116 protein-coding genes, 3 tRNA genes and 1 other RNA gene (2 of these 120 only partly in view) are annotated in these 111,823 nt (G+C 47.5%); 66 read left to right on the forward strand and 54 right to left on the reverse strand.

Annotated elements, in window-relative coordinates; translation table 11 throughout:
* Window positions 1-70, reverse strand: the 5' portion of a protein-coding gene (locus tag AKG09_RS00215) for a penicillin-binding protein 1A (RefSeq protein ID WP_054617872.1). It extends 2,321 nt beyond the left edge of the window; 70 of the gene's 2,391 nt are visible here — the first part of the coding sequence; the start codon lies at window positions 68-70; its stop codon lies off the left edge, out of view.
* Between the two features lie 153 nt (window positions 71-223).
* On the opposite strand from AKG09_RS00215, the gene pilM reads away from it, so the two are divergent.
* Genes pilM through pilQ form a run of 5 tightly spaced genes read left to right on the forward strand, consistent with a single transcriptional unit; the run spans window position 224 to window position 5,354 of the window.
* Window positions 224-1,321, forward strand: a complete 1,098-nt coding sequence (pilM, locus tag AKG09_RS00220) for a type IV pilus assembly protein PilM (RefSeq protein ID WP_054617509.1) — start codon at window positions 224-226, stop codon at window positions 1,319-1,321.
* Between the two features lies 1 nt (window position 1,322).
* Window positions 1,323-1,946, forward strand: coding sequence for a PilN domain-containing protein (locus AKG09_RS00225; protein ID WP_054617510.1), 624 nt, complete (start codon window positions 1,323-1,325; stop codon window positions 1,944-1,946).
* The gene (locus tag AKG09_RS00230; protein ID WP_054617511.1) at window positions 1,936-2,580 is read left to right on the forward strand and encodes a type 4a pilus biogenesis protein PilO; all 645 of its coding nucleotides are present in this window, start codon (window positions 1,936-1,938) and stop codon (window positions 2,578-2,580) included. Before AKG09_RS00225 ends, AKG09_RS00230 begins: the two co-directional genes overlap by 11 nt.
* A gap of 21 nt (window positions 2,581-2,601) precedes the next feature.
* Complete coding sequence (locus tag AKG09_RS00235) at window positions 2,602-3,138, forward strand: pilus assembly protein PilP (protein WP_054617512.1); 537 nt, start codon at window positions 2,602-2,604, stop codon at window positions 3,136-3,138.
* 20 nt (window positions 3,139-3,158) lie between these two features.
* Window positions 3,159-5,354 carry a type IV pilus secretin PilQ family protein gene (pilQ, locus tag AKG09_RS00240; protein WP_054617513.1) on the forward strand — a complete coding sequence of 732 codons (2,196 nt, stop codon included), beginning with the start codon at window positions 3,159-3,161 and terminating at the stop codon, window positions 5,352-5,354.
* Between the two features lie 48 nt (window positions 5,355-5,402).
* Here pilQ and recX read toward each other — a convergent pair whose 3' ends face one another.
* The 7 genes from recX to glnE all read right to left on the reverse strand — a co-directional run bounded on the left by recX (window position 5,403) and on the right by glnE (window position 12,231).
* Window positions 5,403-5,852, reverse strand: a complete 450-nt coding sequence (gene recX, locus AKG09_RS00245; protein WP_054617514.1) for a recombination regulator RecX — start codon at window positions 5,850-5,852, stop codon at window positions 5,403-5,405.
* 75 nt (window positions 5,853-5,927) lie between these two features.
* Window positions 5,928-6,641 (reverse strand): phosphoglycolate phosphatase, encoded by a 714-nt coding sequence (locus tag AKG09_RS00250; protein WP_054617515.1) that lies wholly within the window; start codon window positions 6,639-6,641, stop codon window positions 5,928-5,930.
* A 237-nt stretch (window positions 6,642-6,878) separates the two neighbouring features.
* Window positions 6,879-7,799, reverse strand: a complete 921-nt coding sequence (gene truB, locus AKG09_RS00255) for a tRNA pseudouridine(55) synthase TruB (RefSeq protein ID WP_054617516.1) — start codon at window positions 7,797-7,799, stop codon at window positions 6,879-6,881.
* Window positions 7,800-7,908: 109 nt separating this feature from the next.
* Window positions 7,909-8,307 (reverse strand): ClpXP protease specificity-enhancing factor, encoded by a 399-nt coding sequence (locus AKG09_RS00260; protein ID WP_054617517.1) that lies wholly within the window; start codon window positions 8,305-8,307, stop codon window positions 7,909-7,911.
* 94 nt (window positions 8,308-8,401) lie between these two features.
* Window positions 8,402-9,007, reverse strand: coding sequence for a glutathione S-transferase N-terminal domain-containing protein (locus AKG09_RS00265; RefSeq protein ID WP_054617518.1), 606 nt, complete (start codon window positions 9,005-9,007; stop codon window positions 8,402-8,404).
* A 179-nt stretch (window positions 9,008-9,186) separates the two neighbouring features.
* Window positions 9,187-9,444: a hypothetical protein gene (locus tag AKG09_RS00270; protein WP_054617519.1), complete on the reverse strand. Its 258-nt coding sequence runs from the start codon at window positions 9,442-9,444 to the stop codon at window positions 9,187-9,189.
* A gap of 96 nt (window positions 9,445-9,540) precedes the next feature.
* Window positions 9,541-12,231: a bifunctional [glutamate--ammonia ligase]-adenylyl-L-tyrosine phosphorylase/[glutamate--ammonia-ligase] adenylyltransferase gene (gene glnE, locus AKG09_RS00275; protein WP_197272091.1), complete on the reverse strand. Its 2,691-nt coding sequence runs from the start codon at window positions 12,229-12,231 to the stop codon at window positions 9,541-9,543.
* A 124-nt stretch (window positions 12,232-12,355) separates the two neighbouring features.
* Here glnE and rfaQ point away from each other — a divergent pair, with 124 nt between their 5' ends.
* Window positions 12,356-13,429, forward strand: a complete 1,074-nt coding sequence (rfaQ, locus tag AKG09_RS00280; RefSeq protein ID WP_054617521.1) for a putative lipopolysaccharide heptosyltransferase III — start codon at window positions 12,356-12,358, stop codon at window positions 13,427-13,429.
* A gap of 84 nt (window positions 13,430-13,513) precedes the next feature.
* Here the strand turns inward: rfaQ and ptsP are convergent, their stop codons facing one another.
* The 4 genes from ptsP to AKG09_RS00300 form a co-directional block, all read right to left on the reverse strand.
* Window positions 13,514-15,268 carry a phosphoenolpyruvate--protein phosphotransferase gene (gene ptsP / locus AKG09_RS00285; RefSeq protein WP_054617522.1) on the reverse strand — a complete coding sequence of 585 codons (1,755 nt, stop codon included), beginning with the start codon at window positions 15,266-15,268 and terminating at the stop codon, window positions 13,514-13,516.
* A 1-nt stretch (window position 15,269) separates the two neighbouring features.
* The gene (locus AKG09_RS00290; RefSeq protein WP_009117452.1) at window positions 15,270-15,539 is read right to left on the reverse strand and encodes an HPr family phosphocarrier protein; all 270 of its coding nucleotides are present in this window, start codon (window positions 15,537-15,539) and stop codon (window positions 15,270-15,272) included.
* Window positions 15,536-15,952 (reverse strand): PTS sugar transporter subunit IIA, encoded by a 417-nt coding sequence (locus tag AKG09_RS00295; RefSeq protein ID WP_054617523.1) that lies wholly within the window; start codon window positions 15,950-15,952, stop codon window positions 15,536-15,538. The genes AKG09_RS00290 and AKG09_RS00295 overlap by 4 nt, the downstream gene beginning before the upstream one ends.
* 233 nt (window positions 15,953-16,185) lie before the next feature.
* Window positions 16,186-16,746 carry a hypoxanthine-guanine phosphoribosyltransferase gene (locus AKG09_RS00300; RefSeq protein WP_054617524.1) on the reverse strand — a complete coding sequence of 187 codons (561 nt, stop codon included), beginning with the start codon at window positions 16,744-16,746 and terminating at the stop codon, window positions 16,186-16,188.
* Between the two features lie 74 nt (window positions 16,747-16,820).
* On the opposite strand from AKG09_RS00300, the gene AKG09_RS00305 reads away from it, so the two are divergent.
* Window positions 16,821-18,839 carry a prolyl oligopeptidase family protein gene (locus tag AKG09_RS00305; protein ID WP_054617873.1) on the forward strand — a complete coding sequence of 673 codons (2,019 nt, stop codon included), beginning with the start codon at window positions 16,821-16,823 and terminating at the stop codon, window positions 18,837-18,839.
* Window positions 18,840-18,903: 64 nt separating this feature from the next.
* On the opposite strand, the gene AKG09_RS00310 is transcribed toward AKG09_RS00305, so the two are convergent.
* The 11 genes from AKG09_RS00310 to tal all read right to left on the reverse strand — a co-directional run bounded on the left by AKG09_RS00310 (window position 18,904) and on the right by tal (window position 26,521).
* Window positions 18,904-19,416, reverse strand: coding sequence for a protein disulfide oxidoreductase (locus AKG09_RS00310; protein WP_054617525.1), 513 nt, complete (start codon window positions 19,414-19,416; stop codon window positions 18,904-18,906).
* A gap of 63 nt (window positions 19,417-19,479) precedes the next feature.
* Window positions 19,480-19,719, reverse strand: a complete 240-nt coding sequence (locus tag AKG09_RS00315; protein ID WP_054617526.1) for a GlsB/YeaQ/YmgE family stress response membrane protein — start codon at window positions 19,717-19,719, stop codon at window positions 19,480-19,482.
* Between the two features lie 384 nt (window positions 19,720-20,103).
* Window positions 20,104-20,496, reverse strand: a complete 393-nt coding sequence (gene rpsI / locus AKG09_RS00320) for a 30S ribosomal protein S9 (RefSeq protein WP_054617527.1) — start codon at window positions 20,494-20,496, stop codon at window positions 20,104-20,106.
* Window positions 20,497-20,505: 9 nt separating this feature from the next.
* Window positions 20,506-20,934 (reverse strand): 50S ribosomal protein L13, encoded by a 429-nt coding sequence (rplM, locus tag AKG09_RS00325; RefSeq protein WP_009117445.1) that lies wholly within the window; start codon window positions 20,932-20,934, stop codon window positions 20,506-20,508.
* Window positions 20,935-21,219: 285 nt separating this feature from the next.
* A non-coding RNA gene (gene ssrS, locus AKG09_RS11560) (6S RNA) lies at window positions 21,220-21,406 on the reverse strand.
* Window positions 21,407-21,419: 13 nt separating this feature from the next.
* Window positions 21,420-21,731 carry a cell division protein ZapA gene (locus tag AKG09_RS00330; RefSeq protein WP_054617528.1) on the reverse strand — a complete coding sequence of 104 codons (312 nt, stop codon included), beginning with the start codon at window positions 21,729-21,731 and terminating at the stop codon, window positions 21,420-21,422.
* Between the two features lie 14 nt (window positions 21,732-21,745).
* Entirely contained in the window at window positions 21,746-22,063 is a 318-nt protein-coding gene (locus AKG09_RS00335) for a hypothetical protein (RefSeq protein WP_009117443.1), read from the reverse strand.
* Between the two features lie 118 nt (window positions 22,064-22,181).
* Window positions 22,182-23,171: an NAD(P)H-dependent glycerol-3-phosphate dehydrogenase gene (locus tag AKG09_RS00340; RefSeq protein ID WP_054617529.1), complete on the reverse strand. Its 990-nt coding sequence runs from the start codon at window positions 23,169-23,171 to the stop codon at window positions 22,182-22,184.
* 184 nt (window positions 23,172-23,355) lie between these two features.
* Window positions 23,356-24,603, reverse strand: a complete 1,248-nt coding sequence (gene fabF, locus AKG09_RS00345) for a beta-ketoacyl-ACP synthase II (protein ID WP_054617530.1) — start codon at window positions 24,601-24,603, stop codon at window positions 23,356-23,358.
* 170 nt (window positions 24,604-24,773) lie between these two features.
* On the reverse strand, window positions 24,774-25,010 hold the full coding sequence (acpP, locus tag AKG09_RS00350) for an acyl carrier protein (protein ID WP_009117440.1): 237 nt from the start codon (window positions 25,008-25,010) through the stop codon (window positions 24,774-24,776).
* A gap of 455 nt (window positions 25,011-25,465) precedes the next feature.
* Window positions 25,466-26,521, reverse strand: a complete 1,056-nt coding sequence (gene tal, locus AKG09_RS00355) for a transaldolase (protein WP_054617531.1) — start codon at window positions 26,519-26,521, stop codon at window positions 25,466-25,468.
* A 160-nt stretch (window positions 26,522-26,681) separates the two neighbouring features.
* On the opposite strand from tal, the gene AKG09_RS00360 reads away from it, so the two are divergent.
* The 9 genes from AKG09_RS00360 (at window position 26,682) to AKG09_RS00405 (ending at window position 35,293) form a co-directional block, all read left to right on the forward strand.
* On the forward strand, window positions 26,682-27,659 hold the full coding sequence (locus tag AKG09_RS00360; RefSeq protein ID WP_054617532.1) for an SIS domain-containing protein: 978 nt from the start codon (window positions 26,682-26,684) through the stop codon (window positions 27,657-27,659).
* A 148-nt stretch (window positions 27,660-27,807) separates the two neighbouring features.
* Window positions 27,808-28,344, forward strand: a complete 537-nt coding sequence (locus tag AKG09_RS00365; RefSeq protein ID WP_054617533.1) for an HAD family hydrolase — start codon at window positions 27,808-27,810, stop codon at window positions 28,342-28,344.
* A complete protein-coding gene (gene lptC / locus AKG09_RS00370; protein ID WP_054617534.1) occupies window positions 28,341-28,922 on the forward strand; it encodes an LPS export ABC transporter periplasmic protein LptC in 582 nt (193 codons plus the stop codon). The genes AKG09_RS00365 and lptC overlap by 4 nt, the downstream gene beginning before the upstream one ends.
* Window positions 28,903-29,409: a lipopolysaccharide transport periplasmic protein LptA gene (gene lptA, locus AKG09_RS00375; protein ID WP_054617535.1), complete on the forward strand. Its 507-nt coding sequence runs from the start codon at window positions 28,903-28,905 to the stop codon at window positions 29,407-29,409. The genes lptC and lptA overlap by 20 nt, the downstream gene beginning before the upstream one ends.
* A 109-nt stretch (window positions 29,410-29,518) precedes the next feature.
* The gene (gene lptB, locus AKG09_RS00380) at window positions 29,519-30,253 is read left to right on the forward strand and encodes an LPS export ABC transporter ATP-binding protein (RefSeq protein WP_054617536.1); all 735 of its coding nucleotides are present in this window, start codon (window positions 29,519-29,521) and stop codon (window positions 30,251-30,253) included.
* Window positions 30,254-30,423: 170 nt separating this feature from the next.
* A complete protein-coding gene (gene rpoN / locus AKG09_RS00385; protein ID WP_054617537.1) occupies window positions 30,424-31,779 on the forward strand; it encodes an RNA polymerase factor sigma-54 in 1,356 nt (451 codons plus the stop codon).
* Window positions 31,780-31,850: 71 nt separating this feature from the next.
* Window positions 31,851-32,174, forward strand: a complete 324-nt coding sequence (gene hpf / locus AKG09_RS00390) for a ribosome hibernation-promoting factor, HPF/YfiA family (protein WP_054617538.1) — start codon at window positions 31,851-31,853, stop codon at window positions 32,172-32,174.
* 148 nt (window positions 32,175-32,322) lie between these two features.
* On the forward strand, window positions 32,323-33,195 hold the full coding sequence (locus AKG09_RS00395; protein WP_054617539.1) for a lipid A biosynthesis lauroyl acyltransferase: 873 nt from the start codon (window positions 32,323-32,325) through the stop codon (window positions 33,193-33,195).
* Window positions 33,196-33,694: 499 nt separating this feature from the next.
* Window positions 33,695-35,293: an isocitrate lyase gene (locus AKG09_RS00405; RefSeq protein WP_054617541.1), complete on the forward strand. Its 1,599-nt coding sequence runs from the start codon at window positions 33,695-33,697 to the stop codon at window positions 35,291-35,293.
* A 409-nt stretch (window positions 35,294-35,702) separates the two neighbouring features.
* Here the strand turns inward: AKG09_RS00405 and AKG09_RS00410 are convergent, their stop codons facing one another.
* Together AKG09_RS00410 and AKG09_RS00415 are read right to left on the reverse strand one after the other, a co-directional pair.
* Window positions 35,703-36,140 (reverse strand): TIGR01244 family sulfur transferase, encoded by a 438-nt coding sequence (locus AKG09_RS00410; protein ID WP_054617542.1) that lies wholly within the window; start codon window positions 36,138-36,140, stop codon window positions 35,703-35,705.
* 25 nt (window positions 36,141-36,165) lie between these two features.
* Window positions 36,166-37,944, reverse strand: a complete 1,779-nt coding sequence (locus AKG09_RS00415) for a M61 family metallopeptidase (RefSeq protein ID WP_054617543.1) — start codon at window positions 37,942-37,944, stop codon at window positions 36,166-36,168.
* Window positions 37,945-38,275: 331 nt separating this feature from the next.
* Between AKG09_RS00415 and ccoN the strand changes: the two genes are divergently transcribed.
* From ccoN to ccoP, 4 genes are read left to right on the forward strand one after another with little or no spacing between them, the layout of a single operon-like run.
* Window positions 38,276-39,712, forward strand: coding sequence for a cytochrome-c oxidase, cbb3-type subunit I (gene ccoN / locus AKG09_RS00420; RefSeq protein ID WP_197272085.1), 1,437 nt, complete (start codon window positions 38,276-38,278; stop codon window positions 39,710-39,712).
* Window positions 39,713-39,736: 24 nt separating this feature from the next.
* The gene (gene ccoO, locus AKG09_RS00425) at window positions 39,737-40,345 is read left to right on the forward strand and encodes a cytochrome-c oxidase, cbb3-type subunit II (RefSeq protein WP_054617544.1); all 609 of its coding nucleotides are present in this window, start codon (window positions 39,737-39,739) and stop codon (window positions 40,343-40,345) included.
* Window positions 40,346-40,349: 4 nt separating this feature from the next.
* On the forward strand, window positions 40,350-40,499 hold the full coding sequence (locus AKG09_RS00430) for a cbb3-type cytochrome c oxidase subunit 3 (RefSeq protein ID WP_009117422.1): 150 nt from the start codon (window positions 40,350-40,352) through the stop codon (window positions 40,497-40,499).
* Between the two features lie 45 nt (window positions 40,500-40,544).
* Entirely contained in the window at window positions 40,545-41,978 is a 1,434-nt protein-coding gene (gene ccoP, locus AKG09_RS00435; RefSeq protein ID WP_082391709.1) for a cytochrome-c oxidase, cbb3-type subunit III, read from the forward strand.
* 310 nt (window positions 41,979-42,288) lie between these two features.
* On the opposite strand, the gene argG is transcribed toward ccoP, so the two are convergent.
* On the reverse strand, window positions 42,289-43,632 hold the full coding sequence (gene argG, locus AKG09_RS00440) for an argininosuccinate synthase (protein ID WP_054617545.1): 1,344 nt from the start codon (window positions 43,630-43,632) through the stop codon (window positions 42,289-42,291).
* 153 nt (window positions 43,633-43,785) lie between these two features.
* On the opposite strand from argG, the gene AKG09_RS00445 reads away from it, so the two are divergent.
* Complete coding sequence (locus tag AKG09_RS00445) at window positions 43,786-44,568, forward strand: molybdopterin-binding protein (RefSeq protein WP_054617546.1); 783 nt, start codon at window positions 43,786-43,788, stop codon at window positions 44,566-44,568.
* A 184-nt stretch (window positions 44,569-44,752) separates the two neighbouring features.
* Here AKG09_RS00445 and AKG09_RS00450 read toward each other — a convergent pair whose 3' ends face one another.
* A complete protein-coding gene (locus AKG09_RS00450; RefSeq protein WP_054617547.1) occupies window positions 44,753-45,364 on the reverse strand; it encodes a CoA pyrophosphatase in 612 nt (203 codons plus the stop codon).
* A 326-nt stretch (window positions 45,365-45,690) separates the two neighbouring features.
* Here AKG09_RS00450 and AKG09_RS00455 point away from each other — a divergent pair, with 326 nt between their 5' ends.
* From AKG09_RS00455 to AKG09_RS00500, 10 genes are all read left to right on the forward strand, one after another.
* Complete coding sequence (locus AKG09_RS00455; protein WP_054617548.1) at window positions 45,691-47,529, forward strand: tetratricopeptide repeat protein; 1,839 nt, start codon at window positions 45,691-45,693, stop codon at window positions 47,527-47,529.
* A 121-nt stretch (window positions 47,530-47,650) separates the two neighbouring features.
* A complete protein-coding gene (locus AKG09_RS00460; protein WP_054617549.1) occupies window positions 47,651-48,244 on the forward strand; it encodes an outer membrane lipoprotein LolB in 594 nt (197 codons plus the stop codon).
* Entirely contained in the window at window positions 48,241-49,086 is an 846-nt protein-coding gene (gene ispE / locus AKG09_RS00465) for a 4-(cytidine 5'-diphospho)-2-C-methyl-D-erythritol kinase (protein WP_054617550.1), read from the forward strand. The genes AKG09_RS00460 and ispE overlap by 4 nt, the downstream gene beginning before the upstream one ends.
* A gap of 13 nt (window positions 49,087-49,099) precedes the next feature.
* Window positions 49,100-49,176 (forward strand) — tRNA-Gln (locus tag AKG09_RS00470).
* Between the two features lie 10 nt (window positions 49,177-49,186).
* Window positions 49,187-49,263 (forward strand) — tRNA-Gln (locus tag AKG09_RS00475).
* 176 nt (window positions 49,264-49,439) lie between these two features.
* Window positions 49,440-50,426 (forward strand): ribose-phosphate pyrophosphokinase, encoded by a 987-nt coding sequence (locus AKG09_RS00480; protein WP_156320774.1) that lies wholly within the window; start codon window positions 49,440-49,442, stop codon window positions 50,424-50,426.
* Window positions 50,427-50,492: 66 nt separating this feature from the next.
* Window positions 50,493-51,065: a 50S ribosomal protein L25/general stress protein Ctc gene (locus tag AKG09_RS00485; protein ID WP_054617552.1), complete on the forward strand. Its 573-nt coding sequence runs from the start codon at window positions 50,493-50,495 to the stop codon at window positions 51,063-51,065.
* Between the two features lie 257 nt (window positions 51,066-51,322).
* Window positions 51,323-52,591, forward strand: coding sequence for a TolC family protein (locus AKG09_RS00490; protein ID WP_054617553.1), 1,269 nt, complete (start codon window positions 51,323-51,325; stop codon window positions 52,589-52,591).
* Between the two features lie 43 nt (window positions 52,592-52,634).
* Entirely contained in the window at window positions 52,635-54,815 is a 2,181-nt protein-coding gene (locus AKG09_RS00495; RefSeq protein ID WP_054617554.1) for a type I secretion system permease/ATPase, read from the forward strand.
* 71 nt (window positions 54,816-54,886) lie between these two features.
* Window positions 54,887-56,119 (forward strand): HlyD family type I secretion periplasmic adaptor subunit, encoded by a 1,233-nt coding sequence (locus AKG09_RS00500; RefSeq protein ID WP_009117409.1) that lies wholly within the window; start codon window positions 54,887-54,889, stop codon window positions 56,117-56,119.
* Between the two features lie 112 nt (window positions 56,120-56,231).
* On the opposite strand, the gene accD is transcribed toward AKG09_RS00500, so the two are convergent.
* The 6 genes from accD to mltG form a co-directional block, all read right to left on the reverse strand.
* Window positions 56,232-57,101, reverse strand: a complete 870-nt coding sequence (gene accD, locus AKG09_RS00505) for an acetyl-CoA carboxylase, carboxyltransferase subunit beta (RefSeq protein ID WP_054617555.1) — start codon at window positions 57,099-57,101, stop codon at window positions 56,232-56,234.
* 50 nt (window positions 57,102-57,151) lie between these two features.
* Entirely contained in the window at window positions 57,152-57,454 is a 303-nt protein-coding gene (locus tag AKG09_RS00510) for a hypothetical protein (protein ID WP_054617556.1), read from the reverse strand.
* Window positions 57,455-57,467: 13 nt separating this feature from the next.
* Entirely contained in the window at window positions 57,468-58,250 is a 783-nt protein-coding gene (gene trpA / locus AKG09_RS00515) for a tryptophan synthase subunit alpha (RefSeq protein WP_054617557.1), read from the reverse strand.
* A gap of 87 nt (window positions 58,251-58,337) precedes the next feature.
* The gene (locus tag AKG09_RS00520; RefSeq protein WP_156320759.1) at window positions 58,338-59,693 is read right to left on the reverse strand and encodes a PFL family protein; all 1,356 of its coding nucleotides are present in this window, start codon (window positions 59,691-59,693) and stop codon (window positions 58,338-58,340) included.
* Window positions 59,694-59,708: 15 nt separating this feature from the next.
* Complete coding sequence (locus AKG09_RS00525) at window positions 59,709-59,981, reverse strand: ACT domain-containing protein (RefSeq protein ID WP_054617559.1); 273 nt, start codon at window positions 59,979-59,981, stop codon at window positions 59,709-59,711.
* Between the two features lie 320 nt (window positions 59,982-60,301).
* Window positions 60,302-61,324, reverse strand: a complete 1,023-nt coding sequence (gene mltG, locus AKG09_RS00530) for an endolytic transglycosylase MltG (RefSeq protein WP_054617560.1) — start codon at window positions 61,322-61,324, stop codon at window positions 60,302-60,304.
* 366 nt (window positions 61,325-61,690) lie between these two features.
* On the opposite strand from mltG, the gene AKG09_RS00535 reads away from it, so the two are divergent.
* The 5 genes from AKG09_RS00535 to galU all read left to right on the forward strand — a co-directional run bounded on the left by AKG09_RS00535 (window position 61,691) and on the right by galU (window position 67,927).
* Window positions 61,691-62,458 carry an alpha/beta fold hydrolase gene (locus AKG09_RS00535; RefSeq protein ID WP_054617561.1) on the forward strand — a complete coding sequence of 256 codons (768 nt, stop codon included), beginning with the start codon at window positions 61,691-61,693 and terminating at the stop codon, window positions 62,456-62,458.
* A gap of 5 nt (window positions 62,459-62,463) precedes the next feature.
* Window positions 62,464-63,027 (forward strand): 1,6-anhydro-N-acetylmuramyl-L-alanine amidase AmpD, encoded by a 564-nt coding sequence (gene ampD, locus AKG09_RS00540; RefSeq protein WP_054617562.1) that lies wholly within the window; start codon window positions 62,464-62,466, stop codon window positions 63,025-63,027.
* A 112-nt stretch (window positions 63,028-63,139) separates the two neighbouring features.
* On the forward strand, window positions 63,140-64,471 hold the full coding sequence (locus AKG09_RS00545; RefSeq protein WP_054617563.1) for a cell division protein ZipA C-terminal FtsZ-binding domain-containing protein: 1,332 nt from the start codon (window positions 63,140-63,142) through the stop codon (window positions 64,469-64,471).
* Between the two features lie 93 nt (window positions 64,472-64,564).
* Entirely contained in the window at window positions 64,565-66,985 is a 2,421-nt protein-coding gene (gene ligA / locus AKG09_RS00550) for an NAD-dependent DNA ligase LigA (protein ID WP_054617564.1), read from the forward strand.
* Window positions 66,986-67,045: 60 nt separating this feature from the next.
* A complete protein-coding gene (gene galU / locus AKG09_RS00555) occupies window positions 67,046-67,927 on the forward strand; it encodes a UTP--glucose-1-phosphate uridylyltransferase GalU (RefSeq protein WP_054617565.1) in 882 nt (293 codons plus the stop codon).
* 605 nt (window positions 67,928-68,532) lie between these two features.
* On the opposite strand, the gene AKG09_RS00560 is transcribed toward galU, so the two are convergent.
* The gene (locus tag AKG09_RS00560; RefSeq protein ID WP_009115933.1) at window positions 68,533-68,997 is read right to left on the reverse strand and encodes a winged helix-turn-helix transcriptional regulator; all 465 of its coding nucleotides are present in this window, start codon (window positions 68,995-68,997) and stop codon (window positions 68,533-68,535) included.
* A gap of 140 nt (window positions 68,998-69,137) precedes the next feature.
* On the opposite strand from AKG09_RS00560, the gene AKG09_RS00565 reads away from it, so the two are divergent.
* Window positions 69,138-70,391 carry a D-amino acid dehydrogenase gene (locus AKG09_RS00565; RefSeq protein WP_054617566.1) on the forward strand — a complete coding sequence of 418 codons (1,254 nt, stop codon included), beginning with the start codon at window positions 69,138-69,140 and terminating at the stop codon, window positions 70,389-70,391.
* Between the two features lie 115 nt (window positions 70,392-70,506).
* Here AKG09_RS00565 and AKG09_RS00570 read toward each other — a convergent pair whose 3' ends face one another.
* Both AKG09_RS00570 and AKG09_RS00575 read right to left on the reverse strand, forming a co-directional pair.
* Window positions 70,507-71,838 (reverse strand): GTPase/DUF3482 domain-containing protein, encoded by a 1,332-nt coding sequence (locus tag AKG09_RS00570; RefSeq protein ID WP_054617567.1) that lies wholly within the window; start codon window positions 71,836-71,838, stop codon window positions 70,507-70,509.
* 137 nt (window positions 71,839-71,975) lie between these two features.
* Window positions 71,976-73,322, reverse strand: a complete 1,347-nt coding sequence (locus AKG09_RS00575; protein ID WP_054617568.1) for a DUF2868 domain-containing protein — start codon at window positions 73,320-73,322, stop codon at window positions 71,976-71,978.
* A 260-nt stretch (window positions 73,323-73,582) separates the two neighbouring features.
* Between AKG09_RS00575 and AKG09_RS00580 the strand changes: the two genes are divergently transcribed.
* The 6 genes from AKG09_RS00580 (at window position 73,583) to AKG09_RS00605 (ending at window position 76,864) form a co-directional block, all read left to right on the forward strand.
* Window positions 73,583-74,062, forward strand: a complete 480-nt coding sequence (locus tag AKG09_RS00580; protein WP_054617569.1) for a DoxX family protein — start codon at window positions 73,583-73,585, stop codon at window positions 74,060-74,062.
* A gap of 58 nt (window positions 74,063-74,120) precedes the next feature.
* A complete protein-coding gene (locus tag AKG09_RS00585) occupies window positions 74,121-74,411 on the forward strand; it encodes a hypothetical protein (protein WP_054617570.1) in 291 nt (96 codons plus the stop codon).
* 84 nt (window positions 74,412-74,495) lie between these two features.
* The gene (locus AKG09_RS00590; RefSeq protein WP_054617571.1) at window positions 74,496-75,344 is read left to right on the forward strand and encodes a DUF692 domain-containing protein; all 849 of its coding nucleotides are present in this window, start codon (window positions 74,496-74,498) and stop codon (window positions 75,342-75,344) included.
* The gene (locus tag AKG09_RS00595; RefSeq protein ID WP_054617572.1) at window positions 75,334-76,068 is read left to right on the forward strand and encodes a putative DNA-binding domain-containing protein; all 735 of its coding nucleotides are present in this window, start codon (window positions 75,334-75,336) and stop codon (window positions 76,066-76,068) included. The genes AKG09_RS00590 and AKG09_RS00595 overlap by 11 nt, the downstream gene beginning before the upstream one ends.
* 2 nt (window positions 76,069-76,070) lie before the next feature.
* A complete protein-coding gene (locus AKG09_RS00600) occupies window positions 76,071-76,664 on the forward strand; it encodes a sigma-70 family RNA polymerase sigma factor (protein WP_054617573.1) in 594 nt (197 codons plus the stop codon).
* A complete protein-coding gene (locus AKG09_RS00605; protein WP_082391710.1) occupies window positions 76,664-76,864 on the forward strand; it encodes a zf-HC2 domain-containing protein in 201 nt (66 codons plus the stop codon). The genes AKG09_RS00600 and AKG09_RS00605 overlap by 1 nt, the downstream gene beginning before the upstream one ends.
* A 79-nt stretch (window positions 76,865-76,943) precedes the next feature.
* Here the strand turns inward: AKG09_RS00605 and AKG09_RS00610 are convergent, their stop codons facing one another.
* Window positions 76,944-77,552 carry a phospholipid-binding protein MlaC gene (locus AKG09_RS00610; RefSeq protein WP_054617574.1) on the reverse strand — a complete coding sequence of 203 codons (609 nt, stop codon included), beginning with the start codon at window positions 77,550-77,552 and terminating at the stop codon, window positions 76,944-76,946.
* A gap of 278 nt (window positions 77,553-77,830) precedes the next feature.
* Here AKG09_RS00610 and AKG09_RS00615 point away from each other — a divergent pair, with 278 nt between their 5' ends.
* From AKG09_RS00615 to lepB, 3 genes are all read left to right on the forward strand, one after another.
* Window positions 77,831-78,013 (forward strand): hypothetical protein, encoded by a 183-nt coding sequence (locus AKG09_RS00615; protein WP_156320760.1) that lies wholly within the window; start codon window positions 77,831-77,833, stop codon window positions 78,011-78,013.
* Between the two features lie 190 nt (window positions 78,014-78,203).
* Entirely contained in the window at window positions 78,204-79,997 is a 1,794-nt protein-coding gene (gene lepA / locus AKG09_RS00620) for a translation elongation factor 4 (RefSeq protein ID WP_054617576.1), read from the forward strand.
* 3 nt (window positions 79,998-80,000) lie between these two features.
* Complete coding sequence (gene lepB, locus AKG09_RS00625; RefSeq protein ID WP_054617577.1) at window positions 80,001-80,996, forward strand: signal peptidase I; 996 nt, start codon at window positions 80,001-80,003, stop codon at window positions 80,994-80,996.
* A 441-nt stretch (window positions 80,997-81,437) separates the two neighbouring features.
* Here the strand turns inward: lepB and AKG09_RS00630 are convergent, their stop codons facing one another.
* The 4 genes from AKG09_RS00630 to AKG09_RS00645 all read right to left on the reverse strand — a co-directional run bounded on the left by AKG09_RS00630 (window position 81,438) and on the right by AKG09_RS00645 (window position 83,697).
* On the reverse strand, window positions 81,438-81,683 hold the full coding sequence (locus AKG09_RS00630; RefSeq protein WP_054617578.1) for a hypothetical protein: 246 nt from the start codon (window positions 81,681-81,683) through the stop codon (window positions 81,438-81,440).
* Window positions 81,684-81,935: 252 nt separating this feature from the next.
* Window positions 81,936-82,262, reverse strand: coding sequence for a rhodanese-like domain-containing protein (locus tag AKG09_RS00635; RefSeq protein ID WP_054617579.1), 327 nt, complete (start codon window positions 82,260-82,262; stop codon window positions 81,936-81,938).
* A gap of 140 nt (window positions 82,263-82,402) precedes the next feature.
* A complete protein-coding gene (locus AKG09_RS00640) occupies window positions 82,403-83,059 on the reverse strand; it encodes a protein-L-isoaspartate O-methyltransferase (RefSeq protein ID WP_054617580.1) in 657 nt (218 codons plus the stop codon).
* A gap of 146 nt (window positions 83,060-83,205) precedes the next feature.
* Window positions 83,206-83,697: a GAF domain-containing protein gene (locus tag AKG09_RS00645; RefSeq protein WP_054617581.1), complete on the reverse strand. Its 492-nt coding sequence runs from the start codon at window positions 83,695-83,697 to the stop codon at window positions 83,206-83,208.
* Between the two features lie 221 nt (window positions 83,698-83,918).
* Here AKG09_RS00645 and tpiA point away from each other — a divergent pair, with 221 nt between their 5' ends.
* The 8 genes from tpiA to AKG09_RS00685 all read left to right on the forward strand — a co-directional run bounded on the left by tpiA (window position 83,919) and on the right by AKG09_RS00685 (window position 89,181).
* Window positions 83,919-84,674: a triose-phosphate isomerase gene (gene tpiA, locus AKG09_RS00650; RefSeq protein ID WP_009117363.1), complete on the forward strand. Its 756-nt coding sequence runs from the start codon at window positions 83,919-83,921 to the stop codon at window positions 84,672-84,674.
* 9 nt (window positions 84,675-84,683) lie between these two features.
* Window positions 84,684-85,031, forward strand: a complete 348-nt coding sequence (secG, locus tag AKG09_RS00655; RefSeq protein WP_054617582.1) for a preprotein translocase subunit SecG — start codon at window positions 84,684-84,686, stop codon at window positions 85,029-85,031.
* A gap of 7 nt (window positions 85,032-85,038) precedes the next feature.
* Window positions 85,039-85,124 (forward strand) — tRNA-Leu (locus tag AKG09_RS00660).
* 221 nt (window positions 85,125-85,345) lie between these two features.
* Complete coding sequence (locus AKG09_RS00665) at window positions 85,346-86,551, forward strand: integrase arm-type DNA-binding domain-containing protein (protein ID WP_054617583.1); 1,206 nt, start codon at window positions 85,346-85,348, stop codon at window positions 86,549-86,551.
* Window positions 86,552-87,129: 578 nt separating this feature from the next.
* Window positions 87,130-87,348 carry an AlpA family transcriptional regulator gene (locus AKG09_RS00670; RefSeq protein ID WP_054617584.1) on the forward strand — a complete coding sequence of 73 codons (219 nt, stop codon included), beginning with the start codon at window positions 87,130-87,132 and terminating at the stop codon, window positions 87,346-87,348.
* Window positions 87,345-87,827: a host-nuclease inhibitor Gam family protein gene (locus tag AKG09_RS00675; protein WP_054617585.1), complete on the forward strand. Its 483-nt coding sequence runs from the start codon at window positions 87,345-87,347 to the stop codon at window positions 87,825-87,827. The genes AKG09_RS00670 and AKG09_RS00675 overlap by 4 nt, the downstream gene beginning before the upstream one ends.
* 2 nt (window positions 87,828-87,829) lie before the next feature.
* Window positions 87,830-88,471 (forward strand): Mor transcription activator family protein, encoded by a 642-nt coding sequence (locus tag AKG09_RS00680; protein WP_082391711.1) that lies wholly within the window; start codon window positions 87,830-87,832, stop codon window positions 88,469-88,471.
* A 305-nt stretch (window positions 88,472-88,776) separates the two neighbouring features.
* Window positions 88,777-89,181, forward strand: coding sequence for a hypothetical protein (locus tag AKG09_RS00685; RefSeq protein WP_054617586.1), 405 nt, complete (start codon window positions 88,777-88,779; stop codon window positions 89,179-89,181).
* Between the two features lie 126 nt (window positions 89,182-89,307).
* Here the strand turns inward: AKG09_RS00685 and AKG09_RS11795 are convergent, their stop codons facing one another.
* Window positions 89,308-89,445: a hypothetical protein gene (locus AKG09_RS11795; protein WP_156320761.1), complete on the reverse strand. Its 138-nt coding sequence runs from the start codon at window positions 89,443-89,445 to the stop codon at window positions 89,308-89,310.
* Between the two features lie 113 nt (window positions 89,446-89,558).
* On the opposite strand from AKG09_RS11795, the gene AKG09_RS00690 reads away from it, so the two are divergent.
* From AKG09_RS00690 to AKG09_RS00710, 4 genes are all read left to right on the forward strand, one after another.
* Window positions 89,559-90,668: a toprim domain-containing protein gene (locus AKG09_RS00690; protein WP_054617587.1), complete on the forward strand. Its 1,110-nt coding sequence runs from the start codon at window positions 89,559-89,561 to the stop codon at window positions 90,666-90,668.
* A gap of 154 nt (window positions 90,669-90,822) precedes the next feature.
* Entirely contained in the window at window positions 90,823-92,571 is a 1,749-nt protein-coding gene (locus AKG09_RS00695; RefSeq protein WP_054617588.1) for a DUF927 domain-containing protein, read from the forward strand.
* Window positions 92,572-93,204: 633 nt separating this feature from the next.
* The gene (locus AKG09_RS00705) at window positions 93,205-93,471 is read left to right on the forward strand and encodes a type II toxin-antitoxin system RelE/ParE family toxin (protein WP_054617590.1); all 267 of its coding nucleotides are present in this window, start codon (window positions 93,205-93,207) and stop codon (window positions 93,469-93,471) included.
* Window positions 93,472-93,506: 35 nt separating this feature from the next.
* Complete coding sequence (locus tag AKG09_RS00710) at window positions 93,507-93,902, forward strand: helix-turn-helix transcriptional regulator (RefSeq protein WP_054617591.1); 396 nt, start codon at window positions 93,507-93,509, stop codon at window positions 93,900-93,902.
* A 765-nt stretch (window positions 93,903-94,667) separates the two neighbouring features.
* On the opposite strand, the gene AKG09_RS00715 is transcribed toward AKG09_RS00710, so the two are convergent.
* Entirely contained in the window at window positions 94,668-95,462 is a 795-nt protein-coding gene (locus tag AKG09_RS00715; RefSeq protein WP_054617592.1) for an OmpA family protein, read from the reverse strand.
* A 287-nt stretch (window positions 95,463-95,749) separates the two neighbouring features.
* Here AKG09_RS00715 and AKG09_RS00720 point away from each other — a divergent pair, with 287 nt between their 5' ends.
* Both AKG09_RS00720 and msrAB read left to right on the forward strand, forming a co-directional pair.
* Window positions 95,750-96,619: an ATP-binding protein gene (locus tag AKG09_RS00720; protein WP_054617593.1), complete on the forward strand. Its 870-nt coding sequence runs from the start codon at window positions 95,750-95,752 to the stop codon at window positions 96,617-96,619.
* A gap of 142 nt (window positions 96,620-96,761) precedes the next feature.
* Window positions 96,762-98,342: a bifunctional peptide-methionine (S)-S-oxide reductase MsrA/peptide-methionine (R)-S-oxide reductase MsrB gene (gene msrAB, locus AKG09_RS00725; protein WP_054617594.1), complete on the forward strand. Its 1,581-nt coding sequence runs from the start codon at window positions 96,762-96,764 to the stop codon at window positions 98,340-98,342.
* A 293-nt stretch (window positions 98,343-98,635) separates the two neighbouring features.
* Here the strand turns inward: msrAB and nusB are convergent, their stop codons facing one another.
* The 4 genes from nusB to AKG09_RS00745 form a co-directional block, all read right to left on the reverse strand.
* Window positions 98,636-99,061 (reverse strand): transcription antitermination factor NusB, encoded by a 426-nt coding sequence (gene nusB, locus AKG09_RS00730; protein WP_054617595.1) that lies wholly within the window; start codon window positions 99,059-99,061, stop codon window positions 98,636-98,638.
* A gap of 59 nt (window positions 99,062-99,120) precedes the next feature.
* On the reverse strand, window positions 99,121-99,588 hold the full coding sequence (gene ribH, locus AKG09_RS00735; RefSeq protein ID WP_009117353.1) for a 6,7-dimethyl-8-ribityllumazine synthase: 468 nt from the start codon (window positions 99,586-99,588) through the stop codon (window positions 99,121-99,123).
* Between the two features lie 75 nt (window positions 99,589-99,663).
* On the reverse strand, window positions 99,664-99,984 hold the full coding sequence (locus AKG09_RS00740) for a DUF2185 domain-containing protein (protein WP_054617596.1): 321 nt from the start codon (window positions 99,982-99,984) through the stop codon (window positions 99,664-99,666).
* Window positions 99,985-100,024: 40 nt separating this feature from the next.
* Window positions 100,025-100,906, reverse strand: a complete 882-nt coding sequence (locus AKG09_RS00745; protein ID WP_054617597.1) for a DMT family transporter — start codon at window positions 100,904-100,906, stop codon at window positions 100,025-100,027.
* A 167-nt stretch (window positions 100,907-101,073) separates the two neighbouring features.
* Here AKG09_RS00745 and AKG09_RS00750 point away from each other — a divergent pair, with 167 nt between their 5' ends.
* The 3 genes from AKG09_RS00750 (at window position 101,074) to trpB (ending at window position 103,541) form a co-directional block, all read left to right on the forward strand.
* Window positions 101,074-101,697, forward strand: a complete 624-nt coding sequence (locus AKG09_RS00750) for a phosphoribosylanthranilate isomerase (protein ID WP_054617598.1) — start codon at window positions 101,074-101,076, stop codon at window positions 101,695-101,697.
* Window positions 101,698-101,888: 191 nt separating this feature from the next.
* A complete protein-coding gene (locus tag AKG09_RS00755; protein WP_054617599.1) occupies window positions 101,889-102,182 on the forward strand; it encodes a hypothetical protein in 294 nt (97 codons plus the stop codon).
* Between the two features lie 156 nt (window positions 102,183-102,338).
* Complete coding sequence (gene trpB, locus AKG09_RS00760; RefSeq protein ID WP_054617600.1) at window positions 102,339-103,541, forward strand: tryptophan synthase subunit beta; 1,203 nt, start codon at window positions 102,339-102,341, stop codon at window positions 103,539-103,541.
* 131 nt (window positions 103,542-103,672) lie between these two features.
* On the opposite strand, the gene trpC is transcribed toward trpB, so the two are convergent.
* The 4 genes from trpC to yjgA form a co-directional block, all read right to left on the reverse strand.
* A complete protein-coding gene (trpC, locus tag AKG09_RS00765) occupies window positions 103,673-104,488 on the reverse strand; it encodes an indole-3-glycerol phosphate synthase TrpC (RefSeq protein ID WP_054617601.1) in 816 nt (271 codons plus the stop codon).
* A gap of 344 nt (window positions 104,489-104,832) precedes the next feature.
* Window positions 104,833-105,480: a phosphatase PAP2 family protein gene (locus AKG09_RS00770; RefSeq protein ID WP_054617602.1), complete on the reverse strand. Its 648-nt coding sequence runs from the start codon at window positions 105,478-105,480 to the stop codon at window positions 104,833-104,835.
* 334 nt (window positions 105,481-105,814) lie between these two features.
* Window positions 105,815-106,282, reverse strand: coding sequence for a DUF2750 domain-containing protein (locus AKG09_RS00775; protein ID WP_054617603.1), 468 nt, complete (start codon window positions 106,280-106,282; stop codon window positions 105,815-105,817).
* 10 nt (window positions 106,283-106,292) lie between these two features.
* Complete coding sequence (gene yjgA, locus AKG09_RS00780) at window positions 106,293-106,823, reverse strand: ribosome biogenesis factor YjgA (protein ID WP_054617604.1); 531 nt, start codon at window positions 106,821-106,823, stop codon at window positions 106,293-106,295.
* Window positions 106,824-106,935: 112 nt separating this feature from the next.
* On the opposite strand from yjgA, the gene pmbA reads away from it, so the two are divergent.
* On the forward strand, window positions 106,936-108,264 hold the full coding sequence (gene pmbA, locus AKG09_RS00785) for a metalloprotease PmbA (protein WP_054617605.1): 1,329 nt from the start codon (window positions 106,936-106,938) through the stop codon (window positions 108,262-108,264).
* A 236-nt stretch (window positions 108,265-108,500) separates the two neighbouring features.
* On the opposite strand, the gene AKG09_RS00790 is transcribed toward pmbA, so the two are convergent.
* Genes AKG09_RS00790 through bioC form a run of 3 tightly spaced genes read right to left on the reverse strand, consistent with a single transcriptional unit; the run spans window position 108,501 to window position 110,579 of the window.
* A complete protein-coding gene (locus AKG09_RS00790; protein WP_054617606.1) occupies window positions 108,501-108,989 on the reverse strand; it encodes a DUF2247 family protein in 489 nt (162 codons plus the stop codon).
* Window positions 108,990-109,038: 49 nt separating this feature from the next.
* Window positions 109,039-109,689 (reverse strand): dethiobiotin synthase, encoded by a 651-nt coding sequence (bioD, locus tag AKG09_RS00795; protein ID WP_054617607.1) that lies wholly within the window; start codon window positions 109,687-109,689, stop codon window positions 109,039-109,041.
* A complete protein-coding gene (gene bioC, locus AKG09_RS00800) occupies window positions 109,686-110,579 on the reverse strand; it encodes a malonyl-ACP O-methyltransferase BioC (RefSeq protein ID WP_054617608.1) in 894 nt (297 codons plus the stop codon). The genes bioD and bioC overlap by 4 nt, the downstream gene beginning before the upstream one ends.
* Here bioC and AKG09_RS00805 point away from each other — a divergent pair.
* Both AKG09_RS00805 and aroB read left to right on the forward strand, forming a co-directional pair.
* Window positions 110,578-111,096 carry a shikimate kinase gene (locus AKG09_RS00805; protein WP_054617609.1) on the forward strand — a complete coding sequence of 173 codons (519 nt, stop codon included), beginning with the start codon at window positions 110,578-110,580 and terminating at the stop codon, window positions 111,094-111,096. The genes bioC and AKG09_RS00805 overlap by 2 nt on opposite strands.
* Before the next feature lie 5 nt (window positions 111,097-111,101).
* Window positions 111,102-111,823: the 5' portion of a 3-dehydroquinate synthase gene (gene aroB / locus AKG09_RS00810; RefSeq protein ID WP_054617610.1), read on the forward strand. 355 nt of this gene lie beyond the right edge of the window; the window shows 722 of its 1,077 coding nt (coding positions 1-722); the start codon lies at window positions 111,102-111,104; its stop codon lies beyond the right edge, outside the window.

Below are 111,823 nucleotides of genomic sequence, written 5' to 3' on the forward strand. Positions count from 1 at the left end.
GCAAGCCAATTGCAAATAATGCTAAACCTAAAAAAAGCCCTAAGAATATGGTGATAATTTTTTTAATCATAGCGGAATAATAAATTTTGCCATTGCTGGCTTTAAATAAAGTAAAATGATACAAATATTTCGTGGAGTACTTAAATTAAAACCACAAAATATACTTAAACAACTTACGGAAGCCAACACTGTTGCTTACTCTACTTGGCAGGAAACTTACATTATGCGTTTATTAAAAAACCAAAATAATACAACGAACAAAGCTTCGGCAGGTCTTACTTCTCGCGGATCGGTAGGTGTGGATATTAGTCAGAAAGCCATCAAAATGGTTCAGCTGACAGGGCGTAGTTTAAACCAAATTCAATTGGAAAAGTACGTTATTACAAAGCTACCGAAAAATATCATTCGTGGTAATCAAATTCAAGATTACGATCAATTAGTATCTTATTTGCAACATGCTTATAGCCAACTTAATACCTCCAGTAAAAATATTGTCGCAGCAATGCCACAGGGTATGGTTACTGTAGAAACGGCTGTGCATCCGCGCGAAAGCGAGATGAGTTTGGAAGCATTTGCAGAAAATGAAATTTCTCAATTTGGTTCAATTGAAGAGATGAATTACGATTACCAAGTGGTTGGTAATTCCGTTATCCCTTTGGGGAAACAAGTTTTATTGGTTGCTGCACGTAAAGAAGATATTGAGCCTCGTATTGAAGCATTAGAAAGCGCCAATTTATCCCCATCATATATGGATGTGGATTTATTTGCGCAGTGTAATGCGTTTTCTTTTTGGATTAACCAACATGCGCCTGAGCTTACTGATGAAAAAATAGCAGTTATTGATGTAGGCGATTACCAAATGCAGGCAATGGTTCTGCAAAAAGGCCAGATTCTTTACAAACAAGAAACGCCGGTTAGTGGGGAGCAATTGATTCAACTGATTCAGCGTACTTACCAGGTAACGGAAGAAGAGGCTGAAAATATGAAGGCTTCCGTGGAAAGCAGACCGCTGGACTATCAATCGCAAATAGCGGACCGCTTCAATATTCAGATTGCTCAGGAAATACAGCGCGTTCTTCAATTTTATTATACGACGCAAGCAAGTGACCAATTTTCAAGCGTAAAACATATTTTCCTTACGGGAACAGCTTCACTTCAGGAAGGCCTACCTGAAACAGTATTTTCACAAACAAATACGGCTGCCCAGTGCGTTAGCCCAATTATTTATGCTATGCACGGTAAAAGAATTGATTTATCACAACTACAGCAAGACGCCGCATTGCTGACCACAGCTTTCGGCTTAGCACTAAGGGGTTTATAAAATGATTGAATTAACGCGAATTAATCTTCTGCCTTATCGGGAGCAGATTGAGCAGCGTCAGAAGCAGCGTTTTAAGACATTGATGCTTTTGGCGCTCGCCGCAGGTGTCGGCTTATCAGTTGTAGCCTATATGGGGATCGGGGCGGCGATTAGTAAGCAAGAAGAAAGAAATGCTTTTTTAACCAAAGAAATTGAACAAGAAGACAAGAAGCTAGTTGAAATTAAAAAGCTGAGTCAAGAAAAGCGCAATTTTTTGGATAGAAAACAAAAAATTGAAGAACTTCAACATAAGAGATTCCAAGCTGCTTATATCGTTGATACTCTAAATGTATTGATTCCTGAGGGTACTCATCTTACTTCTATTAAGGTCGGTGAGAATCCGAATACCTATCTTATCAATGGTAAAGCAACCAGTGATAATAAGATTGCAATATTTATGAGGTCGATACCCAGCACAGGCTTGTTTACACAGCCGGAACTATTGAGTATTAAGCAGGTTGATAAAGCACAGGAATTTTCATTGAAAGTATTGTTAAATCAATATAGTTCACCTGCGCAGAAAAATAGCAATATTGATACAGAGGCTAAGTTGGAAAACACAGGGGATGTAAACAATGGCCAATAAGAAATTAAAAGACGTTGATCTACAAACACTTCATTTACTTAATAAACCTGCTAAGTTAGCAGTCGGTGCTCTGGTTGTTGTTGGTGTATTGGGTGCTGGTTACTTTGCAGTTTTTCGTACGCAATTAGAAGAGTTGGCAGCAAGTAAGCAAAAAGAAGAAGAATTGAAAGTTAGCTATACTGAAAAAAGTATTCAAGCTGCCAGTTTGGATAATTTAAAAGCTGAATTGGTTGCTATTCGCTCGTCATTTGATGTGTTGTTAAAACAATTGCCAACAGATGCAGAAATTCCAAACCTGATTCAGGAGTTGCATCAAGCGGGAGCAACCAATGGAATGAGTATGAATAGTGTGACGCCGCAACCTACAAAAAATGACGGACCTATTCAGATTTTGCCTTATGCTATTTCAATTACTGGTAAGTACGATCAAATTAGCCAGTTTGCGAGAGATGTGGGTTCTCTTTCCCGCATTATTACTTTAGAGTCGATCAATTTAAATAATGAAGAAAAAGGGGATAAATTGACTTTGACTGCTACGGCTAACACTTATAAAGCCCGGCCGACAGAGGAGGTTGCAGCGGAACAGAAAGCTGCTTCTCAAGCAGGGAACACGGATGAGCAAGCTCAGCCGTAACATTACGAGAGGAATAAAATAATGAATCATAAAATCTTACTCCTAAGTTCGATGGTTTTAATGGTTGCGGCATGTTCTCCAGAACATGAAGATTTAAGGCAATGGATGGAACAAACACAAAAAGATGCGCAGAAGCATATACAACCATTTGAACAGCCTACCGTTAACCCTTCAGTCACTTATATCCCACCGAAAACAATAGGTTTGAATGCTTTTAGTGCTAAGCGATTGAATGAAGGCCTAGCGGGAAATAATGCACCTAATATCAACCGACCAAAAGAAGTGTTGGAAGCATTTAGTTTGGAAAATATGAAATATGTAGGGTCATTTATCTCAGGGAATCAAAAAACAGGTTATATCGAAATAGACGGCCATGTTTATACAGTAAAAACAGGTAATTATGTAGGGCAGAATTTTGGTAAGATTACTTCGATCATGCCGGATAAACTGACAATTACAGAAGTTATTGAAAACGCCGATGGTAATTGGGCTTTCAGGAATGCGGAATTACTGTTGGATAATAGTAAAGACAATCAGAGCATTAAAACAGACAATTAATATTTAAGGGGTAACTTTTAATGAAACCTATCAGTATGAAAACTATTTCAGCTATTAGCTTAGGTTTGGCTATGCAAACCTCAGCTTTTGCAGGCAATATTACAGATATTAATGTATCAACGTTGCCTAATAATCAAAAAATTATCAAAATCAAATTTGACCGCGATGTTGTGTCTCCGAGTGGTTTTGTAACCAATTCACCTGCTCGCATTTCACTAGATTTTCCGACAACTGATGTTGCTTTGCAGCAGCCTGTTTTGGAATACGCAGATCCTTTATTGAACCAAATTAGCGCTGTTAAAAACGGCAGTCAAACAAGAGTGGTTCTAGGCTTGAATAAAGCGGGTAGATATACTTCTGAGATCAAAGGTAATGAAGTATGGGTTTATGTGACTGAGGCACCTGAAGCTTCTTCCGTTGCATCAAGTCAAACAACTGCTTCTGACCGCGTGATTGTGAAAAAACGGGAGCAGGTAGTAAGTTCTGCATCAGTTGATTTCCGTAAAGGTAATAGTAATGCGGGTATTGTAGATATTAGTGCGCCTTCATTTAATGGTAATCCTTCTATAAAACGCCAAAATGATCGTGTTGTGATTACTTTGAAAAATCATCCATTGCCTGCACAAGCACAACGAAGCTTAGACGTTTCTGATTTCAATACGCCTGTCCGTGGCATTGTATTGAAACGTATTGGTAATGACACCGAAATCGTTATTAGAAATAAAGGTAGCTGGGATGTGCGTGAAAAAATTTCCGGCGGACGCATGTCATTTGAAGTTTTACCTAAGGCAAATGTTGCCGATGCGGGATTGCAAAATAATAAAAGAAATAAAAACTTTACTGGTCGCAGAGTATCTTTTGATTTCCAAGACGTAGAAGTACGCACGATTTTACAAATTTTGGCTAAAGAGTCTGGTATGAATATTGTGGCCAGCGACAGTGTAAGCGGCAAAATGACTCTCAGCTTGAAAGATGTGCCTTGGGATCAGGCTTTAGATTTGGTGTTGGAAGCGCGTAATCTGGATATGCGCCGACAAGGCAATATTATCAATGTGGCTCCGCGTGATGAGTTGTTAGCCAAAGATAAAGCTTCATTACAAGCTCAAAATGAAATTAATGATTTAGGACCTTTGTACTCCCAAACATTCCAGCTTAAATATAAAAACGTAGAAGAATTCCGTAAAGTTTTGAGATTGGAAGAGGGTGGTAGCAACAACACTGCAAACAGCATTTTAAGTAAACGGGGCAGCGCGTTAATTGACCCTGGTACAAATACGCTGATTATTACCGATAACAATACAGTTATCCGGAAATTCCAAAAACTGATAGAAGAATTGGACGTTCCTACCCGCCAAGTGATGGTAGAGGCTAGAATTGTACGTGCTTCTGACGGATTTTCACGTGATATTGGTGTGAAGTTTGGTTATGCAGGTGCTAATGGATCTAATAGTTGGGGTAATAACTTAACTACAGCTAACGCAAATAGCAATGCATTTGTTGATAATCAACGCAATTTTATAAATGCTCAAAATGCATGGAGAGCACAAGCAGCTGAAGCTATAGCGGCAGGAAAAACTCCTCCTGCTTTTCAGCATCCTGCTACTACTCCTTGGACGAATAATCCAAATGTGAGTTTACCTATTGCTTCTGCCACCTCAAGTATTGCTTTGGTACACAGTTTGGCTTCAGGTGCTTTAAGTTTGGAATTACAAGCCCAACAGTCTCAAAATAAGGCGAAAACTATTTCTAATCCGCGCGTTTTAACGCAAGACAGAAAAGAAGCCGTAATTGAATCGGGTACTGAGATTCCTTATACTTCGGAAACATCCAGCGGTGCAACTGATGTATCGTTCAAAAAAGCTGTATTGGGCTTGCGTGTAACGCCGCACATTACACCTGACGGTCAAATCATTATGGATGTGAAAATCAATAAAGACTCAGTAAATCAAAGCTGCGGTGGCAGCAATGGTGAGCCTTGTATTGATACCAATAACTTGGAAACCCGCGCGATGGTTGAAGATGGCGGCACTTTAGTTCTTGGCGGTATTTATGAAGAAATTAATTCTAATGGTATCAGAAAAGTGCCTTTACTGGGTGATATTCCGGTGGTTGGCAACTTGTTTAAATCACGTACCCGCAGTGAAGAGCGAAGCGAGCTGTTGATTTTTATCACTCCGCGCATCATCGATTATCAAGGTAGTAATTTACGCTATTAATAATCTTGTGACATAAAAAACGGCACCTATTGATTAATAGGTGCCGTTTTATTCACATTCTTCGTCCCATGCAGACTTTATAGCTTGGTTGATAGTGTCTATATCGAAGCCACGGTAAGCGAGGAAACGCATATATTTGTACTTATCAGCTAAATTTGCCGGAGGTTGCTTGAATTTCTTACGCAGCACGTTTTTAGCGGTTGTTAATTCTTTCGTATGATCAGGCATAAAAGCTTGGGCGGTATTTGCATCAATGCCTTTCTCTGCTAATGCTTGTTTCAACCTTCGTGTGCCGTAGCGATTGCTTTTGCTGTGAATAAACGATTCGGTGAAGCGTTGGTCAGATTGCCAGTTACGCTCGGCAAATTCATTTAACACTTTTTCTACTTCCTCTTCGCTTTCGGCATAGGGCGCAAGTTTGCGTTTAAGCTCGATTCGGCTGATTTCACGGCGGGAGAGGATATCGAGCGCTCGAGCGCGTAGGGATTTTTTTGACATGTTATTTGGATGAGAAATGATGGTGTAATGGAACAATGCCTGTCTGAAAAGTATTCAGACAGGCATTGTTATATTTTATTTGTTGCCCGGCTCTGCTTGCGGACGCAGATTTTCGTAGATTTCTGGTAATGAATTGATAATCCAGTCAGGTTTGGTGCTGCTTTTTTTAGAAAGCTCCGCCATATTGCCATAACCAAAAGATACACCCACGCTCATGCAGCCTGCGGCTTTGGCGGCAAGGATATCATTGTGTGAATCACCAACCATAAGCATGTTTTTTACGTCTACACCCAACACTTCGGCGGCGTGTTGCAATGGTAGCGGGCTGGGTTTTTTTTCAGACAGGCTGTCGCCTCCGAGAATCAGGCTGAAATAGTCGGCGAGTTTGAGTTGTTTGAGCAGCTCAACCGCCAATAGCTCGTTTTTATTGGTAATCACAGCCAGTGGAATGCCTAATGATTTAAGCAAACCAAGGCCGGCTTCAGTTTCAGGGTAAGGGCGGGTAAAGTCAGACAAATGCTCACGATAATGTTGCACGAAAAAGGCAAATGCTTCTTCCCATTGTGCTTGCGGCGCTTCTTCTTCGCGGGTGTCGGTTAAGACGCGGTGAACAAGTTTGGTGATACCGTCTCCTACGTAGCTTTCTACAACTTTATCCGGAAGCGTAGGCAAGCCCATGTGTTGGCGGGTAGCGTTGGCGGCGGAGGCTAAATCGGGGATGGAATCACAAAGTGTACCGTCTAAGTCGAAAGCAGCGGCTTGAACATGGGCAAGGGAGGTTGGGTTCATATATTTTATGTATAAGGGAAGAGAGAGAATGTTTATTGTATAACAAAAAAAGCGTATGCCTCTAGGTTTGGCTGTCAATTTGACCATATAGCCGAAAACTTAATATTCAGAAACAAGCTACGAAGCACGGACAGTATAGTTAGTAGGGCAAAGCGTGGGGGACGATGTATAAAAGAGGTCCAGTTTGTAGCGATAAGTTTATTTGCTTTAACAAAGTGTCGGTTGATGTCCCTGTGTTTAAATTGTATTTCTGGTGTTCATCAGTCTGACACTTTTCAGACAGGCATGGCGAGGGAGGTATTCTATCAAGCCGATAAATTCGTTTTGTATGCTGTATGCGCGCAGCGGTGTTTCGGTCGGTAGGTTTGGATAGTGGTAAGCAGGTTGTTGCCCGAAACGCAGCAGTTTGATTTCGTTATCATTCAGATGTATTTCGGGTAGATGTTGTACTAGAGCATCGCAAGGCAGCAGCAAGGCGTCACGTTCAATTTCGCTGAGTGCCTCCAGTGATTCGAGAGTATGGGTTTGATTGATGCCGAATCCAGCGGTTTCGGTTCGGCGCAGGGCGGTGAGGTGGGCGAAAGTGCCCATTTTTTTGGCGATATCTTCGCTGAGTGTACGGATATAAGTGCCTTTACTGCAACGTACCTCAATCACTGCTTTCGGCGGTGAAAATTCGGTAATTTCTATACTATGGATAATAATATCGCGCGGCTTGCGTTCTATCACAATACCTTTTCGGGCGTATTCGTAAAGCGGTCGGCCTTCGTGTTTGAGAGCCGAAAACATGGGTGGTACTTGGCGGATGGCACCGGTTAACGCAGCGCAGGCAGCTTGAAAATTTTCTCTGCTTTCGGGTATGGGCGCAGTAGCGATGATTTCTCCTTCTGCGTCGCCGGTAGTGGTGGCTTCACCGAGTTTGAGTGTGGCGGTGTAGCCTTTGTCGGCATCCAAAAGGTATTGGGCAAACTTGGTGGCTTCGCCGAAACATACAGGTAAAAGGCCGGTGGCCAAAGGGTCGAGCACGCCGGTGTGGCCAGCTTTTTCGGCATTGAAAATTCGGCGGGCTTTTTGCAGGGCGCTGTTACTGGAAAGGCCGGTAGGTTTGTCGAGCAGCAATATGCCGTTGAGCTTGCGCTTTTTTTGCGGCTTGTTCATGCGTGGTTGGGGTTGCTGATAAAGAGGTGGATTATATCATTCCATAAGGGGCTGAAGCAGGCGATAGAATGGTTGATCTGCTTCAGCCTTTTGTTTCATTCGGAACAACTTATTTTACGAGCTTTAGCCCTTTTTTCTTGGGCGCATCACCATCGGGCGGTGTGTCACTCTTGTTGGACGGCGCGCTTTCAGGCTGCCAAGGCTCTACTTCAAAACCCATACCTTCACCGCTTTCGCGGGCGAAGATGCTGACGACATGGCCTACGGGAATCCAGATTTCATGTGCCACACCGCCGAAACGCGCAGAGAAATGAATCCATTCGTTGTCAATACTCACATTTGGGCTGGCGGCAGGGCCGATGTTCAATACGATTTCATTGTCGCGTACATATTGCATCGGCACGCGCGTGTGTTCGTTGACCCACGCTACGATGTGGGGCGTTTGGCTGTTGTCAACACACCATTCATAAAGGGCGCGGAGTAAATAAGGCTTGGTGCTGGTTGTCATACGGCTTTGTCCATTTGAAATAATTTAAAGCGGTTGGCTGCTTGAATGTTTTACCATAACAGAAAGGGAAAGTCATGCTTTCCCTTTTGATTGATTAACGGCGCATGGCTTTTTCAGCAGGAGTGAGTGCTTCGATAAAGGCCTCGCGTTGGAAAATCCGCTCCGCATATTTTAATAATGGTGCGGCTGATTTTCCTAATTTGATGTCGTAATGGTTCAAACGCCACAATAACGGGGCGATGGCTACGTCAATCATAGAAAATTCGTCGGCTAGAATGTATTTATTTTTGTTGAACGCGGGAGCAAGTACGGTGAGGCCGCTGGTAATGGCTTCACGCGCTTTTGCCTGTTCTTTGGGCGTAGCTTCAGGGTCTTCCAAAACATGAACGTGGCTGAACAGCTCTTTTTCCAGACGAAACAATACCAAACGGCCGCGACCGCGCATTACGGGATCTCCCGGCATTAATTGCGGATGTGGGAAACGTTCGTCGATATATTCGTTGATGATGTTGGATTCATGCAGAATCAAGTCGCGCTCCACCAAAACGGGTACTTGGTTATACGGGTTCATAATGGCCAGGTCTTCCGGCTTGTTGAACACGTCTACATCTTTGATTTCAAAATCCATACCTTTTTCGAAAAGCACAAAACGGCAGCGGTGGCTGAACGGGCAGGTAATACCTGAATAAAGAATCATCATGTTGGAACGGCTCCTAAATATTTTTTAAGGGGTGTGTTAGGAAAGAAAATATGAAGCAGTATAATATTTTTGCTGGAAAAAACCAAGAAAATTATTATAATTAGTTGTTTTTAAATAGAAAAATGCCTGTCTGAAATATTCTTTCAGACAGGCATTTTTTCATTTGACCAAAGTATTCTTTATAAACTTTGCCACCAGCCGGTGGCTACCCAGCATAATCCGATCACATTAATCAGCCAGATGATTAAATGTAACACAGGGAAGCGCAACATGCTTACGCCTATGCGGTCTGATGGGGAGCGGACGTGTTCGTTGAGAAACTCTTCTTTATCTTCCTGGCTGGAAGTAACCAGATTCATCCAGATGCTGCCCCATACGATGCTGGCAAGAAACCAGATAACCAATAGGGCGGCTAAGGCAATGTTGATTGTGCTCATGTGTATTCGATGTATTTGTTGGGGGTTGTTTATAAAATAAGTGTTGGGCTGCTTGAAATGCCTGTCTGAAAAAAGTTTCAGACAGGCATTGTTGTTTCAAGCTGTTTTCGGCGCTTCACCGAATACTTCCTGCCACAGCTTTTTCACTGCTTGATAATGCGCCGACAATTCTTCACCGGCCTCGATTTTTTCTACATCGCGTAATTTCTTATCGTGTTGCAGCTTGCGGAAAAAGCGGTAGGCGCGGCGGCTGAGCCGGGCGGATTCAGCATCAATCAGGCCGTGTTCTGCAGCTATGCGTAAAAGGGCAATGTTGCCGTAATTTTCCAGTAAAGCAGGACAATGGCGTGATTGGGCAAGAATCAGGTATTGCACAATGAATTCTACATCAACTATACCACCTCGCGCATATTTTACATCGCTGTCTAGCGGCGGATGAGTAGGGAACATTTTTTCGCGCATTTCAATGATTTCGTTGCGCAGTTTGTCGGCGTTGCGCTCCTGAGTGAGTATTTCGCGACGGATGCGCTCAAAAGCATTGCCGATTTCGGGTGAGCCGGCGATATAACGGGCACGGGTAAGGGCTTGGTGTTCCCATGTCCAAGCGTTTTTGTGCTGATATTTTTCAAAAGCGTCCACGGTGTGTGCGAGAAAGCCGCTATCGCCGTTGGGGCGCAGGCGCAGGTCAACATCATAGAGCGTTCCGGCGCCCGTGCTGCCGGAGAGCCAGGTAGTGAGCCTTCGGGCGAGGCGGGTGTAGGTGTCGGAGGCGTCGGGGTGCGGGTCGTCGTATAAGAAAACGAGATCGAGGTCGGAGGTGTAGCCCAGTTCTTTGCCGCCGAGTTTGCCGTAGCCGATAATGGCGAAGCCGGGGGCGTCGCTGTGGGTTTTCGGCATGTCGCGCCAGGCATGAATCAGGGTTTGTGTAAGGATGATGTCGGCAATCAGGGAAAGCTCGTCGCTGAGTGCTTCCACTTTCCATAAGCCTGCCAAATCTTGCACGGCTAAGCGGAAGGTTTGTGCGTGTTGGAAATGGCGCAGTGTGTCCATTTTGTTTTCTGTGTCGTCGCAGGCTTCCAAGGTTTGAGCGAGTTCGGCGCTGACTTTGGACCAGTCTTGTTCTTGTTTCATCAGTTGTGAGGAAAGCAGGCCGTCCAGCAAAACAGGATGGCGTTGCAGATAGTCGGCCACCCATGAACTTTGGCTCATGATTTCGGCGAGTTGCTGTAATTGCTTGGGGTATTCATGCAGAAAGGCAAGATATGAGGAGCGCGTGCTGACGGTTTCGAGAAAATCGAGCAGACGGAACAGGGTTTGTGTGGGTTGGCTGCATTGTTGGGCAGCGGCAATAATCTGCGGCACAACGGTATCGAAGCGGTGTAGAGCGCGCTCGGATAGGTGGCGGTATTTGCTGCTGTTTCTGAGCTGGTTGAGCCTTGCTGAAACGCTGGCAGCATCAAAGCCCAATGAGGCGAGTTGCTCATGTCTTTCCGCATCATCGCCGCTTTCATGCCAGAGTGCGGCTAATTCCTGAGTATCTTCGTCATGATTTTCTTCGGGTTCGGCGAGCACTTGTTCGAAGGTTCGGTTGACGAAGCGACGGTGTTGTTGAAGCCTGTCTGAAAACGCTTCATAGTTGTTAAAACCCATGCTTTGAGCCAGTAATTGCTGTTGCTCGGCTTCTCGGGGCAGGGTTTGGGTTTGCTGGTCGTCCCAGTATTGCAAGCGGTGTTCGATGTCACGTAAGAAACGGTAGGCTTCCAGCAAGCCGGCAATGGTTTCGCTGCTGAGAATGACTAATTCTTCCAGCTTTTTCAGGGTTTCTTGCGTGCCTTTCAGTTGCAGGGCGCGGATCTGGCCGCCGCGTATCATTTGGAAAATTTGGGCAATGAATTCGATTTCGCGTATGCCGCCTGCACCGAGTTTGATGTTATCGGCCATATCTTTTTTCTGCACTTCGCGGCGGATTTGCCGGTGAAGGCCGCGCATGGCTTCATAGGCGTTGAAATCCAGATACTTGCGGAATACAAACGGGCGTACAAGTGCGGCAATATCGTTGGCATGAGGTGTGATGATGCGGCCTTTACACCATGCGTAGCGCTCCCATTCGCGGCCTTGTGTGATGAGGTATTGCTCCAGTGCGGTTTCGCTGAGCACGAGCGGGCCGCTGTCACCGTCGGGCCGCAGCCGCATGTCCACGCGGAATACTTGGCCGTCGGCGGTGATGTCGTTTAACAGGGTGATTAATTTTTGGCCGACTTTGGTGAAGAATTCCTGATTGGTGCGTTCGCGTTTGCCGTTGGTGTCGCCGTTTTCGGGGTAGATGAAAATCAAATCGATGTCGGAAGATACGTTTAGCTCATAGCCGCCGGCTTTACCCATGGCCACAACGCTTAAGTGTTGCGGTGTGCCGCTGTATCGGCCAATCGGCATGCCGTACATATCTTGATAGTAGGCGTAGGCGTAGTTTAAGGCTGTGTTCACGGCGAATTCGGCAAAGCGGGTAATGGTGCCGGTAACTTCGTTCAGATCGCTGATGCGGTTTATATCGCGAATGAGGATGTGCGCCATCACATAACGACGAAGAAGCCGCAGCTGACGCGCCAGCTCTGCTTCATTTTCATCGTGTTGCAATTGTTCCCAATCAGCGAATGCATAAAAATCGGCGGCGTCGAGCGGGCGGGAAAGCAGAGGGTTTAGAATTTCGGGCTTAAGATTGCCGTTGTCTAGGTGGCGGGAAAGATATTGTGAATAGCAGCGGGCAGTTTCGATGGTAGACATAATGATTTATGGTTTTTTCAGATAGGCATTAAGCAAATATAGTATCAAATGCCTGTCTGAAAAACCACTTTGGTTTTATAATGGCAATTAATAATAAAGGCTGCTCGCGGGCAGATAATCAGATTGCAAAATGATGAAACAAAAACAACGATTTTTATTAATACAAATGATGCACCACGGTGATGTCCTGCTTACCACGGCTGTGGCCGATGCGTTGAAAGCAGCGATGCCCGATTGTTATGTGGACATGCTGGTGTACAAAGGGATGGAAGACGTTTTAATCGATAATCCTTTGATTTCTCAAATTCATACTATCGATCGTGCTTGGAAGAAACAGGGCAAGCTGTTTCATCTTCAAAAGGAAATTGCTTTACTCAGATGGATTCAGGTACAAAATTATGATGCTGTACTGAATTTTTCCAACCGCTGGCGCGCCGGCCTGATTACTAAATTCAGCGAAGCGCAACGCGGTTTGTCTTTTAATTGGCATAACCGGCACAATGCTCTTTGGCGCAAATTGCATACGGATCTGACCGAACCGCATGGCATGGATATGCATACGGTTGATGACAATCTCAGCCTACTGGCGCCTTTGGGGGTGGATCTGAAATATTATAAACCGCAAGTGCGCATGGGTATTTCCGAAGCCTCGCGCAGAAGCTTGGAGCAGAAACTGCAAGACCGGGGTTGGCGCGGTGAAGATTATGTGTTGGTGCATCCCGGATCGCGCTGGTTTTTCAAATGCTGGGAGGACGATAAAACAGTCGAGCTTTTGAAAAGGCTGTTTGATTCGGGCTGCAATGTAGTGCTCACTGCGGCGCCTGATGCGCGCGAACATGCGATGTTGGAATATTTGCAATCTCAAATTCATATCGCTTTGCCGCAGAAATTGTGGGTGCTGGACGGAGTGTTGACTTTGCGTGAACTCGCTGCCGCCATTGACCGTGCAAAGCTGTTTATCGGTGTGGATTCCGTGCCCATGCATATTGCTGCAGCGCTTGATAAACCGCAAGTTGCGTTGTTCGGCCCCAGTTGGGTTAGCCGCTGGCGTCCTTATTCGGATCGCGCAGAAGTAGTGTGGGCGGGCGATTTCGGCGAATTGCCGCATCCAAACAGCATTGATGTGAACACAAGCGAGCGTTATTTGGGCAATATTCCGGTAGATGCTGTGTGGGCGGCGGTCGAGCGGCAAATGCCTATCTGAAAAACACCGGGCTGATTATGAAACACAATGCCTGTCTGAAAAGCTTTTTCTGCTTTCAGACAGGCATTGTGTTTCATAAAAGATTTATACAGAAGCTTCTTCCGTTTCATTCAATTTTTTCAATAATTTTTCCGATTTGTCGGGATCATCGTTGCGCATTACTTTGCCGATTTCAGTTTCCAATTCATCAATATTGCTGTGTAACACCACATCTTTAACCGCCAGCAGGTTGGTGGTATTCATAGAGAAGCGGCGCAGGCCGAGGCCGAGTAAGAGGCGGGTAAAGTCGGTATCGCCGGCCATCTCGCCGCATATGGACACGGATTTGCCGATACGATTGGCGGTGCGGATGATGTGTGCCAACAAGCGTAATACGGCCGGATGGGCCGGTTGGTAAAGATAGCTGACGCTGTCGTCTCCGCGGTCGACTGAAAGCGTGTATTGAATCAAATCGTTCGTGCCGATGGAAATGAAATCCACATATCTGAGTAATGTGGCGGTGGTCAGTGCGGCAGCGGGAATTTCAATCATGCAGCCAACTTCTACTTCCTGCCATTTTTCACCTCGCTCGGCCAGCTGTTTTTGTGCGGTTTCCAGATGAACAAGGCATTGTTTTAATTCTGAAACCGAGGCAATCATCGGCCACATGATTTTGACCGGGCCGTGTACGGCGGAGCGCAGGATGGCGCGCATCTGGGTGCGGAACATTACGGGTTCGGCCAGACACAGGCGGATACCGGTTAAGCCGAGGGCGGGATTGGGGTTGCCGTTAGGCGTGCCGTGTTGGCCAAACCAGCGCGGGTTTTTATCTACGCCCAAGTCAACGGTGCGTATGGTGAGCTGTTTGCCTTTGAGTTTTTTGATAATGTCGCTGTAAACCTCATATTGCTCGTTTTCATCGGGCAAGGTATCGCGGTTGAGAAAGAGAAATTCGCTTCGGAACAAGCCCACACCGTCGGCACCGTATTTATGCAGGGCTTTGATATCTTCGGCAGATTCTATATTGGCAAGCAGTTCGATATTGACGCCGTCTTCGGTGGTGGCGGCAGTATCCTTCAGCTTGCTGAGTTGGCGTTGGCGGCTGCGGTATTCGCGCAGTTTGCGCCGGTATTCGGCGATTACGAGGTCATCGGGCGCGATAATCAGAATGCCGTTGATGCCGTCTACGATAACCCATTCGTTTTCACTAATCAGATTGCGGGCGTTACGCAGGCCGATAACGGAAGGAATTTCCAAGCTGCGCCCTAAAATAGCAGTATGGCTGGTGGGGCCGCCGGCGTCGGTAACGAAAGCAGCAACGCGCTGTTCTTTGAAATGAACGGTATCGGCAGGGGAGATGTCTTGGGCAATCAGGATGGTTTCGTCGAGCAAGTCGGGGCTGAGGTTTAGCTCGTTGCTCTGGCCGATAAGGTTGTTATGGATGCGTTCCACTACTTGCAGCATGTCTTGTTTGCGCCCGCGCAGGTATTCGTCTTCGATGGCGTCGAACTGGCGGCTGAGACGGTCGGTTTGGATTTTGAGCGCCCATTCGGCATTGATGTGTTCTTCTTCAATGATGTCTACCGGTTCGCGTGATAAGGTCACGTCGGTCAGTAGCATCAGGTGCAGCGAGATGAACGCACCCAGCTCGGTAGGGGCGTTTTCGGGAATGCTGCTGCGCAGTTGCTCCATTTGCCGGCGGGTTGCTTTGATGGCAGATTCGTAGCGGGCGGTTTCTGCCGGAATGTCTTCGGGCTCCAGATTTTGCTGCGGCACTTCACTCATGCCGCGGGAGAGGAGATGGGCACGGCCTATGGCGATGCCTCTGCCGGCAGCTACACCATGTAGGACGATGCTCATTTTATTCTCCTTCGCCGAAATAGTCGTTTATCAGGTTAATCAATGCCTGCATAGCGGCTTGTTCGTCGGCACCGTCGGTTTCCAGCTCGATAACCGTGCCTTTGGCTGCGGCCAGCATCATGAGACCCATAATGCTTTTGCCGTTGACTCGGTGCCCGTTTCGGCTAACCCATACTTCGCTTTGAAAGCCGGAAGCGGTTTGGGTGAATTTGCTGGAAGCTCGGGCGTGTAAACCGAGTTTGTTGATGATTTCGACGGATTGTTTGATCATAGTGAGCAGACTCCTCCATGTGGTGAGGTAATGTCGATAATGCCGTTTATGGCGGCTTGTTTGACTTTTGCGGTAAATTCGGCCAAACCGATACCGCTGTTGGAATGTTGGATGGCTTTTATCATCATGGGCACGTTAAGTCCGGTGAGCATGGCGATTTTGTCGGGGATAACGAGTTTGCGCGCGGCATTGCAGGGTGTGGCACCGAAGATATCGGTTAACACGAGCACACCTTGGTCGGCATTGATTTCTTCCATCAGCCGGTTGATTTGCCGGATTACGTCGTCGTGGTCTTCGCTATTCTTTACGCCGAGCAGGCGGATGTTATCGGGAATGTCGGGGAAAAAATGGTGCGTTAACGCGCGAAATGCATCATCAAGTGATTCATGGGTGAGGATGATAATGCCTATCATATTGTGTATTCCTTGTTGTGTTTCAGACAGGCATTTGACCTGGAAACTGTTTTATCGTCTTTAAACGGAAATTATAGCCGAAAAACGTGGGAGTCAGTATAAGGCCGGCCGATTCCGCAGCAGTCGGTTAGGGGTTTCACAGTATATATACGGGGCTAAAGCAAATGCCTGTCTGAAAAGGCAACTGTAATGATGCGCACACTTTTCAGACAGGCATTGTAATAAAAAGCAGGTTAATCTTGCTTTAAAGCGTAGATTTCGCCGAGGTTGCGCCATGCGCCGGCGGCATCCATGCCGTAGCCGAACACGTATCGGTCGGGCACATTGAGGCCGACGTAATCGGCACTGATGGGTTTTTCTTTGCTGATCAGTTTGTTGGCAAATACGGCGGCGCGGCAGCTGGCGGCGCCCATTTCCAGCAGTTTGGTTTGGATGGCAGCCATGGTGTGGCCTTCGTCGAGAATATCGTCGAGCACAACAATATGGCGGCCGGCAATAGCATCTGCTTCGGGCATGCGTTTCCAGTTGAAATTACCGCCCTGCAGTTTGTCGCCGTAACGGGAAACATGCACATAATCGAAATCAAGCGGGAAGTGCAGCAGCGGCAGAAGTTGGCCGCTAAACACAACGGCACCTCCCATTACGGGAAGAATCAGCGGGTATTTGTCGCTCAGGTCGCGGGTGATTTCTGCAGCGATTTTGTGTAATGCGGCGCTGCATTCTGCGGCGTTGAACAATAAATCGGCATTGTCGAGCAGGGCTTGGGTTTGGAGGCGTTTGGTTTCGATATCCATTGTGTTTGATTGCGCTTAATTCGATTGAAAAGCATATTATAATCGCGTTTTATTTTTTCACGCGATATTTTGTCATGCAGGATAGATTTGCTTCTTTGGAAGATTTGGATGCGCCGGAAACATTGGCTTTTGTGAAACAGGCGCATGGGGAAACGCTTGCGCGTTTTGCACAAACGCCGGAATTTGAACGCTTGAAAGCCGACATTACAGCGCAATTGCAAGATGAGCGGCAGATTCCGTTTTGCCAGGAACACCGGGCGCGGATGTATCACTTCCACCAGAACGCGGAGTATCCGAAAGGCGTATACCGCGTATGCTCCGCCGCTTCTTACCGGGCAGGTATGCCAGATTGGGAAATTTTGTTTAATGTGGCCGATTTCGACGCCGTTTTGGACGACGATGTGTATTTGGACGGCGTGTCGCATTATGTGGAGAACCCGCAGCAGGTTTTGCTGAACTTGAGTGTGGCCGGCGCAGATACGGCTTATACCTTGGAATTTGATCTTGCCAAACGTGCGTTGGTGGACGGCGGCTTTCATTTTCCCGCAGGAAAAAGCCATATCGCATGGCGCGATGCAGATAGTGTTTGGGTTTGCCCGGCTTGGGATGAGCGCCAGCTGACGGTTTCAGGCTATCCGCGGCAGGTTTGGTTGATGAAGCGCGGCCAGAGCTTTGAGGAGGCGTTGCCAGTTTATCAGATGGATGAGCGCGGTGTGATGGTGCATGCGTGGCGTTATCTGGATGCGCAAGGCGCGCCGGTTGATTTGATCGAAGCAGGTACGGGTTTTTTCACCAAAGATTATTTTCAGGTGGATGCCGAGGGTGAAGTGCAATTGCTCGCCTTGCCGAAAGATTGTGAAATTGTCGGCTATCTGGCCGGGCAGCTTATGGTGCAACTGCGCACGGAATGGAAGCGGGCCAATCAGGCTTATCCGGCAGGTGCGTTACTGGCGGTGAAATTGAATAGGGGAGAACTGGGCGCGGCGCAATTGCTGTTTGCGCCGGATGAGAATCAGGCCGTTGAAAGTGTGGAAACGACTAAGCGCTTTGTGGTGGTGAATTATTTGGATAAGGTCAATGCCTGTCTGAAAGCATGGCGCTATACGGGTGGCGTATGGCAAGAGCAAGCATTGCCTGAGCTGCCGGGCGGTGCGATGGAAATGACCGACCAGCCGTGGGGCGGCGATGTGGTTTATCTTGCAGCCAGCCACTTTACAACGCCGCTAACCCTGTTTGCATTGGATTTGAATGTGATGGAGTTGACGGTTTTGCGCCGCCAGCCCAAGCAATTTGATGCAACGGGGATTGAGATTAAACAGTTTTGGGCAAAATCGGCGGATGGAACTGAGATTCCTTATTATCATGTGGGTAAAGCTGTTTCGCCCGATACGCCTACTTTAATCTATGTTTACGGTGGGTTCGGTATGCCGGAGCTGCCGCATTATCTGGGTACAATGGGGCGGCATTGGCTGGAAGCGGGCCGCTCGTTTGTGGTGGCGAATGTGCGCGGCGGCGGTGAGTTCAAGCATTGGCATGCTGCTGCGCAAGGTAAACACAAACACCGTAGCGTGGATGATTTGCTGGCTGTTGTGCAGGATATATGCGCGCGCGGTTTATCGTCTGCTCGCCGGATTGCTGTGCAAGGCGGCAGTAATGGCGGCTTGGTTGTGGCGTCTGCTTTTGTACGGGAGCCGCACAGTATTGGTGTATTGGTATGCGAAGTGCCGTTAACTGATATGTTGGGTTATACGCAATGGTCGGCAGGTGCAAGCTGGATTGAGGAATACGGCGACCCTGAAAACGAGCTTGACCGCCCGTTTCTACAAGCGCTCTCACCTTATCATAATTTGAGCGGGCATATTGCGTATCCGCCTGCATTAGTTACCACCAGTTTGAGCGACGATCGCGTTCACCCGGTTCATGCCTTAAAATTTTATGCAAAACTACGTAGCATTTCTCCGGATAGTTGGCTGTATGCGCCTTCAGGAGGCGGCCATACGGGCAATGGCACACAAGAAGAAACAGCGGAGGAGTTGGCTTGTGTGTTACGGTTTTTGGAAATGGTTTTGGTTGGCGGCAAAGCAGCCGCATAGAGCGTAGTTGACCCATGATTCAGACAGGCATTTTACTGACAATGCCTGTCTGAAAATTGGTGTATTAATAAACCAAATTGAAAAGGCCGATACGTGTGCGCAAGCCCCAATAGCTGCTGATGCCGGAAGTGCTGTGCAGTATTTTGCCGTTTTTCAGCAAAACGATGGTAGGCGTAACGGCGATTTGCCATTGCTTAGCAAGCAAGCCTTGAGGATCGTTGACTGTATCAAACTGCAAATTGTGTTGGTGCAGATATTGGCGTACTTCCTCGTCGCTGCCGGAAGACAGTGCCACGCTCAGTACGGGTATCCCATCGGCCCGCAGTTTTTCAACTGTGGGCGAGGTATGCTTACAGATGCCGCACCATGAACCCCAGAAATACAAAACGGCTACATGGTCTTGGCTGAACCCGGCCAAAGTGATGTCGTGTTGTGAAAGTGTATGCAGAGCCTGCTGAGCAAAATTTTCCGGTTCTTTGGGTTTGCGCCACCAGTCAAGTGCGGTGGAAATGAGTAGGATAAATACAAGCAGCTTTAGCCCTTCTTTTAACCAGGAATACCATTTTTTCTTTTGCATAGAACGTTGCCTGTCTGAACGCGAAAAAGCAGGCTGAGTGCCTGCCTTCGGAATTATACGTACTTACTTTTTAATGACGCGGGTGTAAATCATCAAAATAACCACTGCGGCTAAAGTAGAAGCAATCCAGCCTGCAGGTTCGCCCATTTTATACATGCCAACCGATTGACCTACCCAACCTGCCAACAACGATCCTCCGATACCTAGCAGTGTGGTCATAATCAAACCTAAATTATCACGGCCGGGGTGTAAAAATTTAGCCAATACACCGACGATAAAGCCAATAATAATGGTAGAAAGCATTTCTTATTCCTTAATTTGATGTGAATGAAAACTTTATGTGGGGCTGATAGTGGATTTTTAAAGAGTTGGTTGGAATTTTGTTATGACTGTAAAGCTTTAATTTTCCCTAAAGTGTTGTTTCGTTAGTTTTTTAAGTAGAACGATTGTGAAGTTGCGAAAGCAGTAACAAAATTAGCTCCGCAACCTATATGGTCTTCGGCTGGCTACTTTGTATTAATGTGATTTGATTGTAGAGAATTCTATGTTGGTTTTTTAAAACAATGCCTGTCTGAAAAAGTTGTTTTCAGACAGGCATTATTGTGAATAGGTGGTGCTTTGATAAAAAGCCCGCAGCATATATGCTATGCTGCGGGCTTTTTATCCAACGTCGGGTCTGTAAACAGATTAACGTTTAGAGAATTGTTTCGCACGGCGTGCTTTACGCAGACCCGGTTTCTTACGCTCAACTTCACGAGCATCGCGGGTAACGAGGCCGGCTTGAGACAGAGCAGGTTTCAAAGCTGCATCATAGTCGATCAAAGCACGGGTAATGCCGTGACGGATAGCGCCGGATTGGCCGGTTTCGCCACCACCGGTTACATTAACTTTGATATCAAATGCTTCCGCATTTTCAGTCAAAACCAAAGGCTGGCGAACAACCATGCGGCTGGTTTCGCGAGCGAAGAATTCGTCAACAGGGCGGCCGTTTACAATGATTTGGCCGGTGCCTTTTTGCAGAAATACACGAGCCACTGAACTTTTGCGGCGGCCTGTGCCGTAGTAGTATTTACCGTTCATGTCTCGTCCTTAGATTTCCAAAACTTTAGGTTGTTGTGCAGCGTGCTGATGTTCAGAACCTGCATAAACTTTCAATTTTTTAATCATGGCATAGCCCAGAGGACCTTTTGGCAGCATGCCTTTCACTGCTTTTTCTAAAGCGCGACCCGGGAATTGCTCTTGCATTTCACGGAAAGTGCGCTCATAGATGCCGCCGGGGAAACCGGAGTGACGGTAATATTTTTTGTCTTCGTGTTTGGTACCGGTAACGCGTAATTTGTCTGCGTTGATAACGATAATGTAATCGCCGGTATCTACGTGGGGAGTGTATTCTGGCTTATGTTTGCCACGCAAACGGCTAGCAACTTCGGCTGCAACGCGACCCAGAACTTTGTCTTCTGCATCGATTACAAACCACTCGCGCTTAACCTCATGCGGTTTAGCTGAAAAGGTTTTCATGAGGAGTAATCCAAATAAATATATAGAAAGCTACCGATTTTAAAGAGAAAACGAGCGGCTGTCAATTTTATTGATGTTATGGGGTAGAGAAGTGTTTGAGAGTGGAAAGCCTTGTTGTTTTTGTATGGCTATGAAACTGAATATCTTATGCGGTGTTGTTTTGCTTTGCCGAATTAATTGCCTTGTTTGCTTCACTTTGTATAAATTTAAAGTTTGCCAGCTATAAGCGTGTTCTTCGGTATTATGGCGAAATATAAAAACACCGCCTGGGCGGTGTTTGGTGTGGGGATCCCCGCTGGTGCCGTTTTTAGGCTCAATCCGCTTGAACCTTGTCAGATAAGGTGGTCTCCTCGGACAGCTTCGGGTGCATTCCAATAGAAAGAACGCTCGCGCCCACTGTAAACTCCCAGAAACCTTAAGCGAACTTATTGGTTCAAAGGAATGTATGCCTTAGCGAACACCGCAGGGAAGAAGAGGTTTGCTGTTTATTCTTGCGTATTGGGCAGCTTGGCCAATGCGCGTTCGGAAACTTGTAGCATGTCATTTATTTTACGCTCAAATTCGCCGATTGCCAAACCATTCTGCATCGACATTTTTAATAGATCGTGTACAACATTTAATGCGGCCATGATAAGAATTTTATCACTCTCTACGATTTTGCCGCTTTCTTTAACAGTTTTGATTTTTTGGTTTAATAAATCAATGGCTTGCATTAATGTTTCTTTTTCTTCTGCCGGCGCGCCGATTTTAAACTGGCGGGACATGATGTCAACGTCAACTTGAACAATTTCACTCATTTGCGCATTTCCTTTCAGGATTCTACCGGCAGGCGCGCTAAGATGGCGCGGATTTGGTCGGCATTTTGAACTAATAAGTCACGGTATTGCTGATTTTCAAAGATTAGGCTGTCGATTTTGCTTTGTAAATCTTCTTTCAATTTGTTGACTTGTACCAATAATGCCTCACTCAGTTCATCAATCGCTGCTTCGTGTTGTTGATCCGACTTAATTTGTTCGTCTTTTAAACGTTGAACTTCTTCTGTGAGCCGCTTGTTTTCTCCAACAAGCGTTTCGAATTTTTGGGCCAGCTGGTAAACGTTGACCTCTAGTTTATCTAAGGGTTGTTCCATAGTGCATGCTACCGTTTGATTTTTGTGAAAGGATAGTGTGGAGTGTTATGCATGTCAATAATGCCTGTCTGAAAGCTTGTTTTCAGACAGGCATCAGGTTTTGTCTTTGCAAAAAACGTTATTCGGATTTGGCTTCACGCAACATCAGACGGGCGGCCACTTCTTGCACCGGAAGTTCTTTGCGGACTAATTGGTAAAGTGTTTGGGTTATCGGCATATCGATTTGGTATTTGCAAGCGGTTTCAAATACTTCGTCAATGGTGGGTACGCCTTCTGCTACATGGCCGATTTCGGTTAATACTTCATGCAGTTCTTTACCTTCGGCTAAACCCAAGCCGACTTTGCGATTGCGCGAAAGCGCGCCGGTACAGGTTAGGATTAAATCCCCCATACCTGCTAAACCCATCATAGTTTTTTGTTGTGCGCCCATTGCAACGGCCAAGCGGGTAATTTCGGCCAAGCCGCGGGTAACCAGTGCGGCTCGGGCGTTCAGGCCGTATTGCAGGCCGTCTGACAAGCCTGTGGCTATGGCCATTATATTTTTTACGGCACCGCCGACGGCAACGCCTATTACATCGGTGTTGGCGTATAGTCGCATGACATTAGTGTTTAATTTGGAAACTAAATCGTTAATCCATGCTTCATTTTCAGAAGCTAAAACTACTGCGCAGGGTAATTGTTTAGCCAGCTCTTGTGCAAAGCTCGGGCCTGATAAAACACCGATGTGCTGATTGTCGGGCAATACTTGTTGTACGACTTGGAAGGTTAGCAAACCGGTGTCAAGCTCAAAGCCTTTGCAGGCTGTGATGATGGGGAGGTGTCCTGCGTTGTGTTGTTTTAAAAGTTCGGCACTGTCACGCAAGCCGGCAACGGAGGTGGTGATGAGGACGAGCTCGCTATCTTGCAGGGCTTCGCTTAAGTCGGTATGTGAGGAAAGATTTTCGGGGAGGGTGAAACCGGGCAGATAACGTTTGTTTTCTCTATCTTGCTGCATAGCTTCTTGATGGACGCTGTTGCGCGACCACATGGAGACTTGGTTATTATGCAGTGCAAAATGGATGGCTAGTGCTGTGCCCCATGCTCCGGCACCAATGATGGTAATTTTCATCGTTTTTCTCTTTGGTAGAAATTGTTTGAACTTTAAAACATGCTTGAAGATGCTGCAAGGGTAAAGTGTTTCAAAAAGGGATCACTTTTCAGACAGGCATTTCAGTTGATGGTACATTAAAGTTTAAGGCCGCACTGAGTTTCGGGAAAGACTGGTGCGGCCGTGTAGTGTATTGCTTTAAGTTTTAACCTTCGAATTTTTTGAATACGAGAGTGCCGTTGGTGCCGCCGAATCCGAAAGAGTTGGAAATGGCTGCGCGAATCGGCATCTCGCGGGCTTGGTTGGCGCAATAATCTAGATCGCAACCCGCTTCAAAGTCTTGGTCGAAGAGGTTTATGGTGGGCGGAGAAACTTGGTTGTTGACTGCCAGTACGCTGTATACCGCTTCTACACCGCCTGCTGCGCCGAGTAAGTGGCCGGTCATGGATTTGGTAGAGTTGACCACCAAATTTTTGGCATGGTCGCCAAATGCCAGTTTCAGGGCGTTGGTTTCGTTGGCATCGCCCAATGGCGTGGAAGTGCCGTGTGCATTAACGTAATCAATGTCGTTTGGATTTAAACCGGCATCAGCTAAGGCGCGGGTTACGGCAAGCGCAGGACCTTCTGCATTGGGTGCGGTAATGTGGTGTGCATCGGAACTCATGCCGAAACCGGCCAGTTCTGCGTAGATTTTGGCGCCGCGTTTTTTTGCGTGTTCCAATTCTTCCAGAACCAGAATGCCGGCACCTTCACCCATCACAAAACCGTCACGGCCTTTGTCCCAAGGGCGTGATGCGGTTTTGGGGTCATCATTGCGGGTAGAGAGGGCTTTCATCGCGGCAAAGCCGCCCATGCCGAGCATGCAGATTGCACCTTCGGCACCGCCGGCAATCATTACATCTGCATCACCGTATTGAATGATACGCGCGGAGTCGCCGATTGCGTGTGCGCCGGTGGTACACGCGGAAACCATACCGTAACTTGGCCCATGGTAGCCGGTAAGGATGGTAACGTGGCCGGCAATCATGTTGATTAGTGAACCGGGGATAAAGAATGGATTGATTTTACGCGGGCCGTCGGCTGCAACAATTTTGCCGGTGGCTTCGATGCTGGGTAAACCGCCGATACCCGCACCAACGTTAACGCCCACGCGTTCTTTGTTCAGATTGGGTGTGTTGTTCAGGCCGGCGTCTGCAATGGCTTGTAAAGAGGCGGCTATGCCGTAGTGAATAAATGCATCCATGCGGCGGGCTTCTTTGGCGCTGATGTATTGGCTGATGTCAAAGTTTTTTACTTCGCCTGCAATTTGGCTGCTTAACTCTGATACGTCAAAGCGTGTGATGACATCAATACCGCTTTGACCTGCCAAAAGGTTTTTCCATGCTGTTTCTACATCGTTACCGATAGGTGATACTTGCCCTAGGCCTGTGATGACCACTCTTCTCTGGCTCATAAATCTTCCCGTTTCTCTAAGTTGTCCCGAGTGTTTGGATGGGGTGTCTTGAAAGGTCAAAAGCCCCTTTGTGCAGACAGGCCGCGCAACAGGGGCTTTTGGGGAAAGCTGCCAAGTTCAGGTATTTTGGGGTGAGACTGGAGGCTTTCCGGAATATTTCAACTACGCGATTAGCCGTTGTGGGCGTTAATGTAATCAATCGCCAGTTGCACGGTAGTGATTTTTTCTGCTTCCTCATCAGGAATTTCGCAGCCGAAAGCTTCTTCCAAAGCCATAACCAGCTCTACAGTGTCTAAAGAATCTGCGCCCAAGTCGTCTTGGAATGAAGATTCGTTTTTCACTTCGTCTTCGCTTACGCCCAGTTGTTCAGCAACAATTTTTTTAACTTGTTGTTCGATGTTTGACATGTTTGTTTATCCTTAATTTGCCTTGTGGCGGGTTGATTGAAAACTTTAAAATAACCGGTATTTTTGCGTTTTACCGAATCGGGCCGGAGTTTTCTGTCGGAATTCAGGGTAATGTGGCCCTAATAGGATTAGGCGGCATACTAGCATAGGGTCATTTTGACTGACAAGGATATTTTTGAATCCTTACATTCACGCATCGGGGCCTGTATGTTTTGTTGCTATATTAAGGTAATTAAAGGGGTTGGGATTGGTCGGTGAGATTGTTAAAGATGCCTGTCTGAAAGGTTTTTTCAGACAGGCATTTGTGATGGTGCTTCGAATAAATTAATCAGCGGGTTATGTGAGACTGTTATTTTTTCAGTTGATAAGCGGTGTTTTAAAATTGATGGATGTTATAAAGAAAAGCAAGCTTTGGGTTTTATCTAAAGCTTGCTTTTGGTTTTGATATGAATAATTTATGCGAGGGGGTTTAGAAGTTTTTCAAATGCATCTTCGAATTGCTTTAAACCGTCTTCCTGCAGGCGTGTTGCCAGTGCTTCGAGGTCGATGCCTAATTGTGCCACTTCTGCCAACTGCTGTTTGGCCTGTTCGGTATTGTCGGTTAGAGTGGCTTTGGCGGTGCCGTGGTCGATAAAGGCTTTGAGAGTGGCATCTGGCACGGTGTTAACGGTTTGTGTGCCAATCAGGCTGTCTACATATAAGGTGTCGGGGTAGGCTGGATTTTTTACTCCGGTGGATGCCCAAAGCAACTCTACGCGGTTGGCGCCTCGCTGTTGCAGCTTGGTAAATTCCGGATTGCTGAAATAGGCCTCCCAATCCTGATAGGCAGCTTTTGCTAGAGCAATGGCGACTTTGCCTTGCAGGTGTTCGGGTAAGGTAGGATCAAGTGCGCTGTCTATACGGGAGAGGAAAAAGCTGGCAACGACATGAATCCGGTCAACTGGTAATCCTGCTGCTAAGCGTTGTTCAATGCCTTTGGTGTAAGCGGAGTAGGCTTTGAGCGTTTGGGCGCGTGAGAATAGCAGGGTGAGGTTGATGCTGATGCCTGCGGTCACAAGTTCGGTTAATGCTGCCAAACCGGCATCGGTAGCGGGCACTTTAATCATGACATTGTCGCGTGCAATGGCTGCGTGTAATCGTTTGGCTTCGGCAATAGTGCCCGCGGCGTCATGAGATAAGTCGGGTGCAACTTCCAAGCTGACAAATCCGGTTTTACCGTCTGTGGAACGGTATTCAGACAGGCATACATCGCAGGCGGCTTGCACATCCGCGATGGCCATAGTTTCATAACGCGCTTTCGGGCTGAGGTTTTGTGTTTTTAGTTTGTTGATGTCTTCTGCATAAAGCGGGTCGCCGGAAAAGGCTTTTTGGAAAATGGCAGGATTGGAGGTTACGCCGCATACACCTTGTTGCAGCATTTGTGCCAATTCTCCGCTCTGGATTAATGAACGGGAGAGATTGTCGAGCCAAATTTGTTGGCCTAATGCTTTAACGTCCGATAAAATAGTCATTTTGTATGTTTCCTTAATAATAGGCCTTTAGGGATGGTTAACAGTTTAGTTTCTACAGGCTATAAAAAATCCTAACTCGAAAAAGTGAATTTGGATAGCACTATATGATTAAAGGGCATTATGGAAAATAATTTTTAATTATGGAAAATGGTCAAACATTATGAATAGTAATCAAGAAAATTATATTGAATGGGCGCGTGAAGTATTGCGGATTGAAGCGGAGAGTTTGAAAGAAATTGCTGCTTCATTAGACGAACACTTTGTTGCAGCAGTAACGACCGTATTGAATTGTACGGGCAGGGTGGTGGTATCAGGTGTGGGCAAATCCGGCCATATCTGCCGCAAAATTGCTGCAACTTTAGCCTCTACCGGCACCCCGGCTTTTTTTGTGCATCCTGCCGAAGCGGCGCATGGCGATTTGGGCATGATTGTTGACGGTGATGTGGTAATTGCGGTTTCGAATTCGGGTGAGAGTGATGAAATCGTTACTTTGCTGCCTGCGCTCAAACGTAAAAAAATCAGCCTGATTTGTATCACTGCCAATCCGAAATCGACTTTGGCGAGAAATGCAGACGTACATATCACGGCGACTGTATCGAAAGAAGCCTGTCCGCTCGGTTTGGCACCTACTTCCAGCAGTACGGCGGCTTTGGCTTTGGGCGATGCTCTGGCGGTGGCGCTGCTTCGTGCCCGCGCGTTTACGCCTGATGATTTTGCTTTGAGCCATCCGGCCGGTAGCTTGGGCAAACGTTTGTTGCTGCGTGTGGCGGATATCATGCGTACCGGTGAGCGTTTGCCGGTTGCGAAAACAGATACCTTATTGCGCGAAGGTATTTTGATTATGAGCGCAAAAGGCTTGGGCATGGTTGGCATTGTGGATGATGAGGGTAAAGCATTGGGCATTTTTACCGACGGTGACTTACGGCGTGTGTTTGAAAAGCATGAAAAGGTCAACAATCTGACTTTGGGTAGTGTGATGCACACCAATCCGAAAACTATTTCGGCGGAGAAGTTGGCGACTGAAGCAATTAAAAGCATGCAGGAATTAAAAATCAGCAGCCTTTTGGTAGCAGATGAGGCGGGCAGGCTGGAAGGTGTGGTTACCATGCATGATTTATTGTTGGCACGCATTGCTTAATGAATTTCGCTATAGTCGATCAACACATTTTTGATACAAGGCAACAGGCCGCAGGCAGTACAGGTAGTACGGCAAGGTGTGGTAACGACGTAGCAAAAGTTAAGTTGGTTGGCTATATGCCTGTCTGAATAAAGAAAGAATATCAAACATGACAACTTTATCCCCTGAAATCCAAGAGCGTGCCGCCAAGATTAAATTATTGATTATGGACGTTGACGGTGTGTTGACCGACGGGCGTATTTTTATCCGTGATAACGGTGAGGAAATCAAATCGTTCCACACCTTGGATGGGCACGGCCTGAAAATGTTGCAGCAAAGCGGTGTGCAAACGGCGATTATTACCGGTCGTGATGCCCCTTCTGTTGGGGTGCGTGTAAAGCAGATCGGTATCCAACACTATTACAAAGGTATCCACGATAAAAAAGCAGCTTATAATGAACTGCGGTTGGCAGCAGGCGTCGAAGAGCAAGAGTGTGCGTTTATCGGCGATGATGTGGTGGATTTGCCGGTCATGGTTCGCTGCGGCCTGCCCGTGGCAGTGCCTGAAGCGCATGATTTTGTATTGCAGCATGTTGCTTATGTTACCCGCCGTCCGGCAGGAAAAGGCGCTGTGCGTGAATTGTGTGATCTGATTATGCAGGCTCAGGGTAATCTGCAATCGGCATTGGAAGAATATATCAAATGATTATTAAGTTTCGTTCGGGTTGGCTGTTTCCTTTGGTGCTGGCAGTCGTATTGGGCGGCCTCAGTGCATGGCTTGGCAGGATTAGTGAAGTGCAGGTGGAAGAAACCAAGCTAAACCCCAACGAGCCGAAATATGAGATGCAGGGCCTTTCAGGGAAACGCTTTGACGAGTCGGGCTTTATCAAAGAAAACCTCAGTGCTGTAAAGGCATGGCAGCTGCCGGACACAGACGAAGTGATGTTTGCAGAACCGGATTTGTCAATGTTTAATCAAGGCCGGCAGATTTACCATGTAACTAGTAAAGACGCCCGCTATGATACTGAAAAGCGGCAGGTTTATTTTGAGAATGATGTGGTGTTGACCAAAGCGGCAGAGGCTGGCAAACCTGCAGGCATGCTGAAAACCAGCCGCATTATTATCGACACTCAAACCGAAAATGCCCGCACCGATGCCAAGGTAGAATACCATTACGGTCAATCTCACGGCACGGCAAACGGTCTGACTTACGACAATGAAAAGGGTATATTGAATTTGCCCTCACGAGTGAAAGCCATTATTTATGATCCAAAAAATCCTTAAAACCGCGGCCATTTCGGTTGTTTTGGTGGTAGCACCTGCCTATGCTTTGGAAAGTGACCGCAACAAGCCGATTGAAATTGAGGCTGACCAAGGCACGCTTGATCAGAAAAATCAAACAACCACATTTAGTGGAAATGTGATTATCAAACAAGGCACATTGTATATCCGTTCAGGCAGTGTTACCGTGTCGAAAGATGCAAGCGGCAATCAATTTATGAAAGCCAGCGGTAACCCCGTTAAATTCGGCCAACAGCTTGATAAAGGCGGCAAGGTCGACGGGCAGGCCAATAATGTGGAATATGCATCAGATACCGGTGTTGTGCGGCTTGTCGGTAATGCCAAAGTTACCAGAGGGGGCGACAGAGCTGAAGGGGAGAGCATTGTTTATAACACGCGCACTGAGGTTTATACTGTCAGCGGCAGTAAAGCTGTTTCAGGCAAAACCGGCAAGCGCGTTACCGTTGTGATACAGCCTACTCAAAAATAAACAGATGCCTGTCTGAAAATACCGAGAACCAGACATTTTTCAGACAGGCATCATGATATGCCTGTCTGAAACAATCATTTGAAAGATATAAGCCTAAACACGAGATTTTATGGAACAAGCACACAGCAGCCTGGTGGTTAAAAGCCTGCAGAAAACGTTTAAAAAGCGCCAAGTCGTCAAAGATTTTTCGCTGGATATCAACAGCGGTGAAGTAGTCGGCCTGCTTGGCCCCAACGGCGCCGGCAAAACAACCAGCTTCTACATGATTGTCGGTTTGATTGCTGCAGATACAGGCAGCATCGTGCTGGACGGTCAAGAATTGCGCCACATGCCGATATACGAGCGCGCCCGTTTAGGTTTAGGCTATTTGCCGCAGGAAGCATCCATTTTCCGCAAAATGACCGTGGAGCAGAATATCCGCGCCATTTTGGAAATTAACATCAAAGACAAAACCGAAATCAACCGGCGTTTGGATCAGATTTTGGCGGATCTGAACATCGAGCGGCTTCGTGAAAGCCCGGCACCTTCTTTATCGGGCGGTGAGCGTCGGCGTGTCGAAATTGCCCGTGTGTTGGCGATGCAACCGCGCTTTATCCTGCTGGATGAACCGTTTGCAGGTGTTGATCCGCTGGCTGTTATCGATATTCAAAAAATTATTGGCTTTTTGAAAGCACGCGGAATCGGGGTCTTGATTACCGACCACAACGTGCGTGAAACCCTGCGTATATGTGACAGGGGGTTCATTATCAGTGAAGGCAAAGTGCTGGCCACAGGGACACCGGAAGAGTTGGTTAATAATGAACAAGTCAGGGAAGTTTACTTAGGCGAAAACTTTGATTATTGATATTAAACAAGAATAAAATCATAAGGGTAAATATAATCAAATTGTTGAAATATAATGGTGCCGCATGATGTGGTATTTGCGGTCAGACATCCTATCGGTTACTGTTTCAATGATTTAACAATACATTCAAACCACAACAAAAATATTTCCAAAACAACGGAAACCACATTATGAGCGGCCAATCTTTCCATCTCAAACTGAAGCAAACGCAGCAGCTCAACCAGACCATGCAGCAATCATTACGCGTTCTGCAAATGTCCGGTATTGAGCTGGAGCGCGAGGTGGATGACTGGTTGCAAGATAATCCGCTGCTTGAGCGTGGTGAAACACCTGAAGCGCCGTTAGAGCAAAACACTGTTTCCGCTACGGTTGGCAGCCGCAACAAAATCAGCGGTGATGAAGCGGAAGATATTTGGGCAACCATTGCCGAGGAAGAGGATTTTATCGGTTATTTGCACAAGCAAGTCTGCGAACATCCTCTAACGCAAATTGAAGCGGCGCGCGTTCATATCCTGATAGATTTTTTGGATGAGCAAGGCTACCTGACAGACAGCATTCCCGAAGTGATTGATCACTGTCCGCTTGAGTGGATGCTGGATGAAGATGAAATGCGTGAAGCGCTTGATCATTTGCAAACATTCGATCCCCCCGGAGTCGGTGCAGCCAGCCTAACGGAGTCTTTGCTTTTACAATTGCAACGCCTGCCTGCTTCACCCGCAAGGCAGTGTGCGGCGAAAATTGTGCATATGCATTTGGATGATTTAAGTAAAAGTGTTCAACAGAACATAGCAAAGCTGAAAAAGCATTTTCCTGATTATAACACGGCAGTCATCCAAAGTGCGCTTGATATGGTGGCGCAGTTGAATCCTTTTCCCGCTTATGGTTTTGCATCTGCAGAGCCTACGTCTTATATTCAACCAGATGTGATTATCAAAGAAGATAAAGATGGTAAGTGGGTGGTGCAAAGTAACGAGGCGGCATGGCCGCGCATTCAGATTAACCGTGAATTAACCGATGCGTTGAAAGAAGAAAGTGGTGTGGATTCCGTATGGCGTGAAAAAATCCAGGAAGCGCGCCAGAAAGTAGACAGTTTGGAGCTGCGTAAAAGCACGGTATTGAGGTTGGCCGAATATATTGTTGAGAAACAGGAAGACTTTTTTGTGTTCGGCGAGATCGGTTTAACCCCTATGCTTTTAAAAGATGCCGCACAGGAATTGGATGTTGCAGAGAGTACGGTATCCCGTGCGGTAAATCAAAAATATTTGTCTTGCCCGCGCGGTCTGTTTGCGCTACGCTATTTCTTCACCCATGCTGTGTCGGCTGACGAAAGTGGCGAAGGCGTCAGCCAAGGTGCGGTTAAAGCCATGCTGGCGCAATTGATTGCAGGAGAAAATAAGAAAAAACCCTATTCAGACGAAGCCATCAGCAGTTTGCTCAGGCAGCAGGGAGTGGATATTGCCCGTCGGACAGTGGCTAAATACAGAGAGGCATTGGGTATTCCTCCAGCAAGCCACCGAAAAGGATAATACAGCTTCAAGCATATTTTTGAAGAGCAGCCCTACCGGGTTGTTCGCTATTAACCGAAGGAGTAAAACTTATGAATCTCAAAATCAACGGTTTAAATTTTGATATTACTGAAGCAATTAGAAATCATGTTGAAAGCAAACTTCAGCGCATCAACCGCCATGCCGACAATTTGATTACGGTAACTGTCACCCTTTCGGTAGATAAACTGCAAAACAAAGCCGAGGCCCATGTACATTTGGCCGGTAAAGATTTACATGTTGAGCAGATTGATAATACGGATATGTATGCTGCAATTGATGTGTTGATGGATAAACTGGATCGAGCCATTCTTAAGCATAAAGAAAAAAGCAATGATGTGCGCTCCGCACCTGCACCGGTTCCGGAAAATGATTAAATCATATTGAATTGAAATGCCTATTGATGCCTGTCTGAACGTTTCAGACAGGCATTTTATTTTTCTCTGGCACTTTGCCCGAATCCAATCATCAGGCCGGAAAATTCCACTATAATGTGGCAACCAGTAATGCCTGCCTGAAACATTTATGAAATTCATTTTTTTCCTATTAAAACTTATCAACCGCCTGCCTTTTCCTGTGATCCAGAAAATCGGTTCCATTGTCGGAAAAATCAGTTATTACGCCGTACCGCGCCGCAGGAAAGTCGGACTGGTTAACTTGGAAAAATGTTTTCCTGAGTGGACTCAAGAGCAGCGACGCATCATTTTGAAGCAGCATTTCGAGCATATGGGGAAACTTTTGGTGGAATATGGCCTGTATTGGTATGGCGATGCGGGCAGGCTGAAATCGCTGGTGCATTATCAGGATAAGCAACATTTGGATGACGCACTATTGTCAGGCGAAAAAGTGATATTACTTTATCCGCATTTCACTGCGTTTGAATTGGCTGTGTACGCCTTAAATCAAGATGTGCCGCTGATCAGTATGTATTCCCACCAGAAAAATAAAACGCTTGATGAGCAAATTCTCAAAGGGCGGCATCGTTATAACAACGTTTTCTTAATCGGGCGCACGGAAGGGTTGCGTGCCATCATTAAAGAGTTGCGCAGAAGTGATGCGCCTTTTCTTTATTTGCCTGATCAGGATTTTGGGCGGAAAGATTCTGTTTTTGTGGATTTTTTCGGCATTAAAACAGCCACTATCGCCGGGTTGGGCAGAATTGCCGCAATGACCGGCGCTAAAGTGATTCCCGCCATTCCTATACGGCAAGAAGACGGTACCGTCGTGTTACGTTTTTACCCCGCTTGGGAACATTTTCCTGAAGGCAGCCCGGAAGCCGATGCGCAGCGTATGAACGATTTTATCGAGGCACGTATCCGTGAAAACCCGGCTCAATATTACTGGCTGCACAAACGTTTTAAAACCCGGCCGGAAGGTGAGGCGGATTTTTATCGATAAAAAATATTGCTGAATAAGATTTTAGAATATTTTGGATTATTGAAAATCAATATAGTGATGATGCCTGTCTGAAGCTTTCAGACAGGCATTACTACATTAGGTTACATTTACAACATAATGAAAAAATACCAAAAAAATTGATATTCAATTGTGTAAAAAAATAAACATATTAAATTCAATAAATTAAGATGGTTTGTGAAATTCTAAAACCGTGTTTAAACTTTCTAAATATAATAATAAATGCTAATCAGATTAGAAAAATAAGCAAAAATCAATCGGAAAATGCCAATTTTAGACTGAAAGATGCGGAAATATAGATATTTGTAAATAATAGGGAAAATATAATGTGGCTTGATAATCATCATAAAGGGGCTTGGCAAACCGGCAAAATAGGGGTACATTTCGCCCATCGGTACTACATGCCACTACAAAGAAATATGCGGCATTATTGTAGTCTGTACGTTTATCCAAAAATCAAGCTAGAACAAAGGAGATTTGCATGGCGAATTATCAGGAAGAAATCAAACAAGCAGGTGAGTTGAAACAAAAAATGGGTGCGGGTTGGCATGATGTTACCCCCGAATATGTTGCCCGTATGCGTTTGCAAAACCGTTTCAAAACCGGCTTGGATATTGCAAAATACACTGCTGCTATCATGCGCAAAGATATGGCCGACTATGACGCCGATCACGCTAAATATACCCAGTCTCTCGGCTGCTGGCACGGTTTCGTGGCTCAACAAAAGCTGATTTCTATCAAAAAGCATCAAAAAACCACTGATAAACGCTATCTGTATCTTTCCGGTTGGATGGTTGCCGGTTTACGTTCTAAATTCGGTCCGCTGCCCGACCAATCTATGCATGAAAAAACTTCCGTGCCTGAGTTGATTGAAGAAATCTACACTTTCTTGCGCCAGGCCGATGCACGTGAGTTGGATTTATTGTTTACCGCTTTGGACAGCGCCCGCGCCGAAGGCGATAAAGCCAAAAAGCAGGAAATTCAATCGCAAATCGATAACTTCCAAACCCACGTTGTGCCGATTATTGCCGACATTGATGCCGGTTTCGGTAACGCTGAAGCAACTTACCTGTTGGCTAAAAAACTGATTGAAGCCGGTGCTTGCTGTATCCAAATTGAAAACCAAGTGTCAGATGAAAAACAATGCGGTCATCAAGACGGTAAAGTAACCGTGCCACATTCTGATTTCTTGGCGAAAATCAACGCAGTGCGCTACGCATTCTTGGAGTTGGGTGTGGACGACGGCGTAATCGTTGCGCGTACCGACTCTTTGGGCGCAGGCCTGACCAAGCAAATCGCTTTCTCTGCTGAGAAAGGTGACTTGGCCGACCAATACAACAGCTTCCTGGAAGGCGAAGAGGTTACTGATTTGAGCCAAGTAAAACCTGGCGACGTAATCGTGAATACCAACGGCAAAACCATCAAGCCGACCCGTTTGCCAAGCAACCTGTTCCAATTCCGTAAAGGTACCGGTATTGACCGCGTAGTGTTGGATTGTATTACTTCTCTGCAAAATGGCGCCGACCTGTTGTGGATTGAAACCGAAAAACCGCACGTTGGCCAAATTAAAGAGATGATGGATAAAATCCGTGCTGTTATTCCGAACGCTAAATTGGTGTATAACAACAGCCCGTCATTCAACTGGACTCTGAACTTCCGTCAGCAAGTATTCGATGCTTGGAAAGAAGCCGGTAAAGATGTGTCTGCTTATGACCGTGCTAAGTTGATGAGTGTTGACTATGACGACACCGAGTTGGCTAAAGAAGCAGACGAGAAAATCCGCACCTTCCAAAAAGATGCGTCTCGCGAAGCTGGTATTTTCCACCACCTCATCACGCTGCCGACTTATCACACTGCAGCCTTGTCTACCGACAACTTGGCTAAAGGCTACTTTGCCGACGAAGGTATGCTGGCCTATGTGAAGAATGTTCAACGTCAAGAAATCCGCCAAGGTTTGGCTTGTGTGAAACACCAAAACATGGCCGGTTCCGATATCGGTGACAACCACAAAGAATACTTTGCCGGCGAAGCTGCGTTAAAAGCAGGCGGTAAAGACAACACAATGAATCAATTCTCTTAATTTGGGAATAGTGTTTCAGACAGGCATTACAAATACCTGTCTGAAACAAATTGGCTTTATCGGGCAGAGTTGAGCTGTCTGATAAAGGTACAGGTGAAAGCCTGTATGTTTGTGAAGCGTAAATCTCTGATTTGAGGTATTCGGGGTAACTGTTCAGTTGCCCCCTTTTTTGTTGTTTGGTCGTCATGAGAATGCCTGTCTGAATATAGGGTTTCAGACAGGCATTGTGTTTATACGGCAAATAAACTTAACTTTTGCTACGTTGTTGCTGTGCTTTAGCTCAAAGAGAACGATTTTGTAAGCTGCTAAAGCTCTAGAGCAGCAACAGAAACAACCCGGTATTAGTATTACTTGTTATTGTTTTAGGTTTTCTGCCTTGTATCAAAAATAAGTTTATTTGCTATATTGTTTAGCTTGCGATGTTGGCGGCTTTCAGCTTGTCAGTGAAGTTGCTCAGATCTAAACCGGTTTTTTCTTTTATTTCGGAGATAAGGGCGGCAACATCTTTTCCTTGCCCAGCTTGATGCAGTGCCCACAACAGCGAGCAGCGTGTGCCGGTGCGGCAGTAGGCGAGAACAGGGCCATCGTGTGCAGCCAGGGTTTGCGAAAAAGTTTGGGCGTCTGATTCTGTGATTTGTGATCCGACTACCGGCTGGTGTGTAATGTTGCGGATACCTGCGTCGGCAAACCAAGTGGAAACTTCACTGAAGGTTGGCTGACCGGGTTCTTCTTGATCCGGGCGGTTGCAGATTACGCCGGTGATGCCCAGCTTGGCTGCTTCGGCTGTATCAGTTCGGTTGATTTGGGGCGCAATATACAGTTTATCTGTAAGCTGGAAAAAACTCATGATGATTCCTTTGTGTGGGAGGGTTTCAGACAGGCATATTGGTTGGGTTGGATTCCGTAATACCTAACCATTTTTCAAGTAGTTGCCGATTGTCGATTTTTAAAAATGCGGTATCAGCCTCAGCTGCCTTAACGATCGTTTCGGTTTCTTTCAGCACGCCTTGGCGGAAATAGTGCAGTTTGGCAGTTTGTCCAATGGAAAGTTGCGACCATTGTTGGGCAAAGTCCGAACAGCAAAAACCATTAAGTGCAATCACTTTGTCTTGTGCGCACAATGCGGCATTTTCAGCGCTGCTGTTGTTGAAAACGTGGGTTAATGTAATACTTTCTGCATTTTGTATGAAGCGGGCTCCAAAGTCAGGAGCTTCGGGTTGCTCGTCAAAAGTTTCAACCAGAGCGCCACCGTGACTGCGCGGTGCACTTTGCCATTTTAAGATAACGCCCGCACTTTTCAGACAGGCTTCCAAGGGTAGGTCGCGTGTGCTGAACAAGGCTGTTTGAAAGAAATCTTGTAAATTTAATCCAACAATAGCCTCTGCTTGTTGCTGCCACTCGTTTTCAGACAGGCCTTTTCCTGTATCGAGCCATGTTTGGTATAACGCACACATAATGTCGTCCAAACTTTTTTGCCCATTGCTGCGCTGGCGAATGATGAGATCCAGACACATAGCTGCGAGTGCCCCTTTCTGGTAGTAGCTTACAATCGCATTAGGACTGTTTTCATCTTGTTTGTAATATTTATTCCAAGCGGTAAAGCTGGATTGCGCAAGGGTCTGTTTGGTGCGGCCTTTATTTTGCTGAACCCGGGTCATGTTTTTTGCCTGCAATTTCAAATAGTCTTCCGGGCTAATCACGCCGCTGCGAGCGAGAAATAAATCATCATAATAAGAAGTAATGCCTTCAAAGGCCCAAAGTTGCTCGGTATAGCTCTCACTGTCGAGTCGGTAGGGTAGGAAAGCGGCAGGTTTGATGGATTTTACATTCCAGGCATGAAAATATTCGTGTGAAAATAGCCCGAGCAGTGATATGTAGTCTTCATCAGCCTCTTGCATACGTTTCTTTGGCAGGCATTTTCTGTCTATTTGCAGGGCAGTACTGCTGATATGTTCCAAACCGCCATAAATATTGTCACCAACAAACAGCATAAATAGATATTCTTTGAAAGGTGCAGGAGCAGGGAACATCTGCAATTGGGCTTCGCAGATTTTTTGAATATCACACTTCAGACGTTCACGGTCAAAATCGGCGTAATCACCACTGAGGGCAATTTTGTGTGGAATGCCGCAGGCTTCAAAACGGATGGTTTCTATGGTGCCGAATTCAAATGGATGATCAATCAGTTCGGCATAATTTGCTGCCCGATAATGGTTTTCAGACAGGCAAGGAAGCGTGGTGGTGGTTTGCCAGTTTTTCGGTAAATGATTGATTTCAAGAGTACAAGCCTGATGCTCTTGGTCTTCAATGCTGAGGAACATGCAGGCTCCATCGAAAAAGCCACGTTCGCTGCTCAGATAAGCACCGCGAACGGAAAAATCAAAAGCATAAACCGTGTAGTGAATCTGCCAATCTCCGGCTTTGGCTTCGGTTTGCCAAAGATTCTTAGCAGTTTGGGTTAGATTGGCAGGTTGCCCGTTACAATGAGCTCCAATGGAAATAATATGACGTGAAAAATCTCTAATCATATAACTGCCGGGAACCCAATTGGGCAAACGGAGCACAAAAGAAGTATCCTCTTTGTGTGTGTAATGCAATGTAATTTGCCATAAGTGGCTTGTAGGAGTGGGGCTTAGAGAATAGTACAACATAAAGTAGAATTTTTGTTAAGATTTGTTTGCAGATTTCAACCTGTTTGATATTGGTCAAATAAAGCTTGTTACAAAGCTTATACTCTTACAAAATCCGATATTTGGCAACTCATTTGCATGATCAAACGGGCTGTATGATGATATGACTTGGTTCAAGCTGCATTTTGATTTAAAATACAGAAGTTAAACTTCCATATCCTTGTGAGCTTGTTTTGGGATAAGGTGTTAAATTAAGATAAATTAAATAAGGTGGTTTATAAAAGCTGTTTCAGGCGGCTTTTGTTTGCAAACCTGCCAGATGTTTAAATTGCCATGTTTAATGGAGATCCTCATGGAAACGCAAACTTATAACTACAAGGTGGTGCGTCAATTTGCCATCATGACTGTAGTTTGGGGTGTTGTGGGTATGTTGGTCGGTGTAATTGCTGCCGCCCAATTGTTTGCACCCATGCTCAACCTCTCTGATGTCGGCCCGTGGTTTCACTTCGGCCGTATCCGTCCGTTGCATACTAATGCAGTTATTTTTGCTTTCGGCGGCTGCGGTTTGTTTGCCACGTCTTATTATGTCGTTCAGCGTACATGCAACACGCGTTTGTTCGGCGGAAACTTCCTGCCCGCCTTTACCTTTTGGGGTTGGCAGCTTGTAATTGTGTTGGCTGCAATTACCTTGCCTTTGGGTTACACCCAAAGTAAAGAGTATGCCGAATTGGAATGGCCGATTGATATTCTGATCGCCGTGGTTTGGGTGGCTTATGCAGTCGTTTTCTTTGGAACATTGGCTAAACGTAAAATCAAACACATCTATGTGGCAAACTGGTTCTACGGCGCATTTATTTTGGCAGTGGCCTTGTTGCATATTGTCAATAACATCAGTATTCCTGCCGGACTGATGAAATCATACCCTGTATATGCCGGTGCCATTGATGCGATGGTTCAATGGTGGTACGGGCACAATGCTGTAGGCTTCTTCTTAACGGCCGGTTTCTTGGGCATGATGTATTACTTTGTACCGAAACAAGCAGGTCGTCCGGTGTATTCTTACCGCTTGTCAGTTGTGCATTTTTGGGCATTAATTTTCACTTACATGTGGGCAGGCTCTCACCACTTGCACTATACCGCATTACCAGACTGGACCCAGTCTTTAGGTATGGTATTGTCTTTAATTCTGTTTGCGCCTTCTTGGGGCGGTATGATTAACGGTATCATGACCTTGTCCGGTGCGTGGGACAAACTGCGTACTGATCCGATTCTGAAATTCTTGGTGGTATCGCTTTCTTTCTACGGTATGTCTACCTTTGAAGGTCCGATGATGTCTATCAAAACAGTCAACGCTTTGAGCCATTACACAGACTGGACTGTTGGTCACGTTCACTCAGGCGCACTTGGTTGGGTAGGCTTTATTACCATCGGTTCGATTTATTATTTGGTTCCCCGTTTGTTCGGTCAGAAAGAAATGTACAGTGTTAAATTGATAGAAATGCATTTCTGGATTGCTACTGTTGGCGTGGTGCTCTATATCTCATCAATGTGGATTTCCGGTGTGATGCAAGGCTTGATGTGGGGTGCTTTGAATACTGACGGTACACTGACTTATTCATTTGTGGAGTCTGTTAAAGACAGCAAACCTTTCTATGTGGTACGTTTTGTTGGTGGTTTGCTGTATTTAAGCGGTATGCTGATTATGGCTTATAACGTATTGCGTACTGTTTCGGTTGGTAAGGCAGTTGATGCGGAAATTCCTTCACTGACCCAATCACAGTATCACTAAAGAATAAGAGAATAGGCTACCAAAATGAAATTACAACAACTTGTTGAAGAAAAAGTTGGCTTTTTGATTGTGTTCACTTTTTTAGTGATTAGTGTAGGTTTGCTGGTTGAAGTTGTACCTTTATTTTTCACGAAGGCCGTGACCGAACCGACTAAAGGGGTGAAACCTTACAATGCTCTGCAAGTAGCAGGACGCGATATTTATGTTCGGGAAGGCTGTTATAACTGCCACTCTCAAATGATTCGCCCTTTCCGTGCTGAAACTGAGCGTTACGGTCACTATTCTGTTGGAGGAGAGTCTGTTTATGACCGTCCTTTCCAATGGGGTTCAAAACGTACCGGCCCTGATTTGGCGAGGGTTGGCGGTCGTTATTCTGATGAATGGCATCGCTTGCATTTGCTGGATCCGCGTAGTGTTGTTCCTGAATCTAATATGCCAGCCTTCCCATGGTTGGCGCGTAATAAAGTAGATCCGGAATCAGTAGTTACGCGAATGAAAGCTTTGCGGGCTGTGGGTACTCCGTATAGTGATGAAGAAATAGCCAAAGCCCCTGAATTGTTGAAAGACAAATCAGAAATGGAAGCAGTAATTGCTTATCTACAAGGCTTGGGCTTGGCGCTGAAGAAAAGGTAATGTCATGGATGTGAATTGGGCGCGGAGCTTATTTACAGTTTGGATTTTCGTCAGTTTTATTTTGGTGCTGTATGTTGTATTCAGCAAGCGAAATAAAAAAAATCATGAAGATGCGGGTAAAAGTATTATTCAAGATGATGATTCGCCACGCTGAAAATTCCCGCCCAATAAATAATCCCGTGATAACGGAGCTAAATAAATGAACACAAATTCACAATTTACCAGCAGTTTTTGGAGTTACTACATCATTGCCATCGTGGTACTGAGTATCATTGGATTGCTATGGCTTTTATTTTCTCAGAATAAAGTAAAGGCACCACCAAAAGGTGAAGATGTTAAAACCATGGGCCATTCATGGGATGGTATTGAAGAATATAACAACCCATTACCTCGCTGGTGGTTTGGCTTGTATCTTCTTACAGTGTTTTTTGGGGTAGGTTACTTGTTGGCCTATCCTGGTTTGGGAGACTTCAAAGGCTTTTTAGGTTGGAGTAGTAAAGGGCAGTACGAAGAGGAAGTGAAAAAAGCAGATGCTGAATATGGCAAGATTTATGCTAAATTTGCCAAAATGCCGATTGCAGAAGTAGCAAAAGATCCGCAGGCTCAGCGCATTGGTAAAAATCTGTTTGATACATACTGTATTCAATGTCATGGTTCTGATGCTAAAGGTTCACGTGGTTTTCCCAACTTGACTGATAATGATTGGTTGTGGGGCGGTACTCCTGAGAAGATTCATGAAACCATTAAAAATGGCCGTATCGGTATTATGGCTGCATGGGGTCCGGTTCTAGGGGAAGAGCGGGTAAAAGATGTTGCGAACTATGTGATGTCGCTTTCTAAAGACGAAGGTAGTTACGATCCTGAGCGTGCTGCTCGTGGTGATGCTATTTTCCATGGTCCACCTGCAAACTGTTACACTTGTCATGGCGACAAAGGTCAAGGTATTCAAGGTACTGGTCCGAACTTGACTGATGATATTTGGTTGTGGGGAGGCACTCAAAAAGCAATTATGGAAACCATCACCAATGGTCGTCATAACCAAATGCCAGCATGGGGCAATTTCTTGGATGATGACAAGATGCACATCATGACGGCCTATGTATGGGGATTGTCACACAAAGATGGAAAAGCCTTGCCTACTGATACTGAGAATGCATTAGGTGAAAAAGCGGCTAAGGCAAATGGTGCGGCAACAGCAAAAGCCAGTGAACCTCAAGCTGCTCCGGCTTCTGCAGCAACACAGACATCCGCTGCGTCAGCTGTAGCTTCTCCTAGCGTGGCTGGTGATAAAGCTGAAGTAACTTTTGATACACAAGCAGGTAGTGGTTTGGCTGTTTTCTATTTTGCTACGGGTAAGAGTGATGTTGCTGAGAATGCTAACCTTATTTTGCAAGATTTAATCAAGGCCGGCAAAGACAGTAAAAAACTGGTTATTAGTGGTTTTACTGATAGCACAGGCAATGTGAAAGCTAATGCAGAGTTGTCCAAGAAGCGTGCTCAAGCAGTAAAAGCATTTTTGGAAGCTCAAGGTGTGGACGCAAAAAATATTGAATTGCGTAAACCTGAGAATACAACTGCTGCACAAGGAAACGATGCTGAAGGCCGCCGTGTTGAAGTGAGAATAGAAGGCTGATAAAGTTTTGTTTGAGGAAAAATCCCGGCTAAATTAGCCGGGATTTTTTACTAAGCAATTTTGGTAAGGAATCGCTTTTAAAAATATAGTGGGATTGAGTAAATTGATACAAGACTAAGAGTCGAAAACAGTAACACGGTTAGGTTATCTCTTTTTTTGCTTGTTTGCAGTTTGATGAAAGATAAAAATAATAGCGAGTTTCTCATCTTTACAAGTAAACGATGACAAAGAATACCTAACTTTTAGTTGTTACTGTTTTTCAATTTAGTCATAGTAAATAATTTAGAAAGAAGGTTTTTCAGACAGGCATTTATTTCTTATCGTATCCTAATTGAGGTAATACAGAACCTTTTCCTAAAGACAGTAAACCACTTTGTGAATACACACCAAGTTTGCCTCGTGTATCGGTAATATCCAAATTGCGCATAGTCAATTGGCCGATACGGTCCGCTGGAGTAAAGGCAGCATTTTCTACTTTTTCCATAGAGAGACGTTCGGGTTGATAAGTTAGATTGGGTGATTCGGTATTTAAAATCAAATAATCATTGCCGCGGCGCAATTCGAGTGTTACTTCACCGGTAATGGCTTTTGCAACCCAACGTTGGGCTGTTTCGCGTAGCATCAATGCTTGCGGATCGAACCAGCGGCCTTGATAAAGTAAACGGCCTAAGCGTAAACCGTTGATGCGGTACTGTTCGATGGTATCTTCATTGTGAATACCTGTTACCAAACGTTCGTAAGCGATATGCAGTAAAGCCATGCCTGGAGCTTCATAAATGCCGCGTGATTTGGCTTCAATGATGCGGTTTTCGATTTGGTCGCTCATGCCTAAGCCGTGACGGCCTCCGATGCGGTTGGCTTCTAGGAATAATTCAACAGGATCAGCAAAAGTTTTACCGTTTAAAGCAACGGGTACGCCTTCTTCAAAGCGTATGGTCACCTCTTCAGGTTTTATTTCTACATTATCATCCCAAAAAGCAACGCCCATAATCGGCTTCACAATTTTGATGCCGGTATTTAAAAACTCGAGATCTTTGGCTTCGTGTGTTGCACCGAGCATATTAGAATCGGTGGAATAGGCTTTTTCGACAGACATTTTATAATCAAAGCCATTGGCAATCAGAAACTCGCTCATTTCTTGGCGGCCGCCAAGTTCGTCGATAAATGTTTGGTCTAACCAAGGTTTATAAATGCGCAAGTGTGGATTGGTTAGTAATCCGTAGCGGTAGAAACGTTCAATATCATTGCCTTTATAAGTGGAACCATCACCCCAGATATTCACGTCATCTTCTTTCATGGCAGCAACCAGCATAGTGCCTGTCACTGCGCGCCCGAGAGGGGTGGTGTTGAAATAGGCAATGCCGCCGGTGGTAATGTGAAAAGCGCCACATTGAATTGCAGCAATGCCTTCGTGTGCCAACTGACTGCGGCAATCAATTAAGCGGGCTTGTTCTGCACCATATTCCAAAGCTTTTTTGGGAATAGCGTTATAATCCTCTTCATCAGGCTGCCCGAGGTTGGCCGTATAAGCATAGGGTAGGGCGCCTTTGAGTTTCATCCATAATAATGCGGCAGAAGTGTCTAGGCCGCCGGAGAATGCAATGCCGACTTTTTGGCCGACGGGCAGGTTTTGCAAGATGGTATGATTGCTCATTGTCGGATAGTTCCTGTGTTGATTTTTCTCAGATGTAAAATTCCTTATTATTGTACGAATCCTTTGATTAGTCTAGGGCTTGGCTTGGCCAACTAAGAAAAATTACTTGTTTTCTGTTTTCAGACAGGCATTGAGAGAAAGGTTGTGTGAAGTATGCAATTTAATTTAATTATTATCGGCGACGAGATATTGCACGGTTCGCGAGAAGACAAACATTTTATTTTCTTTAAAACACTTTTAGAACAACATGGTTTCCAGTTGGGCATGGTGCAATATTTGCCGGACGATCGGGAAATTTTGATACGCCAACTTAAGCGCAGTTTTGAAGATGCGATGCCGACATTTGTAACCGGCGGTATAGGTTCGACTCCTGATGACCATACGCGCCAGGCTGCCGCTGAAGCGTTGGGTTTGGATATTGAAAATCATCCTGTCGCGGCAGGCTATATTGAGCAGGTAACGCTTAGTCGAGGTGAAACGCTTGATTCGCTTGAGCACCAGCGTCGCCTTACGATGGCGGATTTTCCCAAAGGCTCTGAATTGGTGGAGAATGCGTATAATCGGATTGCCGGTTTTTCCATTCGTGAGCATTATTTTTTGCCCGGTTTTCCCGTTATGGTGGCGCCAATGGCCGAGTGGGTGCTGAATCGTTATTATGCAGACAAGTTTAACCAAACCGAACAGGCGTCGCGCTCTGTATGGGTATTTAAGCTGCCGGAATCACGAATCGGCCGTTTGATGGAGCAGATACAGCAAGATTATCCGGGTGTGAAAACGTTTAGTCTGCCGACCGAGAAAACCGAGCACAAGGATGCGCACATTGAGTTTGGCATTAAAGCATCTGGTGAGGCTTGCAAGTTGCTTGATGTTGCTTGGCCGGAAGTATTGGCTGAGTTGGAAAACTTGGGTGGAAAGCTGGAAGAGATCAAGCGATAGGACTCACAGAAATGACAATGCCTGTCTGAAAATATTGTCCAGCTTCTTTATGAAGCCGTGTTTTCAGACAGGCATTGTTAATTGGATTAATCAAAAATCGACATTTTAACAAGCGCTTAACTATATGTAATCAACTTAATTTTTACTACGGCAAAGCGCAACAGCGCCATAGCAGAAATAAAGTTTATTTGCGATAACGGTAATGCCTGAAATGTTCCGCCATTGAATACAGAATGCTGGCGGTCAGCCCCCAAATATCGTAATGTAAGTAAGGCAGAGCAGGGGCCTGTACCGTTCGATTTTGATATTGGAATATGCGTTGTTGGTAGTTTGCAGTATCCAGTGCAAGCGATAGCGGTACATAGAAAGCTTCGGCCACTTCGCTCGGGTTTAATGTGAGCCGAGGTTCGGTTTCGGATAAAGCGGGCACGGTATAAACAGCGTAACCGCTGGGCGTGTAACACGGTGGAATAATGTCGAAAGTTTCCCACGTATGGCAAGGCGTGCCCACTTCTTCGTGTGCTTCGCGCAAGGCGGTTTCGGTGAGAGAAGCGTCTTCTTCATCATACCCGCCACCGGGAAAAGCAACTTGTCCTGTATGGTGTTTGAGGGTTTCTGCGCGCTTGGTCAGCAATATTTGCCATTCTTCCTGACGAGGTACCAAGGCGAGTAAAACGGCGGCAGGCCGGAATGAATCGGCGGGCTGTTCGATAAAAAGCGTGTTTCGCTTGTTTAATAAGCCATGTTGTTGAGAAGACAAACTTTTAAGGAAATGGCGTAAGGTTTCGGTGTTCATAATTTATGGTTTTCAGACAGGCATTGAAAGCATTATATGCCTGTCTGAAAAGCTTTTGCACCTCTCGTTAATTGTTGCAAAAATCGCCTTTGCTTTATGCCTTGTGATAAAGTAGCGATTTATTTTTATTCGGTAATTAATGAATTAAGGTGTCGCAGTTGATTTTAGATATGGGATTTGCGGTATTAGTTTACGAACGATACGGGTGCAATATAGCTTTCCATAATTTATTGTCTAAAGACGCGCTACACACTCTAAAGCAGCCGTTCAACAAATTTTCGGGTATTTAAAGCGGCTGCTGGATATGCCACACCAAAGGGAATGTTATGCCTTTTTTTCAAAAACGTTTTCAACCGCTAGTATTGTCATTATTGTTAAGCGCTGCTTTACCGGCTTTCGCATCTAGTGAAGTGCCGCGGGCTTCCGATTACGAGTTGATTGAGTCGGCTGCAAAAAAAGCAAAAAAAGAAGAACCACAGATTAGCGAATATGAGCGCCGCGCGCGTTTGGTTAAACGCTCCAGCGAACTATTTACTCTTTTGGGTGGTGAAATTGCTCTGCAAAAAGGCGATGTTGCTACGGCGCTGGCAAGCTATATGGTTGCGTTTAACCGGATCAAAGATTCCAAAGTTGGGGAACGGGCTATGGAAATGGCAATCAGCCTGCATGCTTATGAACAAGCTGAAACGATCTACCAGCGTTGGCGTGAAGTTGAACCCGAACCGAGTGAGGCGCAGCAGCGTATGGCTTGGGTGCGCAGCTTGACTCTGAAGGAGTTTAATGCAGTTGAGAAAAACTTTGATAAGGTTATGGAAAAAGCAGATAGCGAAAGCAAGCGTAAATTGTTTTTGCAACTGGCCCAAGCCGCGATAGAGCATCCGGAATTTGCCAAGCGCGTTGACCGTAAAGTTAAACGTGCAACCAAGCCTTACCCTGACATGCCGGAAGCAGTTATCACACAGGCGATTTTCAGCTCCTTGGCCAATGATGAGCAAGGTGCAATTCAGGCTTTGCAGCGGTTAACCGAGCTGGATACCCAAATTGTGCCTGCTACAATGTTTACATTGCGCTTGATCGGTCAGCAGAATCCTGAAATTTTGAACAAATTCTTTGCCGAAGCAAAAACAAATAAGCTTTCTCCGGTATGGCGCGAGCTTCAGGTGGAAGGTCTGATATATTCGGGAAAATATTCTGAAGCATATGATCTGCTGCAAGAGCTTTTAAAAGAAAAACCGGATGCGGATCTTTATATGCAGGCTGCGCTTTTGGCGATTACCCAAAAAGCAGAGTTGCCTGTTATCTTGTCTTATCTGGAGCAAGTTTATAACATTGGCACGCAGGAGCAGAGAAGCCGGGCGGCGGCTATTTCGGCCATGCGTTATGCCGATGTAAAAAATCATCAGGCGGCACGTGAATGGGCAGCGAAAATCAAAGCCCCTGGATATGCATTTGACAGGTTGGTGCTGAGTGCATCAATCGAAGTGGAGTCGGGTAACTGGCAAAAAGCAACAGAGCACGTCAAAGCCGCACAAAACCTGCCTGAGCAGCAAGGTAACTTCTTTACCGATGAAGATTTACTCAGGGTGCAATTATTCACTTTGGTAAAGCATAAAAATCCGCGTCAAGCAATGCAAGAAATCAATGCTCTTTATGAAAAAGTCAACAAGCAGAAAGATAACCAAGAAAAGTTGGCCGATGTATTGTATCAACGTGCCATCATTTATGCAGACAATCTGAACGAACCTGAAAAAGCCATTGCTGACTTGAAACGCTATCGTGAGCTGCGTCCTGATAGTGTTGAAGGTATGAATGCTTTAGGCTATACCATGTTGAGCGCGCCCGGAAGTAATATAGAAGAAGCGTTTCAGTTGATTGAAGCAGCCTATCGCTTGGAGCCGGAATCTGCCGCAATCAACGATAGTTTGGGCTGGGCATACTTATTAAAAGGCGATGCCACTACTGCTCTACCTTATTTGGAGTTTGCTTTCGAGCAGCAGCCTGACCCTGAAGTTGCCTCACATTTAGGCGAAGCATACTGGAAACTCGGTCGGCAGGAGCAAGCTAAAGAAGTATTTAAAAAAGGCTTGAAAGAAAAAGAAGGGAAGCGTTCGATTTTGCTGGAAACTATGAAACGATTGGGTGTGGTGTTGCCTAAAACAAAATAATTGTATTCTCAGTTGAATACGATAAATCAATGTTGCTGTTTGCAGAATGTTGAAATGTTGAATTAATGCCTGTCTGAAAATGTTTTCAGACAGGCATCGCTTACAAGAGGAAGCAAATATGATGAAAATTTCCCATATTGCAGGAATATTACTACTTAGTGCGGTATTGAGTGCCTGTACTTCGATTTATCAAAAAACAGATGCCTGGAGAGAACAGGGCGAATTGAAGGAATTTAATGCCGATGGCCGTTTGGCTGTTAAAGTGAACGAAAAAGGTTCGTATGCCAATTTTGACTGGACGTATCAAAACGGTGTGCAAACCATTGATGTCAACACGCCGCTGGGTAGTACCATGGGGCAATTGTGTCAAGATGCACAAGGCGTGGTAGCGGTAGACAGCAACGGTAAAGTGTTTAGTGCCGCAACAGCGCAGGAGTTAAGTGAGCAGCTTTTGGGTTATGAATTGCCGGTGCAATATTTGAATATCTGGGCAGCGGGGCAGTGGGTGAAAGGTGTGCCTCATTATGTTTCCAGCGACGGGCGCCTGCAGCAATTTAATTGGACGATTACAAGGCAGCTCAACCAAAACGGAATGCCGCGAGTATTATTGTTGGAAAGCAGCAAGCTCACCTTGCGACTGGTATTTGACAACATGCAGCCTCTTGCTCGCGATGCACAGGCAGCCACGCAATGCGCCGCAAGAGGCATAAAATGAATATCCCTGAAAACGTTCAGGCTTTCCCGGCTCCGGCAAAGCTAAACCTGGATCTTAAAATTACAGGTCGGCGCAGCAATGGTTATCATGAATTGGAGAGTATTTTTTGTCTGGTCGCTTTGTATGACACCTTGTATCTTAGTGTACGCAAAGATGGTGTAATTATGTTGCATACACCAATACCGGGTGTGAACCCAGAGCATGATTTAACTGTACGCGCAGCCAAATTGTTACAAGAGTACACAGGCAGCAAATTTGGTGTAGATATCTGGCTGGAAAAGAAAATACCTATGGGGGGGGGCTTGGGAGGAGGTAGCTCGGATGCTGCCACCGTGCTGCTTGCTTTAAACCGTTTATGGGCATGTGATTTAAACCGGCAACAACTCATGGATTTGGGTGTGCGGCTGGGTGCGGATGTACCGTTTTTTATATTCGGTCGTAACGCTTTTGCCAGAGGCATCGGTGAGCAGTTGACTGAAATGGATATACCGGGGCAATGGTATGTGATAATCAAGCCGGACGTACATGTGAGTACCGAAAAGATTTTTTCACATAAAAACTTGACGCGTGATTCAAAAACAAGCATAATTACCTCCTTTCAAGCATTGCAGCCTTTTAGAAATGATATGCAGGCAGTTGTGTTTGAGGAGTATCCGCAAGTTTTTGCAGCTTTCCAAGATTTGAAAGCGTACGGTAATCCGTTAATGACAGGTTCTGGGGCTTGTGTGTTTGTTTCAACAAGCTCTAAAGAAAAAGCTGAAATAATCTACAGTAAGGTTTCAAAAAGATATCAGGCATTTTGCGTACAAGGTTTACCGCAGCACCCTTTGTTTGATATATAGTATTTTGAAGCGTTGGGGATTCGCCAAGTTGGTTAAGGCACCGGATTTTGATTCCGGCATTCGTAGGTTCGAATCCTACATCCCCAGCCACCCGAATTATTGGGGATTCGCCAAGTTGGTTAAGGCACCGGATTTTGATTCCGGCATTCGTAGGTTCGAATCCTACATCCCCAGCCAAACAGAAGCGTGTAAGTTAGCTTGCACGCTTTTATTACGTTTAACCGTAAAAAATGCCGTTTATGCTTTGAGGAAATGCGGTAGACGCGTATAATACGTTTCCAAATTAATTTTGAGAAACAAGGAAGCTGACAATGTTTCCTGAATGCAAAAAAACGATCTTGGATGATGACGAAATGGCAGCATATGACAGCTTGATGGTGTTTACTGGAAACGCTAATCCTGAATTGGCAAAAAATGTGGTCAAACACTTGGGTATTTCATTAGGTAATGCCTCTGTGGGTAGATTTTCAGATGGTGAAGTTGCCATTGAGTTGTTAGAAAATGTTCGTGGTCGAGATGTCTTTATTGTGCAGCCTACTTGCGCACCCACAAATGATAATTTGATGGAAGTCTTAACTATGGCTGATGCCTTGAAAAGGGCGTCTGCGGGTCGTATTACAGCTGCAATTCCCTATTTTGGTTATGCACGACAAGACCGTCGTCCGCGTTCTGTGCGCGTGCCTATTTCAGCTAAGCTTGTGGCGAATATGCTGTATTCTGCAGGGATTGACAGGGTATTAACAGTTGATTTGCATGCGGATCAGATACAGGGTTTTTTTGATATTCCTGTAGATAATATTTATGCCACGCCGATTTTAATTAATGATATACAACAGCAACGCATAGAGAATTTGACTGTTGTGAGTCCCGATATTGGCGGTGTTGTGCGCGCCCGTGCGGTTGCAAAAATGCTGAATGTTGATTTGGCAATTATTGATAAACGGCGCCCCAAAGCCAATGTGGCAGAAGTAATGAATATTATTGGTGATATACAAGGCCGTACATGTTTGATTATCGATGATATGATTGATACTGCAAATACCTTGTGTAAAGCCGCCTCGGCTTTGAAAGATAGAGGGGCGGAGCGTGTATTGGCATATGCTACTCATCCTGTTTTCTCGGGTGAAGCGATAAGCCGGATCGCTTCTTCAGATATTGATCAAGTGGTTGTAACAGATACTATCCCCTTGTCTGAAGATGGAAAGAAATGTTCTAAAATTCGTCAAGTAACCATTGCCGGTTTGTTGGCTGAAACGGTAAGACGAATTAGTAATGAAGAGTCTGTTTCTTATTTGTTTAATGAAGAACTTGTAGCACCGGGAGCGATATTTCTCCCATGATTCTGCTGTCTGACACTGGTCGCGGTTTAAAGACAGTATTGTTCAATTTTTTGGAGTATTTATATTATGTCATACGAAATTCAAGCTGCTGTTCGTGAAGCTCAAGGTACTGGTGCGAGCCGCCGCCTGCGTCGCGAAGGTAAAACACCGGCAGTTTTATATGGTGAAGACCAGAAGGCCACTGCTATCTCGGTTGATCATAAAACCGTTTTCTATGCATTGGAGAAAGAATCTTTCCATACCGCATTGATCAAGCTGTCTTTAGATGGTAAAGCTTACGACGTAATTGTTCGTGATTTTCAAATCCATCCTTTCCGTCAGGAAGTACAACACATTGATTTTCAAGTAGTAGATTTTAATAAGCCTTTACGCATGCGTTTGCCTTTGCATGTTGTTAATGCTGAAAAATCTCAGGCAGTAAAATTGCAAAGTGGTCGTGTTTCATTGTTAAGCACTACTGTGGATTGTATTGTTAATCCTAAAAATATTCCGGCTTTTTTAGAGCTGAACTGCGAAAATGTAGTAGCAGGTGACATTCTCCATTTGACAGACGTTGCTTATCCCGAAGGTGTGAGCAGCGTTGCATTGAAACGCGATGCTAATTTGGCAGTTGCAACTGTAACTGGCAAGAAACGTTAATATTTGTTTTATTTTAAAAACTGAGCCCTGCTGTAACACAGTTAGGGCTTTGTTTTTCCTTGTGTAAGGCGTAGAATCGGAACAAGACTACACCACACTTTTAACAAATAAAGGCAACCTTTTGTCACTCATTGCGTGAATAAATTGCAATATGGTGTTATTCTGCAATAGTTTTGAATTGGCTATATGTTTGTGAACTATGTTGGCATAGATGGTTCATAGGGTAATAGTGTAAATTAAGAATTAAGTTTAAAAATATGCAAAAGCATCTCTATAAAACAATCGGTTTTTTGAAGCGCTATTCTGCACTTTCTATTACTGTACTTTTAGTGAGCCAACCGGTTGCCGCAAAAGAATTACGAGAAATTTTACAGAAGTCTTTAGTAGCGGATCCTGCTTTATTGGAAGCAAGAGCAAATTTGGCTGCTGCTGAAAGTACTACAAAAGCCTCGAAAGCAGCACATTATCCGGTTGTTGGTTTGACGGGTACGCAAGTGTTGATGCAAGACAATAAAGATGCTGATGATGACTTAAAGAATTCCGTTGGTTTGAAAGGTAGTCTTAACCTGTATTCATGGGGGGGAATTACTGCTTCGGTTAATCGAGACAAGCAAAAAGAAATTTATTACAAATATAAATACTATGAAACCCAAGAAGAGTTGGGGAGTGAAATAGGTAAATTATATTTGACTGCATTACGTGCAAAGGAATCTATAGAAGTTAATCAACAAAGTTTGAATCGACATAATAAGCTATTAAAAGATTTAAGCGTAGTGGCTAAGTATGATACCGGTCGGCGTTCCGAGTTGATTGAGGCAGAAGCTAGGCGATTACAAGTGCAAACAACTATTGCACAATTAACACGTACTATGGAGTTGGCTTTAAGTCGGTTATCTAAATATACGGTCACCTCATTACGTCCCCAAGATCTAAAAGATCCATTCCGCACCGAAACGACACGAACACTTATAAGCCGTTATAAAGGCATGGATAATGGAGTAAACCCTAGCTACCTTGCACAAAAGGCGGAGCGCGAGAGCACTTTCTACGAATTACAGGCATCAAAAGCCGCTAGAAAACCAGCCATCAATCTAGAAGGTGTTGCCACGAAAGAAACTAAACAAGTTTATTTGAATTTATCGTGGAACTTTTTCGATCAGGCAGCTCGTCATACAGTAGATAAAAATGCGCACACAGTGGAGGCTGCAGATTCAAAGCTAGATCAGATTTTGCGTGAAGTGGCGGAGCGTGCGAAAACCGCTGAAATGGATATGGCTCAGAGTGAGCTGCGTTCAGGAATTACTGCTCAACATATTGTTTCTCAAAAAGAAGTAGTGAAAGCATATGAGCTGCAATTTAAAGTTGCGCGTCGTACATTAACGGACGTTTTAGGCGCGTACAATGAGCTTGCCAATATTGAGCAGGAAAATATTACGGCAAGAAATGATTTTCGCGATGCGGCTTTGGAGTATCTGACTGCCCAAGCTCAAATTGCCAATTGGGCTGGAATTGCGCCTGAAGAATAAAACAGACTTAAAATATTTTAGAATTTACGATTGAATAAAAGCTATGAAATCAATTATCGAACATATTGCTTTAGCAACACAGATATTGGGTTCCCCTGTATCTGAAGCCGTTTTGTCTGCTGAGGTAGTTAGAGATAAAAAACTCAATGTTAATTTTCATTCATTGAAAGAAGTTCTGAGAAGCCACGGTTTTGAGAATACGCTTTCTAAACGAAACTTGGATGAAATACCCTCGTTGGCAGTTCCGGTTGTGGCAATCCTGCATAATGAAGAAGCTGCCGTAATCACTAAGATAAACGGAGCAGGTCGTGACCGCACCTACCATATTAGGCAGGCAGACGGGCTGGCTCAAGAACTAAGCCACGAGCAATTATCTGATCTTTACTTGGGTTACTGTTGGTTTATCAAACCTAAAATGGTATCAGATGCCCGTTCTGATTTGCCTGAATATGATTTGCCGAAGGCCTGGTTTTGGAAGGTTATTTGGCGGTTTAAAGGGTATTATTACCAAGTAATTCTAGCAACATTTATCATTAACTTTTTGGCTTTGGTAAGCTCATTGTACGTGATGAATGTTTATGACCGGGTAATTCCGAACCAAGCTTATGAAACGCTTTGGGTATTGAGTATTGGTGTGGTTTTAGCAATTACTTTTGAATTTATTGCTAAACTGATTCGTGGTCATCTAACTGATATTGCAGGTAAGAAGGCTGATTTGATCATCAGCTCGGCATTGTTCCGCCGCGTTATGGCTTTGCGTTTAGCGGACAGGCCTGCATCTGCTGGTTCATATGCGAATAACTTGCGTGAGTTTGAATCTGTCCGTGAGTTTATGACTAGTGCCAGTTTGTTAACTCTGGTTGATTTACCTTTCTTACTGTTGTTCGTTTCTGTAATCGGAATTGTAGGTGGAAAGCTGGCACTGGTTCCATTGACAATTATTCCTATTGTTATCGTTGTTGGTTTCTTGGTTCAACGCCCCTTGTCACGTTATATTAATGAATCAATGAAAGAGTCGTCTCAGCGTCAAGGTTTGGCTGTAGAAGCGTTGGAAGGCATTGAAACATTAAAAACCAATAATGCAACCACGTGGGCGCAACAACGTTGGGATGAATACACTGCTAAAACTTCTGCTTCTTCCATTAAAGTGAAAGATACCAGTAACTTTATGATCAACTTCGCCGTTGCGATGCAGCAGTTAAACACTGTATTTTTGGTTCTGTTGGGTACTTACCTGATTCATGCGGAAAACCCAAATGATAGGATTACGATGGGTGCTTTGATTGCGTCAGTTATCTTATCCGGACGTGCATTGGCACCGTTGGCTCAAATCGCAGGCTTGGCTACACGTTTTCAACAGGCAAAGTTGGCACTGAGCGGTGTGAACAATATTGTTCAACGTCCGATTGAGCGTCAACCTGAACGTAAATATATTACTTTAGATAATGTTCAAGGCGCTATCGGTTTTGAAAATGTGTCTTTTAAATATGGCGAAGATGGTGCGGTTGCTGTTTCTGGCTTAAATATTAATATTCGTCCGGGTGAAAAAGTGGGGGTGCTTGGTCGTATTGGTAGCGGTAAGAGCACTATGCTTAAGTTAGCCAGCGGTTTATATGATGGTTCTTCGGGTAACGTTACTCTAGATGGTGTGGATATGCGCCAAATTGACCCGAACTTTTTGCGTAATAAAGTTTTGCTGCTGAGCCAGTCACCCCGTTTATTTTTAGGTACTTTGCGTGAAAATATGGATTTGGCACGTACCGACGGTTTTTCAACCGACCAAGAATTGCTGGTTGCTTTGAAACGTTTTGGCCTCGACCGAATTATTAGAAACCATCCGCGAGGTTTGGATATGCCTTTGGGTGAGGATGGTTTGGGTTTATCTGGCGGACAAAAACAAATTATTTCTTTAGCACGAATGACTTTGCGCAATCCGAAAGTTGTGTTGCTTGATGAACCGACCACAGGTTTGGATCAGGCTACCGAACGTATGGCACTTAATGCAGTGGGACAATGGTGTAAAGATAAAACAATGGTGGTGGTAACGCACCGTCCGCAGGTATTGCAGATTGTTAACCGTATTATTGTGATGGATAACGGTAAAGTTGTAATGGATGGTCCGCGTGATCTGGTATTGCAAAAATTAATGCAAAACGAGCAACAATCTAACCAGCAAGCTGCTTCAGGAGCCGCGCAACAAGGTATCCGTCAAGCAAACGGTTAATAGTGATTTGAGAAGCAGGCTGCTTTTTTCGGCAGCCTTTTCATGAAAATAGGTATAAGGTTTTTGTCATTATGAGTGAACAAAACAATCAGGAAAGCGTTAAATCCAGTGATTTGAAACTCGTGAATGACCTTAATGCGGCTTTGCAAAAAGAGAAGCATCATGGTCAGTTTTGGGTCATTATCCTGTTTTTTGTATTTTTGGTCGTTTTCGTCATTTGGGCTTATAACAGCCCATTGGAGGAGGTAACTAGGGGTAATGGCAGTGTCATTCCAAGTAGCCGAGAACAGGTCATTCAGAGTTTGGATCCCGGTACGATTTCTGAAATGAAAGTTAAAGAGGGAGACATCGTTGAGAAAGGGCAGATTCTATTGCGCCTTGATGATACCCGAAGCTCTGCTGTGTTACGTGAAAGTGAAGCAAAAGTTGCCAACTTGGAAGCGATGGTTGCCCGTTTGAAAGCTGAAGCTTATGGCGGTCCGTTGAATTTCCCCAGCAGCATCAGCCCGACTTTGAAACAGCGTGAGCAAGCTGCTTATGTTGCGCGTCGTCGTGCAGTGGTAGATGCTGTTCAAGGGTTGCGTATGAGTAAAGCTGCTTTGGATCGTGAAATCTCAATTACTGCGCCTATGGTTAAACAAGGTGTGGTTTCTGAAGTAGAGCTTTTGCGTATGCAGCGTGAATCCAGTGATTTGGCTGCTCAAATTGCAGAACGTCAAAACCGTTATATGGCAGATGCCAATAACGAATTAGTGCAAACTGAATCTGAGCTGGCACAAGCAAAAGAAAATATGGCTATGCGCGCAGACCCGGTATCACGTTCGTTAATTCGTGCTCCTCTGCGCGGTATTGTGAAAGATGTCAAAATCAATACAGTCGGCGGTGTGGTAAATGCAGGTCAAGATATTCTGAATATTGTGCCTCTGGATGAAAAATTATTGGTTGAAGCTTATATTCGCCCACAAGACGTTGCGTTTTTACGCCCGGGTCTGCCGGCTGTGGTTAAAATCAGTGCGTATGACTATGCCATTTATGGTGGTTTGGATGGTAAAGTAACTTTAATCAGCCCGGATACCATCAGTAACCAAGCTCGGACCGATGAGTTGAAATTGGATCCAAACCAAGTTTACTACCGTATTTTGGTGCAAACAGATTCCAATAGTTTGAAAGACCGTAATGGTAAGGATATGCCTATTATCCCGGGTATGGTGGCTACAGTGGATGTGAAGACTGGCGAGAAAACAGTATTCCAATACCTCATCAAGCCTATTACTCGTATGAAACAGGCCTTGAGCGAACGTTAATTTCAATGCCTGTGATAAAAAAGCCCTGTACAAAAACAGGGCTTTTTTAATGCCTGTCTGAAAGTTTTCAGACAGGCATTCGTATTTACTTACTTACAACAAACAAATCTTCTTAAGCGGCATCCACAGCTGGTTCTCTGCGCAGCAAGGTAATCAAATCGGAGATGCGCTGTTTCATTTCCCGGCGGTCGACAATTTGGTCGATGGCACCCTTTTCCAATAAGAATTCTGCACGTTGGAAGCCCTCCGGCAGGGTTTCGCGCACGGTTTGTTCGATCACGCGCGGGCCTGCGAAACCGATAAGTGCGCCCGGCTCGGCTAAGACAACATCGCCTAAAAATGCGAAGCTGGCAGATACCCCGCCCATGGTTGGGTCGGTCAGTACAGAAATAAAGGGCAGGCCTTTTTCGGTCAGTAAATGCAAGGAAGCGCTGGTTTTGGTCATTTGCATCAAAGAGCTTAAACCTTCCTGCATACGCGCGCCGCCGCTGGCGGAAACGCAGATGAAGCTGCAACGGTCGGCTACGGCACGGCGCACGCCTTGCACGAAACGCTCGCCCACCACGGAACCCATCGAGCCGCCGATAAAACGGAATTCAAACGCGGCAACCACAACAGGATGGCCGTTCATCGTCCCTTTCATCACCACCAGCGCGTCATCTTCGTTGGTCAGTTTTTTGGCGGCGGAAAGGCGGTCGGGATATTTTTTGCTGTCTTTGAATTTCAGAATATCGGTGGGCTTCACATTGGCGGCGATTTCTTCACGGCCTTCTGCATCCAGCAGCAAATCCAGCCGCTCGCGCGCGGTCATGGCATTGTGGTGATTGCATTTCGGGCACACGTTTTGGTTTTGCGCCAAATCGGTGGCATATAAGGTTGCGGAACAAGACGGGCATTTATGCCACAGGCCTTCGGGAATACCCGATTTGCCGTTTTCGTCTTTTTTAATTTTGGGCGGAAGAATTTTATCCAGCCAGCTCATGGTCGACTCCTTGAATGTGTTCAGACAGGCATTGGCCTATCCGCAATGTATTAGTAGTAATCCGTGATATGGGAATATTGCTGCAACACTTTGCTGATTCGGGCGTTGCCTTGATATTTACGGATAAGTTTCGGGTATTGCTTACCGGCCGCGGCGCAGACTCTTTGTGCTGCGGCTGAGATGCGGTGTTGCTCTTTTTGAGGTAAATCAGGATCAAATTCTCCGGCAAAGTGTTCGCAATCTTCAGCATGTTCAATGAAAACAGCCACTTCACGCGGATAAGATATATGGGGTTCAGCTTTAGAAACAGGCAATATAGCCAGCAAAAGCAGGATTGGCAATTGTTTTTTCATAACTGTTCCGGCGTTACAGCGCCGCTTTGAGCTCTTTAACCAACGCTCCGACTGCTTCGGCCTCTTTACCCGGATGATGCTCGATTTCTTTCACAATCCTGCTGCCGACAATCACGGCATCGGCAATTTGGCTGATTTTTCGGGCACTTTCGGTGTCGTTGATGCCGAAACCCACGCCAATCGGAATCGAGATGTATTTGCGCAATACGGTAATTTTTTCAGCCACGGCTTCCGTATCAAGCGCGGCGGAGCCGGTTACGCCTTTGAGCGACACATAATAAACGAAGCCGCCCGCATGTTCGGCAATGGCTTGGATACGCGCTTCGCCGGTGGTTGGCGCAATCAGAAAAATGCAGTCTATGCCTTCTTCTTCCAACGCATGCTGCAAAGGGGCAATGGTTTCAACCGGATCGTCTACGGTCAGCACGCCGTCCACTCCGGCGGCTTTAGCTGCACGGGCAAATCCGGCATAGCCCATTCTGTGTATGGGGTTCAGATAGCCCATCAAAACCACGGGCGTGGTTTGGTTGGTTTGGCGGAACTCTGCCACGGCAGCCAATACGTCTTTCAACGAAACACCGTTGGCCAATGCTCGCTCTGCGGCACGTTGAATGGTAGGGCCGTCGGCCATCGGGTCGGAAAAAGGCACGCCCAGCTCGAGGATGTCTGCCCCGTTTGCCGCCATGCTGTGCATCATGCCGACGGTGGCGGCCAAGTCGGGATCACCGGCTGTGATGTAGGTAATCAGGGCTTTTTTGCCGTTTAAGGCGGAGAAAGTGGTTGAGATTCTGCTCATGTAGGTTTCCGGTTTTGATGTTTTCAGACAGGCATCAGCATGTCAAACTTTATTATATGCCTGTCTGAAAATTTCTACCAACAGGGTTTAGTTTTTCAACGATTGCACCGGCGCCGGAATCCGCCCGCCGCGGTTGACAAACACTTCGCAAGAGCCTGATTTCACCGGCATAATCGGCGCATAACCGAGCAACCCGCCGAATTCCACGCTTTCGCCCACATCTTTGCCCGGCACGGGAATAATGCGCGCGGCGGTGGTTTTGCTGTTGATCATACCGATGGCCGCTTCATCGGCGATAATGCCGGAAATGGAGGCCGCACTTGTATGGCCGGGCACGGCAATCATGTCCAAGCCCACCGAGCATACAGCAGTCATCGCTTCAAGCTTATCCAACGTGAGTACGCCGGACTCTGCGGCGGCAATCATGCCTTCGTCTTCCGACACGGGAATAAACGCGCCGCTCAAGCCGCCAACTGCGGAAGAAGCCATCATGCCGCCTTTTTTCACCGCATCGTTGAGCAGCGCCAGCGCAGCGGTGGTGCCGTGAGTGCCGCACACGCTCAAACCCATGGCTTCGAGAATGCGCGCCACAGAATCGCCTACTGCCGGCGTGGGCGCGAGTGATAAATCGAGAATACCAAAAGGAATGCCCAAACGCCGTGCGGCTTCATGACCGATTAATTCGCCCACGCGGGTGATTTTAAATGCGGTTTTTTTCACGATTTCGGCGATTTCGGTTAAATCTTTGCCTTCGCAATCGGCCAACGCAGCCTGCACCACACCGGGGCCTGACACACCCACGTTCAGCATGACATCGCCTTCGCCCGCGCCGTGAAATGCGCCTGCCATAAAGGGGTTGTCGTCCACAGCATTGCAAAACACCACGATTTTGGCGCAGCCGAAGCCTTCGGGCGTGATTTCAGCCGTGCGCTTGATGGTTTCGCCCATCAGCTTCACGGCGTCCATATTGATGCCCGCACGGGTGCTGCCGATATTGACCGAGCTGCACACAATATCCGTGGTTTTCATGGCTTCGGGGATCGAACGTATCAACACTTCGCCCGAAGGTGTCAGTCCTTTGGGCGCGAGCGTAGAAAAGCCGCCGATAAAAGATACGCCGATGGCCTTGGCGGCTTTATCCAATGTTTGCGCCACGCTCACATAAGAATCCGCGCCGGTAGCCGCGGCAATTTGGGCAATCGGGGTTACGGAAATGCGCTGGTTCACAATCGGCACCCCGTATTTGGCGGATAAGTATTGCGCGGTGGCAACCAAATCTTTGCCGACGCGGGTGATTTTGTTGTAGATATTTTGATTGAGCGTATCGAGGTTGGGACTGATACAGTCGTGCAGGTCTATGCCGATGGTTAAGGTGCGCACGTCGAAATTCTGGTCGGCAACCATGCGCACGGTTTCTAAAATCTCGCTGGATTGGATACTCATGATTCAGGCAGCCTTTCAGATGCGGTGCATGGCGTTGAACAAATCTTCGTTTTGCATACGGATGTCAAGCGCGAGCTTGTTGCCTTCTTCGGCAAACAAATCGAGCATTTCCCGGCGCGATTTGGGGCATTGTTCGGTATCCGCCAGAATAATCATGGTAAAAAAGCCACCCATCAGCTGCTGGCTGATGTTAACAATATTAATTTGGTTTTCCGCCAGCAATTTGGATACGTCGTAAACAATGCCGATGCGGTCTTTGCCGATAACGGTGATTACTGAATGGCTCATAATGGTTTCCTGATTGAAATGCTTTCAGACAGGCATCTTATTGCTGCGATGCCTGTCTGAAAATAGATAACTGGTAAGTTCATTAAATAATGAATGAGGCAGATTATAACCGAATCGCAGGGGTTGATAGCCAAAGAATAGTAAAATAACCAAAAAACAGTAACAGGGCAGGGCAAGGATCTTTAGTACGCATGTTTGGCTGCGCCTAAATGAATATCCGAATGAAGCCTGAGCATGAGGCAAATAGCTGGGAATAATGGCAATGCCTGTCTGAAACAGCGGTTTTCAGACAGGCATTGCGGTATCTGCGCGGCAGATGCTTATTTTTTCAAAATATATTGGCGAACGGCATCGTTGTGTTCGCTCAAAGTATGGCTGAACTTGCTTTTGCCTGTGCCGTCCATTTTGGAAACGAAATAAAGATAGTTGGCATTGCTCGGGTGGGCGGCGGCTTCCAGCGCAGCTTTGCCGGGCAGAGAAATGGGCGTGGGCGTGAGGCCGGCGCGGGTGTAGGTGTTATAAGGTGTGTCGCGCTGGAGGTCGGATTTGCGGATGTTGCCCTTATAAGCATCGCCCATGCCATAGATAACGCTGGGGTCGGTTTGCAGGCGCATGCCGATGTTGAGGCGGTTGACAAACACGGCGGCAACGTGGCGGCGGTCGTCTTTATGGCCGGTTTCTTTTTCCACAATGCTGGCCATGGTCAAAAGCTCGTAAGGGTTTTTGTAGGGCAGGCCGCTTTGCCGTTCCTCCCAAGCCGCTTGCAGATTTCTTTGTTGGGTTTTGTAGGCCAGCTTGTAGAGCGCCAAATCGCTGCTTTCAGCATCTATTTCATAGCTGTCGGGCGCAAACAGGCCTTCCGGATAGCTGCTTAGTGCGTCGGGGTCGATTTTTTGCAGAAGCTCGGCATCGCTCAGGTTTTTGGTGTCGTGCGCCAAATCAGGCGACTGATTGATAATGCCGCGCATCTGGCTGAACTTCATGCCTTCGATAATGCGGATGGTAATGGTGTCGGGGCGGCCTTCTTTGAGGCGTTTGAGAATCTGCCAGGCGGATACTTTTTGCGGCAGTTTGTAGTTGCCGGCGTGCAGTTTGTTTTGTACGCCTAGAACATAAGCGCCGGCCATCATCACGGTGCGGTTGTAGATAACATCGTCTTCAGCCAGCTTGCGGCTTACGCCGGAAACGCCTTGGCCTTTGCCAACGCGCATACGGTAGGTTTGGCCGTTGTCTTTTTCGGCAAAGAGCAGGTAGCCGAAAGTGCCGCCGGCTGCGGCAAGCAATATCAGAGCGCCAACCACAAAGGGCTTGCCGGAAGGCTTTTTAGTCTTTTGTTTTACCATGAATTATTGATTCGTTATGGATTGAAGTCGGGCGTAAGTATAACAGGATATGCCGCACGGGGCGTGTTACAATGCGGGCGGTGTTTTTTCGGGCGCGGGCGTGTATTTTGTTTCAGACAGGCATTGTTACCTGAAATGCTTCTGACGGAAACTGACACATCGCGTTTTTATAATTAATGCCTGTCTGAAAAACCGTGTGTATATAGCCAATAAACTTAACGTGCTGCGCCTTAGCTCAAAGAGAACGATTTTGGAAGCTGCTAAAAGCAGTAACAAAATCAGCCATATACTATTGTGTATAGTCTTCGGATTGCCGGCTTGTACCGAAAATGTGTTGATTGTCTATATTTAAGGAGAAAGTGAACGATGCAATCTCATTTTCTAACTCATAAAGGTGCAAATCTGCATTACCGGATCGGCGGGCAGGCCGATGCGCCGGTGATGGTGTTGTTGCATGGCGGGTTCGGCTCGATTGAAGATTTCGCCGCTTTGCTGCCGCGCTTGCAGCAGCATTTCCGCGTGCTCGCCATTGATACGAGAGGGCATGGCCGCAGCACTTTCGGCCATGCTGCATTAACTTATGCACAAGCCGCCGAAGATGTGCGCCGGATTTTGCAGCATTTGGCTATTGGACAATACAGCTTATTCGGCTTCAGCGACGGCGGTATTATTGCTTACCGCTTGGGCGCCGAAGATGAACGTGTGCAGCGTATCATCACCATAGGTTCAGACTGGCATAAAGACCACTTAAGCGCAACGCGCCCGATGTTTGAAGCCGTTAATGTGGAGTTTGTTCGAGAGTATATGCCCGGGCAAGTGGCTGCTTATGAGGCTGAGAATCCCGAAGTGGATTTAGAAAAATGGGTCGGCAGCCTGAGAGCGATGTGGCTGGATGAAAGCGAGAGCGGCTATCCCAACCAAACCGTCAGCCGTATTAAAGCGCATGTGCTGGCTATCCGGGGCGAAGCGGATTTTCTCTATTCGCTGGCGGATTGGGCGGCGCTGAAAAACGAATTGCCTGATGTGCACCTGATGAACATACCCTTCGCGGCGCATGAAGTGATTAAGGAGCAGCCTGAAATGGTTTGGGCGGCGCTGCAAGCGTTTCAACAGCATGAAGCAATGCCTGTCTGAAAAATATGGAGCAAACAGTGAATAATGATTGGCAAAACGGCTGGTTCAGCCCCGCGCGGCGGGTAGATTCGCCGAATTTTTGCGCGCGTGAGGCAAATGAGCGCGTGAATTTAGTGGTGTTGCACAATATTTCGCTGCCGCCTTTTGAATACGGTAACGGGGCGGTGGAAAAGCTGTTTACCAACCGCATCAATCCGGCTGAGCATCCTTTTTTCAGCATTCTGACCGAATTGCGCGTATCAAGCCACTTTCTGATTGCCCGCAGCGGCGAAATCGTGCAGTTTGTGTCGTGTGACGATATGGCTTATCACGCTGGGATCTCTTCGTTTCGGGGGCGTGAAAAATGCAATGCGTTTTCGATAGGAATTGAGCTGGAAGGGTGCGACTTCGAACCGTTTGCCGAAGCACAATATGAAAGCCTGAATACGCTCCTGCATGCCTTGCAGCAGGTTTACCCCATTGAAGCCGTTACCGGCCACCAAGATATTGCGCCCGGTCGTAAGTCCGACCCAGGCCATTTTTTCGATTGGGTGCGCGTGCAGCAGGCAGGTTTCCCCGTGGCGCGCTGAGCGTTTTTCAGACAGGCATGGATGCCTAAGCCGTTAATTTTGGGTATAATCACGGCCAGTTTATGCCATTAAAAATTAAATTTTAAATCATACCAAACAGCTATTTCTAACAATGAGTGATGCCATGCTGATTTTTTTAGTTTTAGGCGCCGTCGTGATTCTCGGCGTGATTGCCTACAATATGTATCAGGAAAATAAATACCGCCAGCAGGTGCGCGCCCAGTTCGGCCATTCCGACAAAGACGCGTTGCTGGAAAAACAAACCCGCTCCGTGCGCGACGGCCGCTTGCCGGGTCACCAGCCTAAAAGCGAACCTGTTAAAAAATTAAGGGAAAAAGATATTTCCGAGCTGCCCACAGAGGATATGTTCGACCAAATGGCCGCCGCTGCGGCAAAAGCCGAGCAAAAGGTGCAAAAGCAGCGTTCGCGCAAAGTTGCCGCCAGCCGCCAAAACGTTGAAATCGAAATGGAAGAAGACAGCTTCGGCACAGCCTTTTCGCTTGATTTGGATGCGGAATTGGAAAAAGAAGCGAAGCAGGGCAGGGGCTTTAAGTTTAAGAAGGTAGAAGTGCCCGTGCCTTCGCAAACCAAAGTGAAAAACAAAAAAGAGCTGTTGCTTGATTTAGACGATATGGTGCAGCAGCAATTACCGTGGTTTAACCACAATTTCGATTACATGGCCTACATTTCCCTGCGCGAACCGCAGGAATTGCACGCATTGCCGCGTTTTGCTGGCCGCTACCGTTTTCAGATTGCCGGCTGCACCATGGACGACCGCTGGCAGATTGCCGAGCCGATTCCCAGCGTTTATTACCAAGGCTTTGTGGTGGGTTTGCAGGCCATCAGCCGCAATGGTTTGGCTACAACTCAGGAGTTAGAACGTTTCGGCGAGCAGGTTAACCATTTTGCAGAGCAGCTCGACGCCGGTTTGCTGCTGATGGATGTGCCCAGTTTCCTCAACACTGCACGCCCGCTGGACGAATTGTGCGAGCGAGTGGATCAAACCATTGCTATTCACTTGGTATCGCGCGGTAGCATCAGCGGCGTGGAGTTGCGCAATGTATTGGAAAATTCAGACTTCCGCTTGGGACATGACGGTGCTTTCCACTTGCAGGATGATAATGGCGAGCCGCTGTTCAGCATTGTTACGGTTGATGGCAGCCCCTTTACCGCCAGCCTGCTTTCCAGCCAGGCTTATCGCGGATTCAGCATGCTGTTCGACATCACCCGTGTGCCGGCCGGTGAAAAATATTTCAACCGCTTTATGGACATTGCCGTGAATTTCTCTGGCAGCCTCGGCTTGGATTTAGTTGACGATAATATGAACCAGCTTTCCCCCGAGTGGTTGAAAAACGTGCGCAGCTTTGTGCTGGCGCGCCAAGAAGAAATGAAAAAAGTAGGTATCGAGCCGGGCGGCGACCTTGCGGCGCGCCTGTTCTCTTAAACTTATCCGTTATAATGGGCGGGCACTTGATTAAGTGCCCGCTTTTTTCAGACAGGCATTTTGTATGGCTGTCTCCATTTGCATTTTAATACTATGAACGACTTATCACACCGCATCCGAACACTTACCGACCAGCTCAACCGCTACGCCTATGAATACTACACGCTCGACGCGCCCACCGTGCCCGATGCGGAATATGACCAATTGTTCCGCGAACTGGAAGCGCTGGAAGCGGCGCATCCCGAACTACGCCTGCCTGAAAGCCCGACGCAGCGGGTGGGTGGCGGCTTATTGGCCGGGTTTGAGAGCGTGCGGCATGAAGTGCCTATGCTGTCGCTTTCCAATGCTTTTTCACCGGAAGATGAAAACGGCGTGTTCGACCATGCCGAAATGCTGGCGTTTGACGAGCGGGTGCGCGGCGGTTTGGGGGGCAGCAAACCGGCGTATGTGATTGAGCCCAAGTTCGATGGTTTGGCTGTGAGCCTGCTGTATCGAAACGGCGTATTGGTGCGCGGCGCAACCCGTGGTGATGGCGAAACAGGTGAAGACATCACGCAAAACGTAAAAACCATCGGCAATGTGCCGCTGCGTCTGCATGGTGATGATGTGCCCGAGTTGATTGAAGTGCGCGGCGAAGTATTGATGCTGAAGGCCGATTTTGAGGCTTTAAACCGGCGGCAGGCCGCAGCGGGGCAGAAAACCTTTGCCAATCCGCGCAATGCGGCAGCCGGCAGCTTGCGCCAACTGGACTCGCGCATCACGGCGCAACGCAAGCTACATTTTTTTGCCTACGGCATTGCGCGGCAGCAAGGCGGTGCGGTGCTTGAAGAGCATATTCAGGAGCTGGCTTATTTGAGCGAACTAGGATTCAGTCTGCCGCACGGGCATTTCGGCTGTTTCGGCAATATTGTGGAGGTGTTGCGTTTTTATGAAGACATGCTCCAAAAGCGCCCCGAATTGCCATATGAAATCGACGGCATGGTGGTGAAGGTCAACAGTTTGGCGCAACAGCGAGAGCTGGGCTTTATTTCACGCGCGCCGCGCTGGGCGGTTGCCCACAAATTTCCGGCCGAAGAGGCGTTAACCGTGGTGGAAGCGATTGATGTGCAGATAGGCCGCACAGGCGCGGTAACGCCGGTTGCGCGTTTGCAGCCGGTATTTGTGGGCGGGGTAACCGTAACCAATGCCACTTTGCATAATCAGGACGAAGTGAGCCGTAAAGATGTGCGCGTGGGCGATACTGTGGTGGTGCGCCGCGCCGGCGATGTGATTCCCGAAGTGGTAAGGATTGTGCCGGAACGGCGGCCGATGCGTGCTGCAGAAGTTTCAGACAGGCATTCGCAAGGAACCGTGCAGAGCGATTTGTTTGCGTCCGCTTCGGAAAACAAAGGCGCAGAGCCGGTTTACCCGCCTTACCGTTTGCCTGCGCATTGCCCGATTTGCGGCAGCGATATCGAGCGCGAGGCGGGCGAGGCGGTGGCACGTTGCAGCGGCGGTATGCTTTGCCGCGCCCAGCGCGCGCAGGGTTTGATTCATTTTGCTTCCCGCAAAGCGATGGATATCGAGGGCTTGGGGCAGAGGCAGATTGAGGCTTTGGTAGAGCAGGGCTTGGTGCGTCATTTTGCTGATTTATACTGTTTAGACATTGCCACTTTGCAGCAGATGAAGGAAAACGCTGCTGAAGACGTGACGGATGGCAGCAAAAATAAAAAGCAGTCTCCTGTTAAATGGGCGCAGAATATTCTTGACGGCATCGCTGCCAGCAGACAGCCTGAATTAGCGCGCTTTCTGTTTGCACTCGGCATCCGGCATGTTGGTGAGCGAACAGCCAAAGTGTTGGCGCAGGCGTTTGGTTCATTGGAAAATGTACGCCGCGCACCCGAACCGGTCTTGGCATGCTTGCCTGATATCGGTGCAGTCGTTGCCCATTCCATCGGCCACTTTTTTGGGCAAATTGAGCAGCAAGCGATGATAGATGAGCTGCTGAATGCCGGCGTTATGCCGAAAGCGCAGCCGGTCAGCCTACCTGTGGCACAATATGCACAACCGCAGAAATGGCTGGCCCGCCTGCCCGGTATCCGGCTTACCGAAAACAAGGCGCAGGCTTTATGGGATTTGGCGGGGCAAAATATGGATGCATTATTGAACGACAAAGCCTTGCCCGCCGAGTGGCAGGCATGGCGGGCAGATGAGGAAAACCGTAGCCTGCTGCAAGCAGTGCAGCAATTTTTATCGGAAAATATGGCCGGGCAGCCGGCTGAAGTTTCAGACAGGCATCATCCCGCAGCAGGCAAAACCTTCGTGTTAACCGGTACGCTGCCCACTTTAAAGCGCGACGAAGCGCAGGCATTGATTGAAGCGGCAGGCGGCAAGGTATCGGGCAGCGTGTCGAAAAAAACCGATTATGTGGTGGCAGGCGAAGCGGCGGGCAGTAAGCTGGAGAAAGCCCATGCGTTGGGCGTGGCAGTGCTGGATGAAGCTGCATTGCTCGCGTTTTTAAACGAAACAGAATGATTGAAATACGATGCCTGTCTGAAAATAACGTTCAGACAGGCATCAAACGAAAGGAAAACCATGATTTCTAAAACCATCAGAAAAGCCGTTTTCCCCGTGGCAGGCATGGGCACGCGTTTTCTGCCGGCCACTAAGGCCAACCCTAAGGAAATGCTGCCGATTGTTGATAAACCCTTGATTCAATATGCAGTTGAGGAAGCAGTAGAAGCAGGCTGCACAGAGATTATTTTTGTAACCGGCCGTAACAAGCGCAGTATTGAAGACCATTTCGACAAAGCGTATGAGCTGGAGTCGGAGCTAGCTTTGCGTAATAAAGAAAAATTGTTGGCGCATTTGAAAGACATCGTGCCGAAAAACGTGAGTTTTCTTTATACCCGCCAGCCTGAAGCACTGGGTTTGGGGCATGCGGTTTTGTGCGCCCGCCCGGCCGTGGAGCAGGAGCCGTTTGCCGTGCTGCTGGCCGATGATTTGATTGACGCGCCACAAGGTGCTTTAAAGCAGATGGTTGATTTATATAGCCAAACCGGTAGCAGCGTGCTCGGGGTGGAAACCGTGGATCCTTCGCAAACAGGTTCCTACGGCATCGTGGAAACCGAAGCATTTCAGCATGCGCAGCGGGTCAAGAGTATTGTAGAAAAGCCTAAACCGGAAGACGCCCCTTCAAATTTGGCTGTGGTCGGACGCTATATCCTGACCCCGCGGATTTTCGACTTGCTGGTCAATCTGCCGCGCGGTGCAGGCAATGAAATCCAGCTAACCGACGCCATTGCCAAATTGCTGCATGAAGAAACCGTTTTGGCACATGCGTTTACAGGAACGCGCTACGATTGCGGCAGCAAGCTCGGCTACTTGGAAGCAACCGTAGCCTATGGTTTGAAGCATCCTGAAACGGGGGAAGAATTTGCCAAGCTGTTGAAGCGGTATTGCCAAGCCAGACCATAGTCGCGAGAGGCATAACCATTTTGCGGTATGCCGGATCCTACTGTGTTTATTACTGAGCCTGAGGTCTGCTTCTTTCTATCAGTTTATTAGAAATGCCTGTCTGAAAATGCAGTGTTGCAATAGAGGAACATAATTAGGCCGATTGCAAAATTGAAACAAAACAACATTGACTGAAGTTGATGTATTGATGCAAAATAACACTCATCAGGTTCTTTAAGAGAGGAATCTGATAGTTTCTCCTCTATTTCTCCTTTGTAGACTTGGCGCACATCTTTTGGGATGTGTGCATTTTTTTATCCTGTGCATCTTGTCATGTTTGGATATTGCACCAAGCAAAAGGCTTTAGGAGTGATGTTTTTTTGCAAAAAAGTTCAAGTCGGTTGCAAATTCATCAGATTTTTATTGACGGGCTTAATGTGGAAGCAGGATAATACGCCCCGTTAGGTGGTTGCAATGACTGCTTAATAGTTTCTCCTCTATTTCTCCTTTGTAGACTTGGCACACATTCTTGAGAATGTGTGCATTTTTTTATCTGTAGTGTCGGTAATAAAAACAATGCCTGTCTGAAGCTTTATTTCAGACAGGCATTGTTTTTATGATGAGGTTCAGTCAACTTGTAACAAGCTGTCTTCTTTTACTTCTTCCATTGCCATGTAGCTGCGGCTTTCGCTTGCCGCTGGCAATTGCAGCAGAATGTTTCCCAGCAAATCACGGTAAGCCGACATGTCAGGCAAGCGTACTTTAATCAGATAATCATATTCTCCCGAAATAAGATGGCATTCCATAATTTGCGGAATTTTCAGCACTTCACGGCGGAAGTCTTCAAAAATATTGCCGGATTTGGATTGCAGCTTCAATTCCACAAATACCAACAAGTTCTGCCCCAAAGCTTGCGGATTGAGGCGTGCATGGTAGCCTTCAATCACGCCTTCGCGTTCAAGGCGGCGCACGCGTTCGGTAACGGGTGTGGTAGAGAGCCCGACTTTCTCTGCCAGCTCGGTCATTGGGATGCGGGCGTTTTGTTGCAGGATGCGTAGGATTTTGCGGTCGGTTTTGTCTAAATCTTTCATCTGCTTTTCTCTTTTAAAATGCAGAAATTCTAAAAAAACATCTTTTCAAAGCTTTAAATATAGTGAAAAAAACTATTGGTTTTTGAATACACTACAATCTTTCACTAAAACAGACACACAATCATAATGAGGAGCGGATAATGAAAGTGATCGTGTTGGGCGCAGGCGTGGTGGGCATCAGTACGGCTTGGTTTCTGTGCCGAGCAGGGCATGAGGTAACGGTTATCGACCGAGCCGGAGCCGCGGCAATGGAAACTAGTTTCGCCAATGCAGGCCAGCTTTCTTATGGCTACACCACACCGTGGGCGGCGCCGGGCATTCCCAAAAAAGCGGCCAAATGGCTGATGAAGCCGCATTCTCCTCTGATTGTCCGCCCCGATGGCAGCCTTTTCCAGCTCAAATGGCTGAAGCATATGCTGGAAAACTGCGATAGCCGGCATTATAAGCTTAATAAAGAGCGCATGGTTCGTGTGTCGGAATACAGCCGCGAAATGTTTGCCCGGGTTATAGCAGAAACCGGCCTGACTTTTGAAGGCAGAAATAAAGGAACGCTTCAGATATTCCGACAAGATAAGGAAGTGAAGGCTGCTGAAAAAGATATGGCGGTTTTGGCTGAATACGGCGTGCCCTACAAGCAATTAAGCGCGCGCGAATGTTTGGAATACGAACCTGCTTTGGCGGGCGCAGTGGGCAGGCTGGCAGGTGCGCTGCATCTGCCCAACGACAGCACGGGTGATTGTCATTTGTTTACCACGCGCCTGGCCGAGCTGTGCCGCGAAAACGGCGTAGTATTCCGCTTTAATCATACGATTGAGCGTTTTGATTACAGTGGCAAACATGTTCATGCGGTTTATGCCAACGGCGAGCGTTTTGAAGCTGACCATTTCGTGTGTGCTCTGGGCAGCTTCAGCCGGCCGGTGTTGGCTCAGCTAGGCTTGGACTTGCCCGTTTATCCGGTGAAGGGTTATTCGCTTACTTTGCCGATTATCAATCCGCAAGGTGCGCCGGTTTCAACCGTGTTGGATGAAACTTATAAGGTTGCGATTACGCGATTTGACGAACGCATCCGTGTAGGCGGCATGGCTGAGTTGTCAGGTTATCAGATTCAGCTGAGCGAAGCGCGCCGCAAAACTTTGGAAACAGTGGTTAAAGATTTATTTCCCGATGGCGGCGACATGGCACAAGGCAAATTTTGGAGCGGCCTGCGCCCCATGACACCCGACAGCACCCCGATTATCGGCCGCAGCGGTTTTGATAACCTCACGTTAAATACCGGTCATGGCACGTTAGGCTGGACAATGTCGCTTGGTTCCGGCAAAGTGGCCGCCGATATTGCCGGCGGCGTGCAGCCGGAAATACGCACGGATGATTTGGGTTTGAACCGCTATGGTTAAACCGCTTACCCAAGTAATGGTGAAAAAAGATACCCGGATCAAGTTCGAGATGGCGTTAAATGGGTGAAATAATGCAAATGCCTGTCTGAAAGATGGTTTCAGACAGACATTATGTTTATAAATGTTTGATTAAGGCAGGTACGGCCTCAAGCCTTTCCCTGCGGCTGCTTTCCGGCTCGCCCGTATTGAGCGAAGACCATTTAGGATGGCTTCTGGCTTTCGACAATTCGTTCGGCAAACGGGAAGGTTGCCACGGCGTTTTGCCGCTGATCATTTGAATATCGTTTTGCGCCGCATGGCCGCGTTTTTGCAGCGCAGCCAATAAATCCAGCGCACGGGCAGCCAGCAGGGTAATGCTTTCCGGGTCGATAAACAAAGTTTGCTTGCCGCTTAATTTATCGGAAATATCCTGCATATTCGGTAATACCCCACCTAAAATGCCGCCGATGGCCGTGCCCAAACCGAGCGAGCCGCCCAGCGTAACCATATCTACGCCTAAGCCGATGAGCGCGCCGGTGGCGGCGCCCGTGCCGGTGCGGATGCCGTAGGCTTTGAGCTGCTCCGCGTCAAAAGGATCCTGTCTGAATTCTTTTAAAGCCCATTCTCCGGTGTCGATTTCATTGTGGTAGAAGCGGTAATTTTGAAACAGCTGTTGCTGAAGCGCACGCTCCAGCTGGCGCACCGAAGCCTGCATTTTGTGTAGAGTCGGCTCGGGCGGGTCGTTTTCGTCGATTTCCTGTTTGTAAGCCGCCACATCAAGCAAAAAGTGGGCGATATCGCGTTTGGAATCAGCGTTGAGTTGCGCCCATTCGCGCCTGCGCATTTCTATTAAGCGGTCGAGTATGCCGCGCTCGGGCAGCATGGTGGCAAGGTTGTCCCACAGCCGCACTTCTCCTTCAAAATCAAAGGCTACCGTGTCAAATCCGCTGTAAACATGCAGCCCGCGCCGCGCCAGCATGGTGGTCCATTCGCTTAAATCCTGCCCTTCGATAAAGTTGAACACAGGCATCACGGGCTTGGCGCACCATGATAAAACGGTAAGCTCGTCTTTATATTTGTTCAACACCGGCTCGCGCGCATCCACAACATACAAAGCCATATCGCTCTGCAAAAGCTGGCGCAGCACTTTGGCTTCCTGATTGAAATCGCCCGCCGCCTCGGGGCTTTCAAGAAACTTGTGCAGCCGCTCGACGCCGTCTTCACGCGAAGAAGTGTGTGTTTCCAGCCAATCCAACACGCCGCCAGCATCTTCCAAACCGGGCGTGTCATATAAGTGAACCAGTGTACGGTTGCCATCGTTAATCGCCGCTTCTTCCACGTGGCGTGTGGTGGCGGGCGCGTTTTTGACTTCGCCGAACTGACTATCGCGCAGCAGAGTGCGCAGCAGGGAGGTTTTTCCGGTGTTGGTGTGGCCGACGACGGCCAGGGATAGGGGGGTGTTTTTCATAATGACATTATCTACTTAATAAATTAAGGTGAAATGTGTCGTGTGCCTGCTTGTATGTTGATGCCTGTCTGAAAATTCGGCACACGGCTTCTTAGCGTTATTTAAGGTGTTAGCTAAAATTCAAATTTGAACCGTTTTCAGACAGGCATTTCTTTTTGTCTATCCTGTTGGCTGACTCGAGGCGGATTCAGCCACGGTAGATTGCGCTCATTCAGCGCGTTTTGCCATTGGTTTAAATAATCATCAAGCCTGTCTGAAAAATCTGGAGCGGCAAGCAGTTGGATCACGGCGCCGCCTTGTGCGGCTTCTGCCAGACTCACGATTTGCCGCAAGATGCCTCGATCCGGCACGTTGTGGGCGCGCACGCCGATTAGCAGTTGGGCGGGGTGTTGCTGCAATTCGTTTTTGAGCGCGGCTACGGCGTCTCGGCTGTCGGCAGAGCCTTTGTCCAGCCAGTCTTGGCCGAGAACGTGTTTGAACCAATGCGCTTCGGGCCATTCGGTTTCGAGCATCACAGCCCATTTCGGTGCTTCGTTCAAGCTGATTTTGGGCGTAACGGTGGTAACGGTTTCGCTTTGGGTGTCGGCATCAATCACACGCTTTTGCCATTGCTGGATGATGTTTTGATAATAGGGTTTGTCGAGCGGCAGGCGGTGAATGTGTTTGCGCGACAGGATTTTGCAGGTAAGCCATGCGGCGAAACGCGGCAGTATGCCGTAGCACATGATGCTGCCGATTAAGAGTCCGCCCCATTGGCGTGCGGTTTCGGTGTTGCTGTTAAGCCTGCTGCCGAGCACGGCTTCTGCGTCGGGCACGGGAAAACCGAGTTTGGCGGGCAGCCACGCTAAAAGGCTGACGAGGTTAACGGATGTTGCATCGCTTAACAGTGTGCTTTCCCAGTTGAATGTGTATTGCCGCACCATCAAGAGTAACACCACGGCGGCGAGCATGCCGAACAATGTGGCCAGCCACAGGCGGTGGGTGGTTTCGCCGATGCGCCAGCGGGCGGAAGGGTGGTTGAACTCATCGCTGTAAAGCCGCAAAACGGCTTGGTTGACCGGATCTTTGCCGCGTATCCATAAAGAAGGGTTAATGAAAAAGCCAGTGTTTTTGCGCAGCAGAAATAGGGAAGCCGACCATACAATGAGCATTAATGTGTGTAAGCCTAAGATACCGGCCAATACGAAAAAGAAGTTCAAGCCGCTTTGCTGCATCAGGCCGAACGTGCCGGAAAAGCCGATAAGCAGCCAGATTAGGGTGGCGGCTGCTACAGCCCAGCCGGCGGTGTTGCGTACACGAAGCAGCGTGTCGTGAAGCTTGTGGTCGCTATCAATCATTTCAGCGCGGCGAATGAGCTTTTTCTCGGCACTTTCCTCGGTTTGACGCAATACTTCGGTAATCGGTTGCGGATCGGCGGCGAAAATATAACCGCGCTCTTGTAAAAGGCGCACGAGTTCGGTGAGCTGGATGGAAAGAGGAAACATTATTATTGATTATTTTGGTACTGAAAGAATTGGAATTTTAACATAGAGATAAAGCAAAGCATGATGATGGCTTTGTATATGGTGAAATGATTTGATGGGCTGGTTTGGATGGCCGTTTTTGGCTTTTATCATTTTTTTTAAAATTAATTTTCTTTAAATATCATTAAGATATAATTATTTTTATAAAAAATTATAAGAATTTGCTGGTAAGTGCCGTCTAAACGTGTGTACAGCAAATACACAGTGAAAGGTTCACAAAAATGACAGAGATAGCACAACCCGCTGCTTATCATAATCACAACAGCAGCTTTTCCTCTACTTGGACTAAAGATATTTCTTTGCTCGCTTTACGTTTGTTTGCCGCTTATGAATTTTGGGAAGCGGGTGTTGAAAAGTGGAACGGCGAAAACTGGTTTGCAGAAATTCAAACAGCCTTTCCTTTCCCATTCAGCGTGTTACCGGCAGATTTAAACTGGTTTACGGCAATGGGTGTTGAATTGGTTGCTCCCGTATTGCTTGTATTTGGTTTGTTCAGCCGTTATGCCGCCGCAGCATTATTTATGCTCACTGCTGTCGCCTGGTATGCGGTTCACGCAGAAAATGGCTATAACATTGTTCAAAATGGTTATAAAATGGCGCTGATTTATTGTCTGGTTATGTTGCCTGTGATATTGCAAGGCTCGGGCAAGCTGTCGCTAGACACTTTATTGAAGAAAAAGTTTTCTAAAATTCCGTTGTAAAAACGGTTGTTACCCTCTCGTTAATTTTATTTAAATCAATTTTTTAGGAGTGAACACAATGAAAAAAACCTCTTTAATCGCTTTGGCTGGTGCGTTGACTTTGGCTGGTGCTGCATGCGCTGACAGCAAAACCACTACTGTACAACCTGCTCAGCAACAATCACAAAAAGCGAAAGAAGGCGCTTGCGGACAAGGAAAATGCGGTGCTTCACACAAAACCAGCAAAGCCAAAGCCGGTGAAGGCAAGTGCGGCGAAGGTAAATGTGGCGAAGGTAAATGCGGTGCTTCTAAAGCACACAGCAAAGCCGCTGAAGGTAAATGCGGCGAAGGTAAATGCGGCAGCAAATAAGCTGTTTGCCGGCCGCTGCGGTAGGCTGCTCCCTATGCAGCGGCTTTCTTTTCCAAACTTATATTTGATTTGATAGGTAAGCATATGGCTACGGTTTTGCAAGGTGCCGGCTTGGGCTTTAAGCGTGATCTGGCAGAAGACCTACTGAACATTACCCCTGAAAACAGTCCGATTCAATTTATCGAAGTGGCGCCGGAAAATTGGATTAAAACCGGCGGTGCGGCACGCAAACAGCTTGATGCGTTGGCGGAACGCTTTCCTATTGCCTGCCACGGGCTTTCGCTTTCACTGGGAGGACGTGATCCTTTACAGGTAGGCTTTTTGCAGGAAGTTAAAGCCTTTATGCGCCAATACAATATTGATTTTTTCTCCGAACATTTAAGCTATTGCAGCCATTTCGGCCATCTTTATGATCTGTTACCGCTCACGTTCAATGATGAAACTGTGCGGCATACCGCAGCAAGAATCCGCCAGACGCAAGATATATTGGAGATGCGTATAGCCATTGAAAATACATCTTCTTATCTGCTCGCTCCGGGAAATGAAATGAGTGAGGTGGCGTTTCTCAATGCGGTGGCAAAAGAAGCGGATTGCGACATCCATTTGGATATCAACAATATTTATGTAAATGCAATGAATCACGGCCAAACCGACGGCCAAACATTTATCGATACGGTAGATTTGGACAAAGTGGTTTACCTGCATATGGCCGGGCATGATTCTGATGAAGAAATTTTAATCGATACGCACGGCGAAGCCATTTGCGGCGATGTGTGGACATTATTCGATTATGCTTGCAGTAAGTTTTCCCACCAGCCGCCTTGCCTGCTTGAGCGCGACACCAATTTCCCGCCTTTTGCCGAACTGGAGGCAGAAGTGGCACGGATTGCCGCCATTCAGAAAATATACGGAAAGCAAGCAGATGCAGCGTGATGATGTAAGCAAATGTACAGGTGCGGATTTCCAAGCCCAACTGGCTGCCGCAGTAGGTAACCTTGAAGCCGGAGTGCCCCAAAATTTTAATGCAAACGGTTTGGCAGTTTACCGCCGTTTGGTGCATAACAATATCGCTTCGTTTTTGGAACGCTGTTTCAGTGACAGCATCACATTTGCCGATGCGGAGCAATGGCAGGACCTGCAAAGCCGTTTTTTAAGCGAAGGCAAGCCGGAATCGCCTTACTTTAAAGATATTCCCGCCCAGTTTTTAGCATTTGCCCGAAGCCAGCTTTCAGACAGGCTTCTGCCGCAGAATGTGCTGGCGATGATGGAATTTGAAACAGATTTGTTGCGTGCAGAGACTGCACTATGCGGGTTGCGGAAGCCGGCTGAATCAAACAACGATATTTTGACATTGGCAGAAGGTGTGCGCCTGAAACAATATCCCGTTGATTTTATTAGAACGGGCCTGAAAAGTTTTGAGAACGGTGAAACTTATGTGCTCACTTGGCGCAATCTGGAGGATGAAACCTGTTATCAAGCCATTGATGACATTGATGTATTCCTATTGCAGCATTTCGAGCAGCAAAATGACAGCATTGCTTCGCTCACTCAAAGCATCCGCGAATTGACGGGTAGCAGCGATACCGAACCTTTACTGCTCGAACGGCTGGCACATTGGCAGGAAGAAGGTGTTTTGATGAAGGTGCAAAACGGATAACCATGCCAACATTTACCGATTTCAGCAACCGCATCGCCGCCTTGCGTCCCGCTATGCTTAAATTCGCCAGAATGCAGCTGCGGGATGAAAGCCTGTCTGAAGACTTGGTGCAGGACGCACTTTCCGCAGCCATCAACAAACAAGAACAATACCGGGCAGGTGCCGAATTGGGCACTTGGGTAATGAGCATACTCAAAAACAAAATCATCGATTATTACCGTGGCCGTAAAGAAATGGTCAGCCTGGATGACAGCGACCAAGCCGCGAGGATTGATGCACAATATCAAGCCTGTTTCGATGAAAACGGCCATTGGCAGAAAGAATCCGGGCCCGAAGTTTGGCAACCTAATCCCACCGAAGCCCATTTAGAGCGTCAAGATTTTTTTAAAGTATTGGAGAAATGTCTCGGCAACCTGCCGGAAAATACCGCGCGTATTTTTTATTTGAAAGAAGTCATGGGGATGGAAGTAGAAGAAATTTGCCTCGATTTCGGCATTACACCTAATAATTGCTACGCCATCCTGCACCGTGCTCGCAACGGCTTGCGCCAATGCTTGCAGAAAAATTGGTACGGAACCGACAAAGGAGAAACATAGTGTTGATTAAATGCAAAGAGGCATGCCGGCTGCTTTCCGAGCAGCAAGACAGGCCGCTTAGTGTGCAGGAACACATTACCTTGCGACTCCACCTTGCCTATTGTTCGCATTGTCGTAAATACAGTCAGCAGATGCAGCAAATCAGTGACAATATGCAAGCATGGGTGAAGCATCTTTCGGAAGAAGAACAGAATAAATAACCGTGAATGAAAAACAATGCCTGTCTGAAAAATGTGTTTCAGACAGGCATTGTTGATTTTGCTGTTAGATGAAATAACCTTACTCAACTTTTTTCAGGCCTTTTTGGCGCACAGTTTCAATGGTGCCGTCGATGCCTTTTTGCTTCACCAGCTCATTAAATTGGTTGCGGTACACGGTTACAAGGCTGGCTCCGTCCACTTGGATATCATAAATTTTATAAGTGGAGCCGACCGGATAGAGGCGGTAGCCCACTTCGTATTTTTTACCGCTACTGGTCTTAATTTCAGTAAATACGGTAACGCGCTTGTTTTTTTCCTCTGTCAGTTTCGGCAACATGGTCACTTGCGAATCCACCGCGCCCATTAAAGCGGAATGCGAATAAATGGAAACCACCATGTCTTTAAACGCTTTGATAAACTCGTTTTTCTGGTTGGCATTGAACTCGCGCCACGGCATGCCTACAGCCAGCGCGGAAATGCGCTGGTAATCCAAATAGCGGTCGGCATAGCCGGTAATGCGTTGGATTTTTTGGTTTTCGTTTAAGCTCTTGTCGCGCGCGATTTTCAGAACGGCATCCATGTTTTGCTTAAACTGCGTTTGTGCCGGATGTTGTGCGGGCGCGGCGTGTACGAAAGGTGCGGCCACTAACACCGGCGCAGTCAATATCACGGTAAAGATTTTATTCATATTTAATCCTCTCTGGTTTTTGTTTTGGAAACATTTGCAGCATTTATAAGCATAGCAGGGTAGGCATTCGGGTGAGCAAGGTTTTCAATATTTTGCTGAAAGTAAACTTAATTGAATAACACGATTGGTCACAAAGCAGTGAGCCGATCACCGCTTTGTATAAAAAACTCATTTTCACGCTACGCTAATATTATGAAAATAAATAATTGGAAAAACAGTATGTCAGGCAAGAAAAATTTATTGTAAAGCCGAATGATTGCATTACGGGATGGTCGCATGTGCCGGATGGATTTATAGGCGTCTTAGTCGGTTGGTCGGCGGTTGAGTCGTTTGCTCTGGCTGAGTTTTTCGGTGTGGTTTACTGCGGGGACGGCATGTTCGGTTGGGGATATGATCGGTTGTATCATTGGGTGCGCGATTTGGATGAAGATAGCGAAGAAGAGAATAAAGGCGGTGATTAGCTGCTTGGCTGTGTTTACGGCAATGCCTGTCTGAACGCTTTCAGACAGGCATTTATGCTGCCGGCTGATAAAGTTTTGCGGCGTTTGACGGTTTTTTAGGTTAAAATATGCGGCTATTTGGCCTGATACCGAATGCCTGTCTGAAAGCGTTCAGACAGGCATTTCAAAATACTGCATCATCATGAACACTATGAAAAATATCCGAAATTTCTCTATCATCGCCCATATCGACCACGGTAAATCCACGCTGGCCGACCGCTTCATTCAATATTGTGGCGGCTTGGAAATGCGCGAAATGAGTACGCAGGTGCTCGATTCTATGGACATTGAAAAAGAGCGCGGCATTACTATCAAGGCACAAACCGCTGCGTTGAACTATAAAGCGCGGGATGGCCAGGTGTACCAACTCAATCTGATTGATACGCCGGGGCACGTCGATTTTTCTTATGAAGTGTCGCGCTCACTGTCTGCTTGCGAAGGCGCGCTTTTGGTAGTGGACGCTTCGCAGGGCGTGGAAGCGCAAACCGTTGCCAACTGTTACACGGCGATTGATTTGGGTGTGGAAGTAGTGCCGGTGTTGAACAAAATCGACTTGCCCGCAGCCGATCCCGATCGCGTAGCGCAGGAAATTGAAGATATTATCGGCATTGATGCTGTGGGTGCGGTAACCTGCTCGGCTAAGAGCGGCTTGGGCGTGGAAGACGTGCTGGAAGAAATCGTGGCGAAAATTCCCGCTCCAACCGGTGACCCCGAAGCGCCTCTACAAGCTATGATTATAGACTCGTGGTTTGACAATTATGTGGGCGTGGTGATGCTGATCCGCGTTAAAAATGGTACTTTGAAGCTGAAAGACAAAGTGCGCTTTATGTCGACCAAAGCGGAAACACTGGTGGAGCAGCTGGGCGTGTTTACACCGAAATCCGTTGCCAAGCAGCAATTGAGCGCGGGTGAGGTGGGCTTTTTGATTACCGGCGTAAAAGAGCTGGGGCAGGCCAAAGTGGGCGACACGGTAACGCTGGTGTCCAACCCTGCTGCCGAGCCGCTGCCGGGCTTCCAAGAAGTGCAATCGCAGGTGTTTGCCGGTTTGTATCCGGTGGAAAGCCACGATTACGAAGCCTTGCGCGAAGCGCTGGAAAAGCTGCAATTGAATGATGCCTCCCTGAAATTCGAGCCGGAAGTGTCGCAGGCTTTGGGCTTCGGTTTCCGTTGCGGCTTCCTCGGCCTCTTGCATCTGGAAATTGTGCAGGAGCGCTTGGAGCGCGAGTTTGATATGGACTTGATCACCACCGCGCCGACGGTGGTGTATGAAGTGATTATGAAAAACGGCGAAAAAATCGAGGTGGAAAATCCATCGAAACTGCCCGATATCGGCAGCATCGAAACGATTTTAGAGCCGATTATCACTGCAACTATCTTAGTGCCGCAGGAATATGTGGGCAATGTGATGACTTTGTGTAACCAAAAGCGTGGTGTGCAGGTGAATATGCAGTATATGGGCCGCCAGGTAATGCTCACTTACGATTTGCCGATGAACGAAGTGGTGATGGATTTCTTCGACAAGCTCAAGTCCACTTCGCGCGGATACGCTTCTTTGGATTATGAATTTAAAGAATTCCAACCTTCCGATTTGATTAAGCTCGATATTATGGTGAACGGCGAGAAAGTAGATGCGCTGAGCCTGATTGTGCACCGCCAAAGCGCAGTTCACCGCGGGCGAGAGCTGGCCGCCAAGATGCGCGAGCTGATTCCGCGCCAGATGTTTGATATTGCCGTTCAGGCAGCCATCGGCAGCCAGATCATTGCGCGCGAAAACGTGAAGGCATTGCGTAAAAACGTATTGGCTAAGTGCTACGGCGGCGATATTACGCGTAAGAAGAAATTGTTGGAAAAACAAAAAGCAGGTAAGCGCCGCATGAAGCAAGTGGGTAATGTGGAGATTCCGCAAAGTGCGTTTTTGGCGATTTTACAAGTGGGAGACAAATAAACTATGGTTAACCAATGGGTTGTAATGGCTGCTTTGGCGTTGGTGGCCGGCGGCGTTTTATACGCGGCCAGCAATAAAGAGCGCAGTGTGAACGGCGAATGGAGCAACGGCCTGCAATGGGGCTATCTCTTGATGATGGTGGGCGTGTTCGGCCTGTTTTCCTCCATGATGAGCTTTACGGCCGTGCTGCTGATTTTTGTATTGTTTACCGGCTGCGTATGGGTTTGGCATAAGTACACATCAAAATGGGTGCCCGATGTATCGGAAAGCGGACGCGACGACAATCATTTCCGTGATTACATGAGCGGCTTTTTTCCGATTATCTTGCTGGTGTTTGTGTTGCGCACGTTCATCGCGGAGCCGTTTCAGATTCCTTCAAGCTCGATGCGCCCGGGTTTGGTGGTAGGTGACTTTATCTTGGTGAAAAAATCGTCTTACGGCATCCGTGTGCCGATTTTGAATACGGTTTTGATTCCTACCGGTCAGGTGGAGCGCGGCGATGTGGTGGTGTTTAATTACCCTGAAGATACCAATATCAACTACATCAAACGTGCCATCGGCCTGCCGGGCGATGTAGTGGAGTACCGCAACAAAACCTTGTTTGTGAATGGGGAAGAGGTGGAAGCGAAATCGGAAGGCTTGTATCACTATCAGGAAAACACACCTTTCGGTTTGCAGGAAGTTCAGGCAGACCAATACCAAGAACGTTTGAACGAGCGTGACTATACCACTTTGCGCATCAACGGCAATCCTGCATTCTCGCCCAGCCATGTGCGCGCTAATTTCGCCCACCGCGAGAACTGTGACTATTCGCGCGACGGTTCGTGGTTCCGCTGCAAAGTACCGGAAGGCAGCTATTTTATGCTTGGCGATAACCGTGATGCCAGTGAAGATTCGCGCTATTGGGGTTTTGTGGACGATAAGTTGATGGTCGGAAAAGCATTTTTCATTTGGTTGAATTTCAAGGATTGGGGCCGCATCGGTACGTCAATCAAATGATGTTGAGAGGAAAGCAAATGCCTGTCTGAATGGTTTCAGACAGGCATTTTGTTGGTAGGTAAGGTTAACCGAAACAGTGAAATATAGTCATCACACTTAATTTTAGTAACAAGCACCGGCATACTCGGGCTTGCCAAGAGTATCCCAACCTTTACCGGAACTCAAGATGCTCGGATCAAGCTCTCGTATGATAGTGTACTATTTTAGGTTGGTTTACTATAAAAGTATTGGCGCTGATACCAAGCCCCCGGGTCATTTTGCGAATGGATATACCTTGCACGAGTTTGGCTAAGGTGTGAGTCTGAGGAATATTGTTGAGTAGGTTGCGAAGGGAGTGTAACTTGAATTCAGTCGATTTACTGTATAGATAAAAAAGCAAACAGTATTTACTTATTTGCTTTTTTATTAAAAATGAATCAGAAAATATTTGAGCAATCAATCTCAGTTCATGTGGTATTTTTGTTTTTCAATTGCCTGACCAACACTAATCCCATAGTGATAATTAGGATTTTTTTCGGAATTGGGCAGGCGCTCATTCATTTCCGTATAAGATAAATAATCAGTTAAGATTTCACGTTCCTCCTCGCTTAATCTGCTTAATTTTCCCGCATGTTTCTGAATATCGTGTTTACTTTGTAGAATAACTTCTTTTGGATCGCCGAAGAAAAAAGTAAGTAATTTACGCATCTTATTTTCCGTATTTAGAGCTGGTATTAAAAATATATAGAGTAATCGTTTTTGTATTCCGCTGTTATTTTTGTGTTGTAGATTTTTCTAGTAAGAATATTATAGATATTCGGTTAAAAAATCAACTAAGCGGTATAGTTTATTTCAATCAATTTTTTTGAAGCTTATAAAACAAACGATTTTCAACGCTTTGGGCGGAGTGAGAAGCATGAGTAGAATTCAATTATTTATTGATTTTGTGTGAGGCAATCATTAATAGCGCGGTATGGATGGATCCACGGTTTGCGACCATTCATCAATGCCGCCTTTCAAATTGTAAAGTTTCTCGAAACCGGCATCTGCCAGATACATGGCGCAATGCAGGCTGCGTATGCCGTGGTGGCAGTAAAGCACAATGGGTTTGTCGTCGGGTAATTCATTGTGGCGCAAAGGAATCATATTCATTGGAATGTGCACATGATTTGGCAGGCTGCAAAAGGCTACTTCATTTTCTTCGCGAACATCAAGCAAAACGGTATCAGGGTGTTCGGTTAGGAAAGCGTGCAATTCAACGGGGGTAAGTTGCGAAATATCGTTCATAAATATTGGGTGTGTGTGAAAATATAAAACAAGCTGCCGGAAAGCAGCTTGTTGGCATTATGGATCGCGAGTTCCGGTCACTTTGATGCTTCGTGTTTTACATCGTGATTAGGTTTCGCGACCGTAATTAACATATTAAATTAAAATTTAAATTTAGAGGGTTCGGCAACAGTGGGCGCCTGTAAGCCTGAAACCGAGGTGTCAAAAAGTGTTACGGAGGTAAATTCATCACCATTGCGCGTGATTTGAAGCGCATGTTGAACCGGCGAGCCGCCTACAATAACCACCAAACGGCCTCCGTCTTTCAATTGGCTTTTTAAAACTTCCGGTACGTCCGGTATGCTGCCGCCAACATAAATCGCATCAAACGGTGCGCCGCCAACTTGTCCGGCCAAGCCGTCACCATTTTGGTAAATGATGTTGGTTAAGCCTATTTTATCCAATGCAGCTTTTGCGAGTGTTTGTTGGCCCGCATCCATATCGATGGAAACCACTTGCCCGGCTAGTGTGGCTAAAAGCGCGGTGGCGTAGCCTGAACCGGTGCCGATTTCCAATACATTGTCACTTTTTTTCAAAGCAAGACCTTGTATCAAACGGGCAACAATTCTAGGCTCCAGCATTTTGCCGCCGTTGGGCAGGGGCAGGCAAACATCGGCATAGGCGTAAGGCTTCTGCTCTTCGGTTACAAATTCTTCGCGCGGAATGGCATCCAAGGCATCCAGAACATCAAAGTCCAGCACGTCCCACGGACGGATTTGCTGTTCTACCATGTTGAAACGTGCTTTTTGAAAGTCCATTGCTTTACTCCATTGATTTTTATAGTGTGAATTGTGGTTTGGCGCTGATTATAATGCTTTTGCCTTCGTTTTAACAACAATGCCTGTCTGAAAATATCAGGGCGGATAATAAAACGGTAAACCGTGTTTTCAGACAGGCATTGGGATTATGCTTTAGAAAAATGTTGCCGGCTGATTAGATAGCAGATTTTTTGTAGAAATTCAGCATCTGTTTGGTCGAATTGATTGGTTTCTTCAGCATCAACATCCAATATGGCAACGACCTGTCTGGCCTGATTGAAAACAGGCACCACAATTTCGGATTGCGAAAGCGAAGAGCAGGCGATATGGTCAAAATGCTGGTTCACGTCAGGAACAATTATCGTTTGTGCCTGAGCCCAGCTCTGGCCGCATACACCGCGACCGTGGGCGATGCGGGTGCATGCGGGCGGCCCCTGAAACGGGCCGAGTACCAAATTATCTTTGTCAACCAAATAAAAACCAACCCACAGCCAATCGAAAGCGCTTTTTAATACGGCGGTAATGTTGGCGAGGTTGGCAATAAAATTAGGCTCGCCATCGATCAATGCTTCGATTTGCGGCAGAATTTCCTGATAAATTTCCGATTTGCCGGATGATGAAAAAGTGATTTCGTGCATTTTTGATTATCGTGTTTGGTATTACGTAAAAATATTATGATTGCCGGTAAGACTGTGCTTGGCTGAAGCGCTCCCTCAGCCTTTCGCCGCGTTAATCGGATTACTATATCATGTTGGATTACAGCATGCTACAAAACTTCAAGACGCTACAAATAATTTGCGGTACAATCGGCAGCGTCGGCAATGCCTGTCTGAAAAAGAGATAAGAAAGGAATCAAACCATGTGGGACAAAAAATGGGTTATCGGCAATTGGAAAATGAATGGCCAGTTGCAGAATAATAATGCATTGGTTCACAAACTGCGCTCTTTACCCAAAATGGACAATGTCTGTATCGGTATTTCACCGCCCACAGTTTATTTATCTCAAGTACATAATGCCGTTAAAATCGTTTTGGAAAACAAAATCCATACATGTGCGCAGGATGTCAGCCGTTTTAACGGCAGCGGCGCCTATACCGGTGAAGTGTCGGCAGAAATGATGAAAGATGTGGGTGTTGACATTGTTTTAATCGGCCACTCGGAGCGCAGCCTGTATTTCAATGAAAAAAACGACGTGCAGCGCCATAAAATCGAAAACGTACTCAATGTCGGCCTTACGCCGCTTTTATGTGTAGGCGAAAGTATAAAAGAGCGGGAAGACGGTCGAGAGAAAGAAGCCGTGGCTTACCAGCTTTCCGTATTTAAAGGCCTCAAAACCAAACATTTCGCCGTTGCTTACGAGCCGGTATGGGCGATCGGCACGGGCAAAGTGGCCACGAAAGAGCAAATCGCAGATATGCACGATTTCATTTACAACGAAATCTTGTCATTGTGTGGAGAAGATGCTAATATCCGCATTCTTTACGGCGGTAGTGTAAACGATAAAAACGCAGCCGAGATTTTTACCGTTCCTCATGTAGACGGTGCTTTGGTCGGTGGCGCATCGCTTAAATACGAATCATTTACCGCAATTATCCAAGCCGCCCAAGATGCTTAAAGAACATTTATGGAAACCATTAAAACCGTTATCTGGTTATTGAATATTTTTGCTTCGATTACCGTAATCATCTTGGTGCTGATGCAACAAGGTAAAGGTGCGGATGCAGGCGCTACATTCGGCGGAAGCGGTAGCGCACAAGGCGTTTTCGGTTCGGCCGGTAGTGCAAACTTTTTAAGCCGCGCCACAGCTATTGCTGCAACGGTTTTTTTTGCCAGCTGCTTAAGCTTGGTATATATTAATACCCATGTTCCCAAACATGGTTTGGATTTCAGCACAGTGCAGCAGCAAAGTGCTCCGGCTCAAACGGAACAAGGTGCAACGAGCCCGGCAACATCGGCTTCTGGCACACAATAAAATTTATGCCGACATGGTGAAATTGGTAGACACGCCATCTTGAGGGGGTGGTGACCTTAGGTCGTATGAGTTCAAGTCTCATTGTCGGCACCATCAAAAGAAAACAGCCCAATTTTCGGGCTGTTTTTTTACGTCTAATACAGTCTAACCACATAAACCAAAATCCAAGCATAGTAAGGCTTACAGCCCGATAAAGGGCGTTTTAAGACGGCCTTAATTATCCAATACAGTAAAATCCCGTCTAATTGAATAAACCAAAAAACGGGGGTATATTTAGGGGTATCTGAAAAACACCCCTAAAAAAATACCCCCAAATGCCATTAAACGACCGCCAAATAAAGAACGCCAAGCCCGCCGCTAAGCCATACAAACTAGCAGATGGTAAGGGTATGTTTTTACAGGTTACACCAGCGGGCGGGAAGTTATGGCGGTTGAAATACCGCATAGACGGCAAAGAAAAACTACTTTCAATCGGCAAATATCCCGCCGTTTCTTTAAGTGAAGCACGGGAAGCCGCCGAAAATGCCCGCCGCCTGATTGCCATAGGGCAAGACCCCAGCGCAGTCAAGCAACAGGCCAAGCAAGAGCGGCAGGCCGCCCTACTGAATACCTTTGAGGCAATAACGCGCCGATGGCATAGCGAGAATCTGCACCGCTGGAAGCCCGACAATGCCGCCCGCATTCTCAATCACTTTGCAAAAGACGTTTTCCCACATATCGGCGGGCAACAGATAGACGGTATAGCCGTATCAGACGTGAAAGGCGTAATCGAGCGCATAGCCGCCCGCAATGCAACGGCCACCGCTGAAAAAATCAGGCAATGGATAGCCGCCGTATATGGCTATGCCGCCATGCTAGAAATAACCGACCGTAACCCCGCCGCCCCATTACGCGGCTTTTTGGCCAAAGCGGAAACCCACCATTTACCCGCCTTGCCCCGTGAAGAACTGGCCGAGTTTTACCGCCGCTTGATATTGGCCGATATTGACCCGCAAAATCGTATAGCCGTAATGCTGGTTATGCTGGTGTTCGTAAGAAGCACCGAATTACGCGGCGGCCAATGGCATGAAATAGACTGGCAGGCGAAAACATGGACTATCCCCGCCGAGCGAATGAAGCTACCCCGCGCCCATGTGATACCGCTTTCAGATTGGACGCTGGAATTACTGCAAGAGCTACACGGCCACACAGGACAAACGCCCTATTTATTCCCCAGCCGCACAAAAACGACAGGATTTATCAGCGAAGCCACCCTAAATCGAATTATCGAGCGGTTAGGATACAAAGGCACGGCCACGCCGCACGGATTCCGCAGTTTGGCCAGCAGCGTATTAAACGAACAGGACTTTAACCCCGATGCCATAGAACGGCAGCTTGCCCATGTGCCGAAAGATAAAATCCGCGCTGCCTACAATCGGGCGGAATACTGGCTGCATAGGGTAGAAATGATGCAATGGTATTCAGACTATTTGCGCGAGCGTTACAACCAAGCCCGCGCCATGATTGAAGCAGACAGCTAAGAATAAAATAGGCATCTGAAAACAAAAATACCAGCCCTTGCGCTGGTGTTTTTTATTGGAAATATCAATATTTGAGCTTTTTTTATTGTTTTTTGATTATATTTGATAGGTTTTTAGTGTGTTTTGAGTATTTTTAAGTAAATTGAGTTAGACCGTATTAGGCCGTATCAATCTATATTAGGTAAAAAATACCTCCATAAAATAAGCACCCCCCTACCAATTTCACATATTCAATCAGTTATATTGAGTAAATATATGTAAGTAAGAGAGCATTAAAATGCAACCAAGTTTAAACATAAAGAGTAAATATAGACAAAGACCGAAAAACCCCCTTTAAAAACCCTTTAAAGCCCGACTAGGAACCGCATAACAAACACCTGCCAATATTTTTTTTCAAAATTCAGTCAAATTCAATCTATCAGCCTTTTTAACGCCTTTTTAACGCCCTTAATATATTGATTTTTTTCATTTGCACAAAAGCTAGTGGGTTAGGATTTGCAGTCTTTGGGGTTCCCATTTTGCCGAAATTTGGTGTAGCTTGAAAAAAGCAATATAACAACACCAAAGGCAATCAAATCATGACAACCCAATCCATTTTACGAGCAAAACAAGTGGCCGAGCGTTTAGGAATTTCAACCGCTGCTATTTGGTATAAGGTTAATCCTAAAAGCCGCCACTATGACGCAGATTTTCCACAGCCTTTTAAAATATCCGTTAACGCCACAGGATGGCTTGAAAGTGAAATTAACAGTTACATTGAAAGGCTGGCAGCCAAACGTAAAGGGGCGCAATCATGACTGTTTATGCTTATACCAGTATTACCGAAGTTCAGACAGCCTTTGCTACCCTTTCTAAACTGGAAAAACGCAGAGCAGAGAAAATAACTAAATTGCAAACCAAGATTGCTGATTTGACTGCCAAGCATGAGGCAGAAATAGTAGGCGATACCACAGAAATTGCCGCCATACGCGCCGCTATTGCCGCCTATGCCGAAGCCAACCGAGCCGAGCTTACTCACAACGGTAAAAGCAAAACTGCCAGCTTTGGCACGGGGGTTATCAAATGGCGAAAGCTGCCTGCAAAAGTTGAAATTACAGGAGATACCGTCGATATTTTAGCTGCTTTGAAACGCCGACGCTTGAACCGTTTTATCCGTGTGAAAGAGGAATTGGATAAAACCGCTATTTTGAAAGAAGCTACTGCCATCAAAACGCCGATTAAGGGCTTGAGTATTATCAACGGCGGGGAATTATTAACTATTGAAACCGCTGCATAATTATGAGTATTTTTGATTATCCCGACTTAATACCTGAATCCGTGCATGAAATTGCGAACGTTATTGGCAATGAAGCAACCGAGAAGCTAGTTAAAGCCGTAGGCGGAGCGCGTTTCAAGATGGGGAAAGGTATGATAGAAACAGAACGGCTAGGTATTCTGTATGAAGCATTAGGCGATGAAAAGACGCATGAGTTATTAGAGGTTTACGGCGGAGAAGAACTTTATATTCCGTGCTGTAATGCCGCGTTGAGAGCGGCGCGAAATGATGCAGTTTATGATGATTTTTTTGAGCTGAAAGAACAAGGGGAAAGTGGGCTTATGGCTGTTACCAAGCTGGCAGCAAAATATCGTATCAGCGAACGTACCATTTACACCATTGTAGGGTATGGCAGTAACAAAAAACATAAACCCAATAGCAGGGAAGCGGTAGACGAACGGCTGAAATTAAAGTTCCTGAAAAAGTGGGTAACAAAAAAAGAACCCGCTGCCACATTTTCGGGTAACTGGCAAGAAGTAACTGATTTTGTAGACGAAAACACCATGCCTGAAAATGCAGGTAAATACCTGATAGAGCAAGACGAAAGCGGCGTTTTTCATGTTTACATTTTTCCGCTGATAAATACCATCAAACAAATTGCTTGACACCCGCCCGCAGCAAGGGCAATAATGGCCGCGTTACTGTAAATCCAGTAACCAGCCGTGAGAAGCTGAATAACTAGGCAAGCAAGCCGCCCCGAATATCAGAGCTACCCGATAGCCCGAATATCAGCGGCGTTTATATTGTTTGCATCCCCCTTGTTTTACCTTTTTCAATGGCAGACAGGGGCAAAGCGGGCTTTATGCCCACTGGTTCTAGTTGCCAGTTTCTCACACTTTGCCCTTTGTCTGCCGCCCCACGCGTGAGAACGTGAGCGACGGCGGAAAGACCAACTAGAAAGGTAAACATCATGAATCAAAATCAAGCCCAACAGGCCGCCGCGCCGCAATCTAAACAAAATCCCAGCAAAACCCCATCATTCCGCCTTTATTCAGACGGCTTAGGCACATTCTTGGCCATTGCCGCCGATGCCGTACACGAAATGGCCGCCAATAAACAGCTTGCGCCCGCCGATATAACCATATTGAGAAATGAAACCATTATTGCCGCTACCAACTTCGGCCAAGCAATGGAAACATTAGGCGGCGAATGCTTAGACAATTCAGGCACGGAAAATACCGCCGCCGCAGCCCTGATGATGGCTGGCCGCTTTATTCAGGAAATGGGCAGCATCAATGAAAGTCTGAATATGGCCGAATCCGCTATCAAACAGGCAGCCCGCAACACCAGCGGCGAAGAATGGCCAAGCTGCTAAAGGCCGTCTGAAACCGCCCCCCAATCCCTAAACACACCCTTTTTAAAACGCCTTGCCCTGCCCGTAAAACGGCAAGGGCGGGTTTTCTGCACCCGAAAGAAACGTAAGACACCGTTTAAACCCCGTTTAAAAACGCGCCATATTGCGTTTTGGGCTTTCAGACGAGTTAACCCTTACCCAAACGGCAAACGCCCCAAAAAACGCAGATTTACCCGCCTGCCGAACGGATACGGCAACAGGCAGCAAACGAAAGGCAAAAGCCATGACACCCCGCCAAGACAAACAAGCCGCCAAAACCGCCGCCATTCCTGCCGATTGGACGGAAAACCCGCTTGCGGGTGTGGTGTATGAACCGATTGGCGAATAAGGGGCAATCTATGAAACCTTACGACCTATCCGACCTGAAAGCCGCCGCCGCTGGCCGCTGGCCTGAAATACACGCCGCGCTTGGCATTCCCCGCGAATACCTGAACACCCGCAAACATTGCCCCTGCCCCTATTGCGGCGGCAAAGACCGCTACCGCTATACCGATTATCAAGGCACGGGCGCGTTTATCTGCAACCAATGCACCCCCGACGGCGGCAGCGGGTTTGATTTATTAATGCTGGTGTTTGGTTACGACTTTGCCACCGCCGCCAACGAAACCGCCGCTTTATTGGGTTTTTCAGACGGCCAAGCAGGGCAACACCAGCCCCGCGCCCCGTTGCCACCTGCCAAGCCCGCCGCCCCGCCGAAAGACAAACAGGCCGCCTTGCTGAATCTATGGCACGAAGCCATACCCCTAAGCGGCCAAGACCCCGCCGCGCAATATCTGCACGGGCGCGGCCTGCCTGCCGCCGCTTTTCAGACGGCCTTCAATATCCGTTACCACCCCGCCTTACCCCTATGGGCAACCGACACCGACGGCCAAACGGCTAAGCCGCTGTTAATCGGCTATTTCCCCGCCATGCTGGCCGCCGTAACCACCGCCGACGGCCAATTACAGGGCTTGCATAAAACCTACCTTGATGCGGTTTATGCCAAGCCATGCGGCGAAAACGGTAACCATATCCCCGCCTTTACCAAACTGAATATCCACCACCCGCACACGGGCGAGCCGTTACCCGCCAAAAAGATGCAATCCCGCTACCCCGATGCCCTGAAAGGCGCGGCAGTACACCTATTCCCGCCCGACGCACAAGGCCGCCTGATTGTTGCCGAAGGCATAGAAACCGCCTTTGCCGCCCGCGCCCTTTTCGGCCTGCCCGCCGTTGCCGCTTTATCCGCTTATGGCATGGCTTCGTTTGTATGGCCGTCTGAAACGCAGGAACTGTTTATTTGCGCCGACCATGACGACAACCGCACGGGCATTAAAGCCGCCCACAGCTTGGCAGTAAGAGCCATCAAAGCAGGCATCAAGGCACGGATATGGCAGCCCGAAACGGCAGGCTTTGACGCTTTGGACGAACTGAACCGCCGCCAAGACGAACAGACCGCCCCGCCGTAAACCGCCCGTATTTGCGTTTTCAGCCCGTTTCCCTTTCAGACGACCTTATACAAGTACCCCAAACAGCGTGGATTTACCCACCTGCCGTCTGAAATACCAGCAAACAACATGGGCAGCCGATACAGGCCGCCCGAAACAGTAAGGAAATATCATAATGAATAACACCAGCACCGCCCTTGAAGAATTTGAAGCGGTAGAATTGCGCCCGCATTTCCAATGCACCAAAAACGGCGTTTTCTACATTGCCGTAGAAACCGACAAGCACGGCGAAGTACACGAAAAACCCCCGCTGAAACTGGCCGACCCAATCGAGCTTATCGGGCGGGGTACCGACGAAGCAGGCAGCCATTACCGTATTATCCGCTGGCGCGATGCCGTAACCCGCAAAGCCCGCATAGAAGCCCTGCCGATGGCCGAAATCGGCGTAAACTGGCAACGCCTGCAATCACACGGCATTACCGTTATGGCAAGCCGCAGAAAACGCGAATTACTGGCCGATTATCTGCAAACCGACGGCAGCAACGAACGCTACACCGTAACCAATCGTGCTGGCTGGTGTGCCAACAATACAGCCTACATTCTGCCCAATGGCGAGGCCATAACCGCCAAAAAACAGCCCGCCAAAGTGATTTACAACGGCGACAAATCACAGGCAGACAGCTACACCGAAAGCGGCAGCCTTGAAGACTGGCAGCAGGGCATAGCCCGCTATATGGCAGGCAACAGCCGCCTATGCTTGGCAGTAGGCACCGCCCTAGCCGCCCCACTTGTCCGCCTATTGAATATCGAAGCAGGGGGATTTCACCTTTTCGGCGATTCACGCGACGGCAAATCAACCGCCGCCAAAGCCGCATTATCCGTATGGGGCAACCCTGAAACACTTATGCTGACATGGACAGGCACAGGCTTAGGCTTTACCAATACCGCCGCCGCCCGCAATGATGGCTTACTGGTGTTAGACGAAATCGGCCAAGCCAACGCTAGAGCCGTAGCACAAACCGCCTATTCCGTGATTAACGGCGTTTCCAAAGTACAGGGTGCAAAAGACGGCGGCAATCGGGATTTAAGCCGATGGCGCATTTTTGTACTTTCCACAGGCGAAAAGCCCTTAAACAGCTTTCTAAGAACGGCAGGCGTAGAATGGAACGCAGGCCAAGCCGCCCGCCTGCCCGATATTCCCAGCGATGCAGGAAAAGGCTTTGGCGTTTTTGACACCCTACACGGCCACGAAAAAGGCGCAGCCTTAAGCGAAGCCATAACCGCCCACGCCGCCAAACACCACGGCACAGCAGGCCGCGCCCTTATCCGCCTGCTACTGGAAAACCCAGCCGCCTTAGACGAAGCCCGCGCCACAATGGCCGACTTTATGGCCATGTTGCCCGATACCGACGGCCAAAGCCGCACCGTTGCCCTTCGCTTTGCCGTAACAGCCGCCGCTTTAGAACTGGCCGCCAAGCACGGCATTACAGGCTTAGGCGCGGGGGTAGGCATGGCAGGTATCAAACAATGTTTCGACGCATGGCACAGCCGCACAGGCACAGGAAAATATGAAGACAGCCAAATCATCAAACAGGCCGTAGACTTCATGCAGCTTTACGCGGAATCCATGCGCTTTGTAGATTGGAACAGCCAATTTACCAATCAAGACCACGCAGGCTACCGCCGCCGCGCCGCGCAAGAAAACGACGATGAATTTTGGATAATCCCCGCCGTGTTTGAAAGTGAAATATCCAAGAGCTTTGAACCAAACAAGGCTTGTAACGTACTTCACGCTATCGAATGGCTGAAACGCAACGAAAAAGACAGCCGCTGGCAATTCAAACGCTTTGGAAAAGGGCGTTTTTATGTGCTGGTAGGCATAGAGCCGCCCAGCCAAGACAGCAGCAACCAAACCGAACAATAGGCCGTCTGAAAGCCCTTAATTCTGATTGGCCGAAAACCAACCCGACACCAGCCCCGCCGCTGGTGTTTTTTATGGCCGTCTGAAAACCGCCCGCCACCTTTCAGGCGGCCACCCTGAATCTTTTCGGCCAGCACCAAGCATTATGATTCAGGCAAACACAACCCCGCGCCATGTGCCTATTGTTTCTTATCAGGAAATTATTACCACTAAAAAATGCTGATTATTTCATAAAAAATTTTTCCCTATATAGGATAACGAAAAATCAGCGGGTATTGCGGGTATGCAATTCAAAACACCCTTGTAAGCCTTTATTCATAAGGGTTTCACGCATACCCGCATACAAAACTTAACACGGGTATGAGCGGGTATGTGCGGGTATGGCTTTATAATCATAAACTTATAATGTAAAGACGCGTCTCATACCCGCTGATACCCTGCCTATTTTTTAGGCGCGGGTATGATTTAATTATTAAATATCAATGTTTTAACTACATCATACCCGCATACCCGCCATACCCGCAGTGTTTTGTATATATAGCAATGTTTTTTTAGGGCATTTAATAAGTAAAAAAATTGCTATTTTTTATACTAAATCTTATAATATAAGAGAAAATACACAGATATAAGTTAATCATGCCTAAAGTATTTTGGACACCCAAAGCCACTAAACAGCTTTTGAAAATTGACCCGAAAAACAGAGCGGCCATTTCCAACAAGGCCAAATCCTTATCAGCCTTTCCCGATGTGGAAGCCGATATAAAGAAAATGGCAGGAATGGCCGACACCTACCGCTTAAGAGTAGGAAACTACCGCCTGATTTTCCAATGGCAGAAAAACCAAGAACCGCACATTATCGAAATCCAACAGGTAGAAACGCGGCAATCCGTTTATAAAAACTAATCAGCGGGGCATATCCCGCCCCTGAAAGGCCACACATGAATATCCAGCTATTGAATGGCGCAGACGGCAAACCCGCATTTGTCGTATTATCCGTAGAAGAATTTAACCGCCTAGCCAAAGGGCAGGCACAAATAGACGAAGCGGGCGAAGTATGGGAAAGTATCCCCGTAGAAGCAGGCGAGACGGACGAAAGCCCCAGCGCAGCATTGCCGCATGAAATTGTAGAAATTATCCTAGAGCAGAACGCAAGCCCCGCCGCCGCATGGCGCATATACCGTAACCTTACCCAGAGCCAAGTCGCCGAACGGGCAGGCATCACGCAGGCGGCATTAAGCCAAATCGAGAAACAGGGCAGCCGCCCACAGGCCAAAACCCGCGAAACTTTGGCCAAGGTGTATAACTGCCACCCCGACCAACTGGCAGGCTTGTAACGCCGCCTGAAAACACAAACACCAGCCCCGCCGCCGATGTTTTTATGGCCGTCTGAAAAACAGCACAAAATGCGTTATACTCAACCCAATAAAACCCCACCCCCCAAGCCGCCAAAAAACCACAGAACCAGCCAAAAAACGCTTTGACTTTTGCAATATGGGGGTATATTTGGGGGTATTTATCAATTATGATAATAAAATATACAATTAAACCAATAATTTAAATGTTTGATTCAAGTCTCATTGTGCCTAAAATTTAGGCTGTTTTTTTATGCTTTCCATTATCCGATCTCATTAACCATGGCTGTGTGAGTTAAGGTATATATAGCAAATAAACTTATTTTTAGACAAGGCAGTAGGCCGCAGGCAGTATCGGTATAGTGAATCAACTTAAAAATTAGTATGGCACACACGCCTTCAACTTCTGTATTCCTATTATTTTAAGATTGCGCTTCATGGATCCACAGCCACTCACTTTCTTTGCGTCGCCAAAGAAAGTAAGCAAAGAAAGGCGACCGCTAGTCGCTACGCTCCGGGAGCGGCCTTGTTCCCCCGAAAATCCCGCTCCGTTCGGCGGTGCCAGCAGACGGGCAATAATAGCCAAGATTTGATAATGATTTAAACATACAATTTTTAAGTTGATTCACTATACCGATACTGCCTGCGGCCTTGTATCAAAAATGTGTTGATCGACTATAGTCCGAATAATGAAAGTGCCTGTCTGAAAACGTTTTTCAGACAGGCATTTGTTTGGAAAAGGCTAAATCAGCGCTTCACAGGTTGCGTGCCGACTACGGTTTCTATCCAGCCGTTTTCGCGGACTTGGGTTTGGCTGTTGATGCGGGGCGTTTGGCCTTCGGGGGCATCCACTTGAACGGGTAATTTAGAATGGGCGGCCGGTTCGATGCGTTCAATTAAGCCGTCTGGGCGGTTGATAACGGTGGGTTCTGAGCCCTTCGGTGGCTCGGGTTGATAGCGTTTGCTGTCTATCATAGTGGGGACACCGGGTTGGCGTGCCAGGCCGATTACGGAAATTTCTACGCGCCGGTTGGGTTTGTTGCACTCGTCGCGGCCGGTTTTGTTTTTGGCAAAACGTTCATTGCAATCGGTAACAACCAAATTGCTGCTACCGCGACCTTCGGTTTTAATCAGCTTGGCAGGTACGCCGCTGCTTTCCAAGACCCGCGCCACGGCTTGTGCGCGTGCTTGCGAGAGGGTGTGGTTGGCTTCGGCGTTACCTGTGGGATCGGTATAGCCGTTCACATGAATGCTGCGTACATAAGGCAGGTTGTTGATGATTTCTCCGGCAATGCTTTGGGTTTGTGCGGTGCCTTTCACGGAGATGTCGGATTTGTTGAAATCAAACAGGGAGGCGGCATCCAGTGTGAATTTTTTCAGCTCCTGCGGCTCTTGCTGAACAATCGGTTGCGGCGCCTGATATTTAATCGGCACATATTCCCAGGCATGTGGGGTTTTGTGGTCGAAAGTTTCCACATGAGAATATTGGCAGGCAGCTAAAAACAGCAAAGAGGCGGAAAGGATGAGTGCTTTTTTATTCATCGACAAACTCCTGAATGAAATACGTTGAGATTCGATATATGAGTAAAGCTGCCCGTGGTGGTTTGAAAAAAAACTTAATTTATTGAGTCTAAAAAGAAAGTAAAGTTTATGTTGATATGTTTTGGTTTGTGTAAATATTTCTTATGGGGGTATGATACCTGAAAACATCCGAATGATGTAGTTGCAAAAAGCATTTGCTTCATTTGTTTGGTTATTTAGTCATAAAATTTAAACCGTTTGTATTTTTTTATTGACATTATCATAATGCCTGTCTGAAAGGTCTGGTCGTGAAACTCAAGCAATTTTTAAAACAAGCTTCTTCTGTATTGAATCGTTTGGATGCGCTGCTGCCGCCGGAAGTGAAAGAGCCGGATTGGGATGCACTAGCCTACCGTTGGCAGAGCATTGGCAAGAAAGGTGTGCTTGAGAGCCTGCCGAACCCGCACACTTTTCCTTTGAGCCGGTTGGCGGCAGTGGAGGGACAAACCGCGAAGCTGGTGCGCAATACCGAGCAGTTTCTAAGCGGCCGCACTGCCAATAATGTGTTGATGACAGGCGCGCGCGGCACGGGCAAATCTTCATTGGTGAAGGTTTTATTGCACGAATATGCGGAACAAGGCTTGCGCCTGATTGAAGTGGACAAAACCGATTTGGTCACTCTGCCCGCGCTGCTTACGATTTTGCAGAACAGGCCGGAGAAGTTTATTGTGTTTTGCGATGATTTGTCGTTTGAAGATGGTGAGCACGCTTATAAAGCCTTGAAAACTGCGCTTGACGGCGGCTTGTCGCTGCGTTGCGAAAATGTTTTGGTGTATGCCACCTCCAACCGCCGCCATCTGATGCCGGAATATATGGATGAAAACATAGGCGGAGAAATCGGCGTGCGGGGGGAAATCCATCCGAAAGAAGCGGTGGAAGAAAAAGTATCGCTTTCCGACCGTTTCGGCTTGTGGCTGAGTTTTTATCCTTTTAGTCAAAACGAATATTTGCAGGCGGTGGAAAACTGGCTGCAGGCGTTTGAACTGCCTTTTGATGAAACCGCCCGCCATGCCGCGCTTTTATGGGCACAAACCCGCGGCAGCCGCTCTGGCCGCACCGCATGGCAATTCGTATGCGACTGGGCGGGCAGGCTGCCCGAGCAGAGGGTGGCGGATTAATGATTCAATCGGTTTTAAATTAAGCCGCTATCAAATGTTTAGAAGTGTAAAAGCAGCGCCGCATCATAAGAATTCAGACAGGCATTCCGTCTAATTAAACAGCATCAACCTCTCAATTGATTGATTAAGGAGCATATTTAAGATGGAACCGCGGTTTAAACATGCTAAAAAATTTGCATTGCTGGCCGCTTCTGCTGCAACGGCTTTTGCATTGATCTGGTACTTGCCGCAGGCAGGCGCGGAGCGGGTAGCTGAAAAACCGGTGGCTGCTTTATCCGTGTTGCATGATACGGCGGGCAAGCCTGCTGCCAATTACCTTCAGGCAGGCAAACCGACTTTGGTGAAGTTTTGGGCAAGCTGGTGCCCGTTATGCCTGTCTGAATTGGAACCGACCGAAGCATGGGTGAAAGACCCGCGTTTTAAAAACGCCAATTTGGTTACCGTGGCATCGCCCGGCTATCTCGGAGAAAAAGCCCCGGGCGATTTTGAAGTATGGTATAAAGGCTTGAGCTACCCCGCACTGCCGGTGCTGTCCGATCCCGGCGGCAAATTGGCGCAAAGCCTGAATATCGGCGTTTACCCGTCTTGGGCGTTATTGGATAAAAACGGCAAAGTTGCCCGCATTATCAAAGGGCGAATCAATGAGGCGCAGGCTTTGGCATTGCTGGAAAATCCCGAAGCCGATTTGGGCAAACTGCAAAACACATTTTACAAATCAGAGAAAAAGGAATCCGTACCAATGAATACCCGAACCATCTATCTTGCCGGCGGTTGCTTTTGGGGCTTGGAAGCCTATTTCCAACGCATCAACGGTGTGGTTGACGCCGTGTCAGGCTATGCCAACGGGAAAACAGATAGCAAACCTTCTTATGAAGACGTGGTTTACCGCAACACCGGCCATGCCGAAACCGTGAAAGTCACTTACGATGCCGACAAGCTGAGCCTGGATGATATTTTGCAATACTATTTCCGCGTGGTTGACCCGACCAGCCTCAACAAACAAGGCAACGACACCGGTACGCAATACCGCACCGGCGTGTATTACACCGATGTGGCCGAGCAGAAAACCATTGCCGCCGCGCTGGCAAAAGAGCAGCAAAAATATAGCAAATCACTTGTAGTGGAAAACCTACCTTTGGCCCAGTTTCACGAAGCTGAGGAATACCATCAGGATTATTTGCTGAAAAACCCCAACGGCTATTGCCATATCGACATCCGCAAAGCCGATGAGCCGCTGCCCGGAAAAAGCGCTCCTGCCGATAAAAAAGGCTTCGATGCCGCAGCCTACCGCAAGCCCAGCGACAGCGAACTGAAAAACAAACTTACCGCCGAGCAATACCGCGTTACCCAGCAAAGCGGCACCGAATACGCCTTCAGCCATGAATACGACCACCTCTTCGCGCCGGGCATTTATGTAGATATTGTCAGCGGCGAACCCCTGTTCAGCTCGGCTGACAAATACAATTCCGGCTGCGGCTGGCCGAGCTTTACCCGCCCGATTGAAGCTGCCGCCGTAACCGAGCATGAAGACAACAGCTACAACATGCAGCGCGTAGAAGTGCGCAGCCGCGCCGCTGATTCGCACTTGGGCCACGTTTTCCCCGACGGCCCGAAAGACAAAGGCGGCTTGCGCTACTGCATCAACGGCGCCAGCCTGCGCTTCGTGCCTTTGGATAAAATGGACGCCGAAGGCTACGGGCATTTGAAAACGTTGGTGAAATAAGAGGGTGAATCGCAATGCCTGTCTGAAAAAGTTTTCAGACAGGCATTTTGCTGAGTATAGTGTATATAGTAAATAAACGTATTGTTGTCGTGGTTTCGTCATGCCCGGGCTCGACCCGGGCATCTCATAAAGTTACCGGAATGCTAAGATACTCGGGTCAAGCCCGCGAGTATGACGGGCGGACTATTCTGATGGCCGGTAGGGATGGCGCCTGACTATCGCATCGTGTGTTTAAAAACAAACATGCCTGTCTGAAAGCTTTTTCAGACAGACATGTTTTTATCAAACAGGTTTCAGCTGCGTTTGGGATCATTCGGGCGCAGTTGGGCGGCCAGTTTGTCGAGGATGCCGTTGATGAATTTGTGGCTGTCGGTGCCGCCGAAGGTTTTGGTAACTTCAATGGCTTCGTTGATGATTACCGGATAAGGCGTTTCGGGCATGGCCGAGAGCTCGTGGCAGGCCATCAGCAATACGGCGCGCTCAACAGGGTTGACGTCTTTTTCGTCGCGGTCAAGCAGCGGGCGGATAATTTGCATGTATTCGCTTTGGTTATTGGCTGCGCCGAAAAAGATGGCGGTAAACAAAGCGTCGTCTGCTTTGGCAAAATCTTGGCTCTCGCGGATGTTTTTAGCGGTTTCGGGTGCGCCGGTTTGGTTGAGTGCGGCTTGGTAAAGCGCCTGCACGGCAAACTCGCGGGCGCGGCGGCGTGGGGTTTTCATGGGTTTTCCTTCTTAAGATTTGATTTTTTTGGGCAGGCATGCCTGTCTCTAACCAAATGTTAGTCGTCTTGCTCAGACAGCAGCAGATTGACCAGATTGCCGCATTCCACGGCGACGATGGCGGCATCGGTGGCTTTTTCCACAATGCGCGCGTGCGCCTGCTCGTCGTTTTCGGTGGTGAGGATGGCGTTGGCAATCGGGATGTTGTAGTCCAAACCGACGCGGGTTACGGCGGCGCCTGATTCGTTGGCGACCAGCTCGAAATGGTAGGTTTCGCCGCGGATGATGGCGCCGATGGCAATCAGGGCATCGAAGCGCTGAGAGCTGGCAAGGTTCATCAGCACAATCGGCACTTCCAGCGCGCCGGGCACGGTGGCGAGGGTGATGTTGTCGGGCGATACGCCGAGTTCTTGCAGCTTTTTCACGGCCACGTCAACCATGGCGCTGCCCACTTCGTTGGTGAAGCGCGCTTGCACGATGCCGATGCGCAGGTCTTTACCGTTGAGGTTCGGTTGGATGATGTTCATTGTTTTTCCTTGTTTTTAAAGGGAATCGGGTGTTTCAGACAGGCCTGCCGAATCAAATGCCTGTCTGAAAAAAGTTTATTCTTGCGGTTGCCAATCGGCTGCCGGAACGAAACGGCCATCTTCGTCGGCCTCCCATGCGCCTGCGGTTTCTTGCAGAATCGCCAGCAGGGCGGGGCAGCGGTCGGTGATTTCGTTGATGCCGCACACAGTGAAGTTGTCGGGATTGTCGGTGTATTCGTCGGTTTCGTTGCCGCTGAAAAAGCGCCAGCCGCTGTCGTGTTCAAACACGGGGGCTTCTCGGTAGGCGAAGCCGACAGGCTGTTTTTCTTCGGTAACGGTTTTGCTGGCGACGCAGCGTTCGAGTGCGGCGGAAAGGGCGTTGGCGAATTTATTCATGCGCGTTGGAGAAGGTCATGCTGGAAAGGGCTTGATTTTATCATGCTTTGGGCGGTTTCGGCTTGAGCGAGCCCAGATAAATCGCCAGCATGGTTAACGCGGCGCCGCTCCATTGCAAGCCGTTGATGGTTTTGCCGAGAAAGAAATAATCAATGAAAAGTGCGGCTACGGGTTCGCTCAGCAGCAATAATCCGGTCAGCGCGAGCGGTAGCAGCGGCACGGCATAAGCAATCAGCCCCCACGCGAAACATTGCATTACCGCGCCGTAAATCAAAACCAAACCGATATCGCGCGGGTTGGCGGGGTAGAGTGAATCTGCGTTGAAGACGAGTGCAAGCGGCAATACCGCCGCCATGCCGCCCAGACTCACGAGCATCATCAGCGGAAACAGCGGCGTGTGTTCGGCTTCGTGGGTTTTGCGCACATAAACCATAGATGCCGCCAGCAGCCCGCCCGATAAGATGCCGCTAATAAAACCCCACGCGGCATTGTGGTTGCGGCTGAATTCCGGGCTGCCGATTAAAGCCACGCCGGTTATGGCGATAAACAGGCTGGCCAGCTGCAATTTGCTTTGTTTTTCGCCAAACCAGAAAAAACCGATGGCGGCCAAAAAGAAAATCTGCAGGCTGTTGAGCAGGGTGGAAATGCCGGGGCCGACGGCATAAACGCTTTCATGCCAAAGCGAGAGATCCAGGCCGAGAAACGCGCCGGCAATCAGGCCGTAGCGCAGGGCGTTTTTCGATTGGGGCAGCCGCTGTCCGAACTTGCGGGCGAGCAGCCAGAAAATGATGCCGGCAATGCAGAGCCGCCAAAACGCGATGGCATAAGCGCCAACGGGCACAGTTGCAACAATAATGCTGCCCATACCGAATACGATGCTGCCTACAACCAAGCCGGGTGCGGCGTATTTCTGCATATTCATAGTAAAAAACAAAAGTAATTTTTTGAAAAAAAATGCTGATATAAGTAAAATAGAGCCTGCTGGAAGGCTTTGTGGGAATGCCTGTCTGAAAAGCGTGCAGGCAGGGTCGGAAGCTAACATATTAAGCATAAATAAACCACTATATTTGAGAAACTTAAGGAGCGGCCATGACAATCCGTACCAAAATTTGCGGTTTTACCCGCGCTGAAGATGCCCGTGCGGCAGCCGAATTGGGGGCGGATGCGGTGGGCCTGGTGTTTTTTGAGGGCAGCAAGCGGCATGTTTCGGTTGAACAGGCGCAGGAAATTGTGCGCGTGCTGCCGCCGTTTGTGAGCGTGGTTGCTTTGTTTGTGAATGAAACGCAAGAGCGTATCCGCCAAATTCTGGCACAAGTGCCGATAGACATGATTCAGTTTCACGGCGATGAACCTGCCGAATTCTGCCGCTTGTTTGACCGCCCTTATTTGAAAGCCGTCCGCGTGCGCAATGCCGGTGATATTGCGGCAGCGGCCACAGCTTACCCCGATGCGCGCGCCGTGTTGTTTGATGCGCATATTGAGGGGGAATACGGCGGCACGGGGCATAGCTTCGACTGGAACATGCTGCCCGCCGGATTGGACGGCTATTGGATACTTTCCGGCGGCCTGAACCCGGAAAATATCTGTCAGGCGCTGCGGATAACAGGTGCGCAGGCGGTGGATGTGTCCAGCGGAGTCGAAAGTGCGCCGGGGATTAAATCGCGCGAGAAGATGGCGGCTTTTTTAGAGGCGGTGCGGTTGGAGATTGGTTGAAAATGGCTGATCGGATATAGGGAAGATGTTGGTTGATAAAATTTTTATAAAGGAGGTGGGCGTGCCGGCCTGCGAGCATAAGAAATGCGGCTTGATTGAAACCATATAAAACACAGCGTACTTACACAATCTATGCCTTTTGTTTAAACAAAAGGAAAAATGGGAAACATAATAAAAAAAGGATAACAATAATGACTCAATACCAAACACGTAAAAGTTTGAACGCACCTTACAGCGACAGTATTTTTAAAGAATTCTATATGGAGGAGCTGGAGAAAAACCCGCTCTACCGCCACCTGCTCACCGCTATGCAGGCGGAATCACAATGGCCGCAGGAAGCATGGCGGGAGGCGCTGGGCGACCTGTATGATTATGAGTCGGCTTGCTTTCAAAAAGCGTTTGACCGCATGCAGGAGATTGGCGGCACGGAAAGCGACAGCGCGGTTAAGCTGAATGAATTTGTTTTTTACCGCAGCATGTTTTGATGCGTTCAGACAGGCCTGTCTGAATCTGCCGTTCGGTTTGGCCGCCGGTTCGGAGGAATAATGCGCTGCACAGCCAGCGTTTCCTTTATAATGCAGCCAGCGTTTTTTATAATACGCTGATTATTGATTGTCTGACTGAATGTAGGAACCACTCCGATGCAAAACTACCAAGCTCCGGATAACAACGGCTTTTTCGGCGAACATGGCGGCATGTATGTTTCCGAAACCCTGATTCCCGCTTTGCAGGAATTGGCTCAGGCGTACCAAGAAGCAAAAAACGATCCCGCATTTTGGGAAGCATTCCGCGCCGATTTGAAACATTACGTCGGCCGGCCCAGCCCGGTTTATCATGCACAACGCCTGTCTGAAAAGCTCGGCGGCGCGCAAATCTGGCTTAAGCGTGAGGATCTCAACCACACCGGTGCGCATAAAGTCAACAACACCATCGGCCAGGCGCTGCTGGCCAAGCGCATGGGCAAAAAACGCGTGATTGCCGAAACCGGAGCGGGGCAGCACGGCGTGGCGAGTGCCACCGTGGCCGCGCGTTTCGGTATGGAATGCCATGTGTATATGGGTGCGGACGACATTCAGCGTCAAGCGCCGAACGTGTTCCGCATGAAGTTGCTGGGCGCCAATGTGGTGGGCGTGGACAGCGGCAGCCGCACGCTGAAAGATGCGATGAACGAAGCCATGCGCGAGTGGGTGGCGCGGGTGGACGATACGTTCTACATCATCGGCACCGCCGCCGGCCCTGCGCCTTATCCCGAAATGGTGCGTGATTTCCAATGCGTGATCGGCAATGAAGCCAAAGAGCAGATGCTTGAAGCCATCGGCCGCCAGCCTGATGTAGCTGTGGCCTGCGTGGGCGGCGGCTCGAATGCCATCGGTTTGTTTTACCCGTATATCAATGAAGAAGGTGTGCGCTTGGTCGGTGTGGAAGCAGGCGGACATGGCATTGACACGCCGGAACACGCTGCGCCGATCAGCAGCAAAGCGCCCATCGGTGTGTTGCACGGGTTCCGCAGCTATCTGATGCAGGATGAAAACGGCCAAGTAGTCGGCACGCATTCCGTGTCGGCCGGTTTGGATTATCCGGGCATCGGCCCCGAACACAGCCATCTGACCGACATCGGCCGCGTTGAATATCACGCCGCCAACGACGATGCTGCGCTGGAAGCTTTTGACTTATTGTGTCAATACGAGGGCATCATTCCCGCTTTGGAATCCAGCCATGCGCTGGCTTGGGCGGTGGAACATGCGCCGAAAATGAGTAAAGACCAAGTGATTCTGGTTAATTTGTCCGGTCGGGGCGATAAAGATATCAATACGGTGGCAAGGCTGAAAGGGATTGAGCTTTAATGAAATGCCTGTCTGAAAAGTTTCAGACAGGCATTTTTAACAGCCAATCAAATTAAAAAATTACGCATCCGCCAAGCCGAAGCATAGAGAAATAGCCCGTTTCTGCTTTACAGCCGCATTTCGCAAAAGCTTCAGTTTTCCGTTTCATCGCTGGGAGGCTCACCCACAAACAGTTTTCTGACTTCCGCTTCAATATCATCTGAACGCATAAATGTTTCACCGATTAAGAAAGTATGCACACCGTAGCGACGCATGAAATCAATATCTTCCTTGCCGCGGATACCGCTCTCGGCAATGACGATATGCCCCCGAAGTTGCGGTAAGAGATCGATTGTTTGTTGCATGTTTACTTCGAAAGTGCGCAAATTGCGGTTGTTGACGCCGCGCAGGGGGGTGGTGAGGCGGCGGCATTTTTCCAGCTCGGAAGGGTCGTGCAGTTCCAGTAGTACAGACATGCCGAGTGAATGGGCGGTTTGTTCGAAGTACTCCAGCTCTTCGGCGCTGAGTGCGGCGGCAATCAGCAAAATGGCGTCGGCACTCCAAGCCCGTGCTTGGTAGATTTGATATTCGTCAACGATGAAATCTTTTCGCAACACGGGTAAGCTCACGGCGGCGCGGGCTTGTTTCATGTATTCGGGAGAGCCTTGGAAATATTGTTCGTCGGTCAGCACGGAAAGACAGGCGGCGCCGGCGCGTTCGTAATCCTGCGCATGGGCGGCCGGGTTGAAATCGGGGCGGATTAAGCCTTTGGAAGGGCTGGCTTTTTTGATTTCGGCTATGATGGCGGGCAAGCCTTGTGCATGTTTGGCACGGATGGCTTCGGTGAAGTTACGTACCGGTTCGGCATGTTCTGCTTGGCGGCGGATGTCTTCCAGAGGAATGGCAGCTTTGGCTGCGGCCACTTCTTCAACTTTGGTGGCGAGGATTTTTTGCAGGATATCGTTCATGGTGTGTGGTCGGTGTGAGTGGATTGGATAAGCCTGTCTGAAAAGTGGGTTTGCTGCTCCTTCTTTCAGACAGGCATTTGCATCGGAAAACTTCTATCCTTTATCGGGTGTGTTTAACATGGATTAGGGTAGTCGGTTTCGGGTTGTATGTTAATGCAAAAGCCCTGTAAGGTCTATCGGGCAGCTTGGTCGGTGTTCTAAAAAACTTTCAACAGCATAGGGTATCCGGAGTAGCTTGAGTGCCCGGTTTTCAGTTGGCTTGCTTAATGATGAATGCCTGTCTGAAAAGCAGTTTTCAGACAGGCATATGTTCGGGCAGTTTCAGGACCGCTGTTTATAAATGTTTATAGGGGCTGCCTGATCTTATTGCGCATCAGCTGGTGTATGCCGATAACGGTGCTCATGCCGGTTAACCAGCCGACGAGCACGTCGGTGGGATAGTGTACGCCCAATATGATTCGTGAGAAACCGGCCATTAATGCGAAAGTGAATGCGCCGAAGATAATCCATGCTCGGTACGGGCTGTGCCAGCACAGTATCACGATGGTGGTGGCCAGCGCGGCGGCAAAAGTGCTGTGGCCGCTGGGAAACGAAGCGCTCTGTTCTTCAACAATGCGCGGCCAAAATTCGGGGCGTGCACGGCTGAAGAAGGCTTTGGCGGCACTCATAATGGCGGTGGGCAATGCGGCGCAGAGGATTACGAACACGGCGCGGTTGGTGCGGAAATTACGCAGCTCGTACCAGGCAATCAGTGCGGCGATTAATGTGGCGGCGGGCCATTTGCCTATCCAGTGCAGGGTAATGGCAAGATAAGTGGGCAGGCTGTCCCGGGTGTGATGATGAACGGCCAGCATCAGTGGACGTTCAAAGGCAAAACGCTCATGCGCTAAAAGATGCTCGCCGATTTCTCCGGCAATCAGCAAGGGAATGAAAATGCCGAGAAAAAGTATCAACAAGCGGCAAGGTGAGGGAATGTATTTTTTCAGGCTCATGGAAATGGGTGGTGTGTGTTTGGACGATGCCGCTGTTGCTGAGTGGTTTATAGTCAATCAACTTAAGAATAAGAAAAAGTATACACGTCATACTCGGGCTTGCCCCGAATATCTTGAGTTGCAGTAAATTTAGGGATGCTCGGGTCAAGCCCGAGTATGAAGGAACTGTTACTATGTAGGTTGTTTAACTTATAGTGATCTTTTCTTATGCAAGCCATTTTATCGAACCGGCTTGAAATAAAACGGTACGGTTTGTTTTAATGATTTAAATGCCTGTCTGAAAACAACCAATATTTTCAGGCAGGCATTATTTTTGGTGTTTCGCACAAGGCATTTAGTTTAACAAGGGCTGCCCGGCTGCCATGCGTTCCCATTCCAGGCGGTAGGCAACCAGCTCCTCATAGTCGGGAATGTCGAGAGTGATGCCGCGCTTTTGGGCTGTGTCCATTAAATCGCCCAGAAGTTCGATGGGTTCTATTTCAAGGCCGTATAAACCGGCATCGAATTCCACGCCGGCCAAACATTCATCTTCATCCATATTAATCAGCCAGGTGCGCATGAATTCTGCCAGCGGCACGGCTTCAATCTGGTAAACGCTCCATTCTTCGCTTTGGCAGGCCTGTGCGGCTTCGGCTGACGACCAATAACATAAAACCGCAATCGGTTCGCCGTCGGCACCGTTGTATTCGGTGGAAGGGCATTCGGCCACGCCGTTTTCGTCGGCAAGCGTGTAAACGGTTTGGGTGTCGAGCAAAGTGTCGATAAAACGCTGGTATTCGGAATCTTCAAATGCTGTGTACATGATGGAACCTTTATTCTTCAGCTTCTTCGGCTGAGTGGTTGACGCCGCCGCTATCCGACATCACGGCTTTAATTTCTTGATACAGGGCGCGGAAGTTTTTCGGCGGTTTGCCCAGCTCTTTTTCTTTGCGTGTGTTGCGGATTAAGGTGCGTAAGGCGGCGACATCGGCATGCGGGTATTCGGATACAAATACGGTGAGTGCGTTATCGTTTTCCAGCAACCGTTCACGCATTTGCTCAATGCGCTGCAAAAAGGCATTGTGTGCGGTATTTTCGCCTTTGAGCTTGGTTAGAAATTCGCGTATCGGAGCGGGATCGGTTTCGCGCATCAGGCGGCCGATGTATTGGGTTTGGCGTTTGAGCGCGCTGTTGGAGGTGATTTTTTTATATTCGCGCACCGCTTCGTATAAATCTTCGGGCAGGTCGATTTTTTTCAGGGTTTCGGCGGAAAGGCGGGTTAATTCCATGCCCAAATCCTGCAATTCGTCCATACGCTTTTTCATTTGCGTTTTGCTGATGCGCTCTTTGTGTTGCTCACTCATGTTTCATACTCGATTTAAGGATTTCTGCATTCTAACATAGCCATAGACTATTTCTTCAACGGCAGCTGCCGAAAAGGGTTAAAATACCTTTAGTTTTCAAATAGGAAAAAATATGTTTCACCACTCTTCAGAAGAAATGGGCCGTTTGTGCGCGCAGGTGCTGGATTTGGCCAAGCAGAAAGGGGCTACGGCGGCAGAGGCGGATTTGAGCGAATCGCTGGGGCAGAGCGTGCAGGTGCGTTTGCAGCAAATCGAACAGATTGAATATCAGCAAGATAAATCGCTCGACCTTACAGTGTATGTGGGGCAGCGCAAGGGCCGTGCCAGTACCGCTGATTTTTCTCCGGCTGCGCTGGCGGAAACCGTGCAGTCGGCCATTGATATTGCTAAATACACGGCAGAAGATGATTGTGCGGGTTTGGCTGATGCGGAATTGATGGCAAACCAGTTCGGCGATTTGGATAAATACCATGAGTGGGACTTGAGCAGTGAAGATGCGGTGGCACTGGCGATGCGTTGCGAAGCGGCGGCTTTAGATGCCGATAAGCGCATTCAGAATTCCGAAGGTGCGGGCGTGCAGACTTACCATTATCAGTTTGTGTACGGCAATACGCACAGCTTTTTGCAGCACCAGCAAGGCACGCGCCACAGTATTTCGTGCAGCGTGGTTGCTGCAGACGAGTCGGGTATGCAGCGTGATTATTGGTATGACACGGCGCGTTCGGCGGCGGGTTTGGCCGGTGTAGAATCAATCGGCAGCACAGCCGCAGAGCGCACCGTGCGCCGCTTGGGTGCAAAGAGTGTGCCGACCGGCAATTACCCCGTGTTGTTTGACACAACGATTGCCTCAAGCTTGATCGGGCATCTGGTCGGCGGCTTGAGCGGCGGTTCGCTTTACCGCCAAAGCAGCTTTTTAACTGACAGCCTGGGCAAACAGATTTTTTCCGATTTTATCAATTTGCGCGAAGAACCGCATATTCCGCAAGGATGGAGCAGCACTTATTTCGATGCCGACGGTGTGGCGACCAAGCCGCGTTTTGTGGTTGAGCAAGGTATGGTGCAAGGCTATTTTCTGAATAGTTACAGCGCGCGTAAGCTGGGTATGCAAACCACGGCTAATGCCGGCGGCGCACACAACTTGATTCTGGCGCCAACACATGCCGATCAGGCGGCGTTGTTAAAAGAAATGGGCACGGGGTTGCTGGTTACCGAGCTGATGGGGCAGGGCGTGAATATGCTGACCGGCGACTATTCGCGCGGTGCGGCAGGTTTTTGGGTGGAAAACGGCGTGATTGCTTATCCGGTGGAAGAAATCACCATCGCTTCGCGTTTGCAGGATATGTTTATGAATATTGTTGGCGTGGCCGACGATGCTTTGCGCCGCTCCAGCCATAAAGTGGGCTCGCTGCTGGTGGAAGAGATGACGGTAGCCGGGGCTTGAGTTTTGAATATGCTTGAAAAGCCGAATGCCTGTCTGAAAAGTGTTCAGACAGGCATTATTTAAGTAAGCGTAACGTGATATTCGGGCCTGCTCTAAGTATCTTGAGCTTGTGTAACATTGTTAAGATATTTGGGGCAAGCCCGGGTAAGGTGGGTATTCTATTTTTAGTTTTAGTATGGATTCAAATAGTGCATGTGAGCATACCAAACACATGTTAATTACCAGAAAAGAAATTTTCACACAGACTGCACTTGCTTATCTTCTAAATATTTAGCCCAATTATTATAGATTCTTTGGATGTAGTCTTCTTTACTTTGTAATAAGAGTTCGTCTATTTCATTATTATGTATAGACATATATCTGACAAATGATTCAATTTCCTCTGGATAATCAAATTCTGCATAAATTTTTTCTACTTCCTCTAAAGGATCATCGAAACTATCTTTAGATTCATATAATTTTTTTAAAATGATATATAGCCACTTTCCCTTATCATAATCGTCATAGTTAAAGTTTGGAGATAATTTTTCTAAGATGATACCTACTTTAAAAGCATTACATTTAGTTAAAAACGCTAATTCGTCAATAAGGTCATTTTCAGGAAAATTCTTTAAGTTGGCTTTAGCAAAATTTACTACATCATGCCATCCCAAGTATTGATTATGATATCCAAACTTAATGTCATCCCAAGACAACCCAATTAAGTCGTTAGTTAAATAGTCCATTATAAAATTACCTCTTAGGTTTTTTATGGGATGTCTGTCTGAACACTTTTCAGACAGACATCGTCAGCTTTTCAAGCACTTGCCATTCGGTTTGTGGAAAATGTGTGCGGATATAGGCTTGTAAAAAACGCTCGGTTTCGGCATTAATAGCCGGGTCATATTCGGGGTAGCGGTTGTAGATAATCCGGTGCAGAGGTAAGTTGCGCTGAGCAACGGCGTGTATGCTGAGCAAGGTGTGGTTGATGCTGCCCAGCTTGCCTGATGTAACCAGAACGATTGGATAGCGGTGTCGGGCGGCGTAGTCGAGGATTGTGGTATCGCGGGTCAGCGGCACCATCAGGCCGCCGGCTCCTTCAAGCAACACGGTGTCATAGTGCTGCAACAAGGTGGCGGTGGCTTGCCGGATACGGTTAGGGTTTATCACAGTGCTTTCACGTTCGGCGGCCATATGCGGCGAGCACGGGTAGGGGAACACATAGGGCGCAGTGGTGCCGTTTAAATCGTGTTCAGTGAGTGGGATGCCTTGCAATTTTCTGTGGGTGAGAATGTCTTGGGCGATGCCGGTGTTGCCTGTCTGAACCATTTTCTGCGTGATGACGGAAATGCCTTGTGCGGTAAGTTCTTTAGCATAGTGGGCGGTGGCGACGGTTTTGCCGACGTCGGTGTCGATGCCGCTGATGAGGAAAGTGCGTTGGGTCATGGTGTATTAAGCGGTTTTTGCGCCAGAATGTAAAGCGGTGTGTAGGTAAGCGGATAGCGGCCGTCGTCGGTTGCGTAACGGTCGCGGTATGCTTCGGTAAAATGCTGCATGCGGGATTTTGTCCACATTTGTTTTTGGGTGGCGGTTACGCCGGTGTGTTTCAAATGCTGTAACACGGCCAGAGGGCTGTCGAAGTGTAAAGTGAGGCTTTCCGATTCGATATCGCAAACGTGAAAACCGCAATCCTGCAGCAGTTGGCGCCATTCTTGTTCGGTTGGATAATCTAAGCCCGCTCCGGTAAGGGATTTGATTTGAAAAAGGTTTTCGGGCGTGAAAGTGCTGAAAGCCAATATACCGCCGGTGTTCAGACAGGCATTGAGTTTGTGCATCAAAGCAGCGGGATCGGCTAGCCATTGGAAAGTAGAGGCGGAAGTGATTAAATCGTATTGCGTGTTCAAAGCCAACGTTTCGATATCACCGCTTAAAAAACGATGGGCGCTCACCCATGCTTCGCACGCCGGACATATATCGTTGACATGCCATTCTTGAACGGTAAGGCTGTTTTGCAACAGGCGGGAATAAATGCCCGAACCGCAGCCGATTTCCAGTGCGCGCGCCACTTTGCCGCTAAACTGTTGTTTTAGCAAAGTAAGCAGTTTCCCGGCGATTTTTGCTTGCGCCGACGCATTTTGCCCATAAGAGGGCAGTGCGCGGGTAAAGCGGCGGGCAATATCTGTTTTGCAGGGCATGACAAAGAGTGTGCAAAAGCGGGAATTGTAGCAGATTTGTATCTGTTGTAAGCCCTGCGCTTGGCAGAATGGAGAAAGCCGGCTTTCAGACAGGCATTCCATCCTCGCTTTATGAGGATTTTCAGTTACAATCAATCCCATGAACACATCAAAAAAAAATCTATTCCTGATCGGCCTGATGGGTGCGGGTAAAACCACAATAGGCAGGCGGCTATCCCAAGAGCTGGGGCAGCCTTTCTATGATAGCGACCATGTCATCTGCGAAAAAACCGGCGTGTCGATCCCCACTATTTTCGAGCTGGAAGGAGAAGAAGGGTTTCGCACAAGGGAAGCATGCGTGATTAAAGAATTAACGGGCAAAAAAGGTATTATTCTGGCCACGGGCGGCGGTGCGGTGCTTCGCGATGAAAACCGGCGCTGCCTGCAAGAGCGCGGGTTGGTTATCTATCTGCATGCCAGCCCGGAAGTTTTGCTTAAGCGCACCCGCTGCGATAAAAACCGCCCGCTGTTGCAAGTGGATAATCCCCTGAAAAAGCTGCAAGAGCTTTACGAAACCCGTGATCCCGTTTATCGGACCGCGGCTGCCGCTGTTGTGGAAGCAGGAGAAGGCAGTTGCCGAAAAACCGTTGAAACCATATTGAAATTGATCCAAGAGTAATCTTCATGCAAACGCTCACAGTTAACACACCGTCACACAGCTATCCCATTTTTATCGGTAATCATTTGTTAAGCCAAAATCCGATAGAAATATTGCGACCTTATATCAAGCAAAAAGCCGCCATTATTACCAATGAAACCATTGCGCCATTGTATTTGAAAATGCTGCAAAAAGGCCTTGACGGCTTGGGTACGGATCATTTTTCCATCATTTTGCCGGATGGTGAAGAGCATAAAAACTGGCAAACCCTCAATCTGATTTTTGATGGTTTGCTTCAAAATAGAGCCGAGCGGCAAACCACATTGATCGCTTTAGGTGGCGGGGTGATCGGCGATATGGTGGGTTTTGCCGCAGCCGTGTACCAACGCGGCGCACCTTTTATTCAAGTGCCCACCACTTTGCTGAGCCAGGTGGATTCTTCAGTGGGCGGAAAAACGGCGGTTAATCACCCGCTGGGTAAAAACATGATTGGCGCGTTTTACCAGCCGCAAGCCGTATTGGCTGATTTATCTACCTTAACCACATTGCCGCCGCGCGAATTTTCGGCAGGCATGGCCGAAGTGATTAAATATGCTTTGTTGGGCGACGCTGATTTTCTCGTTTGGCTGGAAAACAATATCGACGATTTGATGCAGCAAAAAGAAGAGGCATTGAGTTATGCCGTTTACCATTGCTGCAAAATGAAAGCCCAAATCGTGGCAGCCGACGAAAAAGAACAAGGCATACG

This window comes from Neisseria sp. 83E34, assembly GCF_001308015.1.
Lineage (GTDB): Bacteria > Pseudomonadota > Gammaproteobacteria > Burkholderiales > Neisseriaceae > Neisseria.

What these genes read in the sequence shown, in the direction of transcription:
- pilM (WP_054617509.1), top strand. Translation starts at nt 224, where the DNA reads ATGCGTTTATTAAAAAACCAAAATAATACAACGAACAAAGCTTCGGCA.
- AKG09_RS00225 (WP_054617510.1), top strand. Translation starts at nt 1,323, where the DNA reads ATGATTGAATTAACGCGAATTAATCTTCTGCCTTATCGGGAGCAGATT.
- AKG09_RS00230 (WP_054617511.1), top strand. Translation starts at nt 1,936, where the DNA reads ATGGCCAATAAGAAATTAAAAGACGTTGATCTACAAACACTTCATTTA.
- AKG09_RS00235 (WP_054617512.1), top strand. Translation starts at nt 2,602, where the DNA reads ATGAATCATAAAATCTTACTCCTAAGTTCGATGGTTTTAATGGTTGCG.
- pilQ (WP_054617513.1), top strand. Translation starts at nt 3,159, where the DNA reads ATGAAACCTATCAGTATGAAAACTATTTCAGCTATTAGCTTAGGTTTG.
- recX (WP_054617514.1), bottom strand. Translation starts at nt 5,852, where the DNA reads ATGTCAAAAAAATCCCTACGCGCTCGAGCGCTCGATATCCTCTCCCGC.
- AKG09_RS00250 (WP_054617515.1), bottom strand. Translation starts at nt 6,641, where the DNA reads ATGAACCCAACCTCCCTTGCCCATGTTCAAGCCGCTGCTTTCGACTTA.
- truB (WP_054617516.1), bottom strand. Translation starts at nt 7,799, where the DNA reads ATGAACAAGCCGCAAAAAAAGCGCAAGCTCAACGGCATATTGCTGCTC.
- AKG09_RS00260 (WP_054617517.1), bottom strand. Translation starts at nt 8,307, where the DNA reads ATGACAACCAGCACCAAGCCTTATTTACTCCGCGCCCTTTATGAATGG.
- AKG09_RS00265 (WP_054617518.1), bottom strand. Translation starts at nt 9,007, where the DNA reads ATGATGATTCTTTATTCAGGTATTACCTGCCCGTTCAGCCACCGCTGC.
- AKG09_RS00270 (WP_054617519.1), bottom strand. Translation starts at nt 9,444, where the DNA reads ATGAGCACAATCAACATTGCCTTAGCCGCCCTATTGGTTATCTGGTTT.
- rfaQ (WP_054617521.1), top strand. Translation starts at nt 12,356, where the DNA reads ATGATGAAACAAAAACAACGATTTTTATTAATACAAATGATGCACCAC.
- ptsP (WP_054617522.1), bottom strand. Translation starts at nt 15,268, where the DNA reads ATGAGCATCGTCCTACATGGTGTAGCTGCCGGCAGAGGCATCGCCATA.
- AKG09_RS00290 (WP_009117452.1), bottom strand. Translation starts at nt 15,539, where the DNA reads ATGATCAAACAATCCGTCGAAATCATCAACAAACTCGGTTTACACGCC.
- AKG09_RS00295 (WP_054617523.1), bottom strand. Translation starts at nt 15,952, where the DNA reads ATGATAGGCATTATCATCCTCACCCATGAATCACTTGATGATGCATTT.
- AKG09_RS00300 (WP_054617524.1), bottom strand. Translation starts at nt 16,746, where the DNA reads ATGGATATCGAAACCAAACGCCTCCAAACCCAAGCCCTGCTCGACAAT.
- AKG09_RS00305 (WP_054617873.1), top strand. Translation starts at nt 16,821, where the DNA reads ATGCAGGATAGATTTGCTTCTTTGGAAGATTTGGATGCGCCGGAAACA.
- AKG09_RS00310 (WP_054617525.1), bottom strand. Translation starts at nt 19,416, where the DNA reads ATGCAAAAGAAAAAATGGTATTCCTGGTTAAAAGAAGGGCTAAAGCTG.
- AKG09_RS00315 (WP_054617526.1), bottom strand. Translation starts at nt 19,719, where the DNA reads ATGCTTTCTACCATTATTATTGGCTTTATCGTCGGTGTATTGGCTAAA.
- rpsI (WP_054617527.1), bottom strand. Translation starts at nt 20,496, where the DNA reads ATGAACGGTAAATACTACTACGGCACAGGCCGCCGCAAAAGTTCAGTG.
- rplM (WP_009117445.1), bottom strand. Translation starts at nt 20,934, where the DNA reads ATGAAAACCTTTTCAGCTAAACCGCATGAGGTTAAGCGCGAGTGGTTT.
- AKG09_RS00330 (WP_054617528.1), bottom strand. Translation starts at nt 21,731, where the DNA reads ATGAGTGAAATTGTTCAAGTTGACGTTGACATCATGTCCCGCCAGTTT.
- AKG09_RS00335 (WP_009117443.1), bottom strand. Translation starts at nt 22,063, where the DNA reads ATGGAACAACCCTTAGATAAACTAGAGGTCAACGTTTACCAGCTGGCC.
- AKG09_RS00340 (WP_054617529.1), bottom strand. Translation starts at nt 23,171, where the DNA reads ATGAAAATTACCATCATTGGTGCCGGAGCATGGGGCACAGCACTAGCC.
- fabF (WP_054617530.1), bottom strand. Translation starts at nt 24,603, where the DNA reads ATGAGCCAGAGAAGAGTGGTCATCACAGGCCTAGGGCAAGTATCACCT.
- acpP (WP_009117440.1), bottom strand. Translation starts at nt 25,010, where the DNA reads ATGTCAAACATCGAACAACAAGTTAAAAAAATTGTTGCTGAACAACTG.
- tal (WP_054617531.1), bottom strand. Translation starts at nt 26,521, where the DNA reads ATGACTATTTTATCGGACGTTAAAGCATTAGGCCAACAAATTTGGCTC.
- AKG09_RS00360 (WP_054617532.1), top strand. Translation starts at nt 26,682, where the DNA reads ATGAATAGTAATCAAGAAAATTATATTGAATGGGCGCGTGAAGTATTG.
- AKG09_RS00365 (WP_054617533.1), top strand. Translation starts at nt 27,808, where the DNA reads ATGACAACTTTATCCCCTGAAATCCAAGAGCGTGCCGCCAAGATTAAA.
- lptC (WP_054617534.1), top strand. Translation starts at nt 28,341, where the DNA reads ATGATTATTAAGTTTCGTTCGGGTTGGCTGTTTCCTTTGGTGCTGGCA.
- lptA (WP_054617535.1), top strand. Translation starts at nt 28,903, where the DNA reads ATGATCCAAAAAATCCTTAAAACCGCGGCCATTTCGGTTGTTTTGGTG.
- lptB (WP_054617536.1), top strand. Translation starts at nt 29,519, where the DNA reads ATGGAACAAGCACACAGCAGCCTGGTGGTTAAAAGCCTGCAGAAAACG.
- rpoN (WP_054617537.1), top strand. Translation starts at nt 30,424, where the DNA reads ATGAGCGGCCAATCTTTCCATCTCAAACTGAAGCAAACGCAGCAGCTC.
- hpf (WP_054617538.1), top strand. Translation starts at nt 31,851, where the DNA reads ATGAATCTCAAAATCAACGGTTTAAATTTTGATATTACTGAAGCAATT.
- AKG09_RS00395 (WP_054617539.1), top strand. Translation starts at nt 32,323, where the DNA reads ATGAAATTCATTTTTTTCCTATTAAAACTTATCAACCGCCTGCCTTTT.
- AKG09_RS00405 (WP_054617541.1), top strand. Translation starts at nt 33,695, where the DNA reads ATGGCGAATTATCAGGAAGAAATCAAACAAGCAGGTGAGTTGAAACAA.
- AKG09_RS00410 (WP_054617542.1), bottom strand. Translation starts at nt 36,140, where the DNA reads ATGAGTTTTTTCCAGCTTACAGATAAACTGTATATTGCGCCCCAAATC.
- AKG09_RS00415 (WP_054617543.1), bottom strand. Translation starts at nt 37,944, where the DNA reads ATGTTGTACTATTCTCTAAGCCCCACTCCTACAAGCCACTTATGGCAA.
- ccoN (WP_197272085.1), top strand. Translation starts at nt 38,276, where the DNA reads ATGGAAACGCAAACTTATAACTACAAGGTGGTGCGTCAATTTGCCATC.
- ccoO (WP_054617544.1), top strand. Translation starts at nt 39,737, where the DNA reads ATGAAATTACAACAACTTGTTGAAGAAAAAGTTGGCTTTTTGATTGTG.
- AKG09_RS00430 (WP_009117422.1), top strand. Translation starts at nt 40,350, where the DNA reads ATGGATGTGAATTGGGCGCGGAGCTTATTTACAGTTTGGATTTTCGTC.
- ccoP (WP_082391709.1), top strand. Translation starts at nt 40,545, where the DNA reads ATGAACACAAATTCACAATTTACCAGCAGTTTTTGGAGTTACTACATC.
- argG (WP_054617545.1), bottom strand. Translation starts at nt 43,632, where the DNA reads ATGAGCAATCATACCATCTTGCAAAACCTGCCCGTCGGCCAAAAAGTC.
- AKG09_RS00445 (WP_054617546.1), top strand. Translation starts at nt 43,786, where the DNA reads ATGCAATTTAATTTAATTATTATCGGCGACGAGATATTGCACGGTTCG.
- AKG09_RS00450 (WP_054617547.1), bottom strand. Translation starts at nt 45,364, where the DNA reads ATGAACACCGAAACCTTACGCCATTTCCTTAAAAGTTTGTCTTCTCAA.
- AKG09_RS00455 (WP_054617548.1), top strand. Translation starts at nt 45,691, where the DNA reads ATGCCTTTTTTTCAAAAACGTTTTCAACCGCTAGTATTGTCATTATTG.
- AKG09_RS00460 (WP_054617549.1), top strand. Translation starts at nt 47,651, where the DNA reads ATGAAAATTTCCCATATTGCAGGAATATTACTACTTAGTGCGGTATTG.
- ispE (WP_054617550.1), top strand. Translation starts at nt 48,241, where the DNA reads ATGAATATCCCTGAAAACGTTCAGGCTTTCCCGGCTCCGGCAAAGCTA.
- AKG09_RS00480 (WP_156320774.1), top strand. Translation starts at nt 49,440, where the DNA reads ATGGCAGCATATGACAGCTTGATGGTGTTTACTGGAAACGCTAATCCT.
- AKG09_RS00485 (WP_054617552.1), top strand. Translation starts at nt 50,493, where the DNA reads ATGTCATACGAAATTCAAGCTGCTGTTCGTGAAGCTCAAGGTACTGGT.
- AKG09_RS00490 (WP_054617553.1), top strand. Translation starts at nt 51,323, where the DNA reads ATGCAAAAGCATCTCTATAAAACAATCGGTTTTTTGAAGCGCTATTCT.
- AKG09_RS00495 (WP_054617554.1), top strand. Translation starts at nt 52,635, where the DNA reads ATGAAATCAATTATCGAACATATTGCTTTAGCAACACAGATATTGGGT.
- AKG09_RS00500 (WP_009117409.1), top strand. Translation starts at nt 54,887, where the DNA reads ATGAGTGAACAAAACAATCAGGAAAGCGTTAAATCCAGTGATTTGAAA.
- accD (WP_054617555.1), bottom strand. Translation starts at nt 57,101, where the DNA reads ATGAGCTGGCTGGATAAAATTCTTCCGCCCAAAATTAAAAAAGACGAA.
- AKG09_RS00510 (WP_054617556.1), bottom strand. Translation starts at nt 57,454, where the DNA reads ATGAAAAAACAATTGCCAATCCTGCTTTTGCTGGCTATATTGCCTGTT.
- trpA (WP_054617557.1), bottom strand. Translation starts at nt 58,250, where the DNA reads ATGAGCAGAATCTCAACCACTTTCTCCGCCTTAAACGGCAAAAAAGCC.
- AKG09_RS00520 (WP_156320759.1), bottom strand. Translation starts at nt 59,693, where the DNA reads ATGAGTATCCAATCCAGCGAGATTTTAGAAACCGTGCGCATGGTTGCC.
- AKG09_RS00525 (WP_054617559.1), bottom strand. Translation starts at nt 59,981, where the DNA reads ATGAGCCATTCAGTAATCACCGTTATCGGCAAAGACCGCATCGGCATT.
- mltG (WP_054617560.1), bottom strand. Translation starts at nt 61,324, where the DNA reads ATGGTAAAACAAAAGACTAAAAAGCCTTCCGGCAAGCCCTTTGTGGTT.
- AKG09_RS00535 (WP_054617561.1), top strand. Translation starts at nt 61,691, where the DNA reads ATGCAATCTCATTTTCTAACTCATAAAGGTGCAAATCTGCATTACCGG.
- ampD (WP_054617562.1), top strand. Translation starts at nt 62,464, where the DNA reads ATGGAGCAAACAGTGAATAATGATTGGCAAAACGGCTGGTTCAGCCCC.
- AKG09_RS00545 (WP_054617563.1), top strand. Translation starts at nt 63,140, where the DNA reads ATGAGTGATGCCATGCTGATTTTTTTAGTTTTAGGCGCCGTCGTGATT.
- ligA (WP_054617564.1), top strand. Translation starts at nt 64,565, where the DNA reads ATGAACGACTTATCACACCGCATCCGAACACTTACCGACCAGCTCAAC.
- galU (WP_054617565.1), top strand. Translation starts at nt 67,046, where the DNA reads ATGATTTCTAAAACCATCAGAAAAGCCGTTTTCCCCGTGGCAGGCATG.
- AKG09_RS00560 (WP_009115933.1), bottom strand. Translation starts at nt 68,997, where the DNA reads ATGAAAGATTTAGACAAAACCGACCGCAAAATCCTACGCATCCTGCAA.
- AKG09_RS00565 (WP_054617566.1), top strand. Translation starts at nt 69,138, where the DNA reads ATGAAAGTGATCGTGTTGGGCGCAGGCGTGGTGGGCATCAGTACGGCT.
- AKG09_RS00570 (WP_054617567.1), bottom strand. Translation starts at nt 71,838, where the DNA reads ATGAAAAACACCCCCCTATCCCTGGCCGTCGTCGGCCACACCAACACC.
- AKG09_RS00575 (WP_054617568.1), bottom strand. Translation starts at nt 73,322, where the DNA reads ATGTTTCCTCTTTCCATCCAGCTCACCGAACTCGTGCGCCTTTTACAA.
- AKG09_RS00580 (WP_054617569.1), top strand. Translation starts at nt 73,583, where the DNA reads ATGACAGAGATAGCACAACCCGCTGCTTATCATAATCACAACAGCAGC.
- AKG09_RS00585 (WP_054617570.1), top strand. Translation starts at nt 74,121, where the DNA reads ATGAAAAAAACCTCTTTAATCGCTTTGGCTGGTGCGTTGACTTTGGCT.
- AKG09_RS00590 (WP_054617571.1), top strand. Translation starts at nt 74,496, where the DNA reads ATGGCTACGGTTTTGCAAGGTGCCGGCTTGGGCTTTAAGCGTGATCTG.
- AKG09_RS00595 (WP_054617572.1), top strand. Translation starts at nt 75,334, where the DNA reads ATGCAGCGTGATGATGTAAGCAAATGTACAGGTGCGGATTTCCAAGCC.
- AKG09_RS00600 (WP_054617573.1), top strand. Translation starts at nt 76,071, where the DNA reads ATGCCAACATTTACCGATTTCAGCAACCGCATCGCCGCCTTGCGTCCC.
- AKG09_RS00610 (WP_054617574.1), bottom strand. Translation starts at nt 77,552, where the DNA reads ATGAATAAAATCTTTACCGTGATATTGACTGCGCCGGTGTTAGTGGCC.
- lepA (WP_054617576.1), top strand. Translation starts at nt 78,204, where the DNA reads ATGAAAAATATCCGAAATTTCTCTATCATCGCCCATATCGACCACGGT.
- lepB (WP_054617577.1), top strand. Translation starts at nt 80,001, where the DNA reads ATGGTTAACCAATGGGTTGTAATGGCTGCTTTGGCGTTGGTGGCCGGC.
- AKG09_RS00630 (WP_054617578.1), bottom strand. Translation starts at nt 81,683, where the DNA reads ATGCGTAAATTACTTACTTTTTTCTTCGGCGATCCAAAAGAAGTTATT.
- AKG09_RS00635 (WP_054617579.1), bottom strand. Translation starts at nt 82,262, where the DNA reads ATGAACGATATTTCGCAACTTACCCCCGTTGAATTGCACGCTTTCCTA.
- AKG09_RS00640 (WP_054617580.1), bottom strand. Translation starts at nt 83,059, where the DNA reads ATGGACTTTCAAAAAGCACGTTTCAACATGGTAGAACAGCAAATCCGT.
- AKG09_RS00645 (WP_054617581.1), bottom strand. Translation starts at nt 83,697, where the DNA reads ATGCACGAAATCACTTTTTCATCATCCGGCAAATCGGAAATTTATCAG.
- tpiA (WP_009117363.1), top strand. Translation starts at nt 83,919, where the DNA reads ATGTGGGACAAAAAATGGGTTATCGGCAATTGGAAAATGAATGGCCAG.
- secG (WP_054617582.1), top strand. Translation starts at nt 84,684, where the DNA reads ATGGAAACCATTAAAACCGTTATCTGGTTATTGAATATTTTTGCTTCG.
- AKG09_RS00665 (WP_054617583.1), top strand. Translation starts at nt 85,346, where the DNA reads ATGCCATTAAACGACCGCCAAATAAAGAACGCCAAGCCCGCCGCTAAG.
- AKG09_RS00670 (WP_054617584.1), top strand. Translation starts at nt 87,130, where the DNA reads ATGACAACCCAATCCATTTTACGAGCAAAACAAGTGGCCGAGCGTTTA.
- AKG09_RS00675 (WP_054617585.1), top strand. Translation starts at nt 87,345, where the DNA reads ATGACTGTTTATGCTTATACCAGTATTACCGAAGTTCAGACAGCCTTT.
- AKG09_RS00680 (WP_082391711.1), top strand. Translation starts at nt 87,830, where the DNA reads ATGAGTATTTTTGATTATCCCGACTTAATACCTGAATCCGTGCATGAA.
- AKG09_RS00685 (WP_054617586.1), top strand. Translation starts at nt 88,777, where the DNA reads ATGAATCAAAATCAAGCCCAACAGGCCGCCGCGCCGCAATCTAAACAA.
- AKG09_RS11795 (WP_156320761.1), bottom strand. Translation starts at nt 89,445, where the DNA reads ATGGCTTTTGCCTTTCGTTTGCTGCCTGTTGCCGTATCCGTTCGGCAG.
- AKG09_RS00690 (WP_054617587.1), top strand. Translation starts at nt 89,559, where the DNA reads ATGAAACCTTACGACCTATCCGACCTGAAAGCCGCCGCCGCTGGCCGC.
- AKG09_RS00695 (WP_054617588.1), top strand. Translation starts at nt 90,823, where the DNA reads ATGAATAACACCAGCACCGCCCTTGAAGAATTTGAAGCGGTAGAATTG.
- AKG09_RS00705 (WP_054617590.1), top strand. Translation starts at nt 93,205, where the DNA reads ATGCCTAAAGTATTTTGGACACCCAAAGCCACTAAACAGCTTTTGAAA.
- AKG09_RS00710 (WP_054617591.1), top strand. Translation starts at nt 93,507, where the DNA reads ATGAATATCCAGCTATTGAATGGCGCAGACGGCAAACCCGCATTTGTC.
- AKG09_RS00715 (WP_054617592.1), bottom strand. Translation starts at nt 95,462, where the DNA reads ATGAATAAAAAAGCACTCATCCTTTCCGCCTCTTTGCTGTTTTTAGCT.
- msrAB (WP_054617594.1), top strand. Translation starts at nt 96,762, where the DNA reads ATGGAACCGCGGTTTAAACATGCTAAAAAATTTGCATTGCTGGCCGCT.
- nusB (WP_054617595.1), bottom strand. Translation starts at nt 99,061, where the DNA reads ATGAAAACCCCACGCCGCCGCGCCCGCGAGTTTGCCGTGCAGGCGCTT.
- ribH (WP_009117353.1), bottom strand. Translation starts at nt 99,588, where the DNA reads ATGAACATCATCCAACCGAACCTCAACGGTAAAGACCTGCGCATCGGC.
- AKG09_RS00740 (WP_054617596.1), bottom strand. Translation starts at nt 99,984, where the DNA reads ATGAATAAATTCGCCAACGCCCTTTCCGCCGCACTCGAACGCTGCGTC.
- AKG09_RS00745 (WP_054617597.1), bottom strand. Translation starts at nt 100,906, where the DNA reads ATGAATATGCAGAAATACGCCGCACCCGGCTTGGTTGTAGGCAGCATC.
- AKG09_RS00750 (WP_054617598.1), top strand. Translation starts at nt 101,074, where the DNA reads ATGACAATCCGTACCAAAATTTGCGGTTTTACCCGCGCTGAAGATGCC.
- AKG09_RS00755 (WP_054617599.1), top strand. Translation starts at nt 101,889, where the DNA reads ATGACTCAATACCAAACACGTAAAAGTTTGAACGCACCTTACAGCGAC.
- trpB (WP_054617600.1), top strand. Translation starts at nt 102,339, where the DNA reads ATGCAAAACTACCAAGCTCCGGATAACAACGGCTTTTTCGGCGAACAT.
- trpC (WP_054617601.1), bottom strand. Translation starts at nt 104,488, where the DNA reads ATGAACGATATCCTGCAAAAAATCCTCGCCACCAAAGTTGAAGAAGTG.
- AKG09_RS00770 (WP_054617602.1), bottom strand. Translation starts at nt 105,480, where the DNA reads ATGAGCCTGAAAAAATACATTCCCTCACCTTGCCGCTTGTTGATACTT.
- AKG09_RS00775 (WP_054617603.1), bottom strand. Translation starts at nt 106,282, where the DNA reads ATGTACACAGCATTTGAAGATTCCGAATACCAGCGTTTTATCGACACT.
- yjgA (WP_054617604.1), bottom strand. Translation starts at nt 106,823, where the DNA reads ATGAGTGAGCAACACAAAGAGCGCATCAGCAAAACGCAAATGAAAAAG.
- pmbA (WP_054617605.1), top strand. Translation starts at nt 106,936, where the DNA reads ATGTTTCACCACTCTTCAGAAGAAATGGGCCGTTTGTGCGCGCAGGTG.
- AKG09_RS00790 (WP_054617606.1), bottom strand. Translation starts at nt 108,989, where the DNA reads ATGGACTATTTAACTAACGACTTAATTGGGTTGTCTTGGGATGACATT.
- bioD (WP_054617607.1), bottom strand. Translation starts at nt 109,689, where the DNA reads ATGACCCAACGCACTTTCCTCATCAGCGGCATCGACACCGACGTCGGC.
- AKG09_RS00805 (WP_054617609.1), top strand. Translation starts at nt 110,578, where the DNA reads ATGAACACATCAAAAAAAAATCTATTCCTGATCGGCCTGATGGGTGCG.
- bioC (WP_054617608.1), bottom strand. Translation starts at nt 110,579, where the DNA reads ATGGGATTGATTGTAACTGAAAATCCTCATAAAGCGAGGATGGAATGC.